Source organism: Stenotrophomonas sp. 22LJNL06-5-1, assembly GCF_056861455.1.
This window is the reverse complement of sequence record NZ_JBSPUE010000001.1, coordinates 112,156-225,892: the sequence shown is the minus strand read 5'-3', so window position 1 is coordinate 225,892 and position 113,737 is coordinate 112,156. Positions and strand designations below refer to the sequence as shown.

The 113,737-nt window shown below is 67.3% G+C and carries 94 protein-coding genes and 3 tRNA genes (2 of these 97 running past the window's edge); 44 read left to right on the top strand and 53 right to left on the bottom strand.

Features of this window, described 5'->3' with window-relative positions:
* A protein-coding gene (locus tag AC13GF_RS01030) for a Fur family transcriptional regulator (RefSeq protein WP_004150412.1) crosses the window boundary here: on the top strand, positions 1-341 show its 3' portion. 151 nt of this gene lie to the left of the window's left edge; only the last 341 of its 492 coding nucleotides appear in the window; its start codon lies beyond the left edge, outside the window; its stop codon occupies positions 339-341.
* 95 nt (positions 342-436) lie between these two features.
* Here the strand turns inward: AC13GF_RS01030 and AC13GF_RS01025 are convergent, their stop codons facing one another.
* The 4 genes from AC13GF_RS01025 to AC13GF_RS01010 form a co-directional block, all read right to left on the bottom strand.
* The gene (locus tag AC13GF_RS01025) at positions 437-1,591 is read right to left on the bottom strand and encodes an HlyD family secretion protein (protein ID WP_483002818.1); all 1,155 of its coding nucleotides are present in this window, start codon (positions 1,589-1,591) and stop codon (positions 437-439) included.
* A gap of 10 nt (positions 1,592-1,601) precedes the next feature.
* Positions 1,602-3,275, bottom strand: coding sequence for an MFS transporter (locus AC13GF_RS01020; protein ID WP_483002817.1), 1,674 nt, complete (start codon positions 3,273-3,275; stop codon positions 1,602-1,604).
* Positions 3,275-3,841, bottom strand: coding sequence for a TetR/AcrR family transcriptional regulator (locus AC13GF_RS01015; RefSeq protein WP_010483118.1), 567 nt, complete (start codon positions 3,839-3,841; stop codon positions 3,275-3,277). The genes AC13GF_RS01020 and AC13GF_RS01015 overlap by 1 nt, the downstream gene beginning before the upstream one ends.
* 277 nt (positions 3,842-4,118) lie before the next feature.
* Entirely contained in the window at positions 4,119-6,323 is a 2,205-nt protein-coding gene (locus tag AC13GF_RS01010; RefSeq protein ID WP_483002816.1) for a TonB-dependent receptor, read from the bottom strand.
* A 135-nt stretch (positions 6,324-6,458) separates the two neighbouring features.
* Here AC13GF_RS01010 and AC13GF_RS01005 point away from each other — a divergent pair, with 135 nt between their 5' ends.
* Together AC13GF_RS01005 and AC13GF_RS01000 are read left to right on the top strand one after the other, a co-directional pair.
* Positions 6,459-6,872, top strand: a complete 414-nt coding sequence (locus AC13GF_RS01005; RefSeq protein WP_019338435.1) for a MerC domain-containing protein — start codon at positions 6,459-6,461, stop codon at positions 6,870-6,872.
* Between the two features lie 110 nt (positions 6,873-6,982).
* Positions 6,983-7,162, top strand: a complete 180-nt coding sequence (locus AC13GF_RS01000; protein WP_004150462.1) for a 30S ribosomal protein THX — start codon at positions 6,983-6,985, stop codon at positions 7,160-7,162.
* Positions 7,163-7,262: 100 nt separating this feature from the next.
* On the opposite strand, the gene AC13GF_RS00995 is transcribed toward AC13GF_RS01000, so the two are convergent.
* The 3 genes from AC13GF_RS00995 to AC13GF_RS00985 form a co-directional block, all read right to left on the bottom strand.
* Entirely contained in the window at positions 7,263-8,513 is a 1,251-nt protein-coding gene (locus AC13GF_RS00995; RefSeq protein ID WP_483002815.1) for an alkaline phosphatase family protein, read from the bottom strand.
* 375 nt (positions 8,514-8,888) lie between these two features.
* The gene (locus AC13GF_RS00990) at positions 8,889-9,380 is read right to left on the bottom strand and encodes a methylated-DNA--[protein]-cysteine S-methyltransferase (protein ID WP_049451870.1); all 492 of its coding nucleotides are present in this window, start codon (positions 9,378-9,380) and stop codon (positions 8,889-8,891) included.
* On the bottom strand, positions 9,377-10,855 hold the full coding sequence (locus AC13GF_RS00985) for an AlkA N-terminal domain-containing protein (RefSeq protein ID WP_483002813.1): 1,479 nt from the start codon (positions 10,853-10,855) through the stop codon (positions 9,377-9,379). The genes AC13GF_RS00990 and AC13GF_RS00985 overlap by 4 nt, the downstream gene beginning before the upstream one ends.
* A 393-nt stretch (positions 10,856-11,248) precedes the next feature.
* On the opposite strand from AC13GF_RS00985, the gene AC13GF_RS00980 reads away from it, so the two are divergent.
* From AC13GF_RS00980 to ubiM, 4 genes are all read left to right on the top strand, one after another.
* The gene (locus AC13GF_RS00980; protein ID WP_483002812.1) at positions 11,249-12,412 is read left to right on the top strand and encodes a COG3904 family protein; all 1,164 of its coding nucleotides are present in this window, start codon (positions 11,249-11,251) and stop codon (positions 12,410-12,412) included.
* A 58-nt stretch (positions 12,413-12,470) separates the two neighbouring features.
* Positions 12,471-13,016, top strand: a complete 546-nt coding sequence (locus AC13GF_RS00975; RefSeq protein ID WP_483002811.1) for a DUF4019 domain-containing protein — start codon at positions 12,471-12,473, stop codon at positions 13,014-13,016.
* 11 nt (positions 13,017-13,027) lie between these two features.
* A complete protein-coding gene (locus AC13GF_RS00970; protein ID WP_483002809.1) occupies positions 13,028-13,417 on the top strand; it encodes an MAPEG family protein in 390 nt (129 codons plus the stop codon).
* A gap of 80 nt (positions 13,418-13,497) precedes the next feature.
* Positions 13,498-14,676: a 5-demethoxyubiquinol-8 5-hydroxylase UbiM gene (ubiM, locus tag AC13GF_RS00965; protein WP_483002808.1), complete on the top strand. Its 1,179-nt coding sequence runs from the start codon at positions 13,498-13,500 to the stop codon at positions 14,674-14,676.
* Between the two features lie 25 nt (positions 14,677-14,701).
* Here the strand turns inward: ubiM and AC13GF_RS00960 are convergent, their stop codons facing one another.
* Positions 14,702-14,923, bottom strand: coding sequence for an RNA-binding S4 domain-containing protein (locus AC13GF_RS00960; RefSeq protein WP_012479588.1), 222 nt, complete (start codon positions 14,921-14,923; stop codon positions 14,702-14,704).
* 268 nt (positions 14,924-15,191) lie between these two features.
* Between AC13GF_RS00960 and AC13GF_RS00955 the strand changes: the two genes are divergently transcribed.
* The 6 genes from AC13GF_RS00955 (at position 15,192) to AC13GF_RS00930 (ending at position 24,809) form a co-directional block, all read left to right on the top strand.
* Complete coding sequence (locus AC13GF_RS00955) at positions 15,192-17,138, top strand: DEAD/DEAH box helicase (RefSeq protein ID WP_126929664.1); 1,947 nt, start codon at positions 15,192-15,194, stop codon at positions 17,136-17,138.
* 217 nt (positions 17,139-17,355) lie between these two features.
* Positions 17,356-19,779 carry a putative bifunctional diguanylate cyclase/phosphodiesterase gene (locus AC13GF_RS00950; RefSeq protein WP_483002806.1) on the top strand — a complete coding sequence of 808 codons (2,424 nt, stop codon included), beginning with the start codon at positions 17,356-17,358 and terminating at the stop codon, positions 19,777-19,779.
* A gap of 110 nt (positions 19,780-19,889) precedes the next feature.
* Positions 19,890-21,554 carry a sensor domain-containing diguanylate cyclase gene (locus AC13GF_RS00945; protein ID WP_483002805.1) on the top strand — a complete coding sequence of 555 codons (1,665 nt, stop codon included), beginning with the start codon at positions 19,890-19,892 and terminating at the stop codon, positions 21,552-21,554.
* A 34-nt stretch (positions 21,555-21,588) separates the two neighbouring features.
* Positions 21,589-22,311: a pseudouridine synthase gene (locus AC13GF_RS00940; protein WP_005408708.1), complete on the top strand. Its 723-nt coding sequence runs from the start codon at positions 21,589-21,591 to the stop codon at positions 22,309-22,311.
* A gap of 144 nt (positions 22,312-22,455) precedes the next feature.
* The gene (locus tag AC13GF_RS00935; protein WP_483002803.1) at positions 22,456-23,526 is read left to right on the top strand and encodes a sensor domain-containing diguanylate cyclase; all 1,071 of its coding nucleotides are present in this window, start codon (positions 22,456-22,458) and stop codon (positions 23,524-23,526) included.
* A 122-nt stretch (positions 23,527-23,648) separates the two neighbouring features.
* Positions 23,649-24,809, top strand: a complete 1,161-nt coding sequence (locus AC13GF_RS00930; RefSeq protein WP_483003681.1) for an AAA family ATPase — start codon at positions 23,649-23,651, stop codon at positions 24,807-24,809.
* 62 nt (positions 24,810-24,871) lie between these two features.
* Here the strand turns inward: AC13GF_RS00930 and AC13GF_RS00925 are convergent, their stop codons facing one another.
* Complete coding sequence (locus AC13GF_RS00925; RefSeq protein WP_483002801.1) at positions 24,872-25,819, bottom strand: DMT family transporter; 948 nt, start codon at positions 25,817-25,819, stop codon at positions 24,872-24,874.
* 79 nt (positions 25,820-25,898) lie between these two features.
* Here AC13GF_RS00925 and AC13GF_RS00920 point away from each other — a divergent pair, with 79 nt between their 5' ends.
* Positions 25,899-26,513, top strand: a complete 615-nt coding sequence (locus tag AC13GF_RS00920; RefSeq protein ID WP_483002799.1) for a Pr6Pr family membrane protein — start codon at positions 25,899-25,901, stop codon at positions 26,511-26,513.
* On the opposite strand, the gene AC13GF_RS00915 is transcribed toward AC13GF_RS00920, so the two are convergent.
* A complete protein-coding gene (locus AC13GF_RS00915) occupies positions 26,434-27,309 on the bottom strand; it encodes a DUF72 domain-containing protein (protein WP_483002798.1) in 876 nt (291 codons plus the stop codon). The two genes, AC13GF_RS00920 and AC13GF_RS00915, sit on opposite strands and share 80 nt — an antisense overlap.
* A complete protein-coding gene (locus AC13GF_RS00910) occupies positions 27,306-27,749 on the bottom strand; it encodes a VOC family protein (RefSeq protein ID WP_099474180.1) in 444 nt (147 codons plus the stop codon). Before AC13GF_RS00910 ends, AC13GF_RS00915 begins: the two co-directional genes overlap by 4 nt.
* 110 nt (positions 27,750-27,859) lie before the next feature.
* On the opposite strand from AC13GF_RS00910, the gene AC13GF_RS00905 reads away from it, so the two are divergent.
* On the top strand, positions 27,860-29,419 hold the full coding sequence (locus AC13GF_RS00905; protein ID WP_483002796.1) for a serine hydrolase: 1,560 nt from the start codon (positions 27,860-27,862) through the stop codon (positions 29,417-29,419).
* Between the two features lie 199 nt (positions 29,420-29,618).
* Positions 29,619-31,451 carry a multidrug efflux ABC transporter SmrA gene (gene smrA / locus AC13GF_RS00900; RefSeq protein ID WP_483002794.1) on the top strand — a complete coding sequence of 611 codons (1,833 nt, stop codon included), beginning with the start codon at positions 29,619-29,621 and terminating at the stop codon, positions 31,449-31,451.
* Positions 31,452-31,502: 51 nt separating this feature from the next.
* Here the strand turns inward: smrA and AC13GF_RS00895 are convergent, their stop codons facing one another.
* On the bottom strand, positions 31,503-32,285 hold the full coding sequence (locus AC13GF_RS00895; RefSeq protein WP_483002792.1) for a hypothetical protein: 783 nt from the start codon (positions 32,283-32,285) through the stop codon (positions 31,503-31,505).
* 124 nt (positions 32,286-32,409) lie between these two features.
* On the opposite strand from AC13GF_RS00895, the gene agp reads away from it, so the two are divergent.
* The gene (gene agp / locus AC13GF_RS00890; protein ID WP_483002790.1) at positions 32,410-33,624 is read left to right on the top strand and encodes a bifunctional glucose-1-phosphatase/inositol phosphatase; all 1,215 of its coding nucleotides are present in this window, start codon (positions 32,410-32,412) and stop codon (positions 33,622-33,624) included.
* A gap of 110 nt (positions 33,625-33,734) precedes the next feature.
* Entirely contained in the window at positions 33,735-33,971 is a 237-nt protein-coding gene (locus AC13GF_RS00885) for a hypothetical protein (RefSeq protein WP_483002788.1), read from the top strand.
* A gap of 146 nt (positions 33,972-34,117) precedes the next feature.
* On the opposite strand, the gene AC13GF_RS00880 is transcribed toward AC13GF_RS00885, so the two are convergent.
* The gene (locus AC13GF_RS00880; RefSeq protein ID WP_483002786.1) at positions 34,118-35,926 is read right to left on the bottom strand and encodes a DUF885 domain-containing protein; all 1,809 of its coding nucleotides are present in this window, start codon (positions 35,924-35,926) and stop codon (positions 34,118-34,120) included.
* 112 nt (positions 35,927-36,038) lie between these two features.
* Here AC13GF_RS00880 and AC13GF_RS00875 point away from each other — a divergent pair, with 112 nt between their 5' ends.
* Both AC13GF_RS00875 and AC13GF_RS00870 read left to right on the top strand, forming a co-directional pair.
* Entirely contained in the window at positions 36,039-36,395 is a 357-nt protein-coding gene (locus tag AC13GF_RS00875) for a GFA family protein (protein WP_483002784.1), read from the top strand.
* A gap of 32 nt (positions 36,396-36,427) precedes the next feature.
* Entirely contained in the window at positions 36,428-37,207 is a 780-nt protein-coding gene (locus AC13GF_RS00870) for a DUF4349 domain-containing protein (protein ID WP_483003679.1), read from the top strand.
* Between the two features lie 31 nt (positions 37,208-37,238).
* Here AC13GF_RS00870 and AC13GF_RS00865 read toward each other — a convergent pair whose 3' ends face one another.
* On the bottom strand, positions 37,239-37,532 hold the full coding sequence (locus AC13GF_RS00865; RefSeq protein WP_005415831.1) for a hypothetical protein: 294 nt from the start codon (positions 37,530-37,532) through the stop codon (positions 37,239-37,241).
* 68 nt (positions 37,533-37,600) lie between these two features.
* Positions 37,601-38,545 (bottom strand): LysR substrate-binding domain-containing protein, encoded by a 945-nt coding sequence (locus AC13GF_RS00860; RefSeq protein ID WP_483002782.1) that lies wholly within the window; start codon positions 38,543-38,545, stop codon positions 37,601-37,603.
* A 115-nt stretch (positions 38,546-38,660) separates the two neighbouring features.
* Between AC13GF_RS00860 and AC13GF_RS00855 the strand changes: the two genes are divergently transcribed.
* Positions 38,661-39,533: a DMT family transporter gene (locus AC13GF_RS00855; protein ID WP_188488560.1), complete on the top strand. Its 873-nt coding sequence runs from the start codon at positions 38,661-38,663 to the stop codon at positions 39,531-39,533.
* 588 nt (positions 39,534-40,121) lie between these two features.
* Here the strand turns inward: AC13GF_RS00855 and AC13GF_RS00850 are convergent.
* Positions 40,122-41,024, bottom strand: coding sequence for a peptidylprolyl isomerase (locus AC13GF_RS00850; protein ID WP_483002779.1), 903 nt, complete (start codon positions 41,022-41,024; stop codon positions 40,122-40,124).
* Positions 41,025-41,160: 136 nt separating this feature from the next.
* On the opposite strand from AC13GF_RS00850, the gene AC13GF_RS00845 reads away from it, so the two are divergent.
* Positions 41,161-41,526 (top strand): PadR family transcriptional regulator, encoded by a 366-nt coding sequence (locus tag AC13GF_RS00845; RefSeq protein WP_004150914.1) that lies wholly within the window; start codon positions 41,161-41,163, stop codon positions 41,524-41,526.
* On the top strand, positions 41,523-42,512 hold the full coding sequence (locus AC13GF_RS00840) for a sensor domain-containing protein (protein WP_483002778.1): 990 nt from the start codon (positions 41,523-41,525) through the stop codon (positions 42,510-42,512). Before AC13GF_RS00845 ends, AC13GF_RS00840 begins: the two co-directional genes overlap by 4 nt.
* Positions 42,513-42,648: 136 nt before the next feature.
* On the opposite strand, the gene AC13GF_RS00835 is transcribed toward AC13GF_RS00840, so the two are convergent.
* Both AC13GF_RS00835 and AC13GF_RS00830 read right to left on the bottom strand, forming a co-directional pair.
* A complete protein-coding gene (locus tag AC13GF_RS00835; protein ID WP_483002776.1) occupies positions 42,649-43,956 on the bottom strand; it encodes a polyhydroxyalkanoate depolymerase in 1,308 nt (435 codons plus the stop codon).
* 93 nt (positions 43,957-44,049) lie between these two features.
* A complete protein-coding gene (locus tag AC13GF_RS00830) occupies positions 44,050-44,640 on the bottom strand; it encodes a class I SAM-dependent DNA methyltransferase (RefSeq protein ID WP_033834080.1) in 591 nt (196 codons plus the stop codon).
* 149 nt (positions 44,641-44,789) lie between these two features.
* On the opposite strand from AC13GF_RS00830, the gene AC13GF_RS00825 reads away from it, so the two are divergent.
* The gene (locus AC13GF_RS00825; protein WP_049433848.1) at positions 44,790-45,245 is read left to right on the top strand and encodes a CopD family protein; all 456 of its coding nucleotides are present in this window, start codon (positions 44,790-44,792) and stop codon (positions 45,243-45,245) included.
* A gap of 313 nt (positions 45,246-45,558) precedes the next feature.
* Here the strand turns inward: AC13GF_RS00825 and AC13GF_RS00820 are convergent, their stop codons facing one another.
* From AC13GF_RS00820 to AC13GF_RS00705, 24 genes are all read right to left on the bottom strand, one after another.
* Entirely contained in the window at positions 45,559-46,518 is a 960-nt protein-coding gene (locus AC13GF_RS00820; protein WP_032128332.1) for an acetyl-CoA carboxylase carboxyltransferase subunit alpha, read from the bottom strand.
* Between the two features lie 113 nt (positions 46,519-46,631).
* A complete protein-coding gene (locus tag AC13GF_RS00815) occupies positions 46,632-47,501 on the bottom strand; it encodes a hypothetical protein (RefSeq protein WP_483002772.1) in 870 nt (289 codons plus the stop codon).
* Positions 47,502-47,565: 64 nt separating this feature from the next.
* Positions 47,566-51,156, bottom strand: a complete 3,591-nt coding sequence (gene dnaE / locus AC13GF_RS00810; protein ID WP_317216898.1) for a DNA polymerase III subunit alpha — start codon at positions 51,154-51,156, stop codon at positions 47,566-47,568.
* A 218-nt stretch (positions 51,157-51,374) separates the two neighbouring features.
* The gene (locus AC13GF_RS00805) at positions 51,375-52,043 is read right to left on the bottom strand and encodes a ribonuclease HII (RefSeq protein ID WP_483002770.1); all 669 of its coding nucleotides are present in this window, start codon (positions 52,041-52,043) and stop codon (positions 51,375-51,377) included.
* Positions 52,040-53,299 carry a lipid-A-disaccharide synthase gene (gene lpxB / locus AC13GF_RS00800; RefSeq protein ID WP_049455669.1) on the bottom strand — a complete coding sequence of 420 codons (1,260 nt, stop codon included), beginning with the start codon at positions 53,297-53,299 and terminating at the stop codon, positions 52,040-52,042. The genes AC13GF_RS00805 and lpxB overlap by 4 nt, the downstream gene beginning before the upstream one ends.
* Entirely contained in the window at positions 53,296-54,087 is a 792-nt protein-coding gene (gene lpxA / locus AC13GF_RS00795; protein ID WP_032128327.1) for an acyl-ACP--UDP-N-acetylglucosamine O-acyltransferase, read from the bottom strand. Before lpxA ends, lpxB begins: the two co-directional genes overlap by 4 nt.
* 16 nt (positions 54,088-54,103) lie before the next feature.
* Positions 54,104-54,562 (bottom strand): 3-hydroxyacyl-ACP dehydratase FabZ, encoded by a 459-nt coding sequence (fabZ, locus tag AC13GF_RS00790; RefSeq protein WP_008265823.1) that lies wholly within the window; start codon positions 54,560-54,562, stop codon positions 54,104-54,106.
* Complete coding sequence (gene lpxD, locus AC13GF_RS00785) at positions 54,559-55,581, bottom strand: UDP-3-O-(3-hydroxymyristoyl)glucosamine N-acyltransferase (RefSeq protein WP_483002767.1); 1,023 nt, start codon at positions 55,579-55,581, stop codon at positions 54,559-54,561. Before lpxD ends, fabZ begins: the two co-directional genes overlap by 4 nt.
* 512 nt (positions 55,582-56,093) lie before the next feature.
* Positions 56,094-58,457, bottom strand: a complete 2,364-nt coding sequence (gene bamA, locus AC13GF_RS00780) for an outer membrane protein assembly factor BamA (protein ID WP_049436473.1) — start codon at positions 58,455-58,457, stop codon at positions 56,094-56,096.
* A 74-nt stretch (positions 58,458-58,531) separates the two neighbouring features.
* On the bottom strand, positions 58,532-59,890 hold the full coding sequence (gene rseP, locus AC13GF_RS00775; RefSeq protein WP_483002765.1) for an RIP metalloprotease RseP: 1,359 nt from the start codon (positions 59,888-59,890) through the stop codon (positions 58,532-58,534).
* 55 nt (positions 59,891-59,945) lie between these two features.
* Entirely contained in the window at positions 59,946-61,136 is a 1,191-nt protein-coding gene (locus tag AC13GF_RS00770; RefSeq protein ID WP_483002763.1) for a 1-deoxy-D-xylulose-5-phosphate reductoisomerase, read from the bottom strand.
* 2 nt (positions 61,137-61,138) lie between these two features.
* Positions 61,139-61,975, bottom strand: coding sequence for a phosphatidate cytidylyltransferase (locus tag AC13GF_RS00765; protein ID WP_010486331.1), 837 nt, complete (start codon positions 61,973-61,975; stop codon positions 61,139-61,141).
* Entirely contained in the window at positions 61,972-62,739 is a 768-nt protein-coding gene (uppS, locus tag AC13GF_RS00760; protein WP_032127943.1) for a polyprenyl diphosphate synthase, read from the bottom strand. Before uppS ends, AC13GF_RS00765 begins: the two co-directional genes overlap by 4 nt.
* 5 nt (positions 62,740-62,744) lie before the next feature.
* Positions 62,745-63,299: a ribosome recycling factor gene (gene frr / locus AC13GF_RS00755; protein WP_032127942.1), complete on the bottom strand. Its 555-nt coding sequence runs from the start codon at positions 63,297-63,299 to the stop codon at positions 62,745-62,747.
* A gap of 96 nt (positions 63,300-63,395) precedes the next feature.
* Positions 63,396-64,124: a UMP kinase gene (gene pyrH / locus AC13GF_RS00750; RefSeq protein ID WP_010486325.1), complete on the bottom strand. Its 729-nt coding sequence runs from the start codon at positions 64,122-64,124 to the stop codon at positions 63,396-63,398.
* A gap of 121 nt (positions 64,125-64,245) precedes the next feature.
* The gene (locus AC13GF_RS00745; RefSeq protein ID WP_483002761.1) at positions 64,246-65,784 is read right to left on the bottom strand and encodes an HDOD domain-containing protein; all 1,539 of its coding nucleotides are present in this window, start codon (positions 65,782-65,784) and stop codon (positions 64,246-64,248) included.
* A gap of 236 nt (positions 65,785-66,020) precedes the next feature.
* Positions 66,021-66,896 (bottom strand): translation elongation factor Ts, encoded by an 876-nt coding sequence (gene tsf, locus AC13GF_RS00740; protein ID WP_483002760.1) that lies wholly within the window; start codon positions 66,894-66,896, stop codon positions 66,021-66,023.
* Positions 66,897-67,022: 126 nt separating this feature from the next.
* Positions 67,023-67,829, bottom strand: coding sequence for a 30S ribosomal protein S2 (gene rpsB, locus AC13GF_RS00735; protein ID WP_005408748.1), 807 nt, complete (start codon positions 67,827-67,829; stop codon positions 67,023-67,025).
* A gap of 220 nt (positions 67,830-68,049) precedes the next feature.
* A complete protein-coding gene (locus tag AC13GF_RS00730; RefSeq protein WP_483002758.1) occupies positions 68,050-68,748 on the bottom strand; it encodes a fimbrial biogenesis chaperone in 699 nt (232 codons plus the stop codon).
* Complete coding sequence (locus tag AC13GF_RS00725; protein WP_159360787.1) at positions 68,748-68,966, bottom strand: hypothetical protein; 219 nt, start codon at positions 68,964-68,966, stop codon at positions 68,748-68,750. The genes AC13GF_RS00730 and AC13GF_RS00725 overlap by 1 nt, the downstream gene beginning before the upstream one ends.
* A gap of 231 nt (positions 68,967-69,197) precedes the next feature.
* Positions 69,198-70,235: a Csu type fimbrial protein gene (locus AC13GF_RS00720; RefSeq protein WP_483002757.1), complete on the bottom strand. Its 1,038-nt coding sequence runs from the start codon at positions 70,233-70,235 to the stop codon at positions 69,198-69,200.
* Complete coding sequence (locus AC13GF_RS00715; protein WP_483002755.1) at positions 70,232-72,610, bottom strand: fimbria/pilus outer membrane usher protein; 2,379 nt, start codon at positions 72,608-72,610, stop codon at positions 70,232-70,234. Before AC13GF_RS00715 ends, AC13GF_RS00720 begins: the two co-directional genes overlap by 4 nt.
* A 7-nt stretch (positions 72,611-72,617) precedes the next feature.
* A complete protein-coding gene (locus AC13GF_RS00710) occupies positions 72,618-73,367 on the bottom strand; it encodes a fimbrial biogenesis chaperone (RefSeq protein ID WP_483002754.1) in 750 nt (249 codons plus the stop codon).
* Entirely contained in the window at positions 73,367-73,897 is a 531-nt protein-coding gene (locus tag AC13GF_RS00705) for a Csu type fimbrial protein (protein ID WP_483002752.1), read from the bottom strand. Before AC13GF_RS00705 ends, AC13GF_RS00710 begins: the two co-directional genes overlap by 1 nt.
* Before the next feature lie 173 nt (positions 73,898-74,070).
* Between AC13GF_RS00705 and map the strand changes: the two genes are divergently transcribed.
* Genes map through dapE form a run of 6 tightly spaced genes read left to right on the top strand, consistent with a single transcriptional unit; the run spans position 74,071 to position 81,018 of the window.
* Positions 74,071-74,913, top strand: coding sequence for a type I methionyl aminopeptidase (gene map / locus AC13GF_RS00700; RefSeq protein WP_080355365.1), 843 nt, complete (start codon positions 74,071-74,073; stop codon positions 74,911-74,913).
* 20 nt (positions 74,914-74,933) lie between these two features.
* A complete protein-coding gene (locus tag AC13GF_RS00695) occupies positions 74,934-77,543 on the top strand; it encodes a [protein-PII] uridylyltransferase (protein ID WP_483003677.1) in 2,610 nt (869 codons plus the stop codon).
* The gene (gene dapD / locus AC13GF_RS00690) at positions 77,543-78,622 is read left to right on the top strand and encodes a 2,3,4,5-tetrahydropyridine-2,6-dicarboxylate N-succinyltransferase (RefSeq protein WP_483002750.1); all 1,080 of its coding nucleotides are present in this window, start codon (positions 77,543-77,545) and stop codon (positions 78,620-78,622) included. The genes AC13GF_RS00695 and dapD overlap by 1 nt, the downstream gene beginning before the upstream one ends.
* Positions 78,623-78,624: 2 nt before the next feature.
* Positions 78,625-79,491: a hypothetical protein gene (locus tag AC13GF_RS00685; RefSeq protein WP_483002748.1), complete on the top strand. Its 867-nt coding sequence runs from the start codon at positions 78,625-78,627 to the stop codon at positions 79,489-79,491.
* Between the two features lie 31 nt (positions 79,492-79,522).
* Positions 79,523-79,894 carry an arsenate reductase gene (locus AC13GF_RS00680; RefSeq protein WP_483002746.1) on the top strand — a complete coding sequence of 124 codons (372 nt, stop codon included), beginning with the start codon at positions 79,523-79,525 and terminating at the stop codon, positions 79,892-79,894.
* Positions 79,891-81,018 carry a succinyl-diaminopimelate desuccinylase gene (dapE, locus tag AC13GF_RS00675; protein ID WP_483002745.1) on the top strand — a complete coding sequence of 376 codons (1,128 nt, stop codon included), beginning with the start codon at positions 79,891-79,893 and terminating at the stop codon, positions 81,016-81,018. The genes AC13GF_RS00680 and dapE overlap by 4 nt, the downstream gene beginning before the upstream one ends.
* A 72-nt stretch (positions 81,019-81,090) precedes the next feature.
* Here the strand turns inward: dapE and AC13GF_RS00670 are convergent, their stop codons facing one another.
* Positions 81,091-81,969: a tetratricopeptide repeat protein gene (locus tag AC13GF_RS00670; protein ID WP_483002743.1), complete on the bottom strand. Its 879-nt coding sequence runs from the start codon at positions 81,967-81,969 to the stop codon at positions 81,091-81,093.
* Positions 81,970-82,306: 337 nt separating this feature from the next.
* Here AC13GF_RS00670 and asnB point away from each other — a divergent pair, with 337 nt between their 5' ends.
* Both asnB and AC13GF_RS00660 read left to right on the top strand, forming a co-directional pair.
* A complete protein-coding gene (asnB, locus tag AC13GF_RS00665; protein ID WP_483002741.1) occupies positions 82,307-83,998 on the top strand; it encodes an asparagine synthase B in 1,692 nt (563 codons plus the stop codon).
* 99 nt (positions 83,999-84,097) lie between these two features.
* Positions 84,098-85,486: a cation:proton antiporter domain-containing protein gene (locus AC13GF_RS00660; RefSeq protein WP_483002739.1), complete on the top strand. Its 1,389-nt coding sequence runs from the start codon at positions 84,098-84,100 to the stop codon at positions 85,484-85,486.
* A gap of 82 nt (positions 85,487-85,568) precedes the next feature.
* On the opposite strand, the gene AC13GF_RS00655 is transcribed toward AC13GF_RS00660, so the two are convergent.
* Positions 85,569-87,896 (bottom strand): penicillin acylase family protein, encoded by a 2,328-nt coding sequence (locus tag AC13GF_RS00655; protein ID WP_483002737.1) that lies wholly within the window; start codon positions 87,894-87,896, stop codon positions 85,569-85,571.
* A gap of 124 nt (positions 87,897-88,020) precedes the next feature.
* Between AC13GF_RS00655 and bfr the strand changes: the two genes are divergently transcribed.
* Complete coding sequence (bfr, locus tag AC13GF_RS00650) at positions 88,021-88,509, top strand: bacterioferritin (RefSeq protein WP_010486279.1); 489 nt, start codon at positions 88,021-88,023, stop codon at positions 88,507-88,509.
* Positions 88,510-88,830: 321 nt separating this feature from the next.
* Here the strand turns inward: bfr and parC are convergent, their stop codons facing one another.
* Both parC and AC13GF_RS00640 read right to left on the bottom strand, forming a co-directional pair.
* Positions 88,831-91,074 carry a DNA topoisomerase IV subunit A gene (gene parC, locus AC13GF_RS00645; protein ID WP_483002736.1) on the bottom strand — a complete coding sequence of 748 codons (2,244 nt, stop codon included), beginning with the start codon at positions 91,072-91,074 and terminating at the stop codon, positions 88,831-88,833.
* Positions 91,075-91,134: 60 nt separating this feature from the next.
* Entirely contained in the window at positions 91,135-92,016 is an 882-nt protein-coding gene (locus AC13GF_RS00640; RefSeq protein WP_185959191.1) for a helix-turn-helix domain-containing protein, read from the bottom strand.
* 172 nt (positions 92,017-92,188) lie between these two features.
* Between AC13GF_RS00640 and emrR the strand changes: the two genes are divergently transcribed.
* Genes emrR through emrB form a run of 4 tightly spaced genes read left to right on the top strand, consistent with a single transcriptional unit; the run spans position 92,189 to position 96,897 of the window.
* Positions 92,189-92,632 (top strand): multidrug efflux system transcriptional regulator EmrR, encoded by a 444-nt coding sequence (emrR, locus tag AC13GF_RS00635; RefSeq protein WP_126928107.1) that lies wholly within the window; start codon positions 92,189-92,191, stop codon positions 92,630-92,632.
* On the top strand, positions 92,629-94,122 hold the full coding sequence (emrC, locus tag AC13GF_RS00630; RefSeq protein ID WP_483002735.1) for a multidrug efflux transporter outer membrane subunit EmrC: 1,494 nt from the start codon (positions 92,629-92,631) through the stop codon (positions 94,120-94,122). The genes emrR and emrC overlap by 4 nt, the downstream gene beginning before the upstream one ends.
* Before the next feature lie 11 nt (positions 94,123-94,133).
* Positions 94,134-95,312 (top strand): multidrug efflux MFS transporter periplasmic adaptor subunit EmrA, encoded by a 1,179-nt coding sequence (emrA, locus tag AC13GF_RS00625; RefSeq protein WP_483002734.1) that lies wholly within the window; start codon positions 94,134-94,136, stop codon positions 95,310-95,312.
* A gap of 7 nt (positions 95,313-95,319) precedes the next feature.
* On the top strand, positions 95,320-96,897 hold the full coding sequence (emrB, locus tag AC13GF_RS00620) for a multidrug efflux MFS transporter permease subunit EmrB (RefSeq protein WP_483002733.1): 1,578 nt from the start codon (positions 95,320-95,322) through the stop codon (positions 96,895-96,897).
* 197 nt (positions 96,898-97,094) lie between these two features.
* Here emrB and AC13GF_RS00615 read toward each other — a convergent pair.
* Positions 97,095-97,181: transfer RNA gene (locus AC13GF_RS00615), tRNA-Leu, on the bottom strand.
* A gap of 50 nt (positions 97,182-97,231) precedes the next feature.
* Positions 97,232-98,131 carry a LysR family transcriptional regulator gene (locus AC13GF_RS00610; RefSeq protein WP_483002732.1) on the bottom strand — a complete coding sequence of 300 codons (900 nt, stop codon included), beginning with the start codon at positions 98,129-98,131 and terminating at the stop codon, positions 97,232-97,234.
* A gap of 99 nt (positions 98,132-98,230) precedes the next feature.
* On the opposite strand from AC13GF_RS00610, the gene AC13GF_RS00605 reads away from it, so the two are divergent.
* Complete coding sequence (locus AC13GF_RS00605; RefSeq protein ID WP_483002731.1) at positions 98,231-98,977, top strand: sulfite exporter TauE/SafE family protein; 747 nt, start codon at positions 98,231-98,233, stop codon at positions 98,975-98,977.
* A gap of 82 nt (positions 98,978-99,059) precedes the next feature.
* Here AC13GF_RS00605 and AC13GF_RS00600 read toward each other — a convergent pair.
* Positions 99,060-99,146: transfer RNA gene (locus AC13GF_RS00600), tRNA-Leu, on the bottom strand.
* A gap of 215 nt (positions 99,147-99,361) precedes the next feature.
* Positions 99,362-99,446: transfer RNA gene (locus AC13GF_RS00595), tRNA-Leu, on the bottom strand.
* Between the two features lie 128 nt (positions 99,447-99,574).
* Here AC13GF_RS00595 and rnr point away from each other — a divergent pair.
* The 3 genes from rnr to rlmB all read left to right on the top strand — a co-directional run bounded on the left by rnr (position 99,575) and on the right by rlmB (position 103,520).
* Positions 99,575-102,034, top strand: coding sequence for a ribonuclease R (gene rnr, locus AC13GF_RS00590; protein ID WP_483002730.1), 2,460 nt, complete (start codon positions 99,575-99,577; stop codon positions 102,032-102,034).
* A 104-nt stretch (positions 102,035-102,138) separates the two neighbouring features.
* Positions 102,139-102,621: a GFA family protein gene (locus tag AC13GF_RS00585; RefSeq protein WP_483002728.1), complete on the top strand. Its 483-nt coding sequence runs from the start codon at positions 102,139-102,141 to the stop codon at positions 102,619-102,621.
* A 155-nt stretch (positions 102,622-102,776) separates the two neighbouring features.
* Positions 102,777-103,520, top strand: a complete 744-nt coding sequence (gene rlmB / locus AC13GF_RS00580) for a 23S rRNA (guanosine(2251)-2'-O)-methyltransferase RlmB (RefSeq protein WP_005408775.1) — start codon at positions 102,777-102,779, stop codon at positions 103,518-103,520.
* Between the two features lie 76 nt (positions 103,521-103,596).
* Here the strand turns inward: rlmB and AC13GF_RS00575 are convergent, their stop codons facing one another.
* From AC13GF_RS00575 to AC13GF_RS00565, 3 genes are read right to left on the bottom strand one after another with little or no spacing between them, the layout of a single operon-like run.
* Positions 103,597-105,036 carry an efflux transporter outer membrane subunit gene (locus tag AC13GF_RS00575; protein WP_483002726.1) on the bottom strand — a complete coding sequence of 480 codons (1,440 nt, stop codon included), beginning with the start codon at positions 105,034-105,036 and terminating at the stop codon, positions 103,597-103,599.
* Positions 105,033-106,991, bottom strand: coding sequence for a MacB family efflux pump subunit (locus tag AC13GF_RS00570; protein ID WP_483002725.1), 1,959 nt, complete (start codon positions 106,989-106,991; stop codon positions 105,033-105,035). Before AC13GF_RS00570 ends, AC13GF_RS00575 begins: the two co-directional genes overlap by 4 nt.
* Positions 106,988-108,229: an efflux RND transporter periplasmic adaptor subunit gene (locus tag AC13GF_RS00565; RefSeq protein WP_483002724.1), complete on the bottom strand. Its 1,242-nt coding sequence runs from the start codon at positions 108,227-108,229 to the stop codon at positions 106,988-106,990. The genes AC13GF_RS00570 and AC13GF_RS00565 overlap by 4 nt, the downstream gene beginning before the upstream one ends.
* 204 nt (positions 108,230-108,433) lie before the next feature.
* On the opposite strand from AC13GF_RS00565, the gene AC13GF_RS00560 reads away from it, so the two are divergent.
* The 3 genes from AC13GF_RS00560 to AC13GF_RS00550 form a co-directional block, all read left to right on the top strand.
* Positions 108,434-109,162, top strand: coding sequence for a response regulator (locus tag AC13GF_RS00560; protein ID WP_005408779.1), 729 nt, complete (start codon positions 108,434-108,436; stop codon positions 109,160-109,162).
* 6 nt (positions 109,163-109,168) lie between these two features.
* On the top strand, positions 109,169-110,578 hold the full coding sequence (locus AC13GF_RS00555; RefSeq protein ID WP_483002723.1) for an ATP-binding protein: 1,410 nt from the start codon (positions 109,169-109,171) through the stop codon (positions 110,576-110,578).
* Positions 110,579-110,755: 177 nt separating this feature from the next.
* A protein-coding gene (locus AC13GF_RS00550) for a two-component regulator propeller domain-containing protein (protein ID WP_483002722.1) crosses the window boundary here: on the top strand, positions 110,756-113,737 show its 5' portion. Its footprint extends 45 nt past the window's final position; 2,982 of the gene's 3,027 nt are visible here — the first part of the coding sequence; it begins with the start codon at positions 110,756-110,758; its stop codon lies off the right edge, out of view.

Here is a 113,737-nt window from a genome sequence, read left to right as displayed (position 1 = left end):
CCGGCAAGCCGGTCAAGGCCTACGAGCTGCTGGAGTGGGTGCGCAACGGCAAGGGCGTGGGCGCTGATGCCCCGCCCACCGTGTACCGCGCGCTGGACTTCCTGATGGCCAATGGCTTCGTGCACAAGCTGGAATCGGTCAATGCCTTCGTGGCCTGCCACCATCCCAGCAGCGCCGCGCATTCGGTGCCGTTCCTGATCTGCAACAGCTGCCACAGCGCGGTGGAACTGGAAGACCGCGAAATCGTCACCCAGCTGGAGAAGCGCGCCAAGGAGCTGGGTTTCCAGCCGCAGGCGCAGACCCTGGAAGTGCACGGCCTCTGCGCGCGCTGCGCCGGCTAACGCAACGGTAGTGCCGGCCGCTGGCCGGCATTTTGGAAACGGGGTCAGATCCCTTTGCCATTGGCAAAGGGATCTGACCCCGTTTCATGACAAGGCTAGTCCATCGGCTTGGAGCGGGTATCCACCCGCACGATCACCGACATGCCGGGCCGCAGCTGCTCTGCCAGCTTCTGGCCTTCATTGATCGATATCCGCACCGGCAGCCGCTGCACCACCTTGGTGAAGTTGCCGCTGGCATTGTCCGGGCGCAGCACGCTGAATTCCGACCCGGTGGCAGGGGCGATCTCCTGCACGCGGCCCCGCAGCACCTGCCCCTGGAACGCGTCCACCGAGAACGTGGCCGGCTGGCCGATCGCCATCCCCCAGGTCTGGCCTTCCTTGTAGTTGGCCACCACCCACAGCGTGTCGGGTACCAGGAACAGCAGCTGCGAACCGGCGGCGACGTACTGGCCCACGCGCACGCTGGCTTCGCTGATCTGGCCGTCGCGCGGCGCGTGGATCACCGTGTTGGCCAGATCGATGCGCGCCAGTTCCAGCTGCGCCTGCGCGCTTTCCACCTGGGCCTCCAGGCTCTTGCGCGCCACCTGGGTCGACACCAGCGTTTCCTCGGCGATGCGGATCTGTGCCTGCGACTGCTGCACGCTGGCCTGTGCCGAGGCCTGGGTGGTGCGGAACTTGTCGCGGTCGTTGATCGATACCAGCTGCTGCGCGGCCAGCTCCTCGTAGCGCTTGGTCTCGTTGCGCGAGCGCTGCAGCTCGGCCTGGCCCGCCGACAGCGTGGCGTGCGCCGAGGCGATCTGCGCACGGTTCTGTGCCTGCGACTGGTCCGAGTTGGCCAGTGCCGCGCGTGCGCTGTCCAGCGTTGCCTGTGCCTGGGCGACACGCTGCGCGTAGATGCGGTCATCGATACGCAGCAGCGGCTCGCCCTCCCTCACGTGCTGGAAGTCCTTCACCAGCACTTCGGTCACGTAGCCATTCACCTGTGGTGCCATCACCGTGATCTGTCCGCGCACATACGCGTTGTCGGTCACCATCACGCTGCTGGTGAACGGCCACAGGTGCCAGGCGCGCAGGATCAGCGCGATGCCCAGCAGGGCGACCACCACCATCACTACCACGCTGCGCGCGCTGGGCTTGAGGTACTTCGGCGCGACCACGGGTTCTACCGGGGTGGGCGCAGGCGCCGCGTCGGTCGGCGGCGGTGGGGTCACGTTGTCGGCGTCGTCGGGACGGGGCGGGACGGGAGGCATGGTGGAGGACTCAGCGGGGCGCGGCCGGCGTGGCCACAGCGGGGGAAGTGGGGTGGCGCTTGCGCCATTGCTTGAGCACGGCGGTGCGCAGCGACAGCAGCAGCAACCAGCACAGGAAGCCGATGGCCAGCCAACCGCTCAGCGTGAACACATCATTGAAGCCACGCACGTTGGCTTCGCGGCGTGTGGTCTGCGCCAGCTGCGCGCTGCCCTGCGCACTGCGCAGCACCGGGTCGGTGATCTGTGCGCTGTACAGCTGCTGCTGGATGCGCAGGCGTTGTGCCACCACCGGGTCGGCCGGGTCGAGCTGGCTGGTCAATGCGCTGGAGTACAACTGCTCGCGATGCAGCTGGAAGGTGCCCAGCACCGCAGAGCCGGCCAGGCCCCCCAGCGTCTGCGTGATCGACAGCGTCACCAGGAAAGTGATCATGTGGTCCACGCCCTGCTTCAGCGCGGCGGAAATGCCGAGCATGATCAACGGGCCCATGAACATGCCGGCACCGACCGAGGCCAGGAACTGGCTGACGTAGAAGTCGTGCGGCCGATCCATGCTGGTGCGGTGCTGGTCGAAGAAGGCGGCAGCGCCCAGCAGCAGGATCGCCATCAGCAGCTGGGCAATCAGCCGCTTCGGGCCGAAGGTCAGCGATGCGCCGGCGATGCCGGTGACCACGCCCGCAAGGATCACCACGAACAGCGGGCGCATCTGGTCAGGCCCCATGCCCAGCGTGCGCATCAGGTTGACCACGCCGTAGGACTGCTCGGTGGTGAGAAAGCGGATCAGGAACGCGCCGACGATGAAGTGCAGCACCGGAAGCTTCGACAGCCAGCGGATCTGCAGCAGCGGATTCCGCCGGTAGTGTTCGATGATGAAGGCGGTGGTGGACAGCACGATCGAGGCGACCAGGGCCCAGCCCAGCCACGGCGTGTTGAGCCACCAGCGGGTGTAGCCCTGCGCCAGCACGATCACCAGCAGTGCGACGGCCGGTGCAAGCAGGGCGAACGTGAGGAAGTCCAGCGGTTCGAACGCCTTCACCTGGATGCCGGGCGGCAGCTTCAGCACCACCACTGCCGCGAACGCGCACAGTGCCAGCCCGGCTTCAAACGAGTAGAGCTGATGCCATTGGCCGGTATCGACCAGGCCTGGTGAAACGATCCAGGCGATCGGCACCGCCAGCTGCGAAAGGCCGACGCCGACCACCAGCAGATTGCCGGTAAAGCGGCGCGGCAGCGCCTGCAGCATGTACAGCGTGCCCAGTGTCGAACAGGCCGCGCCAGCGAAGCCGCTGGCGGCGCGGGTCAGCATCGTGGTCTCGAAGCTGCCGACGAACAGGTGCAGTACCGCCAGCGCCGCGTACAGGCCCAGCCCGATCTCGGCGAACAGGCGGATGCCGTACTGCTGGCGGAACTTGAAGGCCAGCAGGTTGGCCGTGACGTTGACCATTGCATAGGCCGCCACCAGCCAGCTGCCCTGGGTCGGGGTCAGCGCCAGCTGGCCCTGCAGGAACGGCAGGTTGGCGGTGACCAGCGCATTGCCGAGGCCGCCGGTGATCGCCACCAGCAGCGATACCAGTGCATAGGCCAACCGACGGTACGGTGGGTGCCAGGGCATCGACGCCGAACCGGGCATGGTCGGCTTCTCGTGCTCCTCCCAATCCGGAACCGGCTTCAGATACGGCTGGACCATCAGCGGGCCTCGCTGGTTGCTCCCTGGAGACCCCCGCGCAGCAGCTGCAGGGCGCGCCCGGCCAGGTGGGCGCGCTCGTCGCGGGTCTTGCCGCGCAGGGCCGCGCCCAGCATGCCCGAGATCAGTGAAATGTCCGTCTTCTCCAGGTCGGCACGGCACAGGCCGGCGGCCTTGGCGCGGGCGATCGGTGCTTCCAGCAGATCGCGCACGGTCTCGCGCGCGGTGCGCATGGCCGGCACATCCGAATCGACCGCACGCCAGTAATCGGCCAGTGCCGGCGAATCGATGATGCGCTGGGCCATGCCCTCGAACACCTCGAACAGGGCGTCGTCGCGGTCGCCGAGTTGTTCGACCTGGCGCCGGATGCGGTCGACCGTACGCTGCAGCAGCGCCTGGATCAGCGCGGTGCGGTCGGGGAAGTTGCGGTACAGGGTAGCGCGGCCCACCTGGGCGCGTTCGACCACCAGGTCCAGCGGGGCGGTGACACCGTGTTGGCCGAACACATGATCGGCGGCGTCGAGGATGAGGGCACGGCGGGCAGCAGCATCGGCACGTTGGGCAGTCATGGAATTATTTTCGGACAAAAATGTCCGATTGGCGAGACTTTGAGTGACGGGATTGTCCGCTTGTTGTGGTACGCACATCTTTGTGACGAATGCGTGATGGTTCGGGTCGAAATGAAAACGGGGGCCCGAAGGCCCCCGCTGCATACCTGTGGAAGGAGTAGCAAGGAGATCCACGCCATGCGTGATCTCAGGCTGGGGTCAGAGCCCATTCCTGCGGAATGGGATCCGACGCCCGGCGTGGTGCAGTAGATCCACGCCATGCGTGGATGGAGGAGAGTCAGAAGAACGCGCGGATGCCGAATGCGACACCACGGCCCGGCAGCGGCGAGTAGTCGCGCAGCAGCGAGGTATGCGGGCGCACTTCGCGGTTGGTCAGGTTGCTGCCATCCAGGAACACCTCGTAGCTGTTGCTGGCGTTGCGGTCCCAGCGGTAGGCCAGATGCGCGTCGACCAGGGTGTAGCCGTCGCTCGGTGCTTCGTTCTGGGCGACGTCCTTCTGGCGGCTGTAGCGCACCGCACCGACCGAAGCGCGCCAGCCGTCCTTGGCCCAGCGCAGGTCGGCGCCGACGCGGGCCGGGGCGATGCGCGGCAGGTAACCGGTATTGGCCAGTTCAACGCTGTAGTTGTGGTTGTGGTCGCCATGCGGCACGGCGATGTCGAGGTTGCGGCTGCCACTACCATCCAGCTTGGCCTTCACGTAGTCGCCGAACAGGCGCAGATCCCAGTCACCGGCGCCGCCTTCGAACAGGTGCACCAGCGCTTCGGCTTCGGCACCGCGGAACACCGCATCCTGCTGGGTCCACGCACGAACCGGCAGGCCCTCGGTGACGCCGGTGTCGGCCAGGTAGATGAAGTCCTTGAACTTGGTCTGGTAGACCGACGCGGAGAAGTCCAGGCGTTCGCTGTGGGTGTGGATACCCAGTTCCACGCGCTGGCCGCGCTCGGTCTTCAGGTTGGCGTCGCCGATTTCCAGCGAGCGGGTGGCGATATGCGCGCCGGCGGCATACAGCTCTTCGTTGGTCGGTGCACGCTCGGAGCTGTCCACGCCGATGCGCAGGTCGACGGTGTCGTTGAGCTTCCAGATGCCGGCCGCAGACAGGTTGGTGGCACCGAAGGTGCGGCGGCGATAGTCACCGGTCGGGTCCAGCTTGACCTGGTCGTGGCGGCCGCCCAGTTCCAGCTTGAACGGGCCGAACTGCTTTTCCTGCAGCACGAACAGGCCGATGTTCCTGGTGCCGGTATCCGGTACGAACGCCTCTTCGCCCTTTGCGCCGAAATCACTGTTGCCGAACTGCAGGCCGAAGGCGCCGTCCCAGCCACCGATCTGCTGCTGCACCGCTTCCAGGCGTGCTTCGATGCCGCGGTTGGTGAAGCGGGTGGACGGCGTGCCGGCTTCCAGCTCCACGTGTTCGTAGTCGGTGTAGGCCACGCGTGCGTTGATGTTCTTCAGGAACGAGACCGGGTCGTAGATGCCGGCCTTGGTCTCGAAGCGGTTCTGCACCATGTCGATGCGCACGTCGTGCTCGTCGCCGCCTTCTTCTTCATCGCCATGGTCGTGGCCGTGGTCATGGCCATGATCATCGCCGTCGGCGTGCACGTGCGCACCATTGGGAATGCCGTAGTTGGTGCGATAGGTGCTGGCCGATACGCCGAAGTAGCCGCCTTCGCCCAGCCACGTTGCGCCGACGCCGCCGGCGCGGGTGCGGATCGAGCTGTTGTCGAGGCGGCCGCGGCGCGGCTCTTCGCCTTCCTCGCCCGCGTGGTCATGGTCGTGATCGTGATGATCTTCAAGGCTGTCGATCACCGCATAACCGGGGATGCGGTAGTCGTCGCCGTTGCGGACCAGGCCATCCACGTGCAGCACGACATTGCCGCTGACGCCATCGAGGCGGAACATGCCGCTGCGTTCGTTGTTCACCGAATTGCCGCGCAGTTCTGCGCGGCCGCTCAGCGGGCGCTCCGGCAGTTCGCGCGCGATGCGGCCATCGACCACATTGACCGCACCACCGATAGCGCCGCTGCCAAACAGCAGGGTGGCCGGGCCTTTCAGGACCTCGATCTGGTCGGCCAGGAACGGCTCGATGCTGGTGGCATGGTCGGCGCTGACGGTGGAGGCGTCCATGTTGCCCATGCCGTTGGACAGCACGGCCACGCGTGGACCTTCCTGGCCGCGGATGATCGGGCGGCCGACGCCGGGACCGAAGAAGGTGCTCTGTACGCCGGGCAGCTTGGCCACGGTATCGCCGAGGGTGCCGGCCTTCTGCTCGTCCAGGCGTTCACCGGCCAGAACCTCCACCGGGCGTGCCAGCGATTCGGCGTCGCCCTGCAGCGGCGAGGCGGTGACCTGCACCGACGACAGTTCAGTCAGGTGGCGGTCACGATGGGAATCGTCTTCGCTGGCGGCGAAGGCAACGGTCGGAAGCAGGGCGGTGAGGGCCAGGGCGAGGGAATGCGGCTTCAACCGCGGGGTACGGGCGGGCATCGGTGGGTCCTTTGTTACACTGTATCAATCGCTGGGCGCACGAATCCCGTCAGCGGGACAGGGGGAGGGAAACCGTGCGGGTCGGGGAGGGATGTTATATTATTCCATAACGATTCGCCGACCCTGCTGGAAGTCATGTCCCTGTCCTCACGCCTGCGCCACCTGCTCGACCGTTTCGGCGCCACTGGTTCGATGCTGTGCGCGGTGCATTGCGCGGTGATTCCGGTGCTGCTGGCCGCAGCGCCCTCGTTGGGCCTGTCGTTCTGGCTGAGCGACGGCGTGGAACAGGCGCTGGTGGTGTTCGTGACCCTGCTGGGGCTGTTCAGCCTGGTCTGGGGCTACCGTCGCCACGGTGCGCTGCGTGCGCTGGGCTTCCTGATTCCCGGCCTGGTCGCGCTGTGGGCCGGCGTGCTGTACGACCCGTTGCACCATAATGCGGTGCCGCACGCGGTGGTGATGACCGTCGGCGGCCTGTTGGTGGGTGTGGCCCATCTGGTCAACCTGCGCCTCAACCACGGTCACGTGCACGACGCCAGCTGCGCGCACTAGGCGCTCCGTGATAGGATTTTCGATCGTGCGCGGGGGCGCCCAGCAAGGCGGCCCCGCCGAACCCGTGTCAGTACGGGGTAACCAGATTTCACATTTGAGGAGTTGAAGACATGGGTAAGGGTGACCGCAAGACCGCCAAGGGCAAGCGCTACAACGCCAGCTACGGCAACGCCCGTTCGCACACCGCGAGCAAGGTCGCCGTAGGCGCCGCCGCTCCGGTTGCCAAGAAGACCGTGGCCAAGGCTCCGGCGAAGAAGGCTGTGGCGAAGAAGGCTGTCGCCAAGGCCTGATCCGGCCCAGACCGGTTCAATGAAAAACGCGGCGCCTGGCGCCGCGTTTTTTTATGCGCGTTTTTGTAGAGCCGAGCCCATGCTCGGCTCTACAGGGAAGTCAGCGCAGGGTCTTCTTCAGCGTTTCCGGATTGCCATCGTTCGGCGCGGCCGGCACCTGCAGCAGCTGGGCCAGCAGCGGATAGACATCGACGTTGTCGAAGCCATCGATCACCAGGCCCTGGCGGAACGACGGGCCGGCGGCCACGAACACCGCGCGCATGGAGGGCAGGGCGTTGTCGTAGCCATGCGAACCTCGATCCTGCTTCGCGCGCTTGGCGATCTTCTCCTGGTGCAGCGCATCCCAGCCTTCATCCATGGCACAGACGATGGCCGGAACCCGCGGATGCGTGCCGTAGTGCCAGCGCGCCGGCAGGTTCTCCTTCTTCCAGCACTCGTAGTGCGCGTGGCGGCCGAGCAGAGCGCGTTCGGCTTCCGCTTCGCGGCCGGCGACCGGTGCAAACCCCACCGACTGGCCCTGGCTGATATTGCGCGCAATGGCCGGGTCGGCCATCGATTCGGTGGCGATCACGTGGCCGTCGGCGACGCTGGCCATGCCGTGGTCGGACACCACGATGACGTTGGTGGTCGCAGCCAGGCCGCGCTGTTGCAGTCCGTCAAGCACCTGGCCGACGATCTGGTCGGCGCGCACGATGGCGTCGGCGTACTGCTTCGACTCGGGGCCGTAGTTGTGGCCAGCCTTGTCCACGTGCTCCATGTACAGCGTGGTGAGGCGCGGTGCATCCGCATCGGTCTGCGCCAGCCAGTCGAGCACGATGCCGGCCCGCTGCTCCAGCGGTTCCTTGCCGTCGTACACGCGCCACTTGCTGGGGCGCACGCCGCGGATTTCAGACTCACTGCCCGGCCACGCCGTGGTGGCCGAGCGCACGCCGGCGTTCTCGGCACTGACCCAGATCGGTTCGCCACCCCACCAGCCGCTGGTAGTGACCGCGTCGCGGTTGCTCAGTTCGAAACGGCCCAGGGATGCATCGTCCATGCTGTTGTTGACGATGCCGTGGTGGTCCGGGCGCAGGCCGGTGACGATGGTGTAATGGTTGGGGAAAGTCAGCGACGGATAGGACGGGGTCATCCAGCGTGCACGCACGCCGCCGTCGATCAGTCGCTGCAGGTTCGGGGTCAGCCCGCGGTCCAGCGCATCGGCGCGCAGGCCGTCGATGGAGATCAGCAGCAGCTTCGGCGGCGTGGCCGCAGCGACGGGTGTGGGAACGGAGGCGGAAGGGGCGGGCGCGGTGGTGCAGGCGGCCAATGGCAGCAGCAGCGCCAGCGCGCAGGTCAGGCGTACGGAAGTCATCCGTCCATCATAGTGCGAGGCAATGACGCGCCCAAGACACGGCGCGCTATCGCGCGCCGTGTCCGCGCATTTTTCCTTGTCTCCAGACATGTCCCTGATGCTTCCATCCACGCATGGCGTGGATCTACCGTGTCGACCAAGGTCGACACCCACCAACAGTTGCGCAGAATGACGTTCGGACAGATCGCAGGAACCTGTCGAAGGCGGGGTGGGTCCGGTTGCAGGGGCGTGAGCGCCATGGATGGCGCGACCGAGCTTACAGGGACGTACTTGCAGCGTCCCCTGCAACTGGATCCACCCTGCCTCCCCGCAGGAAGCCCGCTGTTGCTGTTGCTCTAGCCTCTGCGGGTGCCGGGCGCAGCCCGGCCAGTTCTCTCAGGCGAACAGTGGGGCCTGGCGTTGTTCCAGCCGCAGCAGCGCGGCCTTGGTTTCCAGTCCGCCACCAAAGCCGGTCAGTGCCCCGTTGCTGCCGATCACGCGATGGCAGGGCAGGATGATCGGCAATGGGTTGCGGCCGTTCGCGGCGCCGACCGCGCGGGTCGCACTGGGTTGGCCCAGATGCTGCGCCAACTGCAGGTAGCTCCAGGTCTGGCCGAACGGAATCAGCGCCAGCGCCTGCCACACACGCAGCTGGAACGGCGTGCCACGTGGTGCCAGCACAAGGTCGAAGCTGCTGCGCTTGCCGTGCAGGAACTGCAGCAGCTGTTCGCGCGCTTCCGGCAAGGCATCCGGTGCGTAATGCCAGTCATCACGCCCGCGCGCGGGGTGGCGGTTCTCCGGGAACAGCACATGCGAAAGACCGCGCTCATCGCCTGCGATGGTCAGCACGCCGATCGGGCTGTCGAAACGATCGAACAACAGAGTCATGTCGGTTCTCCAACGAAGGTGCCGGACAGGTGCCACAGGTGCAGTACGGCATAGGCGCGCCATGGCCGCCAGGGTTGTGAGCGCGCTTCGGTCGCGCGTTCGCTCAGACGCTGGCCCTGTGCGTGGCCGAGGACCTGCTGCAGCACCAGGTCGCCGGCGGGGAAGGCGTCGGGCTGGCCGAGTCCGCGCAGGGCGATGTACTGCGCGGTCCACGGGCCGATGCCGGGCAGTGCCACACAGCGCGCAACGAATTCTTCCAGCGCCTGGCCGGGCCCGAAGTCGAGCTGGCCACTGGCACAGGCGGCGGCCAGCGCACGCACGGTGGCGGCGCGGGTGCGCGGCAGGCCGACCGATTCCAGCGGCGCCTCAGCCAGCACCTCGGGCGCGGGGAACTGGCGATCGAAGTCCGATGGCATGCCCGGCAGATGTGCGCCATAGGCATCGACCAGGCGCCGCGCGAAGGTGGTGGCCGCAGCCACGCTGACCTGCTGTCCGAGCACGGCGCGTACACCCACCTCGAAGCCATCCCAGCCGCCGGGCACGCGCAGCCCGGGGCGTTCGGCGATGCCACGGGCCAGCAGCGGTTCTTCGCCCAGCGCGGCATGCACCTGCTGCAGATCGGCATCAAGGTCGAAGACACGGCGTACGCGGCGCACGATGTCGGGGATCAGGCGCGGATCAACCGCGCCCAGTTGCAGGCGCAGTTCGGGGCGTTTCGGGTCGGCAGTGACGCGCAGCAGGGTGGGGCGCTCCGGCGTGCCGAGCACGCGCTGGTAGCTGTCCTCGCCGATGAGTTCGATGCCGGGCAGGCTGCGCTTGCGCAGGAAGGCCAGCATGCGCGGGAAATCCAACGGTGGGCGGTACACCAGCCGTAGTACCAGGCAGCCGTCATCGGCGGCCAGCGGCTGGTGCTGGCGACGCAGCGCGGTTGGTGCCATGCCGCAGCCCTGCAGGAAGGCGGTATTGAAGCGGCGCAGGCTGTTGTAGCCGGCGGCCAGCGCAACATCGGTCACCGGCAGCGTGGTCTCGGTCAGCAGCTGCTTGGCCAGTAGCAGGCGATGGGTGGCGTGGATCTGCCCCGGCGTCGCGCCCAGGTGTTCAACGAACAGGCGCTGCAGTTGGCGCGCGCTGAGGCCGATCTTCTCTGCGAGATCGGCCACCGGCTGGTCCTGCAGGAAACCGCCATGGATCAGCGCGAGGGCGCGCTGCACGGTCTGCCCGGCCAGTGCCTGCTGGGCCTGCGGTGCCAGTTCGGGACGGCAGCGCAGGCACGGGCGGTAGCCGGCGGCGGCGGCCGCAGCGGCGGTCGGGTAGTAGGTGATGTTGCGCGGCTTCGGTGGCGGTGCCGGGCACACCGGGCGGCAGTAGATGCCGGTGCTGCGCACGGCGGTGAAGAACACGCCGTCGAAGCGTGCGTCGCGGGCCAGGCGGGCGCGGTCGCAGGCGGCGGTGTCGAGGGCGAGGGCGGTGTCCATGGCGCCAGTCTAGGCGTGTGCGGGCGGGGATACTCGCCACATTCGGACATGGATGCTGAAGGGGGTTCTGGCAGGGCTGCGCCCGGCACCCGCAGAGGCAACGTCAACGTCAAAATCCAGATCGGCTCTGGCTTGATGGGGGTTGGGCGGGGCGGTGTGGGCTGGCAGGACACGCCGTAAACCCGTCCCTGGGGGCTCGATGGCGCCATCCATGGCGCCAACGGTCCTGCCAGCCCACACCGCCCCACCTCCGACAGGTTCACGTCTGCTGGTAGGTGTCGACCTTGGTCGGCACGCTTTCCCAAGGGTCAGAGGGGGTTCAGTGCCGCGCGCTGAATGCGCGCCCGGGACGGGTAGACTGTGGCTCTTGCTCACGTGAAGACTGGTTGCCCGATGTCCGCCAAACTCCGCTGGTTGCCCTTGTTGTGCCTGGCCCTGGCGGGCTGCAGTCAGCTGGAGAATCCGGGCAATGTGACCGCTGCCGACAAGGCGGCGAGGGCACCTGCCAGCGATGGCGAGAACATGGTGTCGATCAATGCCGCCGACGCACCGCCACCGCCAGCGCCGCCGCGCAGCCGGGCGGATCGGCCGTGGCCGCAGGCGCAGCTGGAGAATGGCCGTGCCTGGGTCAGCTGCAGCACGGAATATGCCGGCGATGCCGGCGACGGTGTCGAGCTGGAAGGCCTGCAGCGCGAGCAGATCACCCAGGCCCTGGCGCCGTGCGCCGAACGCGGCCTGATGCGCGTGCGCTACGCCGGCAAGATCAATCCGGGCTTCGCCGAAATGATGTGGCGGTTGGCCGTGGTCGCTGACGATCAGAAGATCCACAAGCGCATCCTCGATCTGGATTCCAGCGGCGGCCAGGTGGAATCGGCGATCGTCGCCGGTGACAGCATCGGTGAATCCGGCTGGACGATCTGGGTGCGAGAAGGCTCGATCTGCCACAGCGCCTGCGTGTTCGTGCTGGCCGCCGGTGACAACCGCCTGCTGTCGGGCAAGGTCGGCATCCACCGCATGATGCGCATCAGTTCCAAGGCCACCTCGCGCGCGGAACTCAACCGCGAGCTGCACGAGGTCTACGACAACGTGAAGGACTACCTGCAGCGCAACGGCGTGGCGGTGGGCGTGGCTGATCTGATGATGACCGTGCCCAACCGCAGCCTGCGCCTGCTGACCCCGGACGAGCTGCGCCAGTACGGCCTGGATGGTACCAACGCAGTGCAGGACGATCTGGAACGGATCAAGCAGATGCGCGCCTGCGGCGATGATTTCGTGCAGCGCAAGGACGCGTTCCTGATTGCCTTCGACCAGCAGTGCAAGCGCGAAGGCGCCGACATGGAATCGATCAACAGCTGCGGCCAGGCACTGAAGCAGCGCTTCGGTTTCCCGGATGCGGTGTGCCCGGAAGAAAGCCCGCTGTCGGAGATTGATGTGGCAACGCTGCCACCGGCACCGTCGGAGCCGCCGCCGGTGGCCGAACAGGCGCCAGCAGACACCGGCACGCCCGCCGCGCAGGCCGATGCCGCAGCGGTGGAAGGCAGCGCCCACGCGCGCTGACGAACAGCTCACCGCGCTGGCGTAGACTGCGGTTCTTTCCCGAGAACCGGCGGTGTCCATGAAGCGCGTGCTCCTGCTGCTGTCCCTGCTGCCCATGCTCGCGTTGGCGCAGACGCCTGCGCCCGCCACGCCCGCCCCGGCGCCCGCGCGCCCCGCACCGGCCTCGCCGTCGGCTGCAAAACCGGCCACCGCCGGTGCACCCGCGTTGACCGCCGCGCAGCAGGCGCAGGTGCAGAAACAGGATGCGGAAATGGGTGCGGCCGCAGTGAAGGCGGCGCAGCTGGTTGATGCCAACCGCGCCGGTGAATTGTGGGATGGCGCTTCGGCCGTCGCGCGCCGTGCAGTACCGAAGGCCGCTTTCGTCAGCCAGTTGACCGCCGAGCGCACGCGTCTGGGTGCGCTGGCCGGCCGCGGCCAGCCGACCATCACCCGGGTCAAGTACAGCGCCGGCGCCGCGGTGCCGGAAGGGCTGTACATCAACGTCAGCTTCCCGACCCGTTTCGCCAACAGCGCACAGCCGGTGCGCGAGCTGGTCTCATTCCGTTTCGACGAGGACCAGGTGTGGCGCCTGGCCGGTTACAGCCTGCGTGCGTCGGCACCCTGAGGAGATGAACGATGGCAACTGAACTGACGATGCTGGCCTGGTCGGTGCTGCTGGGCTTCGTCTACATCTTCGCCACCTCCACCGTGGTCACCCGCGAGCGCGGGATGAAGTGGAATGCTTCGGCACGTGATGGCGAGGCCAGGCCGGTCAGCGCGCTGGCCGGTCGCCTGCAGCGCGCGCAGGCCAACTTCCTGGAGACGTTCCCGTTCTTCGCCGCCGCCGCCATCGCAGTGGTGGTGGCCGGTCGCGGCAACGACACCACGGCACTGGCCGCGCAGGCCTACTTCTGGGCGCGCGTGGTCTATCTGCCGCTGTACGCCGCAGGTGTGCCCTATGTGCGCAGCCTGGTGTGGGCGGTGTCGCTGCTGTCGATCCTGGCGCTGGTGTTCGCGTTGTTGTGATCCCGGCCTGATCCAGATCAAGGCCGGTCAGGTGCGTGGCGCTATGCTGGCCCGGACTGAATCAACGGCAGGAGGCGCGCATGCGCAGGATGGACGTGGTGGTGGTCGGCGCCGGACCGGCGGGTCTGTGCTTCGCGCGTGCGCTGGCCGGTAGCGGCCTGCAGGTCGGGCTGGTCGAAGTGCAGCCGCGCCAGACGCTGGCCGAGGCCGCCTTCGATGGCCGGGAGATCGCGTTGACCCATGCCTCGCGGCAGAGCATGGAGCAGCTGGGGCTGTGGCAGCGCCTGCCGCAGGCCGAAGTCGCCGAACTACGCGATGCCAGGGTGATGAACGGCGGCTCGCCGTTCGCACTGACCTTCGCCAGCAGCCAGGTCGACGGCCAGCCGCTGGGCTGGCTGGTGCCCAACCATCTGATCCGCCGCGCTGCATGGGATGCCGTGCAGGGCCAGGACGGCCTGGAACTGTTCGATGGGCGCAAGGTGCAGGGCGTACAGGCCGATGCACAGGGCCATGTGGTCAAACTGGATGACGGCAGCCAACTTCATGCGCGGCTGCTGGTAGCCGCTGACAGCCGCTTCTCCGCCACCCGCCGCATGCTTGGCATCGGTGCGCAGATGCGCGACTTCGGCAAGTCGATGCTGGTGTGCCGCATGCAGGTCGAGCGCGACCATCACCACACTGCCTGGGAATGGTTCGGCTACGGCCGCACGATGGCGTTGCTGCCGCTCAACGAGGGCCAGGCATCGGCGGTGATCACGCTGCCGCCGCGGCAGATCGAGGAGCTGCTGGCAATGGATGAGGTGGCCTTCGGTGAGGCCATCAGCGGTTGCTTCGAACACCGCCTGGGCCGCATGCAGCCAGTGGCCACGCCGCAGGCGTATCCGCTGGTGGGTGTGTACGCGCACCGTTTTGTCGGCGAGCGTTCGGCACTGATCGGCGATGCCGCCGTAGGCATGCACCCGGTCACCGCGCATGGCTTCAACCTGGGACTGGCCAGCGCACAGCGGCTGGCGCAGGGCATCGTCGAGCAGCAGCGTCGCGGTGCCGACATTGCTGCAGCCGGCATGCTGGCCAGCTACCAGCGGGGTCATCGGCTGGCGTCGCGGCCGCTGTACGAAGCCACCAACGCGATCGCCAGCCTGTACACCGACGATCGCCGTCCTGCGCGCCTGCTGCGGGCGGCCGGCCTGCGCCTGGCGCAGGGCGTGGCACCGTTCAGGCAGCTGATTGCCTCGCACCTGACCCAGCGCGTGGCCTGAACCGGTTCAGATCAGCCCGTTCAGATCAGCCGGCGGCCAGCACCCGGATCTGGCTGTCGGCGAATTCGACCACCTGGCCTGCGCGGATCTTGCAGGCCTTGCGCAGTTCGACTTCGCCGTCGACCCGCACCTGGCCGTCACTGATGACCATCTTGGCTTCGCCGCCACTGGTGACCAGGTCGGCCAGCTTGAGCAGCTGCTTGAGTTCGACGTAGTCGCCGTCGAGGTCGAATTCGAGAATCTGCATGGAGCTGGGTTCCTGGAAAGAGGGCACAGGCCAGTGGCCAGGCCGGGGAAGAGGGCGCGTATTGTGCGCCAGCGCGGGGCATGACGGCACGCGCACGGAAAGCTGTACGCCTCGTTCAGGATCAATGCGGTATGATTCCGCTCTGAGCGAGTGAAATCTCCTCCAACCGAGCAGCGCCAGGGCACGCGATAAGAAGGGCGCCCAAAGCGCGGACCATCACCTTTTTTATCGCACTGCCAGGAAGACGGCAGTGCCTTCGGAGTTCCCCATGTCCCAAGATTCCCAAGCGCCGCTGCAGTTTGCGCAGCTCGGCCTGTCCGAGCCCGTGATGCAGGCGGTCACCGCCATCGGCTACGAAACCCCGTCGCCGATCCAGGCCGCCACCATCCCGGCGATGCTGGAAGGTCGCGACGTGCTGGGCCAGGCCCAGACCGGCACCGGCAAGACCGCCGCGTTCGCGCTGCCGGTACTGTCCAACATCGACCTGCAGCAGATCAAGCCGCAGGCCTTGATCCTGGCACCGACCCGCGAACTGGCCATCCAGGTTGCCGAGGCGTTCCAGTCCTATTCGTCGAAGATCCCCGGCTTCCGCGTGCTGCCGGTGTACGGCGGCCAGCCGTACGGCCAGCAGCTGTCGGCCCTGCGCCGCGGCGTGCACATCGTGGTCGGTACTCCCGGCCGCGTGATCGACCACCTGGATCGCAGCACCCTGGACCTGTCCGAGCTGAAGACGCTGGTGCTGGACGAAGCCGATGAAATGCTGCGCATGGGCTTCATCGACGACGTCGAGGCCGTGCTGAAGAAGCTGCCGGAGCAGCGCCAGGTGGCCCTGTTCTCGGCCACCATGCCGCCGCAGATCCGTCGCATCGCGCAGACCTACCTGCAGGATCCGGTCGAAGTCACCATCCAGGCCAAGACCACCACTTCGGCCAACATCCGCCAGCGCTACTGGTGGGTGAGCGGCATGCACAAGCTGGACGCGCTGACCCGCATCCTGGAAGTCGAGCCGTTCGACGCGATGATCATCTTCGCGCGTACCAAGGCCGGCACCGAAGAACTGGCCAGCAAGCTGCAGGCCCGAGGCCTGGCCGCTGCCGCCATCAACGGTGACATGCAGCAGGCCCAGCGTGAGCGCACCATCGCCATGCTGAAGGAAGGCAAGCTGGACATCCTGGTCGCCACCGACGTGGCCGCCCGCGGCCTGGACGTGGAGCGCATCAGCCACGTGCTGAACTACGACATTCCGTACGACACCGAAAGCTACGTGCACCGTATCGGCCGTACCGGCCGTGCCGGCCGCAGCGGCGAGGCGATCCTGTTCGCCACCCCGCGCGAGAAGGGCATGCTGCGCCAGATCGAGCGCGCCACCCGCCAGCCGATCGAAGAGATGCAGCTGCCGAGCGTGGAAGCGGTCAACGACAACCGCATCAACAAGTTCACCACGCGCATCACCGAAACCCTCGGCGCCGGTGGCCTGGACTTCTACCGCCAGCTGCTGGAGCGCTTCGAGAACGAGCAGAACGTGCCGGCCATCGAAGTGGCTGCGGCGCTGGCCAAGATGCTGCAGGGTGATACCCCGTTCCTGCTGCAGCCGCCGGTGCGTGCGCCGCGTGAAGAGCGCGCGCCGCGCGAGCGCTTCGACCGTGGCGACCGTCCGGAGCGTGGCGATCGCTTTGACCGCAACGAGCGTGGTCCGCGCTTCGAGCGTGGCCCGCGTCGCGATGACGCCGAAGGTGGTTTCGAGCAGCGTCCGCGCCGTGAGGTTCCGCCGCGTGGTGCGCCGGAGCAGGGCATGGAGACCTACCGTATTTCGGTGGGCCACCAGCATGGCGTGAAGCCGGCCAACATCGTCGGCGCCATTGCCAACGAGGCCGGCCTGGAAAGCCGCTTCATCGGCCGCATCGACATCCACGACGACTTCTCGCTGCTGGATCTGCCGGCGCAGATGCCGTCGGACGTGCTGTCGCACCTGCAGAAGGTCTGGGTGTCCGGCCAGCAGCTGCAGATGCGCGCGCTGGCCCCGGGTGAAGACACCAACCCGGCCCCGCGCCCGTTCAAGCCGCGCTTCGACAAGCGTGGTCCGGGCGGTCCGGGTGGCCCGCGTCGTGGCGGCCCGGGTGGTCCGGGTGGCCATGGTGGCGACCGCGGTGGTGACCGCGACAGCCGCCCGCCGCGTCGTGACGGCTTCAAGCCGCGCGGCCCGCGCAGCTTCTAAGCCGCGCCCGCAGCCGTCCTGATCAACGCCAGTCTCCGGGCTGGCGTACAGAAAAAGGGGACGGAGGGGATTAAGTCGTATATGGCAGGCCATGCGCTTATGCCGAAAACGACTTAATCCCCTCCGTCCCCTTTTCGCATGGCAAACACATTGCCGGTCATAGGCTGGGCCAGTTCCAAGGGAGGTTGTCACCGCAGCACATTCGGGGGGATCCGGGATGGGTAGAAGTGGCACGGACCAGCAGAGCCGGCGGGTGCCGATGACCCGTGGCCTGGGATTGCGCTTTGCGTTGTTGACGGGCATGGCGATCGGGTTGGTCGCGCTGTCCGCGTTGATCCAGGAACTGCAGGCGGCCTCGACGGCCTGGATTGCCGGCCAGGGTTACTGGTCACGGGGGCAGCAGGATGCAACCGCTGCGCTGAGCCGCTACCTGGCACGTGGCCATGCCCAGGACCTGGAGGACGCGCGGCAGGCCCTGCGGATTCCGTTGGGGGATCTGCAGGCCCGGCTGGCGCTGGAACAGGCGGTACCGGACGAGGAGAAGGCCCGGCAGGGCTTCCTGCAGGGTGGCAACGCGCGTGCCGATATCCCGCGCCTGGTGTTCTCGTTCCGCTATGCACGCGACATCGGTGCATTCCGGGAAGCAACCACGCTGTGGCGACAGACCGATGACGATCTGTTGGCCGTGCAACGGCTGGTTGCCGAGCTGCAGTCGGGGCATGCGGAGGGTGCGCTGCCAGTGGCGGACCGCGACCGGTACCTGCAACAGCTGCGTGATCTGGACCGGCGGCTGCAGGTACAGGCGCAGGCATTTTCCCAGGCGTTGCTGCGCATGGCCACGATGGTGCGGATCGCCACGCTTGCAGTCGGCGGGCTGTCGGTGCTGGCGATCAGCCTGATGGCGGTGGCCCTCGCGCGCCGCGTCGGCAAGGACCTGACCGAACATGAAAGCCGCTTCCGCGCGGCCTTCTACCAGGCCAATGTCGGCATGCTCAAGCTCGACACCGACGGCAAGGTGATCGAAGCCAACCAGGCGATGGCCGATATCCTCGACTACCGACGCGACGTGCTGCTGCAGATGTCGCTCGGCGATCTTTTGATGGAAGGTGAACTGGTCATCGATGGCGTCGGCCGCATCGACTGGGACCGGCAGCTGCGGCCGAGTGAGCTGCGCTTCTGCCGCCGCGATGGCAGCCTGGTGTGGGGGCGCTGGAGTGGCACCGGTGTGCGCAGCGCGGGAGGCGGCCTGTCGGTGTTTGCGATCATCGAGGATGTCAGCCAGAACCATGCCCTGGCACGCGAGATCGAACACCATGCCAGCCACGATCCACTGACTGGCCTGATCAACCGGCGCGAGATCGAGCGGCTGCTGGAACGTTCGCTGCTGCAGGTGCGCAGCGACGGCGGTACGCATGCGCTGTGCTACATCAACCTGGACCACTTCAAGCTGGTCAACGACAGCTTCGGCCACGCCGCCGGTGACCAGATGCTGCGCAGTTTCGCCGACTATCTGGTGGCGGCGGTACGTGACGGTGACTGGGTCGGCCGCCTGGGCGCCGACGAGTTCGCCGTGTTCCTCGCCCATGCCGGGCAGGACGAGGCCAAGCGGGTGCTGCAACGGGTGATCCGCAACCTGGGCCAGGCCACGTTCCCGATCAGCGAGGGCAGCCCGCAGCTGAGCTGCAGCATCGGCGTGGTTGAAGTCAGCGCCGACGCCCCCGATGTGAACTGGCTGATGAGTGCCGCCGACAGCGCCTGCTATGCCGCCAAGCAGGCCGGTCGCAACCGCGTGCACTGCTTCAATGAGAATCGCATGGCGCTGGAGGAACGGCGGCAGGAGGCCGAGCGGTTGCAGGGCGTCAGCCTGGCGATGGCCGAGAACCGCATGCTGTTGTATGCGCAACGCATCGCCCGCGTGGGCGATCCGACCTACCTGCACTACGAAGTGCTGGTGCGCATGCGGGGCACCGACGGCAGCCTGCACCTGCCCGGACAGTTCATGCCGGCGGTAGAGCGCTATGGCATGGCGGTGGCGCTGGACCGTCACGTGCTCGGGCTGCTGTTCCGCCACCTGCAGGTGTGCCCGGCACACGTGCGCCAGCTGGGCCTGTGCAACGTCAACGTATCGGCGCAGTCGATCGCCGAGCCGGGATTCCTCGCCTTCGTCTGCGACCTGCTCGAGCGCAACCGCGCGCTGGCCTCCAAGCTGTGCTTCGAGATCACCGAGACCGCGGCGATCAGCAACCTCAGCCAGGCCCGTGCCTTCATCGATGCGGTGAAGGCGCGTGGTTGCCGGATGGCCTTGGACGATTTCGGCTCCGGCCTGTCCTCGTTCGGCTATCTGCGCCAGTTGCCCGCGGACATCCTGAAGATTGACGGTGCCTTCGTGCGGGACATGGATACCGACCCGGTCAGCCACGCCACCGTGCGCGCGATCAGCGAGCTCGGGCGCGAGCTGCAGATGGAAGTGGTGGCCGAGTGGGTGGAGACCGCCGAGGTTGCCGGTGCACTGACCCGGCTTGGCGTGCAGGGGCTGCAGGGCTATGCCATCGAACGGCCGCAACCGCTGGAGCGGCTGACCCTGGCCGATCTGCGCCCGGTACGGCTGGTCGCGGTGAAGGGGCCGCCGGGGGCTGGCTGAACGGCGTGGCGGCGACTTTGGTCTACACGTGCGGCGCACGTCCGGCTGCGATAATGCCGGCCAGGGGCGACGCGCAGTGGGCGCGGGCGTAAGCAACAACAGGATGTGGCGTGGGCGGCAGGCAGTGGCAGTACGGAACAGGAGCGGTGCTGGTCGTACTGCTGGCGTGGTTGGCGACGCCGTGGCCGCTGCAGGCCGCAGCGGTGGAATCGGGGCGCGATTACCTGCTGGTTGGTGGCGCTACCGATGAGCCCACCCCGCATCGTGCGTGCACGCCGCGCATGCTGTCGGGCCCGCGCCAGCAGGTGCTGGTACCGGCTCCGCCGCAGGGCTGGTCAGGCCAACCGCAGGCGCTGGACGTGTTCAACGTGTTTGCCGGTGAAGTCCGGGTGCAGCACGGTGACCGCGAAATCTGCGGCAACATGCACGACGCGCGCACCCGCGATTCACGTTTCCGGGCCGGTATCGGCCTGGTGGCCGTACCGCCGGCCGGCAGCCGTGAGCCGTTCCTGGTCTCCTGGCAGACACCGCTGAAGGCACGTTGGGTACCGACCCTGCGGCTGGGCGCGCCCAGCCCGGTGCAGCAGAACGACACCGCCCGCCTGCTGGTGCGCGCGGCCTGCATCGCGGTGGCGATCGCGCTGGCGCTGTCGGCGTTGATGGCCTTCCTGACCACCCGGGATCGCAGTTTCCTGGTCTACATCGCCGGCACCACCGTGATGGTGCTGTGGCAGGCCATCCTCGGCGGGCTGAGCGGCTATCCGGAACCCTGGCTGCCGGTGGGCGAGCGCGGCGCCTGGTGGCTGCTGGCGCTGACCGCTGCGACCCAGGCACTGGTGTTGCCGGCGCTGTGGCGGCTCAATGGCGGTGACCGTGTGCTGCCGCGCTCGCGGCCGCTGCAACAGGTCGTGCTGTGGGGCATGCTGGCGCTGGCCGCGCTGGTGCCGTGGCTGCGCTGGGAACATCTGGCGTGGGTCGCGCAGACCCTGCAGGTGTCGTACGTGCTGGGCTGTGGCCTGGCGCTGGGGGTCGGTATCTGGGCCTGGCTGCGGGGAGACCGCTGGGCGCAGGCGGGCTTGGCCGCACTGGCGCCGCTGCTGGTGCTGATCATCGCTGATGCCTGCGGCGCCGAGTGGCTGATGGAGTACCGGGTGGAGGCGCTGCAGCTGGCGGTGACCTGGCTGCTGATGATGGCCGCCTATGCGTTGAACCAGCGGCTGGGCCGGCTCCGCCAGCAGCGTGATGAGCTGCGCCAGCTGGCCGAGACCGACGGCCTGACCGGGCTTCCCAACCGCCGCGCCGGACTGCAGCAGTTGGCCCGCCACCTGGAACGGGTCGACCGCGAGCGTGGCCCGTTGGTGATCGGCTTCCTCGACATCGACCTGTTCAAGGACATCAACGACCGCCATGGCCACGCGGTGGGCGACCAGGTGCTGGTGGCGGTGGCGCGTGCCCTGCGCACGGCGGTGCGCAGCCAGGACGAAGTGGTGCGGATGGGCGGCGAAGAGTTCCTGCTGCTGATGCCGGGCATGCCGCGCGAGGCGGCGTCGGCGCGGTTGGACCGGCTGCGCCAGCGCATCACCGAGGCCGGCCAGGCCCTGCAGGTGCCGGGGCTGGAAGTGACCGCCAGCATCGGCCTGGCGCAGTGGCGGCCGGGCGAGGACGATCTGGCCGGGCTGCTGCGGCGGGCCGACCACGCCATGTACGTGGCCAAGCGGGCAGGCCGCAACCGGGTCTTCGACGGCGAGGAGCTCGATCCGCCTGCCCTGGCATGAAGCGCAGCGGGCGGCGATGCCGGATAATGGGCCGATGACCACCCGACTCAACAAACATATCGCCGATACCGGCTTCTGCTCCCGCCGCGAGGCCGATCGCCTGATCGCCGCGCGTCGCGTCACCGTCAACGGCCATCCGGCCGGCACCGGCGCGGTGGTGGGCGAGGAAGACCAGGTGCTGGTTGACGGCCAGCCGCTGCGCGCGCGCGTGGCACGCAAGCCCGGCGCCCGCCGCCACGTCTACATCGCGCTGAACAAGCCGGTAGGCGTCACCTGCACGACCGAAACCTCGGTCAAGGGCAACATCGTCGACTTCGTCGGCCATGAACAGCGCATCTTCCCGATCGGCCGCCTGGACAAGGAATCCGAGGGGCTGATCCTGATGACCAGCAACGGCGACATCGTCAACCAGATCCTGCGCGCCGAGAATGGCCACCAGAAGGAATACCTGGTAGCGGTGAACAAGCCGGTTACCGATGAGTTCCTGCGCGGCATGGCGCGCGGCGTGCGCATCCACGACCAGATGACGCTGCCGTGCAAGACCTCGCGCATCGCCAAGTTCGGTTTCCGCATCACCCTGCAGCAGGGCCTGAACCGGCAGATCCGCTTGATGGCCGCCGAATTCGGCTATCGCGTGACCCAGCTGCGCCGCGTGCGCATCGACAACATCAAGATCGGCGCGCTGAAGCCGGGCCAGTGGCGCAACCTGACCGAGCAGGAACTGCAGGGCCTGCTGCCGAAGCAGCTGGACTGGTAACTCGCGGTAGTGCCGGCCGCCGGCCGGCTGCACCAGGCATCGAATGAGCGCGGGATGCCGGCCAGCGGCCGGCACTCCCCGTTGTGCGGATTACGCACCGGCATCGGCTAGACTCCGCAGTGACCTGCCGGAATGTGACGCTGCATGATCAAGCCCGACAAGCCTGCCAACGAAGCCCTTCGGCTCGAGGCGCTGTACCGCTACCGGATCCTTGATTCGCAGCGCGAGAAGTCATTCGACGACCTGGTGGCGATCGCCAAGGCGGTCTGCGGTACCTCGATGGCGGCGGTGACCCTGATCGACGTCGAACGGCAGTGGTTCAAGTCGATCCAGGGCATCGATGCGGCGGAGAACCTGCGCAGCGAATCGATGTGTGGCCACGCCATCCTGCAGCCGCAGGAAATCATGGTGGTCGAGGACGCGTTGCAGGACGTCCGCTTCCACGACAACCCGGTGGTGACCGGCGACCCGCACATTCGCTTCTACGCCGGTGCGCCACTGATCAGTTCCGATGGCCTGCCACTGGGTACGCTGTGCGTGTTCGATGCACATCCGCAGCACCTGCCCAGCGACAAGGCCGAGGCACTGGCCGCTCTGTCACGGCAGGTGATGCTGGTGATGGAGCTGCGCCGTTTTGCGCTCGACATCCAGAAGCACATGCTGGAACGCGATGACTACGAGCGCCTGCTGTCGGAGTACCAGGACGTGCTGCTGGCGCAGAATGCCGACCTTGCCGAGCAGAGCCGCACCGATGCGTTGACCGGCCTGCCCAACCGCCGCGCGATGGCGGCGGCACTGGAGGAGGCGGTGGCGGAGATCGATGGGCAACCGGGAGTGGCCTGCGTGGCCCTGCTGGACATCGACCACTTCAAGCACATCAACGATTTCCAGGGCCACGCCACCGGCGACCGGGTGCTGGCCGAGCTGGGCGTGCTGCTGCGCTCGCACTTTGCCGGCCGTGGCATGGCGGCGCGCTATGGTGGCGAAGAGTTCGTGGCGGTGATGCCGGGCACCGATCTGCGCACGGCCGAGCTGCAATGCGAGTTCCTGCGCCTGGCCGTGGCAGACCTTCCGCTGGGTTTCCCGGTCACGATCAGCATCGGCGTTGCACAGCACCAGACAGGTGAAAGCGTGGATGACATGCTGGCACGCGCCGACAAGGCGCTGTACCGGGCCAAGGGCAATGGCCGCAACCGGGTGGAACTGGCAGGCTGAAGCACCCGCCCGGCAGATCCGCGCCCTGGGTGGAGGGGGAATCCACGCGAACACCGTGCCCGTCGCATTCCCTGCGATCCACGTGATGCACCATGCAGCTTCTGTTCCCACGGACGCCGACCATGCTGCAGACCCTGGCCATCGCCCACTATCGCTCGCTGCACGGGCTGGTACTGCCGCTGCAGCAGTTGAATGTGGTGACCGGTGACAACGGCAGTGGCAAGTCCAGCCTGTACCGCGCGCTGCGCCTGCTGGCGGAGACCGCACAGGGCGGCGTCGCGGCGGTGCTGGCCCGTGAAGGGGGGCTCGGTTCGGCGCTGTGGGCCGGCCCCGAATCCATCGATCGCCGGGTTGCGGCCGGTGAGATCCCGCTGCAGGGTGGGCCCCGGCAGGCGTCGGTGGGGCTGAAGCTGGGCTTCACCACCGACGAATTCGGCTATGCCATCGATCTGGGATACCCGCCCCCCAGCCGTTCGGCATTCGCACTGGACCCGCAGATCAAGGTCGAGGCGATCTGGGCCGGGCCGTTCCTGCGCAGCGCCAACCTGCTGGTTGATCGCCGCGGGGCGATGGTACGGCAACGCCATGCGCGCGGCTGGGATCTGGTCGATGACCGGTTGTCACTGTTCGACAGCCTGTTCACCCAGGTCGGCGATCCGCAACGCATGCCGGAAACGATCACCTTGCGTGAGTACATCCGTTGCTGGCGCTTCTACGACCATTTCCGCAGCGATGCCGATGCCCCGGCGCGACAACCGGCGATGGCCACGCGCACGCCGGTGCTGCATCACGACGGCCGGGATCTGGCGGCGGCCTGGGTGACCATCCTCGAGATCGGAGATCCGGTCGCGTTGGCACGCAGCGTCGATGACGCGTTCCCCGGCGCCACGGTGGGTTTCGAGGAACTGGACGGTCGACTGGCGCTGCGCTTCCACCAGCCGGGCCTGCTGCGGCCGTTGTCGATGGCCGAACTGTCCGACGGTACGCTGCGCTTCCTGCTGCTGGCCGCGGCACTGCACACGCCACGCCCGCCGCCGCTGCTGGTGCTCAACGAGCCGGAGACCAGCCTGCATCCGGACCTGCTGCCGGCGCTGGCGCGGCTGATCATCGCGGCCAGTGCGCGCAGCCAGGTATGGGTGGTCTCACACGCCAGCCGCCTGATCGCAGCACTGGAACAGGCACCGGGGTGTCACTCGCTGCACCTGCACAAGGAACAGGGCCGCACGCTGCTGAGCGGGCAGGGCCTGCTGGATGCCCCGGCATGGCACTGGCCGCAGCGCTGACCGATTGATCCGCGCCCCGCTCGTCGCTGCGTTCAGTAGATCCACGCCATGCGTGGATGCACTCAATCGGCGATGTTGCGCGCCTCGGCCGTGCCAAGGATTTCCGGATGCTGCACCGGCTTGCGGCGGTTCAGCAGCGGATGCAGGAACACGGCGCCGACGATGATCGCCACGCCCAGGTAGAACCACGGCGTGACCTCGTGCTGCTCGCGCAGCAGCACCACCGCCAGCACCACCGCATAGACCGGCTCCAGGTTTGTCACCAGTTGCACTGTATAGGCGCTCAGGTGGCGCAGCGCGACCAGGGCCAGGGCGAACGGCAGCAGCGTGCAGAACCCGGCCAGCACCAGCAGCAGGATGCCGTCGTGCAGGTCCGGAACCACCCACAGCGGGCTGGCCAACGCCGGCAGCAGGTAGGGCATCAGCGGTGCCAGCAGGGTCAGGGTGAGGGTGCCGGCACCCAGCTCCAGTGCGGTGACCGTAAGCGGATCGGCGTGGCTGACCATGCGCTTGTTGAGCGAGCCGAACACCGCCACCAGCAGCGCCGATATCGCGCCGATCAACACACCCAGGCGCATGCCATCGGGCACGCCACCGACCACCAGCGCAACACCCGGCAGCACCGCCAGGCCGAACGCCAGTTCACGCAGCTGGAACGGCCGCTTGGCTACCCACGGTTCGATGATCGAGGTGAACACCGGCGCCAGCGCGATGCAGGTGGCAGCCACCGAGGCGTTGGCCAGTTTCACCGCGCCGTAGAAGGTCAGCCAGTGCAGGGCGACCAGCGCACCGATGCCGGCGTAACCCGCCACCACGCGCAGAGGCAAGGTGCGCAACCCACGCCAGACCCGCGGCAACAGCGCCAGCATCGCCGTCACCAGCAGCATGCGCCACCACACCAGCGGCAGCGCGGGCAGGGTGATCAGTTTGCCGAGGATGGCGGTGACGCCCCACAGCAGGACACAGAAGTGGATCTGCCACAGCGCTTTGCGGGTGTCGGGTGTGCTCATCCGCCTATTGTGAGGCAATCGCGCGGCCACCGGCGATGACTGTGGCATGCTCGCGGCAACGCCCCGGGGGAACCGAGCAATGGCTGCCGAACGCTCCGCCCTGCGCGCATGGGCCGCGCTGACCGCACTCGTGGCTGCCGCCTCGTTGCTGCTGCAGTACCTGTTGTTGCTGCGTGGTTCTGGCGCGGCGGCCGGGGTCGGCATGGCGACACTACGGTTCTTCGGCTACTTCACCATCCTCAGCAACCTGGCGGTATGCCTGGCCTGCATCCGGCTGGCGTGCGGACGATCGCTGTGTCCTGCGGCCACTGCGGTACTGGCGCTGTGCATCGGCGTGACCGGCATGGTCTACATCCTTGCGCTGCAGGGCCTGTGGCAGCCCACCGGGCTGCAATGGTGGGTCGATGCCGGCCTCCACTACGGTGTGCCGGCGCTGTATCTGCTGGGGTGGTTGCTGCTGCTGCCGCACGGCGCGCTGCGTTGGCGCGCACTGGGCGCGGTGTTGCTGGTGCCACTGGTCTATCTGGGCTGGGCAATGCTGGTCGCCGCAGTGACCGGGCAGGCGCCGTATCCGTTCCTGGAACTGCAGCGACTGGGCCCCATGGCGTTTCTTCTCAACGTGCTGCGCGTGGCGAGCGTGTTCGTGATGGGGTGGACCCTGCTGTGGGGGCTGGATCGCTGGCGCCGTCGATGAGGCGCTGCAGGGCCATGGCCGCTGCCGGGTTGCGTGCCTTGCCCGCGCCGATGCACAGCAGGTAGACCTCGCGCGGCTCTGACGGTGCCGGCCCGGCCAGGCAGGGCAGATCGTCCACCGGTTCGCCGCGTGACCAGCGGCGTGCGCGTTCGGCCCAGCGCTGCTGCACGGGTGCCGGCAGGCCCTCGTTCAAGCGGGCCTGGCTGCGCTTGATCCGCGCGTAGACGAAGCCGGCACTGACATCGCCGTGCAATGGCGCCTCGTCGCTGTCTTCGATCACCAGCGCCACGCCGTGGCGGCGCGCGGCGTCGACCAGTGCCGGGCCATGTGCCTCCGCGTTGCGGACCTCCAGCGCATGCTGCAGCGGCACTCCTTCCAGCTGCTTCGGCAGCTGCGCCATCAGGGCGCCCAATGCATCGGCGTCGGCCGGGTGGCGTGGATCGAACTGCCACAGCAACGGGCCAAGCCGGTCGCCGAGCGCAATCGCCGCCTGCAGGAAGGGCGCGGCTGCCTCCACGGTGCTGGACAGGTCGCGGCGCTGCACCAGGTAGCGTGGCGCCTTCATCGAAAACCGGAAGCCTTCCGGCGTCTGTGCGGCCCACTGCGCGCACTGCGCCGCGGTGGGCGTGCGGTAGAAGGTGCCGTTGATTTCGATGCAACGCAGGGCACGGCTGGCATGGGCCAGTTCTTCACGCTGCGGCAGGCCCACGGGGTAGAAAACGCCGCCGCGCCATTCGGGAAACACCCAGCCACCGATGCCGCAGCGGATCTCCGCCTGGCGGGCGGTCGCGGTCACTGGCCGTGGTCCGCGCGCCAGGGGTCGTAGCTGCCGAACCACCACAGGTAGCCTTCCGGGTCGGCGCAGGCGTAGCCGCGTCCGCCATAGTCCTGATCGGCGATGTCGATGACGATGCGTGCCCCGGCGGCCTTGGCCCGTGCATAGTGGGCATCGGCATCGGTGACGATCACACAGGCGCTCTGGGTCTGGCGGCCGCCGACCTCATCGGGCATCGCCGCGTGTTCGCTCCATGCGCTCTGGTTGCTGGCCGAGCCGAGCATGATCATGCCGGTGCCGAAGGTCAGCTGCGCATGGAACACCGTATCGCCATCGGCGTAGACGGCCTGGGCATGGAAGCCGAAGGCGCGTTGCAGCCAGTCGATGGCGGCCTGCGCGTCGCGATAGCGCAGACACGGAATGATGGTGGAGCCGTTGCTCGGTTGGCCGTTCCCGCCCATGACACCCCTCCTATGGCACAGGGCAGGGTGCGCCGCAGACCGTTACCATCCCGCGAAACCCCGGTGACGGCCTGCACATGGCCGCCACCCCTGTTCGGAGATCGTGCTGGATGAAACCCTGGATTGGAGGAGCCGTGCTGCTGGCGTGCACGACCATGGCGAGCGCTGCCACCCCCGCGCAGCTGCAGGACCTGGATGCGACCGTCGAGCGCGTGCGCGCGCAGTTCGACGTGCCCGGCATTGCCGTGGCGGTGGTCAAGGATGGCGAGGTGGTGCTGGAACGCGGCTGGGGCGTGCGCGAGCAGGGCAAGCCGGAACCGGTGCAGGCCGATACGCTGTTCGCCATCGCTTCCAACACCAAGGCGTTCACCGCCACCTCGCTGAACCTGCTGGCCGAGGATGGCAAGCTGAAGATGGACGACAAGGTGATTGATCACCTGCCGTCGTTCCGCATGTCCGACCCGTTCGTGACCGGGCAAATGACGATCCGCGACCTGCTGTCGCATCGCAGTGGCCTGAGCCTGGGCGCCGGTGACCTGCTGTTCTGGCCGACCACCTCCTACAGCAATGCCGAAGTGGTGGAACGGCTGGGCAAGGTGCCGCTGAAGGGCGGTTTCCGCGAGGGCTATGCGTACGACAACATCCTGTACGCGGTCGCCCAGCAGGTGATCGAGCATGTCTCCGGCATGAGCTACCAGCAGTTCCTGCAGACCCGCATCTTCGACAAGGTGGGCATGGCCGGCACGCGCTACAACGCCGATCACCTGAAGCCGGGCGACAAGGCTGCGGTCGGCCACGCCAAGTACGATTTCAAGGATCTGCGCACCGTGGCACCGCTGACCTGGTCGAACAATGCCGGCGCCGGTGGCATCTATTCCAGCGCACACGACATGGCGCGCTGGATGCAGGTGCAGCTGGCGGAGGGCAAGCTGGCCGATGGCACGGCGCTGTTCAGCGACAAGAGCCAGCAGCAGATGTGGCGGATGATCACCCCGCAGTCGATCCCGGCGCCGAGCGTGCCGGAGCTGGCACCGGCGCGGGCCAACTTCGCTGGCTACGGCGAAGGCTGGAGCCTGAGCGATTTCCGCGGGCAGAAGCTGGTCTGGCATACCGGTGGCTGGCCGGGCATGGTTTCGCGGCTGACCCTGGTACCGGGCGAGAAACTGGGCGTGGTGGTGCTGACCAATCAGGAAGTGGGCGCGGCGTTCAATGCGATCACCCTGAGCGTGCTCGATGCCTACCTGGGCGGGGAAAAGCACGACTGGGTGGATGCCTATGTCAAGGCCGTGGCCAAGGGCCAGGACAAGGCCGACGAGGCCTGGGCCAAGCACCAGAGTGCACGCGACAAGGGCAGCAGGCCGTCGCTGGCGCTGGCTGGCTACACCGGCACCTTCCGTGACCGCTGGTACGGCGACATGCAGATCAGTGCCGAGGGCAAGGGCCTGCGCCTGCGCTTCACGAAGACCGCGCAGCTGAGCGGGCGCCTGGAACACTGGCAGCACGACACCTTCATCGTGCGCTGGGACGACCGTTCGCTCAACGCCGACGCGTTCGTGAACTTCAGCCTGGACCCGGACGGCAAGGTACGCGAGGTGCGCATGCAGTCGATCTCCGACCTGACTGATTTCAGCTTCGATTTCCAGGACCTGCTGTTCACCCCGGTGAAATGACGACGCCGGGCGTGGCCCGGCGCTGCCGTGTGACGAATCCGATGGGTAGTGCCGGCCGCTGGCCGGCAACTTCATGATCCCCGGAAACGTCGCAAGGGTGCCGGCCAGCGGCCGGCACTACCGGGGCCGCGGCGAACGTCGGCTGGCGTACACACGCGGCGTGGGATACTCCGCCGGCTATTGATGGCGAGGGAATGCAATGTTCCGTTGGTTTGAATCCCTGATTCCGGTGTTCCCGCCCGTGGACGGGCGGATGCCGCCGCGCAAGGTGCTGCCGTTCTACCTGCATTACCTGCGCCCGGTGTGGCCGGTGCTGCTGGCCACGCTCATCGCCGGCCTGCTGCTGGCGCTGGTGGAAGTGGCAATGTTCGATTACCTGGGCCGCATCGTCGACATGGTCGCTGAGCAGCCTGGGGCCGGTTTCTTCCAGCGCCATGCCAATGAACTGGGCTGGATGCTGTTCATCACGGTCATCGCGCGGCCGATCCTGGTCGGCCTGCACAACCTGCTGGTCAACCAGGCCATCGTGCCCGGCCTGAGCAACCGCTCGCGCTGGTTGATGCACAACTACGTGGTGCGGCAGAGCCTGAGCTTCTTCCAGAACGACTTCGCTGGCAGCGTCGCCAACCGGGTGATGCAGACCGGTACCTCGCTGCGCGAGTCGGCGGTGCAGATGGTCGACTCGCTCTGGTACATCGTGGTCTACACCGGCACCGCGCTGTACCTGTTCGCGCAGGCCGACTGGCGGTTGATGGTGCCGCTGATCCTGTGGCTGCTGGCCTATGCGGTGATCCTGGTCTACTTCGTGCCGCGCGCGAAGGAACGCGCATGGATTGCGTCCGAAGCACGTTCCAAGGCGATGGGCCGCATCGTCGATGGCTACACCAACATTCCCACGTTGAAGCTGTTCGCCCATGGCGGGCGCGAGCAGGCCTACGTGGCCGAGTCGATCCAGGAACTGGCGGTCAAGCACCGCGCACAGACCCGGGTCACCACCGGCATGGACCTGACCATCGCCATCGTCAACGGCTTCCTGATTGCCGGCACCTGCGGTCTCGCACTGTGGCTGTGGAATGGCGGCCACATCACTGTCGGTGCGATCACGCTGGCCACCGGTCTGGTGATCCGCATCCACAACATGTCCGGCTGGATCATGTGGACCATCAACGGTATCTTCGAGGACATCGGCACGGTGCAGGATGGCATCACCACCATCGCCCAGCCGCTGACCGTGCAGGACCGTGAGGATGCGGTGCCGTTGCAGGTGACCCGTGGTGGCGTGCATTTCCAGGACATCCACTTTCATTACGGCAAGAAGGGCGGTGTGATCGCTGGCCTGGACCTGGTGGTGAAGCCGGGCGAGAAGATCGGCCTGGTCGGTCCCTCCGGTGCCGGCAAGTCGACCCTGGTCAACGTGCTGCTGCGCCTGTACGACCTGGAAAGCGGCCGCATCCTGATCGACGACCAGGACATTGCGTACGTCACCCAGGAAAGCCTGCGCCAGCAGATCGGTGTGGTCACCCAGGACACCTCGCTGCTGCACCGCTCGATCCGCGACAACCTGCTGTACGGTCGCCCTGACGCGACCGATGCGCAGTTGCGTGCTGCCGTAGCCAAGGCACGTGCCGAAGCCTTCATCGATACGCTGGTGGACGGGCAGGGGCGTCGTGGCTACGACGCACACGTCGGCGAGCGCGGCGTGAAGCTGTCCGGTGGCCAGCGCCAACGCATCGCCATCGCCCGCGTGCTGCTGAAGGACGCACCGATCCTGGTGCTGGACGAAGCGACCTCGGCGCTGGACTCGGAAGTGGAGGCGGCGATCCAGGACAGCCTGGACCAGCTGATGGGCGGCAAGACGGTGATCGCGATTGCGCACCGGCTGTCGACCATCGCGCGCATGGACCGGCTGGTGGTGATGGATCAGGGCCGCATCGTCGAGACCGGCACCCATGCCGAGCTGATTGCGGCCGGTGGCCTGTACGCGCGCTTGTGGGCGCGGCAGACCGGTGGTTTTGTGGCTGCCGATCAATGAGGGTTTGCGGGCGGATCCTTTCCGCAGGAGAGGATCCGCTCCGCTGCGGCGTTATCGACCTTCCCGCTCGGGTTCGATGCTGACCTTGATCAGGGCCACACACTTCGACGCTGGGTCGCGCCGTTGTTCGACAACGTCCCCCTGCAACTGGACACGAATGCTGCGGTCGTCCCGGGTGAACACGTAGGAGAGCCCATCCTCAATGAACGCGTACTGTGCTGGCGGCGGCTCCTCCCCAAAAATCTCCTGCGCGTAGCCGGCCTGAAGCAGGCGTTGTTGCAGTGCGCCGGCACGCAGGGGGCAATGCGCGCCAACATCCTCGTACACGAGTGGGTTGTCACGGGGCCGTTCCTCGCCCAATGGTCTGGTCTTCATCACCGTATAGCTCAGGTAGACCGCTGCGGGGTAGTAGGTGACGTCGAGGTGCTGGCTGAACTGGTTTCCTTTGGGGAGGTTCATTGCGGAGACCTGCAACGCACGTTCCGGCGCCGGGTTGGGGTTCCAGGGCTCGGCGCGCGGCTGTGGCATCGGCGACTGGTTCAGGTGCAGTCGCAGGCCGTCGCAGAGCGCCGGCAATCGCAGCGCATGCAGATCGGTTGGCTTGCCGTGCAATGACAGCAGCAGGTTCACCACCCTGTCGGAGACATCCTGCGGGTCGCGTTCGTCGAACAGGGTGTTCGGTTGCGACACTGCCGAAAGTGGCATTGGGCAGCTGCCAGGTGCCGCCCATTGCTGGAAGTCATAGTCATCGGCGGCAAAGGCCGTGGCTGACGCCAGAGTGGCGGCAAGTACGGTTGCGATTGCGAAGAGGGTACTGTGCCTTTCCCTGGGCATGATCCGGATCCTTGTGTTGGCCAGTGGCCGATATTGGCACTGTAGCGCAGCAGCCTGCGGCTCACCCGCAGCAAGGGCCAGAGCCTATGCTGGTTGCGTCCTGTCCATCCCACAAGGTGCTTCCATGTTCCTGTCCGCGCGTTGCGCCCTGTTGCTGGCCCTGCTGTCTACCTGCACGGTGTGTCCTGCCGCCGGGAATACCGGCGACCAGCTCGAGCAGGTCATCCTGCTCAGCCGCCACAGCCTGCGCGCGCCGGTGGTGGCGTCCGGTGCTTTGGCCAACGCCACTCCGGAACGCTGTCCAGGCTGGGAGGTGGCGGCAGGCGAGCTGACCACCAAGGGCGGCGTGCTGGAGGTCTACATGGGCCGTTACATGGGCCAGTGGCTGCGTCAGGCGCAGCTGTTGCCGGCCTCGGGTTGCCCGCAACCGGCTGACTTCCACGCCCATGCCAACAGCCTGCAGCGCACCCAGGCCACCGCGCAGTTCTTCGTTGCCGGTGCCTTCCCGGGCTGTCATGTTGCGGTCGAACAGCGCATGCCGCTGGGCACGATGGATCCGTTGTTCGATCCGGTGATCCACCGCGGCGACGCGGCATTCCGCAAGCGCGCGCTGTCGGCGATGCAGCAGGCGCTGTCCGCATCCGATCTGGCACCGGCACTGTCCGTGGTGGACGGGATCACCCGCTATCCGCAGTCGGCGGCATGCAAGGGGCACAGCGATTGCCATCTGGCGCTGTCCGACACCACCTTCAGCGCGGAACCGGGCAAGGAGCCACGCGCGTCCGGATCACTGGCCCTGGCCAGCGGGCTGGTCGATGCCTTGTTGATGGAGCACTACCAGGGCAGTGGCATCCCCCGCGAAGGTTGGGGCCGGTTGACCACCGAGGCGCAATGGCAGGCCCTGGCGCAGATCCGCAACCGCTACCAGGACATCCTGTTCGGAACGCCCGAGGTGGCGCGGGATGTGGCCGGACCGCTGCTGGCTCGCGTGGATGCGTTGTTGGAAGATCCCGCATCGCCGAAGGTGAGCCTGCTGGTCGGTCACGATTCCAATATCGGTTCGGTGCTGGCGGCGTTGGGAATCAGCGACTACAGCCTGCCGGGGCAGTACGAGAAGACGCCGATCGGCGGCCTGCTGCAGTTCGAGCGCTGGCGTGATCGTGGGGCCGGTGAAGTGCGTTATCGGTTGGTGTATGTCTATCCCACGCGCGAGCAGCTACGTGGTGCGATCCCGTTGACCGACGCACAGCCGCCGGGCCGGGTGGAGCTGATGCTGCCGGGCTGTGCGCAGTCGGGTTGCAGTGAAGCGCAGTTCAAGAACCTGCTGCATTCACCTTGAATCCGGGATGGATGGCAGCGTCGCATTGTGATGAGACGGAAGCAGCTTCGCGCCCCTTATGTTCGGATTCGAGTAGTCTCCAGCGATCAACCAAGCGATCCCGGTGAATCATGAACATCACGGACTTTCTTGTAATGGACGGTGATGGGGATGAAATATGGGCGGATCCCCATGGCAGCAACGTTGCCTTTATGTGTTTTGATTGTGGATATCCGGTGGTGGCCGATGCCTCGGAGAACCAACGTGGGAGCGATGAGGATTGTCCCGCTGCCTGCCGCGGGTGTGGTGTGGAGTACTTCCTCGATTTGAGATTGAATTCGAGGAAGCTGTATATCCACATCGTCTGATTGAGTGGCGGCAAAGCGGTGCGAACCAAGGTTCGCACCCACCAGGATGGTAGTTCGCACCCACCAGGATGGCAGTTCGCAACCGCCAGAACAGAAAACGGCCCGGGTTTCCCCGGGCCGTTCTGTTTCACCTCACACCTGCGCGATCACTCGATCGGCTGGTCCAGCATCAGCTGGCGTGCGAAACGCACCGGCGGGGCGCCGTAGGACAGCACCTGATCGTGGTAGGCCTTCAGGTTGAACTTGTCGCCCAGCTTCTCCTGCACCGCCTTGCGGGTGTCGAAGTGCTCCTGCGCACCGACGAAGTAGGTCGGCAGCTGCGCCGAGGTCAGCTGCGCGCGCACCCACTTGCCGGCGGCTTCGCTTTCCTGCTGGAACGCATCGTGGGTCATCAGGTGCATCGCCTTCTCGCGATCCCAGTTGTCCACGTGCACGCCCTGGTCGAGGATCGCGTTGGAGATCGTGCGCAGGTAGAACTTCAGCTGCACCAGGTGGAACAGCGGGTCGTTGTTGAGGTAACCCTGCTCCTGCATCATGCGCTCGGTGTAGACCGCCCAGCCTTCGGCGAACAGGCCCGAACGCAGCACCGCACGCAGGGTGGAGGGGAACTTGGCCGAGTGCCAGCCTTCCAGGTAGTGGCCCGGGGTGCCTTCGTGGATGCTCAGCAGGTGGATCATGCGCGAGTTGTACTCACGCAGGAACGAGTCGACCTGCTTCTCGTTCCAGTCGTCCGGAATCGGCGACACGGCGTAGAAGGTCTTCAGGTTCTTGTCCAGCGGGCCCGGTGAATCGCAGTAGGCCACGGCCACGCCACGCTGGAATTCCGGCATCAGGATGATGTCCACCGGCGCGTCGGGCAGGGTCACCAGGTCGTGCTCGCGCACGAACGCGGTGGACTGCTCCAACGCGGCCTTGGCATCGTCGACCACCTTGTCGCGTGCCGGCTTGTCGGCGTAGGCCAGTTCCAGCGCGGCTTCGATGGCCTTCTGCTGCTGCTCGTCGGTCGGCTGGGCCGGCATCTCCGGCGCACCCGGCTTGTCCTTCAGCACGGTCTGCGCGATGCCGTACATGTCTTCACGCACGCGCTTGAGTTCGGCGCGTGCACGCTCACCGATCTCCTGGCGCGACAGCGAGGAGCTCAGCGCGAACTTCAGCTTCTGGTCGTACTTTTCCGCACCGATGCGGAAGTCGCCCTTGGCATTCGGCACCAGGGTCTTGTCCAGCCAGGTCTGCTGCTCGTCCACGGCCTTCTTCAGGCCCTCGATGGCCGCCTGCAGGCGCTGCTGGTCGGCCTGTGGCAGTTCACCGATGTGCGGGGTGATGAAGGTATCGACGATGCTGAGGATGCCCTTGTTCTGCTTGGCCACCGTCTCTGCATGGATCTTCGGCACGCGGGCTGGATCCAGGTTCTCGCGTGCCTGGGCGAAGATCGCCGGCAGCTTTTCCATGCGCGCGGTGGCCGACTTCAGGCGCTCCGGCAGCGGCGCGAACTCGCGGGCCATCAGGCCGTAGATCGCGCTGCCGGCGATGCCGTTGTACAGCTGCGGGTCCCACTTGCCGGACTGCAGCACTTCGGCGTTCCAGATTTCCGACTGCAGCTGGTTGCGCAGGATCGCCGCGTCCACCTGGTTCTCGCGACCCAGCTTGGCCACCTCGATCTTGTCCAGCTCGCCCAGTAGCGCCTTGTAGGCGGCGACGGTCTTCTGCTGGCCGGCGGCACTCAGGTCGTCCAGCTCGCTGTCGTAGCGATGGTCACCGATCTGGGTGGCGCTGACCGGCGACAGCTGCATCCAGGTGTCCAGGGCGCGCTTGGACAGATCGGCGAAGGCGGCATCGACCGCCGCGTCACCGGCCTGCTGGCTGGCGGCCGGGGTGGAACCGTTGGTCGGGGCGTCGGCCGGCTGGCAACCGGCCAGGGCGGCGACCAGGGCGAGGGCAAGAAGATGCGGGCGCATCGGCGTTCCTGTACAGGGTCAAACCCCGAGCATAGGGCCCCGTGGCCGCTTTGTCCCCGTGCCATAGGATTACCATGGACGCAGACACGGACCCTCCAGCGGAGCACAGGACATGGAATACCAGGGAAGCTGCCATTGCGGCAGGATCGCATTCACCGTACAGGCTGAGGCGCCGATCAGCGACGTCATCGACTGCAACTGCTCGATGTGCCGTCGCCGCGGCAGCCTGCTGTGGTTCGCCCCGCGTGATGCGTTCCAACTGGCCACCGATCCGGCGGACGTGGCGACCTATCACTTCAACAAGGCCCACATCGATCATCACCATTGCCGCGAGTGCGGTGTAGCGCCCTACAGCGAAGCGGTGGACCCGCGCACCGGCACGCCAATGGTGGCGGTGAACGTGCGCTGCGTGCCGCAGGTGGATCTGACCACGCTGGCGGTGATGTCCTACGACGGAGCCGCACTGTGAGGCCGCTGCGTGCGTGGTCGCATGTGATAGCGATGCCGGTGCTGCTGTTGGCGCTGGCAGCCTGTGCCAAGAACGGTGAGCGCGCGGCAGAGGCGGGTGCCACCGCAGCCGATGCCGCTGTTGCTTCGCCGGAAGGCGCCTTCCTGGCCTACGAACACGATGTGCAGGTGCAGCTGGAGGCGGCGCAGATCGCACCCCGCATCCAGCAGGTGGCGCAGGCCTGCCAGAGCGCGAAGTTCGGCGACTGTGCAGTGTTGCAGGTCGACCAGCGCAGCGGCGAGCAGCCCAGCGGCGAGGTCAAGGTGCGCATCGCACCGAAGGGCACCGAGCCGCTGATCGCGATGGCCGGTGAAGGCGGCACGCTGCAGTCACGCAACACGCGTGCCGAGGACCTCGCGCAGGCCGTGGCCGACACCGCGCTGACCAAGGCGCGGCTGGAGAAGGAACACGCGCGGCTGCTGTCCTACCAGGACCGCAAGGACCTGAAGATCGAAGACCTGATGGCGATCACCACGCGCCTGTCGGAGATCGAAGCGGGCGTCGAGCAGGCCAGCAAGGATGCCGCGCAGCAGCGCCGGCGCATCGATACGCAACTGGTGACGATCCACTTCGACACCACCTCGGGCCAGCGCAGCCGCAGCGAGATCGGCGAGGCGCTGAGCGAATCGGGCGGCATCCTCAGCACCAGCGTTGCGTTCCTGATCCGCGCTGTTGCCGCGCTGCTGCCGGTGGCGGTGCTGGCCTTGATCGCGGCCTGGGGTGTGCGGGCGTGGTGGCGTCGCCGCCGTCGCAAGCTGCCGCCCAACCTCTGAGGTAGAGGCTGATGCCGGCAGCCAGCCGGCATCAGCCCTCGTCGGTCTCGTACTCGACGAACACATCCAGCTCCAGCGCGAGTTCCTGCACGGCATCGCGCACCTTCTGCGCGGTGCTTTCGTTGCCGACTTCCACTTCCAGCTCGTGGATGCCCGGGCCGATGTCATCGGACAGCCCGGCCGAACTGGAATCGTCGTCGTCCATGTGCGGCATCAGGTCGTCGGTTTCCTCAACATGTTCGATGCCGTCCAGGCCGAGCAGCAGGTCGCTGATGGCGCGGGCGTCGTCTTCGGTTCCGGTGATGCGCAGTCGCAGCATGGCCATGGCGTAGGTACGTTGTGGAGTTGCCTGCAGCCTAGCCAGCGCCGGGCAAAGAACGGGTGAGGGCGCAGTCAGGCGCGTGTGGCCGGGCGCCCGAGCAGGCTGTCCGGCAGTGCTGGAACCGGTGTGCGTTCGTCCTGCGCCTGCTCCAGCAACCAGTCGATGAACAGGCGCGCGGCCGGGCTCGGCGGTTGTCCTTCGGCATGCACCACGTGATAGGCGTAGCGCGCCTTCAGCGCCGGGCCGGGCAGGCGTACCACCTCGTAGCGCTGCAGGTAGGGCTGGGCGATGTGGGTGCGCGCCAGCACCGCGCCCATGCCATACACCGCTGCACGCATCGCATCGGTGCTGTCGGCAAAGGTGTGCATCGGCGGCAGCGGCGACGGTGGGCGCACACCCGCGTGGCGGAACCAGTCGCGCCAGCCCTGCGGCGACAGGTCGGTCAGCAGTGGCAACCCGGCGATGCGCGCCGGATCGACCAGCGATTCGACCCCGGCCAGTGCCGGCGAGGCGACCGGGAACAGGTAGTCATCCATCAGGTGCTGCGCACGCAGGCCCGGCCATTGGCCCAGCCCGTAGCGGATGCCGACTTCCGGTCCGTTGTCGTCGTAGCGATCCAGGCCGCTGCCGGTGTGCAGCTCGATGCGGATGTGCGGATAGCTCTGGGTGAAGCGCGGCAACCGTGGCAGCAGCCAGCAGTAGGAGAGCGAGCGCAGTGTGGTGATCCGCAGCGGCACGCTGTCGGCATCCGGCTGCAGGTGATGGGCGACCGCCGCAACGTCGGTGAAGGCAGTGCTGGCGGCGTCGGCCAGCTGCCGGCCCTCGGCGGTCAGGCGCACGCCGCGGGCGTGGCGCAGGAACAGGCGTACTTCCAGCACTTCTTCCAGACGGCGCACGTGGTGGCTGACCGCACTGGCGGTCAGGTGCAGCTCCTGCGCGGCCTGGGCGAAGTTCTGGTGGCGCGCGGCGACCGCGAACACGGCCAGTGCGGGGAGCAGGGAAGGGCGCAGCTGCATGTCGAGCCTCAAACCATATTTGTGGCTGGCAGCGATACTACGCGCTTGTGCGGCGGGCGTCTGCGCCTGATCCTGTCTGCCTTGGCACGAAACAGACGATGGACGGAGGCAGGGCATGAATGCGGTCCCACAGGCGGCCGAGCGCGACTGGCGCACGCCGCTGGAATTGACCCTGCTGGGCGCCATCTGGGGCTGCTCGTTCCTGTTCATGCGGGTGGCGGTGCCGTCGTTCGGCCCGTTCGCGCTGGTCGAGGTGCGGCTGGTGCTGGGCGCGCTGGTGCTGCTGCCGTTCCTGTGGCGCGCCCGCGCGCAGTTCCCGCCGCGGCGCTGGCTGTGGCTGGCACCGATCGGCCTGATCAACTCGGCGCTGCCGTTCGTGCTGTTCGCCTATGCCGCCGAACAGGCACCGGCTGCGATCGGTGCGATCTGCAATGCGATGACGGTGCTGTTCGCCGCGCTTATCGCGTTCCTGTTCTTCGGCGAGAAGATCGGCATGCGCCGCGCTGGCGCGTTGCTGGTCGGCTTTGCCGGCGTGGTGGTGCTGGCCACGGCCAAGGTCTCCGGCCTGAGCATCGGCACTGCGGTGCTGGCCGGTGCGGCGGCTTCGCTGCTGTACGGCCTGGGCGTGAACCTGGTGAAGCGGCACATGACCGGCCTGCCTTCGGCAGCAGCGGCGGCGGCAACGCTGTCGTGTGCCTCGCTGTGGATGCTGCCGATGGCAGTCACGCACTGGCCGCAGGCGGCAATTCCGCTTAAGGCGTGGGGTGCGGCGATCGCACTGGGCGTGGCCTGCACCGGGCTGGCGTTCCTGATGTTCTACCGCCTGATCGGCCGCATCGGCCCGTCACGCGCGTCGACGGTGACCTACCTGATTCCGCTGTTCGGCGCGGCGTTTGCGTGGTTGTTCCTGGGTGAGCCGGTGACGTTGCAGATGCTGATTGCCGGTGCGTTGATTCTGGGGAGTGTGGCGGTGAGTCAGAAGGGCTGAGGGTGCCCACGCAGTGGTAGCACCGAGCCATGCCCGGCGGGCCCATTTCCGCGCCTGCGGGGAGGTGTCACTTTCTTTGCTCGTGCAAAGAAAGTAACCAAAGAAACACGCCGCCAGGTCGCGAGCCGGTGCTGCGCACCGGTACCCTGCGCTCCTCGGCCCGTCGAGGGACGGCGCGGGAACTCGCTGCGCTCAAACACCCGCGCCTCTTCGCCCTCGCCGGACCTGCGGTGCTCGGCTCGCTCAAGGCGGACCCAGATCAAAGGCCACAGCTGCACCCAGTGGATTCACGCCATGCGCGGATGTTTTTGCTGTTGATCTTGATTTTTCAGTCCGCCTTGAGCGAGCCGAGTATCGCAGGGGAATCAGGAGCGAAGAGGTGCCGATGTCCTGTAGAGCCGACTGTTAGTCGGCTGCCTTCTGCACACCGTCCCCTGATTCACCGAGAAGCGCAGGGGACCGACGTGCGAAGCACGGCGGGCTCGCGGCTGGCGGAACGTTTCTTTTGGTTACTTTTCTTTGCGTACAAAGAAAAGTAACGCCCATGAACGATGAAGCGCCTTCAGCACGCGTAACGTGTGGAAACCATCACCGCACCGGAACCGGGATATTGCAAAGATCGATATGACCCGCCGGGCGCTTGTAGAAATCATCCACGCGATTACGCCGTGCCTCCACCGTATCGGCAAAGGTCTTCGAGTCGGTACGCAGTACCTGGATCGGCGTGCGCTCTGCCGCCGGCACATCGCTGGCACGGCGGATCGACACGATCGGCGTGCGCAGCTTCGGGTCGGTGTAGAAGCCCATCGGCGCCGGTCCGCGCGGGGTTGCGCTGAGCAGTTCCATGCCCTTCAGCACGCGACCCACCAGGGTGATGTTGCGGTCCAGCTGGCGCGGTGACTGGCCGGTCACCACGTACAGTTCGGCGCCGATGCTGCTGTCTTCCTCGTTGCTGCGGCCGGCACCGAGCATGCCGTAGCAGTGCGCCAGCCAGGCCTTGCCGGCCTGCGGGTCCTGGCCGACCGGGAAGCCGTCGACGAAACCGGTCTGCGCGGCCCAGCCATCGCGGTCGGGCAGCACGCTCATCTTCAGGCCCGCGCTGGCGCGTTCGAATTCGGCCGGCAGCTTGCGCGCGGCACTGCCGAACGGCTTGGCCTTGGCTGCGTCATCGGCGTCTGCATCGCCGAACTGCACTACGAAGTTGTCCTGCGAGCGGTAGATGCTGGTGCCGTCCCAGAAGTGCTCGTGGGCGAAGGTCTGGATGTTGGCGACATGGCGCGGGGCGAACTGCGGTGCCAGCTCGATGATCACCTGCCCGGCCGGCAGGTCCATGTACAGCAGGTTGGCCGGGTCCGAGGTGCGCCAGTCGCTGGCGGCCGACGCATCGAGGATCTGCTGCGGGCTGCGGTAGGGCGTGGCGGCGCTGGCCAGGGCGGGCAGCAGGCAGGCGAGGGCAAGGGCGGTCAGGGCGAGACGGCGGCGGTGCGGCATGGGAACCCCGGAACATGAACAAGGCTTCGATTCTGCGCGAGCGGCTCTCCAACGCCAACCGGCACGATGACTAACGACACATTCGCTATACCGAACTTCGCACTACTGTGGACTTCAACGTAGTGGAGGGCCGGTCATGTCCGAGGACGATGTCCACCTGAAGAAGTTCCAGAAGGAGCTCAGCGCCGGAACGGTGTCGCTGGCCTTGCTGGCGGTGCTGGCCCGGGCCGGCGAGCCGCTGTACGGCTACCTGATCGCCAAGGAGCTGGAGCGGGTGGGGGAGGGCGTGCTGAGCGGCAAGCAGAGCGCGCTGTACCCGGTGCTGCGCAACCTGGAGGGCGCTGGCCTGCTGGAAAGCCATGTGGAGCCGTCCAGCAGCGGGCCGCCGCGGCGCTACTACCGCATCAACGAACGTGGCCGCGAGGTGCTGGCGCAGTGGCGCCAGGCCTGGCAGGCCACCCGCGATTCCGTCGATTCCGTGTTGGAGGGGGTACCGCAATGAACGACCCGAGCCTGGCAGGCCGAGCCCTGCCCACGACCATTCCGCAGTACCTGGCGCAGCTGCGCGCGGCGCTGGAAGGTGCCGACCCGGCGATGGTGCAGGACGCGCTGTACGACGCCGAGGAGTACCTGCGCTCGGAACTGGCGGCGCAGCCCGGCCGCAGCGAGGCCGAGGTGATCGCGGACGTTGCCGGTAGCTATGGCGCGCCGGACGAAGTGGCCGAGATCTACCGCGAGACCGAAGTGACGGTGAACCGCGCGCTGCGTACGCCGCGCGCGGATACCGCGCCGGTGCTGCGCGCAGCGGCCGAAGCCAGTGGCGTCGAGCCGGCTGCACCGTCGCCGGTGCTGGCGCAGCGCTCGCTGCTGGCGCGCTTCTTCGGCGTGGTGACCGATCCGCATACCTACGGCGCGCTGTTCTACATGCTGCTGTCGCTGGCCACCGGCATCTTCTTCTTCACCTGGGTGGTGACCGGCCTGTCTTTGTCGCTGGGCCTGCTGATCCTGATCATCGGCATTCCGCTGACCGTGCTGTTCTTCGGCTCGGTGCGCGGGCTGGCGCTGCTGGAAGGGCGGCTGGTGGAAGCACTGCTGGGCGAACGCATGCCGCGCCGCCCGCGTTACACCGACCGCAGCCGCACGTGGCTGCAGCGCATCGGCGACATGTTCACTGACGGCCGCACCTGGCTGACGCTGCTGTACTTCGTGCTGATGCTGCCGCTGGGCGTGATCTACTTCACCATCGCGGTGACGCTGCTGTCGCTGTCGCTGAGCCTGATCTGGGCGCCGGTCGCGGCGATCTTCAGTGGCGACATCCCCGGCGTGTACATCAACGACGTGAATGTGCTGCCGATGGCGGCCTCGCCGCTGGTGGCGATCGTGGTTGCCGCGGCGGGCGCACTGCTGCTGCTGCTGACGATGCACCTGGCTCGCGGCATCGGCAAGCTGCACGGGCTGATCGCCAAGAACCTGCTGGTGCGGTTGTAAGCGGGAATCCACGCTTCGGTAGGTGCCAACCTTGGTTGGCACGATCCATCAGATACTGGGATTCATGGTAGAGCGCCAACCAAGGTTGGCATCTACCAGGGCGCACCGACCCAGGTCGGCACCCACTCTGGGCGAATTACCCCGCCTTTCGCCGCAACGGGGTGACGTTGCTCTTCTTCTTCGTGACCTTCGCCGCCGGTGCTTCGGCATGCGCGGCGAAGAAGTCGCGCACCTTCGGGTACACCACCTCGCGCCAGCGACGGCCGCTGAAGATGCCGTAGTGGCCGGCACCTTCGACGATGAAATGCTCACGGCGGTCCGCAGTGATGCCGGTGCACAGCGCCTGCACGGCTTCGGTCTGGCCGAGACCGGCGATGTCGTCCAGCTCGCCCTCGATGCTCAGCAGCGCGGTATCGCGGATCGCTGACGGATCGACCTTCTCGCCGTTGACCACCCACTCGCCACGCGGCAGCAGGAAGTCCTGGAACACCACGCGGATGGTATCGAGATAGTACTTGGCCGGCATGTCCAGCACCGCGTTGTACTCGTCGTAGAAACGACGGTGCGCGTCGGCGTCTTCCAGGTCGCCCTTGACCAGGTCGGTGTAGAAATCCCAGTGCGAGCTGAAGTGGCGGCTCGGGTTCATCGACAGGAAGCCGGCGTGCTGCAGGAAGCCCGGATACACGCGACGGCCGGCGCCGGGATAGCTGGCCGGCACGGTGTGGATGACGTTGTTCTCGAACCACGACAGCGGGTTCTGCGTGGCCAGGTTGTTCACTGCGGTCGGGCTGCAGCGCGCATCGATCGGGCCACCCATCATCACCAGCGTGCGCGGCGTCGGCTCGCCACGGCTGGCCATCAGCGAAACCGCGGCCAGCACCGGTACGGTCGGCTGGCACACGCTCACCACATGCAGGCGCTCGACGCCGAGGTGGCGGATGAATTCCTGGATGTAGGCGATGTAGTCGTCCAGGCCGAATTCGCCTTCGCTGGACGGCACCATGCGCGCGTCGACCCAGTCAGTCACGTACACGCGGTGGTCGCGCAGCAGCGTGCGCACGGTATCGCGCAGCAGCGTGGCGTGGTGCCCGGACAGCGGCGCCACCACCAGCACGAACGGCTGGTTGAGCATGGTGTGCAGCTGGTCGGCTTCATTGCTGTGGCGCTTGAAGCGCAGCAGCTTGCAGAACGGCTTGCTCACTTCCTCGTGCACGACGATCGGCACGCGTTCGCCATCGACGTCGATTTCGTTGATGCCCCACTCAGGCTTCTCGTAATCCTTGCCGATGCGATGGAACAGCTCATTGACCGCCGCCAGGCGATCAGCGCCGGGCATCTGCGACCACCAGTGGCCCTGGTTGGCGAAGAACTTGGCGTTGGCCTGGGCCTGGTGCACCCAGGGGGCGAGCAGGTTGCGGGTCAGTTCGTGCAGTTGATAGAGCATGACGACCGAATATGTATGGTCATATGTTGCCGCGCAGCATATCCCATCCGGGTGTCCCGCAGGTTAAGTCGGCTGAAAATAATGAATCCGGATTCACATCCGTTCCAGCGCGGCCGCATCGCCTGCCAGGGCGGGGCCGAGCCAGCAGTGCGACCCTACCGGCTGCAGGCCGTGCCGGGCCAGCGTGCGGCGGTACCAGCGTGCCGGGCGGGCCTGGAAGCCGTCATGGTCGCCCTCGAACTCGTCCTCGGCGGCGAAGGTCTCCAGGAAGGCCACGCCGCCGGTCAGCTCGGCCACGCCGGCCAGACCGGCGCGCAGCTCGCGGTCGGGCACGTAATGCATCACGTCCGAGCAGATCAGCAGGTCGACCGGGGCACAGGGCCGCAGCCAGGCGAAATCGCCGAAGCGGGCCATGTGCAGGTTGCGGGTCCTGCCGTAGCGGCGCACAGCGTACTCGCTGCTGTCGAAGCCGAGGTATTCGACCTTCGGACGCAGCTTCAGCAGCGGCGCGCGCCAGGCGCCTTCACCGCAGCCGATGTCCAGCACGCTGCGGATCGGTCGCTCCAGGTAGTACTCGGCGCTGGCCACGGCCAACGCGACCTTGCGCGCCAGGCGGGCGCTGCCGCCGATGTCGGCACGGCGGTACCAGCGTTGGAAGTAGGCGGCGTCGTAGGTCTTGTCCATGGGGCGGTGCGCGGTCGGGGAAAACGGCGCCTATCGTACGGTGTTGCGACGCGCCATGCGTCGATGTGTCGCGGCGTGCGTGCCTGCAGCGGCTTCGCCACGGCATGCGAGAATGGCCGTCAACCTACGCCAGCCGCCGGAGCGAGCGCATGCAGAGCTACTACTGGGTCAAGACCTTCCACATCGTGTTCGTGGTGGCGTGGATGGCCACGGTGTTCTATCTGCCGCGCATCCTGGTGAACCTGGCCGAGACTGCGGGCCAGCCGGCGGTGACCGAGCGCCTGCAGCTGATGGGCCTGCGCCTGTACCGCTTCGGCCACTCGATGTTCGGCCTGGCATTCCTGCTCGGCCTGGTGCTGTGGCTGGGCTACAAGGTCATCCCCGATTTCCCGACCATGGTCGCGCCCGGTGGCGCCGGCTGGCTGCATGCCAAGCTGGGGCTGGTGGTGCTGCTGCTGGTGTACTTCAGCTGGATCGGCCGCCTGCTCAAGGGCGTGGCCAAGGGCAGGGCGCTGCCGTCGTCGCGCGCGCTGCGCTGGATCAACGAGATCCCGCTGCTGGCCTTCATTCCGATCGTGTGGCTGGTGCTGGCAAAGCCGTTCTGACAGTCCGCTATCCGTAGAGCCATGCCTAGCTCTACGGGTTCGCGTGATTCTTCGCCAAAGCAGAGGCATCCACGCATGGCGTGGATCTACTGGGTGCAGCTGTGGCTTTTGATGTTCAGGTCCGCCATGAGCGAGCCGAGCATCGCAGGTGAAACAGGGGCGAAGAGGCGCCGATGTCTGAGCGCAGCGAGTTCGGCGCCGTCCCCTGATTCACCGAGAAGCGCAGGGAACCGGTGCATAGCACCGGCTCGCGTTCGGCGGCGTGTTCTTTGGTTACTTTCTTGCACGAGCAAGAAAGTAACAAGCCGATGAATCAGGCTGCTTCGTACGTGCCGTAGCTGCGCAGGCGGGCGTAGCGCTGTTCCAGCAGCTGTTCGGTGGACAGCTTGTCCAGCGCGTCCAGTTCGTTCAGCAGCACCGCCTTCAGGCGCTTGGCCATCTGCGTCGGGTTGCGGTGGGCGCCACCGGTGGGCTCGCGCACGACCTTGTCGACCAGGCCCAGGCTCTTCAGGCGCGGGGCGGTCAGGCCCAGCTGTTCGGCGGCATCCTTGGCCTTGCCGGCGTCCTTCCACAGGATCGAGGCGCAGCCTTCCGGGGTGATGGTCGAGTACACCGAGTACTCCAGCATCACAGTGCGGTCGCCCACGCCCAGCGCCAGCGCGCCGCCGGAGCCGCCTTCACCGATCACGGTGCAGATGATCGGCACCTTCAGTTCGGCCATCTCGATCAGGTTGCGCGCGATCGCTTCAGACTGGCCGCGCGATTCGGCGTCGATGCCCGGCCAGGCGCCGGCGGTGTCGATCAGGGTCAGCACCGGCAGGCCGAAGCGCTCGGCCATCTTCATCAGGCGCAGCGCCTTGCGGTAGCCCTCCGGCTTGGGCATGCCGAAGTTGCGTTTGATCTTTTCCTTGGTGTCGCGGCCCTTCTGGTGGCCGATCACCATCACTGCACGGCCGTTGATGCGGGCCAGGCCACCCATGATCGCCTTGTCGTCGGCGAAGGCACGGTCGCCGGCCAGCTCCTGGAACTCATCGAACATGACGCGGAGGTAGTCGGCGGTATACGGGCGCGACGGATGACGGGCCAGCTGCAGCACCTGCCACGAGGTCAGGTTGCGGAAGATCTGCGCGGTGCGCATGCGCAGCTTGTCCTGCAGCGCGTGCACTTCCGCCTCGACATTGACCGCCGGCCCGGCACTGGCGTTGCGCAGTTCCTGGATCTTGGCTTCCAGGTCGGCGATGGGTTGCTCGAAGTCGAGGTAGTTCGGATTCATCGGAAGCCGTCGTGTAAAGAAGAGGGGAATTCTAGCCGAATGCGTGCAAACCACCCGTACGCCTTCGTCTGGAAGGCGACGGTAGCGCAGCCGGGCAGGGCGCGCCAGTCAGCTCAGGGCACCACCAGCGCGCTGCGGCCCATCAGCTGGCTGCGCTGGGAAACGAAGTCGTTGTAGGCCTCGTTGGCCTCCCGGCCCAGCCCGCTGCCCAACGTGGCGGTGGCCGAGGTGAAGGCCATCTGCGCGGCGAAGTCCTGCTTGCGCAGGGCCTTCTGTTCATCGGCGGTGGTGGCCTTCAGCCAGCGCGCATAGACCTCGCGCAGCGGCGCGGCATGCGCCTCGAAGGCCGGCACCAGCGCCGGCAGGCTGGCCGGGGCCGGTTCCAGGCTGAACGCCGGGGCCACGTAGCCGGCCGGCTGCTCGCGCTTGAACGCGCCGGGCTCGCCCATGCCTTCTTCCACGTAAGCGATGAAATCCGGTGCGGTGAACACCTTGGCCACGATCTGGCCACCGCTGGCGTCGACGTGGGCCACCACCTTTTCCTTCGGGAAGGGTTCGCGCACGCCGTAGGTCCAGGTCTTGTCGATGAACAGGTCGTGGCTCTTCTCGAACGGGCCTTCGAAGTCGACGCCGCCCAGCTCGATGCCGGCCTTGCCGGTGCCGAAGTTCTTCAGCTTGCTCTCGTCGGTGACATAGACCTCGCGGGCGATCACGTACTCGCTCAGGGTCGGGTTGATCAGTCCGCCACGACCGTCGGTGTAGACGATGAAGCGCACATCGCCGAGCTTTTCGGTGTGCAGGCGATGCTCGCCCACGGCCAGCGAAATCGGGCGCGAGCCCTGGGCGGCGACCGGCAGGTCCTTGCCATCGATGCTCAGTGCCAGCGGCGTGTCGGTCGGGTTGTCGATCTGGAACTCGATCTTCGAGGGCGAGCAGGCGGCCAGGGCCAGAGCGGCAGCGAACGGGAACAGCAGGGTCTTCATCGGCAATCGTCCTTGATACATGGAACGGGAAAGCGGGGGTTTCAGCAGAACCAGGGAGCCAGCTTCAGCTGGCCCACGGCGGGCTGTAGCGCACCTTCAGCGTGCGCACGGCCGGGTCGGCGCGCAGCGCCTCCATCAGCTTCGAATCGATGCGTACCGCGCTCTGCCCGGACACATCGAGCATGCCGGCGACGCCGCCCTGCGGCCCCTTCAGCAGCAGGTCCAGGCGCAGTGGCGTGCGCCCCGGGCGATGGCGGTCGAGCAGGGCATCGATGCGCTCCCAGACCGGACGCTGCTGGCGCAGGTCCAGGCGCAGCGACAGGCGCGTGGCGTAGTTGGCGCAGACTTCGTCGAAATCCCAGCACTGGCGGATGCGCAGCGCGAAGCCGCCGTTGAATTCGTCCTCACGCAGGCCGCCCTTGACCACCAGGATGCGGTCCTTGGTCATCAGGTGGCCGAACTCGGCCATCGCGTCGGAGAACGCGCTGCACTCGACGCGGCCGCGGCCGTCTTCAAGCTGGATGAAAATCTGGCTCTCGCCCTTGCGGCGCACGCCGACCACCTGGCCGGCCAGCACGGTCTGTACTTCCGGGCGCCAGCGCTTTTCGCCGCCACCACCGCCACCGCTGTTGGCGCTCCAGATCTTCTCCACCGAGCCCAGGTCGTTGCCGACCAGGTCGCGTACATCATCGCGCCAGGGATCGAACGGGTGGCCGCTGAGGTAGAAGCCCAGCGTGTCGCGCTCGCCGTTCAGGCGCTGCAGCAGCGGCCATTCCTCGGCTTCGGGCAGGTCCAGCTGGATCGTGGTCGCACTCGGGTCGGGGCCGCCGAACAGCGAGTTCTGCCCGGACGCACGTTCGCGCGCCATCTGGTCGGTGGCCTTGATCACTTCCGGCAACTGCAGCATCAGCGAGGCGCGGTTGTGCCCGAGCTCATCCAGTGCGCCGCAGTTGATCATCGCTTCCAGCGTGCGCCGGTTGAGCTTGGCCGAGCCGACGCGGGTGCAGAAGTCGAGCAGGTCCTTGTAGTCGCCGCCCTTCAGGCGCTCGTCCACCACGGCTTCGCAGGCACCCTGGCCGACGCCCTTGATCGCGCCAAGCCCGTACTGGATGGTGTCCGGGGTGACGGCTTCGAACATGAAGGCCGAGTGGTTCACCTTCGGCGGCAGCACGGTCAGGCCGAGGTTGCGCACCTCATCCAGGAAGCCGACCACCTTCTCGGTGTTGTCCAGGTCCGAGGACAGCGTAGCGGCCATGAATTCGGCCGGGTAATGGCGCTTCAGCCACGCGGTCTGGTAGCTGACCAGTGCGTAGGCAGCGGCGTGCGACTTGTTGAAGCCGTAGCCGGCGAATTTCTCCATCAGGTCGAAGATCGCATCGGCCTTGGCTTCGTCCACGCCATCCTTGGCCGCACCCTCGCGGAAGATCTCGCGGTGCTTGGCCATTTCGGCCGGCACCTTCTTGCCCATCGCGCGGCGCAGCAGGTCGGCGCCGCCCAGCGAGTAACCGCCGACGATCTGCGCCATCTGCATCACCTGCTCCTGGTACACCATGATGCCGTAGGTGTCCTTCAGGATGGCTTCGGTGCGCGGATCGGGATAGATGATTTCTTCCTGGCCGTGCTTACGCGCGTTGAAGGAGGGAATCAGGTCCATCGGGCCGGGGCGGTACAGCGACACCAGCGCGATCAGGTCTTCGAAACGGTCGGGGCGCGCGTCCTTCAGCAGGCGGCGCATGCCCGAGGATTCGAACTGGAACACCGCGCCGGTGTTGCCGTTGGCGAAGATGTCCTTGTAGGTGGGCGTGTCGTCCAGCGGGATTGCGGCGATGTCCACCGGCGGAATGCCGGCGCGCTCATGGCGCTTGTTGATCGCCTTCACCGCCCAGTCGATGATGGTCAGCGTGCGCAGGCCGAGGAAGTCGAACTTCACCAGGCCCACTTCTTCCACGTCGTTCTTGTCGAACTGGGTGACCGGGTTCTTGCCGAGGCCGTTCTCGTCGTGTTCGGCGTACAGCGGGCAGAATTCGCTCAGCGGCTCGGGCCCGATCACCACGCCACCGGCGTGCTTGCCGGCGTTGCGGGTCAGGTCTTCCAGCTGCAGTGCCAGGTCGATCAGGTCGCGGACATCGTCCTCGGTCTCGTAGCGCTGGATCAGTTCGGCCGACGCCATTTCCGAGCTGGGGCCTTCCTTGCCCTTGCCCAGTGCATCCTTCAGGTGGATGCCGAGGATGTTCGGGATCAGCTTGGAAACGCCGTCGACCAGGCCGTACGGGAAACCGAGCACGCGGCCGGAGTCGCGCACCACCGCCTTGGCGGCCATGGTGCCGTAGGTGATGATCTGGCTGACGCGCTCGCGCCCGTACTTGCGTGCGACGTAGTCGATCACCTCGTCGCGGCGGTCCATGCAGAAGTCGATGTCGAAGTCGGGCATCGACACGCGTTCCGGGTTCAGGAAGCGCTCGAACAGCAGGTTGTACGGCAGCGGGTCCAGATCGGTGATCTTCAGCGCCCAGGCCACCAGCGAACCGGCACCCGAACCACGGCCCGGGCCGATCGGGATGCCCTGGTTCTTGCCCCACTGGATGAAGTCGGCCACGATCAGGAAGTAGCCCGGGAAACCCATCTTGATGATGGTGTTGAGCTCGAACTCCAGGCGTTCGAAGTACTCTTCGCGGGTCTTGCCCGGCGCCAGCGGATTCTTCTCCAGGCGTTCTTCCAGGCCGTCGCGCGACATCTTCTGGATCCAGGTGTCCAGGGTCTCGTCGTCGGGCACCGGGTAGTTGGGCAGGAAGTAGGTGCCCAGCCGCATCTCGATGTTGCAGCGCTCGGCCAGCGCCAGCGTGTTGTCGATCGCATCGGGGATGTCGGCGAACAGCGCGCACATCTCCTCGGCCGACTTCAGGTACTGCTGGTCGCTGTACTCGCGCGGGCGCTTGGGATCGTCCAGCACGCGGCCGGTGGAAATGCACACGCGCGCTTCGTGCGCGCTGAAATCGGTGGGCGACAGGAAGCGCACATCATTGCTGGCCACCACCGGCAGGCCACGCTGGCCGGCCGCCATCAGCGCGAACTGGTTGAAGGTTTCCTCGCCCTCGCGGCCGGTACGGGTCAGTTCCAGGTGCAGGCCATCGCCGAACACGCGCTGCCAGTCGGCCAGCTGCTGCTCGGCCAGCTCATGCTTGCCGTCCAGCGCCAGGCGCCCGGCCAGGCTCTGCCGGCCGGCCAGCGCGAACAGGTTGGCGTTGCCGGCCTTCAGCCAGTCCGGGTGCACGGCCACGCCGCCCTCGGGGCGATGACCCTCCATCCAGGCGCGGGTCAGCAGCCGCGACAGGCTCAGGTAGCCTTCGCGATCGCGGCACAGCAGGGTCATCCGCCACGGGTCCTGGCCCTCTTCGGCGATCAGCACGTCGGCGCCGGCGATCGGCTTGATGCCCACGCCTTCGGCGGCCTTGTAGAACTTGACCAGGGCGAACAGGTTGTTGAGATCGGTCACCGCCAGTGCGGGCAGGCCGAGCTCGACCGAGCGCGACAGCAGGTTGGCCTGCTTGGCCTTCTTCGGGTCCGCCTGGTCGGGCTTGGCCGGCACGCGGATGGTCGAGTCCGCCAGCGAGAACTCGGTGTGGACGTGGAGATGTACGAAGCGGGAGTTGGACATGCCGGACCAGGTTGGAGCGCGCGGGCCCCGGGTGCTGACGGAAGATCGTCGCCGGGGTCGGGATGCGCTGGAGTGCCCGGTCAGGGTAGCGAGGGCAGGGGGAAGCGACAAGGACTTGACGGTGCGCCGATTGCGCGAATGTCGCCGGGCATGGCCCGGCGCTACCGGAGGCGTTCACATTGCCGTGAAAGCGCCGGACCATGCCCGGCAGCCGTTGTTCAAGCGATGGCTGTGATCGCGGAGGCTGGCGCTGTTTCCAGGCACTCACGCACCGGGGCGAAGCTGCGCCGGTGCTCCATGCAGGGGCCGTGCTCGCGCAGGGCGGCCAGGTGGGCCGGGGTGCCGTAGCCCTTGTGCTGCTCGAAGCCGTACTGCGGGTGGCGGGCATGCACGTCCTGCATGTAGCGGTCGCGCGAGACCTTGGCCAGGATCGATGCGGCCATGATCGCGCGGTCGATGCCATCACCGCCGACCAGCGCCTGCGCTGGCAGTACCAGGCCCTTGGGTACCACGTTGCCGTCGATGCGCGCGAAACCGGCGACGTGGGCGACTGCTGCAACCACGTCGCGCATGCCCTGCAGGGTGGCCTGGTAGATGTTCAGGCGGTCGATGGTGTCCACGTCCACCAGCACCACGTGCCAGGCCAGGGCGCGCTCGATGATGCGGTCATGCAGCTGCTCGCGGCGCGCGGCGGTGAGCTGCTTGGAATCGTCCAGGCCGTTGATGCGTGGTCGTGCCGGGTCGAACACCACTGCCGCCACCGCCACCGGCCCGGCGAGCGGACCACGGCCGGCTTCATCGACGCCGGCGACCAGGCGATCCGGCTCGATTACCGCGCTGCCATCGAACAGGGCCAGGCTGGCTGCGGCGGCGTGGCGGCGGCTCATGCCTGGGCCTGGTCGCGCATCAGCAGCTCGCCGACGGCGTCGGCGGCCCGTGCCGACGCATTGCGGCGCAGGCGTTCATGCAGGCGGGCATAGGTGTCCTGCAGGTCGGTCACCCGTTGTGGGTGGTCGAACCACTGCTGGATGGCTGCGGCCAGCTTGTCCGGCGTGCAGTCGTGCTGCATCAGTTCCGGTGCCAGGTCCTGCCCGGCCAGGATGTTGGGCAGGGCGAAGCGGTCGACCTTGATCAGGCCGAATGCCTTGACCAGACGGTAGGTCAGTTCGTTGACACGGTAGCCGACCACCATCGGCCGCTTCACCAGCATCGCCTCAAGGGTCGCGGTACCGGACGCCAGCACCACCACGTCGGCGGCGATCATGGCGTTGCGGGCCTGGCCGTCGAGCACATGCGAGTACGCGACCGGCAGCGCCGAGCGCGACAGCTGCTCTTCGATCAGCCGCTTGCATGCGGGGTTGGCGGCAGGCACCACCACGTGCAGGCCGGGGATGCGCTCTGAGACCTGCCAGGCGGCTTCAAAGAACGGCTCGCCCAGGCGCGAGATTTCGCCCAGGCGGCTGCCCGGCAGCACCGCCAGCACCTTGGCCGAAGTCGGCAGGCCAAGCGCGGCGCGCGCTTCTTCGCGGTTGCCCTGCAGCGGAATGTCGTCGGCCATCGGATGGCCGACGAACCGCGCGTCGATGCCGTGCTTGGCATAGATGGGCGGTTCCATCGGGAACAGGCACAGCACCAGGTCGGCGCTGCTGCCGATCTTCTCGGCGCGCTTCTCGCGCCAGGCCCAGACCGAGGGGCTGACGTAATGCACGGTGCGCACGCCACGCTGCTTCAGCCAGCGCTCGATGCCCAGGTTGAAGTCGGGGGCGTCGATGCCGATGAACACGTCCGGCTGCCAGTCCAGCGCACGCTGGCGGAACGCCGAGCGCAGCTTCAGCAGGCGCGGCAGGTGGCGCAGCACTTCGGTCAGGCCCATCACCGCCAGCTCGCTGGCATCGTGCCAGGTCTGGCAGCCGGCGCTGCGCATGGCGTCGCCACCGATGCCGGCGAACTCGGCATTCGGGAAGCGCGCCTTCAGTTCGCGTACCAGGCCCGCACCGAGCAGATCGCCGGAGGCCTCACCGGCCACCAGCGCGATCCGCAACGGGCGCTCGCTGAGCACCCGTTGCGCGGGGACGCTGCCGGTCATGGAGGCCAGCGGAATCACAGCGGCGCCGGCCGGCGCCTGGCCGGTCGTGCTGCTCATCGCAGCAAGGGCCTCTCGGCGTGCTCGATGAAGTCCAGCATGGCCTTCACGTCATCGCTGTCACGCGCCTGTTCGGTCAGCTGCACCTTGGCCTCGGCCAGCGGCAGGCCCGCCACATACAGGGTGCGGTAGGCACGCTTGATGGCGGAAATGCGCTCGGCGTCGAAGCCGCGGCGCTTCAGGCCTTCGCTGTTGATGCCGCGCGGGCGGCCCAGCGAATCGGTGCCGACCATGGTGAACGGCGGAACGTCGCCATTGGTCAGCGCACCCATGCCGAGGAAGGCATGTGCACCGATCCGGCAGAACTGGTGGGCACCGGCGAAGCCGCTGATGATCACGTAGTCGCCCACGGTGACGTGGCCGGCCAGGGTGGTGTTGTTGGAGAACACGCAGAAGTTGCCGACATGGCAGTCATGCGCCACGTGCGTGTAGGCCAGCATCCAGTTGTCATCGCCGATGGTGGTGATGCCACCGCCGCCGCCGGTACCGCGGTTCAGCGTGACGAACTCGCGGAACACATTGCGGTCGCCGATCACCAGCTCGGTGCGCTCCCCTGCATACTTCTTGTCCTGCGGTTCGCCACCGACGGCCGCGTGGCCGATGAAGCGGTTGTCGCGGCCGATCTTCGTCGGGCCGTGGATGCTGCAGTGGGGGCCGATCACCGTGCCGGCACCGATTTCCACATCGGCACCGATCAGGGTGAACGCGCCCACCTGGACGTCATCGGCCAGGCGCGCGGCCGGGTCGATGACGGCGGTCGGGTGGATCCGCGGTGCGTTGTCAGTCATTCCTGCCTCCAGTGGATCAGCCCTTGGCGCCGGCACACATGACTTCGGCCGAGGCAACGACTTCTCCGTTGACCTTGGCTTCGCCGTAGTACCAGCCCATGTTGCGGATCAGGCGCTTCATCTGCACATCCAGCATCAGCACGTCGCCGGGAACGACCTGCTTGTTGAAGCGGGCGTTTTCCACCTTGACCATGTAGAACAGCTTGGACTGCGAGTCACGGCCGAGCGTGAGCTGGGTCATCACGCCACCGGCCTGCGCCAGCGCTTCGATGATCAGCACGCCGGGCATGATCGGGCGGCCCGGGAAGTGGCCCTGGAAGAACGGCTCGTTGATGCTGACGTTCTTCTGCGCAAGGATGCGCTTGGCTTCGATGTCGAGCTCAAGCACCCGGTCCACCAGCAGGAACGGGTAGCGGTGCGGGAGCAGTTCCTGGATCTGGCAGACGTCGATCGGAAGCTGCAGCGTGTCGTTCATTCTTTCTCCTTGCCAGCAGCCAGGACGCGGCGAGCCAATGCGTCCAGCTGCTTGAAGCGCGCGGCGTTCTTGCGCCACGTGCGGTTGTCGGTCAATGGGGTGCCGGACGAGTACTCGCCCGGCTCATGGATGGAATTGCGGACCACCGACTTGCCGGTGATCACGACCTTGTCGCAGATCTCAAGGTGGCCGACCACGCCGACGTGGCCGCCGAGCAGGCAGTAGCGGCCGATCTTGGCGCTGCCGGCGATGCCGGTGCAGCCGGCGATGGCCGAGTGCGCGCCGATCTGCACGTTGTGCGCGATCTGCACCAGGTTGTCCAGGCGCACGTCGTCGTCCAGCACGGTGTCTTCCAGCGCACCGCGGTCGACGCAGGTGTTGGCGCCGATCTCGCAGTCATCGCCGATGCGCACGCCGCCGAGCTGCGGCACCTTGATCCACTTGCCGGCGTCCATGGCCAGGCCGAAGCCATCGGCGCCGAGCACGGCACCGGGATGCACGCGAACGCGCTTGCCGAGCTTGACCCGGGTGACCAGGGTGACCCGCGCGATCAGCTCGCAGCCGTTGTCCAGGCTGCAGTCTTCGCCGATCACGCTGCCGGTGCCGATGATGCAGTTCTCGCCGACCACGCTGCGTGCGCCGACGGAGACGAACGGGCCGATATGGGCGCTGGCGGCGACCTGTGCGCTGGGATCGATGACGGCGCTGGGGTGGATGCCCGGCGGGCGCGTCGGCGCGATGTCGAACAGCGCGGCGATCTTGGCGAAGGTGGTGTACGGGTCCTTGGCGACGAGCGCGGCGCCGGGAGCGGCCTCGGCGTCGTCGGCACGCAGGACCACCAGCGATGCCTGGCTGTCGGCCAGCTGGGCGCGGTAGCGTGGATTGGCGAGGAAGGTCAGCTGGCCAGGACCGGCATGGGCGAGGGTGGCCACGCCATGGATGGCGGTGGCGGGGTCGCCATGGACCTGCAGGCCGAACTGCTCGGCGAGTTGCTGGGCGGTGTAGATGGGAGTATTCACGGCGGGAGTTTAACGTGTGACGCCATTGCGGTCATGCGGGGGACATAGGCAGCCAACTGCAGGGCCCCTCACGGCCGGCAGAGCCAGTGTCATGGGCTGGGTCGGACGGGGCGGGGCGGCGGGGGGCGGCGCAAGTACGTCCATGTAGCCTTGGTCGCCGCTTGCTCGCATGCGCTGTCCTGCTCACGCGGCAAGACCTGGGTTGGGCGTCCTGCCCAACCCGCCCGAGGCATGCCTCGGGCCCATGCGGCTCACACCCCCGCAGCCCCGCCCCGTCCGACCTCCGACGGCCTGGCGCGAGTGCCAGCCACGGAAAAACAGAAAAGATCAAAAGCAGAGCGGACGCTTCCGGCATCTAGGCCAAACGAAAACGCCGGGCAGAGCCCGGCGCTTCGTGCCCCGTCTGGTGGAGAGCCCCCCTTTGTTAAGGGGGGCGCGCCAGCGGCGCGGGGGATAGGTGAAATGCGCGGGCAATTCACCGGAGGTGGATCAGTTCTGAGGAACAAAGTTCCTCAGAACTGGCCACCGAACGTGAATTGCAGACGTTCGATCTTGTCATCGTCTTCCTTCTTCAGCGGGAAGGCGTAGCTGATAGAGATCGGGCCGACCGGGGCGCGCCACAGCAGGGCCACACCGGTGGACACGCGCAGTTCGTTGGCCTTGAAGTTCTTGGTGCCGTTGTAGACGTTGCCGAAGTCGACGAAGGCCGACACGCGTGCCGACGGGCTGTCGAACAGGCGCGGGAAGTAGGCTTCGACCGAACCCACCGTCTTCAGCGAACCACCCAGCGGCTGGCCTTCCGGGTAGCCGTTGGTGACTTCGCGCGGGCCGAGGGTGTTGTCTTCGAAGCCGCGCACCGAGTTGGTACCGCCGGCGTAGAAGTTCTCGAAGAACGGCAGGCCGCTGGCGGTCACCGTACGGGTGGTGCCGTCCGGGTTGGTCAGCGTGCGGGTGTAGTCGTTGCCATAGGCATCGCCGTAGCCCACTTCGGCACGGGTGTTGATCACCAGCGACGGCATGATCGGCCAGTACTTGCTGATCTGGTAGTTCAGCTTGTAGTACTCGATGGTCGAACCCGGCAGCGTGGTTTCCAGACCGATGCGCTGGTAGGTACCGCGGGTCGGCATGAAGTAGTCGTTGCGCGAGTCACGCGCCCAGCCCAGCTCGGTGCGCCACGCATGGAACGTGCGCTTACCGACTGCGTTGATGTAGTCGATGATCGACTGCGGGGTCGAGCCCTGGTAGGTGGTGATCTGGTTGCTGTCGATGCCGAACATCAGCGAGACGGTATCGGTCTCGGTGATCGGCACGCCGAACACCACCTGCGCCGAACCGTTGGTGCTGTTGTACTGCGCGGTGTTGAAGTCGGAGTAGTCCAGCTCGCGCCAGGACAGGTTGTAGCCCAGCGACACGCCGTCATCGGTGAAGTACGGGTTGGTGTAGCTGAAGCCGTAGCGCTGCAGGTAGCTGCTGCGCGAGGCTTCGACCGACACGCGGTTGCCGCCGCCGAGGAAGTTGTTCTGCGACAGCTGCACCGAGGTGGTCATGCCGTAGGACTGCGAGTAGCCCAGGCCGAACACGAAGCTGCCGGACGTGGTTTCCTTGACGTTGTAGACGACGTCGACCTGGTCGTTGCTGCCGCTGACGGCCGGGGTTTCCACGTCCACCGACTCGAAATAGCCCAGGCGCTGCAGGCGGATCTTGGAGCGGTCGATCGCGGCCTGCGAGTACCAGCTGTTCTCGAATTGGCGCATTTCGCGACGCATCACTTCGTCGGATGTGCGCGTGTTGCCACGGAACAGGATGCGGCGCACCGACACGCGCGGGCCGGGCACGACCTGCATGTTGATCGCCACGGTCTGCTCGGGGCGGTTGGTGGTCGGGATCGGGTTCACCTTGGCGAACGCGTAGCCGATGTTGGACAGCGAGTTGGTGATGGTGTCCGAGCTGAATTCCAGCAGCGCACGCGAGAACGTGTCGCCGGACTTCTGGATCACCATGCGCTCGACGTCCTCCTGCGGGAGGATCGTGTCGCCGCTGACCTTGATCTCGGAGATCTTGTACTGCGCACCTTCGGTCACGCCGGCGGTGAGGAACATGTCGCGCTTGTCGGGGCTGATCGACACCTGGGTCGAATCAATGCTGAAGTCGACATAGCCGCGGTCGAGGTACCAGGAATTGAGCTTTTCCAGGTCGCCGGACAGCTTTTCCTTGGAGTACTGGTCGTCACGGCGGTACCACGATGCCCAGTTGTGCTCCTTGGACTCCCAGGTCTCCAGGATGTCCTTGCTCTCGAACTTCTCGGTGCCGACCAGGTTGACGTGACGGATCTTGGCCGCCTTGCCTTCCTTGATGGCGATCGCGATGTCCACGCGGTTGCGGTCCAGCGGGCTCACCGTGGGGGTGATCTCGACGTTGTACTTGCCGCGGTCGTTGTACTGGCGGCGCAGTTCCTGGGTCACGCGGTCCAGGCTCAGGCGATCGAACGTGCCGCCCTCGGTCAGGCCGATGTCGGACAGGCCCTTGAGCAGCTGCTCGGACTTGATGTCCTTGTTGCCGGTCACGGTCAGCTTGTTGATCGCCGGGCGTTCCTTGACGGTCACCACCAGGATGCTGCCCTGGCGGTCCAGCTGCACGTCTTCGAAGAAGCCGGTCTTGTACAGGGCGCGGATGGTCTCGCCGACCTTGTTGTCGGTGACCGTCTCGCCACGCTCCACCGGCAGGTAGGTGAATACCGTGCCCGAGCTGATGCGCTGCAGGCCATCCACGCGGATGTCGCTGACAGTGAAGGGCTCGGCTGCCTGGGCCAGGGCGGGAGCGCCGGTGACGGCGGCGAGGGCGAGGGCCAGCAGGCGGCGATTGGGGAGTCGCGTCATGTCACGTCCGGTAGGAAGGTCGATTTCATTGGTGCGGGATGCCGACGCTGTAGACGGCAACAACGTGGAAAAGTTCATCGCGGGACCAGGCCGAGGATGTCGTTGTAGAACGCCAACCCCATCAGCCCGGCCAGCAACGCCAGGCCGATGTACTGGCCGGCGGCGATGGCACGCTCGCTCAGCGGGCTGCCCTTGACCAACTCGATAAGGTAATACAGCAGGTGGCCGCCGTCCAAGATCGGGATCGGCAACAGGTTGATGATGCACAGGCTGAGTGACAGCAGGGCAAGGAACTGCAGGAACCAGTCCAGGCCGCGTTTGGCTGAAACATTGGCCACGCGGGCGATGGTCACTGGCCCGGAAACGTTCTGCAGCGAGGCTTTGCCGGTGACGATGCGGCCCATCATGCCCAGCGAATCGGCCGCCAGGCGGCCTGTTTCGCGCACCGCCACGGTCACCGCATCCAGCGGGCCGTAGCGCAGCAGGGTGTCGTAGGGAGGGCTGAACTTGGTCGGGAACTGAACGCCGATCTGCCAGATCGGCTCGCCCTTGGAATCTTTGCCCTGACGCGGGGTGACTTCCAGCGCCAGGCGCTCACCGCCCCGCAGGACCTCGATCATGCCCGGGCCGCGAGCGCGGCCCAGCGTCTGGATCTCGCCGATGACCTGGTCGGCGCCGTCGATGCGCTGGCCGTCAATCGCCACGATCAGGTCGCCCGGCTGCAGCTGCCCGGCCACCACGGAGTCCGCAGTGAGCGACTCGACCAGCGCCGGCTGCAGCCACGACTGCCAGTACAGGCCGGCCAGGATCGGCACGCGTCGTTCATCGAAACCGGGGGGCAGCTGCGACAGCGGCAGGGTGCGCACGCGTACTTGGTCGGCCGGGTCCAGCACTTCCAGCTTCACGTCGCGGCGATCCATTGCTGCGGCGGTCAGCGCCATGCTGGCCTCGCCGAGGGTGACCACCGGGCGCTCGTCCACGCGCAGCACGCGGTCGCCGCTGGTCAGGCCGGCGCTGGCGGCGATGCCGCTGACACGGCCGATGGTCGGCGAATAGTCCTGCTTGCCGATCACGAACATCGCCCACAGCAGCAGGATGCACAGCAGCAGATTGGCGATCGGTCCGGCGGCGACGATGGCGATGCGCTGCCAGACGGTCTTGTGGTTGAAGGCCTGGCCGCGCTCGTGCGGGTGGACTTCAACCTCGCGTTCGTCGAGGAACTTCACATAACCGCCCAGCGGGATGGCGGCGATGGCGAACTCGGTACCGTGCTTGTCCCGCCGCGACCACAACGGCCGGCCGAAGCCGACCGAGAAGCGCAGGATCTTGACCCCGCACAGGCGTCCGACCCAGTAATGCCCGAACTCGTGGAACGTGACCAGCAGCCCGAGGCTGACAATCATCCACCAGACCGATCCGATGAAGTCAGTCATGCAGGCTCACAGTGGCGGGCAGGGGCGGCGGCGTCATGCTGGGCGAGGCGGTCGTTCAGGCGGCGTCGATGGCGTTCAGGGTCAGCTGGCGTGCCTGCTGGTCGGCGGACAGCAGGACCTCCAGTGTATCGGCTGGCTGGGTCGGCAGTGTTGAAAGAGCGTTAGCAACCAGCTCCGGGATGGTCAGGAAACCGATCCGGCCCTGAAGAAACGCTGAAACCGCCTCTTCATTGGCAGCATTCAGCACCGCCGGCGCGGTGCCGCCGGCCTGCATTGCCTGCCAGGCCAGGGCCAGGCAGGGGAAGGCGTCGGTGTCGGGGGCTTCGAAATCCAGCCGGCCCTGGGCCAGCAGATCCAGCCCGGACACGCCCGATTCGATGCGTTGTGGCCAGCCCAGGCCGACGGCCAGGGTGGTGCGCATGTCCGGCAGGCCCATCTGCGCCAGGGTCGAACCGTCCACGAACTCGACCAGCGAGTGGACCAGGCTCTGCGGATGCACCAGCACTTCGATGCGCTCACCGGGCACGCCGAACAGGTGGTGGGCCTCGATGACTTCCAGGCCCTTGTTCATCAACGTCGCCGAATCGACCGAGATCTTCGGCCCCATCGACCACTTCGGGTGGGCAACGGCCTGCGCCGGGGTGACCTGGGCCAGCTCGGCGCGGCTGCGGCCACGGAACGGGCCGCCGGAGGCGGTCAGCAGGATCCGGCGCACCCCGGCGCCGTCGACGCTGGCGTCGCGCGAGCGCAGGCACTGGAAGATCGCGCTGTGTTCGCTGTCAATCGGGATGATCTCGGCGCCGGCGCGTTCAGCAGTGCGGGTCAGCAGTTCACCGGCCAGCACCAGCGATTCCTTGTTGGCCAGCAGGATGCGCTTGCCCGCGGCGGCGGCGGCCAGGGTGGAAGACAGCCCGGCCGCACCGACGATGGCGGCGACCACGGTGTCGCAGGCATCGCTGGCGGCCAGCTGGTCCAGCGCGGCATGGCCGGCATGCGCCTCGGTGGCCAGTCCGGCATCGCGCAGGCCATCGCGCAGCTCAGCGAACAGCGATTCGTCGGCGATCACCGCGTGCGCGGGCCGGTGCTGGCGGCACAGTGCCAGCAGCGCCTGCACCTGGCGGCCGGCGGCCAGTACGGTGGCCTGGTAGCGCTGCGGGTGGCGGGCGATCACGTCCAGCGTGGAGGCACCGATCGAGCCGGTGGCGCCGAATACGGCGACCCGGCGCAGGTCTGCGACAGCATTCATGGTCAGAACCCGAAGATTTCCTTGCCGAGTGCGAACACCGGCACTGCAGCCAGGACGCCGTCGACACGGTCGAGCACGCCACCATGGCCCGGGATCAGGTGGCCCGAGTCCTTGGCGCCCGCGTGGCGCTTGATCAGGCTTTCGAACAGATCACCCAGCACCGAGGCGAACACGGCCACCACCGAGGTGATCAGCAGGCCCGGCAGGTGTGCGGTATCGATGCCGGCCAGCCAGCCCAGGCCGACGGCCACGGCGACACCGGCCAGCAGGCCGCCGAACAGGCCTTCCCAGGTCTTGTTGGGGCTGATGCGCGGGGCCAGCTTGTGCTTGCCGAAGTGACGGCCGGCGAAATAGGCGCCCGAATCGGCCGCCCAGACCAGTGCCAGGGCAGCCAGCAGCCACAGGTGGCCCTGCTTGCCCGGCGGATCGCCGCCGGCATGGATCAGCACCAGCGCGGCCCAGGCCGGAACGATGGCCAGCGTACCGGCCAGCATCTTCACGATGCGCGAGGGTGCCGACGGCTGTGCGCCGAAATTGAAGAAGCGCAGCCAGACCAGCGCCGCCAGCCACCAGGCGACGCCGGCCAGCGTGGTTATCTGGAACAGCACCAGCGTGCTGCCATCGGCCCAGACCAGCAGCACCATCAGCAGCAGGTTCAGCACCAGCAGCACGGTACGTGCCAGGGTGTCTTCGATGCCGGCCAGCTTCAGCCACTCCCACAGGCCGATCAGCAGCACCGCAGCGGCCGCCGCTGCCAGCCATTGGGTCGGCAGCAGCAGGATCGCGGCAATGGCGACCGGCGCCATGATCAGCGCGGCAAGGACTCGGGTCTTGGTCATGGGCTGGAAGTCTCGGTGGCCAGTGCGGCGATCTGGGCGCTGGTCAGGCCGAAACGACGCTCACGGCTGCCATAGGCGTCCAGCGCCTGCTGCAGCAGAGCGGGATCGAAGTCCGGCCACAGCGCCTCGGTGAACCACAACTCGGTGTACGCCAGCTGCCACAGCAGGAAGTTGCTGATGCGGGTGTCGCCACCGGTGCGGATGAACAGGTCCGGTGGCGGCAGGTCGGCCAGGGCGACCTGGCTGCCCAGCAGCGATTCGTCGATCTGTTCGGGCAGCAGGCGGCCGGCGGCGACTTCAGCGGCCAGCGCGCGCGCAGCACGGGCGATGTCCTGGCGGCCACCGTAGCTGGCGGCGATCGACAGGGTCAGGGTGGTGTTGTCCGCAGTGCGCTGCTCGGCCAGCTGCATGCGGCTGACCAGCCCGGCACCGAAGCGTTCGCGCTCGCCGATGAAGCGTACGCGCACGCCACGCCGATGCAGCTCGTCCACTTCGCGGTCGAGCGCGCCGAGGAACAGCTTCATCAACGCATCGACTTCTTCCTGAGGCCGACCCCAGTTCTCGCTGGAGAACGCGAACAGGGTCAGCGCCGGAATGCCCAGCTCAAGGCAGCGCTCGATGGTGCGGTTGACCGCACGCGCGCCGGCCCGGTGGCCGATCACGCGCGGACGACGGCGCTGCTGTGCCCAGCGCCCATTGCCATCCATGATGATGGCGATGTGGCGGGGCAGGGCAGCCGGCAACGGAGGCGGGACTGAAGGCATCGACTTCAGACCGACAGCAGTTCTTTTTCCTTGTCGGCAACGACCTTGTCGACGTCCTTGATGTTGGTGTCGGTCAACTTCTGGATGTCGTCCTCACCGCGCTTCTTCTCGTCTTCGCTGATCGCCTTGTCCTTGACCAGCTTGGCGATTTCCTTGTTCGCGTCCTGACGGATGTTGCGGATTGCGATCTTGGCGCCTTCGCCTTCCTTCTGAACCTGCTTGGCCAGCTCCTTGCGGCGCTCTTCGGTCGGCGGCGGCATGTTGATGCGGATCGCGGTGCCCAGGGTGTTCGGGGTGAACTCGGCGTTGTAGAGCCCCTTCTCGATCTCCTTGATCATGCTCTTGTCGAACGGCGTGACCAGCAGCGAGTGGGCGTCGGCGTTGGAGATCGATGCGACCTGGTTCAGCGGGGTGCTGGCGTTGCCATAGGCGCTGACCGTGACGCGGTCCAGCAGGGCCGGGGTGGCGCGGCCGGTGCGGATCGAGGTGAGGGTGTGCTTCAGAGCGTCGATGCTCTTGGCCATGCGCGTCTGCGCGTTGTTCTTGATGTCGTTGAGCATCGCCCGGTCCTGGGTGTAACTGGAATCGGGCGATTATAGGCGAATACGGGACGCTGCCGGGCCTGAATCGGCCCGGAGCTCGCCTGGCGCTCAGGCTCAGGCCGGGTCGCGGCCCTGGACCAGGGTGCCGATGTTCTCGCCGCTGAGGATCTTCAGCAGCTCGCCCGGCTGGCCCATGTCGAACACGCGCATCGGCAGGTCGCTGTCGCGGGCCAGTGCGAAGGCGGCGGTATCCATCACTTCCAGGCCACGGCGGATCACTTCGTCGTAGCTCAGGCTGTCGAAGCGGACCGCGTCGCTGTGCTTGTTCGGGTCCTTGTCGTACACGCCATCGACCTTGGTGGCCTTCAGCAGCAGGTCGGCGCCGATCTCGATCGCACGCAGTGCGGCGCCGGAGTCGGTGGTGAAGAACGGGCTGCCGACGCCGGCGGCGAAGATCACCAGGCGGCCCTTTTCCAGGTGGCGGATGGCGCGGCGGCGGATGTAGTCCTCGCACACGTCGTTGATCTTGATCGCGCTCATCACGCGGGCCTTGGCGCCCAGCTTTTCCAGGGCGTCCTGCATGGCCAGGGCGTTGATGACCGTGGCCAGCATGCCCATCTGGTCGCCGGTGACCCGGTCCATGCCGCCAGCGGCCAGGCCGGCGCCGCGGAAGATGTTGCCGCCGCCGATCACCAGCGCCACTTCGGCACCGGCCTGCTGGGCTTCGATGACCTCACGGGCCAGGCGATTGATGATCTTCGGGTCGATGCCGTAGTCCTCATCTCCCATCAGCGCCTCCCCGGACAGTTTCAGAAGGATGCGGCGATAGGCGAGCTTGGACATAGGGACCTCGGGTGCGTGGAAATCGCGGGCGATTCTACGCGCATGCGGCGTCGGGCCAAAGTGTTTTGTGCACTGCGGCGCGAAATCCTGCCATCCGCCCCACTCACGCGGGGCGTCCCGTTCAGCCCAGCTCGGCGCTGGCGGTGGCCGAAAGCTCGTCGTGGCCCAGGGCGCCGGGGGAGCGGGCGATCACCCGGTTGCGGCCCAGATTCTTCGAGCGGTACAGCACATCGTCGGCGGCGCGCAGCAGGTCCTGCACGTCGGCAAAGCGTTCGTAGCCGCCCTGGGTGGCCACGCCGGCGGAGAAGGTGACGAACAACGGCCCTCCCTCCAGCTCTGCCATCGGCGTGGCGACGATGTTGGCCAACACCCGGCGGATTACGTCCAGCGCCACCGATTCACTGGTATTGGGCAGCAGGGCGACGAATTCCTCGCCACCGAAGCGGGCCACGGTGTCGCTGTTGCGCAGCTGGCCCTGCAGCTTGCCGGCAAAGGCGCGCAGCACCTCGTCGCCGGTCAGGTGGCCGTGGGCATCGTTGATCTTCTTGAAGTCGTCCAGGTCGATGAAGGCCACCGACAGCGGCCAGCCCTGGCGCCCGGCGCGCAGGAACTCCTGTTCCAGCACCGCCTCCAGCTGCCGGCGGTTGAGCACGCCGGTCAGGGCGTCGCGGTGGGCCTGGTCGGCCAGGCGCTTGGCCCGCGCCTCGAATTCGTCGGCGCGGCGGCGCGCCTGGTCGGCATCCTGCAGCTCGCGCAGGTTGCGCAGGGTGGCCAGCTCCTGCGCGTGATCGATCAGTTCGCGCACCCGCAATGGCGAGTTCAGGCCGGCCTCGAACAGGCTGGCGATGTCCGGCAGGGCCTCGCTGATGCGGGTCAGCACCTGGTCGAATCGGGCGCTGTCGAGTTCCAGACGGTCGTGCACCTGGTGCAGGGCGCGCTCGCGGGCGGCATCGGCGTCGTCGTCCAGCCAGATGTCGGCGACCGCGCCGGACAGCTGCACGCAGGCCTGGAACGGCGATTCGGCAGCGTCTTCGTCCTCGCTGTGGCTGATGCTTTCCACCAGATAGCGCGGCAGACCCCATTGCTCGGCCACCCAGGCGCCGACATCGGCGTGGCTGCAACCGAGTGCGTCGCGCTCGCGGGCAACCAGATCCGTGTTGTCGCGTGCCTCGCGCAGCAGCGGCAGGTAGCGCTCCGACTCGGCCTGGGCCAGGCACAGCACGCCCAGGTCCTGCAGCAGCCCGGCCAGCATCAGCTCCTCCAGTCGGCGCAGGCCGCGGGCCTGGCCCAGCTGGCTGGCGGCCAGTGCGCTGAGAATGCTGCGCTTCCACGCGCGCTGGCGCAGGTCGTGGTCGGTACCGGCGCCGCCGGTCAGGCCCTGGGTGACGGTGAAGCCCAGGGCAAGGCTGATCGTGGCATTCAGGCCCAACATGGTCAGCGCCTGGCCGAGGTTCTCGATGCGGCGGCGGCTGGCGTACAGCGGCGAATTGGCGATGCGCAGCATGCGAGCGCTCAGCGCCATGTCGATGGCGATGATGTCGGCGGCGGTGGCGATGTCCGCTTCCGGGTCCTGGGCCAGTTCGATGATGCGCAGGGCAATACCGGGTGGCGAAGGCAGGTTGCGGCAGAGCGCCAGGGCAGCTGTCAGCTCGGGAGGCATGTCGGGTCGTTCAATTCCATTGGGACAAGAATACCTAGGAATGCATCACAGTCCGCGATTTTCGTTCCTGCTATGTGACTGTGGATTCCCTGCGCCGAGTATCGGCTTGATTCGCGCGCAACGCAAAGGTGCCGCTGTGCGCACCAATGGTGCGCAGCCACAGGGCCGCCGGCATAAAAAAAGAGCCGCGGTTTCCCGCGGCTCCTTCTGGTCGCTTCACAGCCCGAAGGCTGGAATCAGACCTGCATCGCCTTGGCAACTTCAGCGGCGTAGTCTTCCACCACCTTCTCGATGCCTTCGCCGACGATCAGCAGCTTGAAGCCAGCCACGTCGGCGCCAGCGGCCTTGACCACCTGCTCGACGGTGGTGTCGCCCAGCACATAGGTCTGGCCGTACAGGGTCACGTCGCTGACGATCTTGTTGATCTTGCCGCTGATGATCTTTTCCAGGATCTCGGCCGGCTTGGCCTTGTCCTTTTCGGACATCTTGGCCAGCTCGATTTCCTTTTCCTTCTCGACGAACTCGGCCGGAACGTCCGCAGCCTTGTTGTGCGGCGGCTTCAGGGCAGCCACGTGCATGGCCAGGCCACGGGCCAGCTCGACGTCGCCGCCGACCAGGTCGACCAGCACGCCAACCTTGCCGTTGGTGTGGACGTAGGCGCCGACGGTGTTATTGCCATCGACCTTCACCATGCGACGGATCTGGATGTTCTCACCCAGGGTCTGCACGGCGGTGGCGCGGGCTTCTTCAACGGTGCGGCCATCGGCCAGCTTGGCAGCCTTCACGGCTTCGACGTCGGTGGCGCCCGATGCCAGGGCGGCAGCGGCAACGGCGTTGACGAAGGACTTGAAGTTGTCATCGTTGGCGACGAAGTCGGTTTCCGAGTTGACTTCGACCAGCACGGCCTTGCCGCCATCCTGGGCCAGGCCCAGACGGCCTTCGGCGGCCACGCGGTCAGCCTTCTTGTCGGCCTTGGCAGCGCCGGACTTGCGCATGGCTTCAGCAGCAGCGTCGATGTCGCCGTTGGCTTCGGTGAGAGCCTTCTTGCATTCCATCATGCCGGCGCCGGTGCGCTCGCGCAGTTCCTTGACCAGGGAAGCAGTGATTTCCACGGGATTACCTCACGAAAGAAAGGGGTTGGGCCGGCATGGTGGCCGGCCCGTGTGACACGGTCCTGTCACGCGCCAAAGGCTGCGCGCAGGGAGGGTGGACGCCGGGCGTCCACCCCGGGGCCTGGATCAGGCCTGGGCGTCGTCGCCCTTCTTGGCAGCCTTCTTGGCCGGAGCGCGGCGGGCCGGCTTCTCTTCGCCTTCAGCAGCGGCTTCAGCGAACTCTTCCTCACGCACCGAAGCAGCGTGCGGAGCAGCAGCCTTGCCTTCCAGCACGGCGTCGGCAGCGGCGCGGGCGTACAGCTGCACAGCGCGGATGGCGTCATCGTTGCCCGGGATGGCGTAGTCCACCAGTTCCGGGTTGTAGTTGGTGTCGACCACGGCGATGACCGGGATGCCCAGCTTCTTGGCTTCCTTGATCGCGATGTCTTCGTGGCCGATGTCGATCACGAAGATGGCGTCCGGCAGACGGTTCATGTCCTTGATGCCGCCCAGCGAGGCTTCCAGCTTGTCGCGCTCGCGACGCAGGCCCAGCACTTCGTGCTTGACCAGCTTCTCGAAGGTGCCGTCGGTTTCACCGGCTTCCAGTTCCTTCAGGCGGGCAACCGACTGCTTGACGGTACGGAAGTTGGTCAGGGTGCCGCCCAGCCAACGCTGGTTCATGAACGGCATGCCGCAACGCTCGGCTTCTTCCTTGATGGTTTCGCGGGCGCTGCGCTTGGTGCCCAGGAACAGGACGGTGCCGCGCTTCTGGGCAACCGACGAGATGAAGTTCATCGCGTCGTTGAACAGCGGGACGGTCTTTTCCAGGTTGATGATGTGGATCTTGCCGCGGGCGCCGAAGATGTACGGAGCCATCTTCGGGTTCCAGTAGCGGGTCTGGTGGCCGAAGTGGACGCCGGCTTCCAGCATCTGACGCATGGTGACCTGGGGCATTGCAATACTCCTGATATGGAACCAGCGATTCCGCCCGCGGGGATAGGTATGCGGGACGCGTGGAAGCGCGATCGGTTCCGGGGTTGGGCTTCCCTGTCGCCTCCGTGGCCGAACTCCTTGCGGAGCACCCCGGCACGGATGGGGGCAGCAGGTGTGGATTCACCGGTGACGTCCGGTGTGGACGGTCTCCCGCGCACGCAGGCAGCAGGAATCCGGTCGATTATAGCCCGCTGGGAGCGCTCGCTGCAATTGCCGGGTCCGGCGCGGTCAGATCGACCACGCGGCCGTCCTGCAGCCGGGCCTGGAAATGGCCACGGGCATAGCCGTCGGCATGGGCGGGGAGGGCCCAGCGACGCTCCTGGCCCGCCAGCAGATAGCCGGCCAGTCCCGGCAGCAGCAGGGTACGGTGGCCATCGCCGGCAACGAACGCAAGATCGTGCAGGCGGGCGTGAACGGTACCTGCGTTGCGCAGTCGCACAAAGGGATGCGACGTGCCGGGTTCGATCCCGGCATGCAGGTCCGGCCGTGCCACGGGCACCGCGTGTCCCCGGAACAAGGGCAGCGAGTAGCGTGGCAGGTCCGGTCCGCTGGGGGCCAGGATCACCCGGTAGGCCTGTTCGATGGCAACGGGCGACGTCTCCCGAGGCAGCAGCCAGATGCGTTGACGGGTGCCGGGCGGGAGGTCGAGCCGGGCAGGGCTGGCCAGGATCCGGTCGCTGGGCCGCAGCTTTTCCGCGTCGGCCTGCTGTTCCCAGGCCAGGATCCGAACCTCGCCCTGCCAGCGGGCGGGTCCGGGGTTGTACAGCCATAGCTCGCCGTGTCCCCCTTCGGCCGGCAGCTGCAGGGTGGTCGGCACCAGGTCCAGCGCCGCCGCGGGCAGGGCCAGCAGCAGTGCCAGCAGGCTCAGCAGGATGCGCATCAGTAGATGACGGTCACGGCGGGCGCCGCGTCGTCGCTGTCGGCCGGCGGCGCCAGGTCGCGGATCTGTTGCGGAAGCTCGGGCGCGTCGCTGCGCTGGTGCGGTGCCGCGCATCGGGTGTTGCCGGCGTCACCGCTGCAGCCCTCGACCACGGTGAGCCGGATCTGCAGGGGCGTGCTACCGGGATCGGCCCACGCGGGCGTACTGGCGACCAGCATCGCCCCGATCAGAAGTGCGCGAACCACCTGCCATCCACCGTGCTGTAGGACCCGTTGCGCGGTATCGGCTGGATCGGCCGGAACTGTAGAGTCGACTGCCAGTCGACTTCTCCTGGCGCAGGGGTGATGCGCGCATCCACGCATGGCGTGGATCTACCGAAACCTGCCCCGGTGGGTGCCGATCATTCCAAACCCACCCCGGTGGGTGCCGACCGTTGGTCGGCACGCAGGTCAATAGGTGATGGTCACCTGCACCAGATCGTTGTAGGTGCCGGCCGGGGGCTGGCCGGTGACCGGCGGCACCCGGCCATAGATGGTCAGCTGCTGCGCGCTGCCACTTCCGGTGCCGCCAACGGTATCGACGTTGAGGGTATTGCCCCAGCGTAGGCTGCGCGCGGCATCGCGGTACAACTCATAGGGCAGGTAGTAGGTGCCGCTGCCAATGGTGGTGGCCATGCGCCGGGTGGTGGAGGCGCCGGGGTTGTTCTGGCCGTTGTTGAGGCTGATCTGGTAGGCGGTGTTCTTCAGGCAGGTCAGCGTGAGCGTGGCGGTCCGGTCGATGTTGGTGGGAATGCTGCCGGTGACGTTGCCGAAGTCCATGTTGGTGGTGACGTAGCTGCCGCATTGCGGCAGCACGTTGGCAGTGGCGGTGAAGCTGAAGGCCGCACTGGCGCTGTTGGTGCCGGTCGCGCCGCCGTTGCAGGCGGCCGGCACGGTGGCGTTGCCGAGCAGGACTTCGTTCCAGGCCCAGGTAAGCACCACGTTGGCGCCGCTGAAGGTGCTGCTGTAGGCACCCGAAGCGAGGATCTGGTTGGCGGGGATCTGCGCGAACAGCTGCACGGACTGCGCACCGCTGCCGCCGGTCAGCAGCGGCACGTTGTAGCTCATGGTCAGTTCCTGCGCGGGTGGCGTGCCGCGTGGCACCAGGCCGGTGGCCTGGCTGTAGCTGGCGGTGTTGTACAACTGGAAATTCATGGTGTCGCTGGTGGAGGTGGACATCGTGCGGAAGGTGGCGCTGCTGCCGCCGCCACTGCCTGCGCCGATACCCACGCAGACGCGGACGCCGGTAGTGGCCAGCAGGCTCAGTGCGGCGGTGGTGCAGGTCACTGTGATGTTCAGCGTTGCTGCCGTAGGGCCGGGAGCATTGCTGTTGATGTTGCCGAATGGCAGGGTCGGGTTCGCGGTTGCCGTGCAGACCGCTGTCGCCTGGGCCGGTAGTGCCGCGAGCAGGCCGGCGAACAGCAGCATGCCGAGCAGCAGCAGCCTCATGGCGCCACCTCCGGGATGCACGGCGGCGGTGCCGGCTTCGGCCGGGCGCCGGACGCCACTACCTTGGGCTGCTCGGGTACCTTCACCCGGCACTGGCCGCGGCTGGTGGTGATGTACAGCACGCTGCCAGCAGCAACGTCTTCCAGATACAGCAGGCCGTCATAGCCCACCGTGGCCTGGCGTCCATCGGGAAGCTGCACTTCGCTGCCCACTTCCAGTGGCTGCCCGTCCATGCCCTGAAGCGTCAGGCTCAGCGAGGGGCGCGAGCGCAACTGGAATGTCACGTGGGTGCCGGCGCGCTGGCGCGGTGTCACCCAGTCTTCGATGCGGTCGGCACGCATGTCCTCGGGCAGGTCCAGGGTGTCGATCGAGACCCGGTTGCGCTGCCAGGACAGCAGCGGACTGACCAGCAACAGGCCACGATCATCGGTGACGCCGATCAGGCGGTTCTCCAGCCGCACCGGCACGCCGCCGACGCCGTTGGTGCTGATCACCGCAAACGCGTCCGAGACCTCGCGGGTGGCGAACGCGTGCCCGCCCATCCAGACCAGGCTGCCACTGGCGCTGCCGTAGGCATAGTTGAGCCCGCCCTGGCGCGAGGCACCGAACGAGTAGCGGCCGACGTCATTGAGGATGCCGACTTCGGCCAGGCCGCCATTGCCGTCCTCGCCGTGGCGCACCTGCGCGCGCCAGCCAATGCCGCCTGCACTGCCATCGCCGGGCACCGGCTGGGTGACGTCGGCCACCCAGGTCTGGCTGTCGCCGTTGCGCTGGCTGGACAGGCTGGCCTGGCGGTTGTTGCCCAGGCTGGCGGTCACCGACAGATAGATGCTGCGGTCATCACTCTGGTCCAGGTTCTGGTTCACCGACAGGTAGGCCGACCAGCGCTGGCTCCAGGTGCGTGACCAGAACAGGCTGGCATAGCGGTTGTCTTCGCCATCGGGGTAGCGCAGGCGCAGGTAGCTGGCGCTGAGCGTGCCCAGCCGCAGCAGATCCAGCCCGACCGTGGCCTGTTCGCTGATGCTCGGCGGCAGGTTGCCCTGTAATGCGCCCAGGTCGCGGTAGTCGCCGTGGCTGCGCACGCTGCGTAGATTGAAATTGAGGCGACGGTTGTTCCAGCTGTAACCCAGTGCCCACTGCCCACCCTGCAGGCCGTGGTAATTGCTGTGCGCATAGGCCGCGTTGAACACGCCGGCGCCTCCCAGCAGCCACCAGCCGCCGATGCCGGCCTGGGCCAGGCCGCCTCCGCCCTCGGCATGCGCTTCACCGGTAAAGGTATCGCTGATGCCACCGCGCCAGCTGGCACTGGCCACGGTGCGATCGTCGTAGGCGAAGGAGCGCTGGCCGAAGTCTTCGCGCAACTGGCCAACACCGACCGACCAGTCCGACAGGCCCTTGGCCAGCAGTTGCTGGGTGCCATAGAAACTGAAATCCAGTGTCTGCATGCGGCCGAACGCGTCGGTGACCACCACCTGTGCGCTGCCGGTGCCGCTGATGCCCGGCTGCGCGGCCAGCTGGAACGGGCCGACCGGGACCTGGCCGCTGTACTGGCGCAGGCCATCGACATACAGCTCGACGGTGGAGGGCACCACGGCCTGGCCGAGGAAGCTGGGCGTGGGAGTGAGCACGCGATACGGCTGCAGGCCGTAGTTGCGGCCGATCTGCAGGCCGCCCAGGCGCACCGGGCGGGTCCAGTCGACGAAGCCGCTGTAGAAATCGCCGACCTCCAGCGTCATCGCCTTGTCGGGGAAATCCAGGCTCCAGCGCGTATCCAGGCGCACGCTCTCACCGCGCCAGCGACGGTCGCCGGGCTGCTGGTAGCGCCGGCTGACCGCGGTGTTTTCGAAGGTACCGTTGCCGACGCCGAACAGGCGCAGTTCCGAGCTCAGGCTGAGGTTGCCAAGCGTATCCACCCGGCTGCCATACACGTCGTAGTTGAGCAGCAGCCCGGGTGAGGCACTGCCTGCGGGGGCGCGCGTCTGTGGGCGGCTGAGCACGGTGGTCGGCAAGGTCAGCTGGTCCAGCGGCACGTCCAGCGCCAGGGTCTGCAGGCGTGCGTCATAGCGCACCACCGCGCCGCTGATCTGGTCCAGGTACACCGGTGCATCGCCGTGGGCGTTGAAGCCGAGTTGACGCAGTACGTCGGGGCTGGCCTGCAGGCGGCCACGGTTCTCGATGAAAGGCAGCAGTCCGCGTGGGGTGCTGTTGAGCGAAACGTCCAGGTACAGCGTCTGGTTGGCAGTCAACGGTGTGGGCGGTGGCAGGATCGCATCGGCGGAGATGCCTGATACATCGGCGGCGGCGGTGGCCGCTGCACCGGACAAATCGGCGGCTTGGATCGCCGCAGGAGCCAGGGCAGCAAGCAGCGCGCCCATCAACGCCTCAGCGAGCCGATGGGGGCGACAGCGGCGTCTGTTCCGACTCGCCATTGAGCTTGGCCGTGATCTGGTCGTTGTCGCGGTCGATCGCCGTGCGCTCGATCGGCCAGCGCATCACCTGCCCGGGCAGCACGTAACCCAGCAGTCCGGGATGCACGATGCGTGGGCGCGTGGCACTGCCCAGCGCGAGATCGGCGATCTGCGCATAGCTGTTGCCCGCGTTGGCCACCTCGACGCCGTTGCGGCCATCGGGCAACTGCACCAGGCGGGCCTGCAGCTGCGGCGCAAGCTTGCCGGCGGCGGGCTGCACGAACACCGGTATCGAATAGCGCAGCACGAACTGCATGCCTTCGGCGCGGGTGGCCAGATCGGGCACCTCGTCGACAATCAACCGGTAATGCTGCTGTGCAGGCGGTGGCGTCCTGTCCGGACGCATCACCCGGACCAGCTGCTGCTGTCCGGCAGCCAGTTCCTGCATCGGCGGGGTGACCACCAGCTCATCGGTGGGCAGCAGTTGCTCCTGGCCGCCCTGCTGCACCCAGCGGAACACCCGCACCTGCAGCTTCACCGGCGAGGTGCCGCTGTTGGTCAGCCAAAGCTCGCCGGCACGCTGGCGCGCTTCCAGCTGCAGGCTGGTCGGGGCGACCTGCAGGCTGGTGGCTTCGACCGGGGCGGCGAGTACCAGGCTCAGGACGAGCAGCGCCACGCCGGTGGCGCGCCACGGGCGGGGTCCGGCCATGCGGGCGTACTCCATCAATAGGTGATCGTGGCGGTAACCGTATCCAGGTAGTTACCGGTCGCCGGGTTGTTCGTGCTCAGGTTCAGGATCTGGCCGTAGACGATGTAGGGCACCGCCAGGCCGGTGCCGATGCCAGCCTGGGTGTTGGTGCCGGAGGTGGCGCCCCAGACCAGGGTGTGCGCGGCGTCCTGGTACAGCTGGTAGCCCACGAAGTTGTTGGCGGTTACCGCGGCGTTGGTGTTCTTCATCCGGCGGGTGGTGACGTCGTTGGCGGTGCTGGCGTTGGCGCCCGCATTCAGCGAAATCGTGTACGGGGTCAGTGCCGAGCACTGGGCGGTCACCGTGCCCTGGCCCAGGGTGGGGGTCGCGGTGGTCGAGGCCGCCGTGCCGAAGTCAACGTTGGTGGCGGCAGCGGCCGTGATCGTGCAGGCCTTGGTCACCACCAGGGTGACATTGAAGGTGGTGGTGTCTGCGGCCAGGGCCGGGCCGGACAGCAGGACCCCGGCCAGGGCCCAGGCAAGCTGGGAACGAAGCGCGGATCGCATGGACAACCTCCCTGACCCGAAGGTCCGTTGAACAAGGCGAAGGCGGCACGTTCGGCACCGCTTCGGCGACGGTGACCCCAGCTTAGGTGGCGTAAGTGTCTGTATTCCGTGATAAACAGGGAGGCGAAAGGGTGGCGGTCATCACGCTTTCACTTTCCTTGCCGGAACCGTGCATGGCCCGGATCGCCAGTTGGGTGGCGTTCGTTCAGATTGTGGCCGGATCGGCGATAATGGGGGCCATGAGCGTGAATCTGAAAACCCCGCAGGAAATCGAGATGATGCGAATCGCCGGCCGCATGGCCAGCGAAGTGCTCGACATCGTCACCCCCCACGTCAAGCCCGGTGTCACCACCGAGGAACTGGACCGCATCTGCCACGACCACATCGTGAACGTGCAGGGCGCCGTTCCGGCCAACGTCGGCTACCGCGGCTTCCCGAAGACCGTGTGCACCTCGGTCAACAACGTCATCTGCCATGGCATCCCCAGCGAAGGGAAGGTGCTCAAGGATGGCGACATCATCAACATCGACGTCACCGTCATCAAGGATGGCTGGCACGGCGACACCAGCCGCATGTACTTCGTCGGCACGCCGTCGGTGATGGCCCGCCGCCTGGTGGAAACCACCTACGAAGCCATGTGGCGCGGCATCCGTGCGGTACGCCCGGGTGCGACCCTGGGCGATATCGGCCATGCCATCCAGAGCTATGCCGAAGGCGAGCGTTTCAGCGTGGTGCGCGAGTATTGCGGCCACGGCATCGGCAAGGTCTACCACGATGAGCCGCAGGTGGTGCATTACGGCCGCCCGGGCCAGGGCCTGGTGCTGCAGCCGGGCATGACCTTCACCATCGAGCCGATGATCAACGAGGGCACCCGCTACAACAAGGTGCTGCCGGATGGCTGGACCGTGGTGACCAAGGACCGCAAGCTGTCGGCGCAGTGGGAGCACATGATCGCGGTCACCGAGACCGGCGTGGACGTGCTGACCCTGTCGCCGGGCGAGTCGCAGGTCTCCTGAAGATGCTGCCGGCGAGTTCGCTGCTGGACACGCCGGCCGCGTCGCTCAACGACCCGGACTGGGCTGCTGCCGCGCGCCAGGCGCTGCAGCAGGCCGACGCCCGCCTGTACCGCCGCTTCGACCAGGGCGACAACATCGAGCGCCTGCTGGCGCTGCGCGCGCGCGCCGCCGACCATCTGATCCGGCTGGCGTGGCAGCGTTGCCTGCCAGCCGATAGCGGGCTGTCGTTGTTCGCGGTGGGGGGCTACGGCCGCGGTGAACTGTTCCCGCGGTCGGACATCGACCTGCTGGTGTTCGGCGATCCGCCGGCACAGTTGGCGCATGAATCGGCACTGGCACGCCTGTTCGCCCTGCTGTGGGACTGCGGGCTGGCGGTCAGCCATGCGGTGCGTTCGGCGCCGCAGTGCCGCGAGGCGGCGGCGGACCAGACCGTACTGACCGCGCTGATCGAGGCGCGCCCGATCCTGGCCGATGATGCGGCGCGCCGCGCGCTGCGCGAGGCCATCGACGATCGGGAATTGTGGCCGGCACGCGCGTTCTTCCTGGCCAAGCTGGAAGAGCTGCGCAACCGCCACCAGCGTTTCGGCGATACCGCCGACAACCTGGAGCCGGACCTGAAGGATGGCCCCGGTGGCCTGCGCGACCTCAACACGCTGGGCTGGATGGCACTGCGTGCCTTCGGCGTGCGTGACCTGGAGGCGCTGGTCGGGCTCGGTCATCTGGGCGCTGACGAAGCCGCAGCGCTGAAGCGCGAACGTGCGGTGCTGGCGCGGCTGCGCTTTGGCCTGCATCTGGTCGCGCGTCGCCCGGAAGAACGCCTGCGTTTCGATTACCAGAAGACCCTGGCTGCACGCCTGGGCTTCGAAGACGATGCCGAGAACCTCGGTGTCGAGAAGATGATGCAGGGCTTCTACCGCGCTGCGCTGGTGGTGCGCCGGATCAGCGACCGCCTGCTGCAGCGCTTCGAGGAGCAGTTCGATGGCGAGGCCCAGCCGGAACCGCTGACCGTGGGCTTTTCCCTGCGCCGTGGCTACCTGGCGGCCAACGAGGCCGACTGGCCGCGCGGTGATATCGGCCAGGTGTTCGCGCTGTTTGCCAGCTGGGCCAACAACCCGCAGGTGCGCGGCCTGCATTCGCTGACCGCGCGCGCGCTGGCCGAAGCGCTGCCGCTGTTGCCGGCCTACGACCAGGCCGACGCCGATGCGCGCGAGCAGTTCCTGGCGCTGCTGCGCGGCCAGCGCCCGGTCGATACGCTCTCGCGCATGGCGCGGCTGGGCGTGCTTGGCCAGTGGATTCCCGCGTTTGCCCAGGTCAGCGGGCGCATGCAGTTCGACCTGTTCCATGTCTACACCGTCGACCAGCACACGCTGATGGTCCTGCGCAATATCGGCCTGTTCGCCAGCAGCCGTGCCGACGAGCGCTTCTCGATCGCGCATGAAGTGTGGCCGCGCCTGCGCAAGCCGGAGCTGCTGCTGCTGGCCGGCCTGTTCCATGACATCGCCAAGGGCCGTGGCGGCGACCATTCGGAGCTGGGCGCGGTGGACGCGCGCGTGTTCTGCCAGGCGCATGCGCTGAGCACGTCCGATACCGAACTGGTGGCGTGGCTGGTCGAACAGCACCTGCGCATGTCGGTGACCGCGCAGAAGCAGGACATCGCCGACCCGGAGGTGATCCATCGCTTCGCCACCCTGGTCGGCAGCCGCGACCGCCTGGACTACCTGTACCTGTTGACTTGCGCCGACATCGCCGGCACCAGCCCGAAGCTGTGGAATGCCTGGAAGGACCGCCTGCTGGCCGACCTGTACTTCGCCACCCGGCGCGCGCTGCGCGAGGGGCTGGAACACCCGGTGCCGGCGGCCGAGCGCGTGGCCGAAGCGCGTGACAGCGTGCGTGCGCTGGTGCGCGAGCGGGGTTACGACGATGCCACCATCGACCGCCAGTTCGCGGTGATGCCTGATGAGGGCTTCATCCGCCTGCGCCCGGAACAGCTGGCCTGGCAGGCCGCCGCGCTGGTGCCGGTGAAGCAGGGCCAGGCGCTGGTGAAGGTACGCCGGATCAGTGTCGACGACCCCGCGCTGGAAGTATTCGTGCATTCGCCGGACCGCGACGGCCTGTTCGCCGCGATCGTGATGACGCTGGACCGCAAGGGCTACGGCATCCACCGCGCACGCGTGCTGGACGGTCCGGCCGATACCATCTTCGATACCTTCGAAGTGAACCCGGCCGATACCTTCGCCGATGGCAGCAGTGCCAACCTGGAAGCGGCGCTGCGCGAGGCACTCAGCGGTGACCTGTCGCGCCTGCGGCCGTCACGCCGGGTGGTGCCACGGCAGCTGCGGCACTTCCGTTTCGCCCCGCGCATCGAGTTTCGCGATGAGCCGGGCGCAACCCGTTTTGCCCTGGTCGCCCCCGACCGCCCCGGCCTGCTGGCCGATGTGGCGTTCGTGCTGCGCAACCAGGGCCTGCGCGTGCATGATGCGCGCATTGCCACGTTCGGCGAACGCGCCGAAGACACCTTCGTGATCAGTGACGAACACGACCTCCCCCTGACTGAACCTGCCCGGCAGCAGCTGCATGACGCGATGCTGGCCTGCCTGGACCCTGATCGAAACGCCGGAGACCCCGCCTGATGGCCACCAAGCCCGCCAAGAAGACCGCCGCGACCACCAAGAGCGCAGCGGCCCGGAAACCTGCTGCCGCCGCACCGGCCGCGAAGAAGACCACCGCGCCGAAGAAGGCTGCTGCGGTGAAGGCCCCGGCGAAGAAAACGGCGGCGGTGAAGCGTGCTGTGAAGAAGCCGGCGCCGGCCAAGAGCGCCGAAGCCGTCCGCGCCGAAACCATCGCCCGCAAGTCGCTGCGCAAGCCGTCGGCCCCGGGCGTGGAAGAACTGAAGTTCGGCATCGAGAGTGCCTTCGAGCGCCGCGCCACCTTGACCCTGCATGAGCTGGAAGGCTCGACCAAGCCGCTGGTCAACCGCGTGATCGACGGCCTGGAAAGCGGCGAGTTCCGCGTCGCCGAGCCGGACGGCCAGGGCGGCTGGAAGGTCAACGAATGGTTGAAGAAGGCCGTGCTGCTGTACTTCCGCGTCAACGACATGGCCGTGGTCGACGCCCGCCCGGCGCCGTTCTGGGACAAGGTCGAATCGCGCTTCGCCGGCTATGACGAAGCGAAGTTCCGCCGTGGTGGCGTGCGCGTGGTGCCGGGCGCGATCGCCCGCCGCGGTACCTACTTCGGCAAGGACGTGGTGCTGATGCCGAGCTTCACCAACATCGGCGCCTACGTTGGCGAAGGCACCATGGTCGATACCTGGGCCACTGTCGGTTCCTGTGCGCAGATCGGCCAGCACTGCCACCTGTCCGGCGGCGCCGGCATCGGCGGCGTGCTGGAGCCGCTGCAGGCCAGCCCGACCATCATCGAGGACCACTGCTTCATCGGTGCCCGTTCGGAAGTGGTGGAAGGCGTGGTGGTCGGTCACCACAGCGTGATCGGCATGGGCGTGTTCCTCAGCCAGAGCACCCGTATCTACAACCGTGCCACCGGCGAAATCACCTACGGCTACATCCCGCCGTACAGCGTGGTGGTGTCCGGCTCGCTGCCGAGCAAGGACGGTACCCATTCGCTGTACTGCGCGGTGATCGTCAAGCAGGTTGATGCCAAGACCCGCAGCAAGACCAGCGTCAACGACCTGCTGCGCGGCCTGGCCGACTGAACGTGACTGCGCCGGAAGATCTGGCGCAGTCCGCGATCTACCAGCATCCGTCCGACACCCTGTTCGGGCGGATGCTGCCGCGCCTGCTGCACGCCCCGCGCTGGACCCGGCTGCGCCGCGCACTGTCGCGGCGCTGGCCGATGCCGGCGCTGGTCAGTGATGTGCGCGACGTGGTCTACGTGAGCTGGTGGGTCGACGTGCGCCACGCACCATCGCCACCGCCGGGCCATCATTACGTGGTCCATGCCGGACGTACGCCTTACACCATCCTCAGTTACCGTCACGGCCACTTCGGGCCCGCGTTGGCCGGGCCGCTGCGTTCCCTGATGCCGTCGCCAAGGCAGAGCAACTGGCGCTGGTACCTGCGTCGTGATGACGCTCCGGACGGGACACCGGTGGTGCTGTTCGACCGCAACGTGATGGACCAGCTGGCTTTCGTGGCCGGCGCGCGTGCCTTCAGCGATGCCATGCAGCCGCATCTGTCCACCCGCTTCGAGCATGCGGTGGGCGCCGATGGCGGTGGGCACACCCGGATCGAAGGCGGGCAGGGCAGTGCGCCGGGGCTGCTCCTGCAGTGGCAGGCCGCTGTGGGCTGGGAGGATGCGGCGTGGACGGCTGCCTTCGGTGGCCATCAGGCCCTGCTGCGCTTCCTGACCTGCCAGGACGAGGCCATCGCCCGCACCTGCGACTGTCGCTGGGCCAGCACCCGCATCGCGCTGCCGGTGGAGATCGACCGCCTGCAGCCGCTGCAGCTGGATGGCGAGCTGCAGTGCCCGCGCCTGCAGGCGATGGGCGTGAACCTGGCCGAGGGGCTGGCCTTCCTGCTGCCACGGGTGCCGTTCCGGGTCGTGTCCGAGCGCCTGTTGTGAGATTCTGGCCCTCTGTTTTCCAGCATCACAGATGGCCATGAGCACCACTGTCTACGGTTTGAAGAACTGCGATACCTGCAAGAAGGCGACCAAGTGGCTGGACCGCTTCGGTGTGCCGTACACCTTCATCGACTACCGCGACAACAAACCCAGCCCGGAAATGCTGCTTGCGTGGGCAGCGCAGCTGGGTGGCCTGGCCGCGATGGTCAACAAGTCCTCCACCACCTGGCGGCAGCTGCCGGACAACCGCAAGGCCGCCGATTCCGAGGCCGAATGGAAGCTGTTGCTGCGCGAGTACCCGCAGCTGATCAAGCGCCCGCTGGTGGTCACCGCCGACGGCGCGGTCAGCCAGGGTTTCAGTGACAGCGGCTTCAAGGCCCGCTTCGGTGTGGGTGACGCATGAGCGCGGTCCTCGACCTGACCTGCGAACTGATCGCACGCCCCTCGGTGACGCCCGATGATGCTGGCTGCCAGGCCCTGCTGGCGGCACGCCTGAAGCAGGCCGGGTTCCAGTGCGATCACCTTCGCCTGGGCGAGGTCGACAATCTGTGGGCGACCCACGGCCAGGGCGCGCCGGTACTGGTCCTGCTGGGCCACACCGACGTGGTGCCAACGGGCCCACGCGAGGCCTGGACCAGCGACCCGTTCACGCCGCAGATCCGCGATGGCGTGCTGTATGGCCGTGGCACCGCCGACATGAAGGGCAGCGTGGCCGCGTTCGTGGTGGCCGCCGAGCAGTTCGTCGCCGCGCATCCCGATCATCCCGGTACGCTGGCGGTGCTGCTGACCAGCGACGAGGAAGGCGACGCCATCGATGGCGTGCGCCACGTCGCACGGTTGTTCGCCGAGCGCGGCCAGCGCATCGACTGGTGCATCACCGGCGAGCCGTCGTCGACCGCGACGCTGGGTGACCTGCTGCGCGTGGGGCGTCGTGGCAGCCTGTCGGCCAAGCTGCGCGTGCAGGGCGTGCAGGGCCACGTGGCGTATCCGGAAAAGGCACGCAACCCGATTCACCAGGCCGCTCCGGCCCTGGCCGAACTGAGCGCGCGGCGCTGGGACGAAGGCTACGAGAGTTTCCCGCCGACCAGCCTGCAGATCTCCAACATCCACGCCGGCACCGGTGCCAACAACGTGATTCCCGGCGAGCTCGAAGTGGATTTCAACATCCGCTACAACCCGCACTGGGATGCGCCGAAGCTGGAGGCGGAGATCACCGCACTGCTGGAGCGGCATGGCCTGCAGTACACGCTGAAGTGGCATCGCAGCGGCGAGCCGTTCTACACCCCGGAAGGCACGCTGCGCGCCACCGCGCGCGCGGTGCTGGCCGAGCACATCGGCCGTGCGCCGGAAGAAAGCACCGGCGGCGGCACGTCCGATGCGCGCTTCATCGCGCCGCTGGGTGCGCAGTGCATCGAAGTGGGGCCGGTCAACGCCAGCATCCACCAGGTGGACGAGAACGTGCGCGTGGACGATCTGGAAGCGTTGCCGGGGCTGTACCAGCGCCTGGTGGAACGGCTGCTGGCGTGAACCCCGCGGTGGAGATGCCTCGGTCCTGCTGAGGTGGGTGCCGACCGTTGGTCGGCACACCTCCCGGCGGCACTATTCCGAAAAAATGAAGAACGGCGGCTCGACCGCCTTCTTCCAGTAACTCGGCGCCGCCATGTAGAAGTGCTGCGCCTCTGCCTTGGCAAACCAGCGTGCCGCGGCCTCGGTGTCCTTCTCTACCCCCGGCGCACTGCGGCCCAGCAGCAGCCCGGCGAAGTACTGGCCGAACACATTGCCCTTCTCACCGGCGCGCTGGTACAGCTGCAGCGCACGCGCCGGATCGCGCGGCAGTCCCATGCCTTTCTCCAGCAGTGCGCCCAGGTCCACCTGCGCCTCGGCATCGCCACGTTCGGCGCGACGCTGGATCTGCGCAACCAGTGGATGCACGGTGGCTCCCTGTGCTGCTACCGCATCCGGTAGATGTGACGATGAACTCGGGTAGCGCTCGTAGATCATTCCGCGCAGGTCCCAACGCAGCGCCTGTTGCGCGTCGCCCCGCTGACGATAGGCCTTGGCGAGCCCGTGGAACGCATAGGGATTGCCGTGGTTGGCGGCCGCCAGATAGGCGCGCTCGCCACGTCGCCAGGACGCGCGCAGCACCGGCGACGGGTTGACGTGGGGGCTGTCGGCATGGCGCAGCGTGCCGGAGGTCCAGATCCGGCCCAGTGCTTCTTCCGCCTTGGTGTTGTGGAAGGTCCAAGGGGTGATCGCTGCGGCACGCTCGTAGTAGGCGATGGCGCGCGGATCGTTGAAGCGTTCGAAGGCTTGCGCGGTATCGAAGGCACCTTCGAAGCTGCCGTCGGTTCCGCGTTGTTCCAATGCCTGCTGCTGGGACTGCGGCAGGGTAGAAGGCGGGGCCAGGGTCTGGCAGGCCGCCAGGCCCAGGCAGAGCAGGGCAGCCAGTGCCCCGGTGCATCCATTGCGGTGTTGCATTCCTGTTACACGTTCTACGGCGGGCCATTATGCGCTCCAGGCGTGGTTGCCGACGCAACTGTTGCGCCGCGCCGGAAACCGGGGTAGGGTCGATGCCATGTCGATCCGCCTGGCCACCGCCGTCAATAACAACAACCGCAATAATCTGCGCGCGAATAATCGTGCGCGGCCGATGCGGGACTGCGCCCTGGGTAGATAGACAGCAACACACGCCCGGACACCAGAAAACCCGCATCAGCCGATGCGGGTTTTTTTGTGCCCGGGCGCAGCCTACCCGGGCCTGGATGGCCGGTCGAACACCTTCCCACCCGTGAAATTCCCCAACAGGAGCTCCCCCATGTGTTCGATCTTCGGAATCTTCGGCCTGCAGGCCGGTGACGATCTTCCTTCCCTGCGCCGCCATGCGCTGGAACTGTCGCAACGCCAGCGCCACCGTGGCCCCGACTGGAGCGGCGTGTACATCGACGAAGGTGTGCTGCTGGTCCACGAACGGCTGGCCATCGTCGATCCGGCTGGCGGTTCGCAGCCGCTGCTGTCGGCCGATGGCCAGCTGGCGCTGGCAGTGAACGGTGAGATCTACAACCACCAGGCGTTGAAGGCGGCGCTGACCACCGTCTATGACTTCCAGACCGGCTCGGACTGCGAGGTGATCAATGCGCTGTACCGCCAGGGCGGCTCGCCGGCGCAGTGGCTGGAACAGCTCAACGGCATCTTCGCCTTCGCGCTGTGGGACCGTGACAGTGGACGCGTGCTGGTGGCGCGCGACCCGGTCGGTGTGGTGCCGCTGTACTGGGGCCACGATGCCCAGGGGCGCCTGCGCGTGGCCTCGGAAATGAAGGCGCTGGTCGATACCTGTGCCGACGTCGCGCAGTTCCCGCCGGGCCACTACTTCGACAGTGCCCGTGGTGAGCTGGTGCGCTACTACCAGCAACCGTGGCGCGACTATGCCGACGTGCAGGGCCGCCAGGCGGATCTGGCCGAACTGCGCCAGGCCTTCGAGCATGCGGTGGAACGCCAGCTGATGAGTGATGTGCCGTACGGCGTGCTGCTGTCCGGTGGCCTGGACTCGTCGCTGGTGGCGGCGGTGGCTGCGCGCTACGCACGTCGCCGCATCGAGGATGGGGGGCAGACCGAAGCCTGGTGGCCGCGCCTGCACTCGTTCGCGATCGGCTTGAAGGGCTCGCCTGATCTGGCCGCCGCTGCGATCGCCGCCGAAGCGCTGGGTACCGTGCATCACGGCTTCGAATACACCTTCGAGGAAGGCCTTGATGCACTGCCGGAAGTGATCCGCCACATCGAGACCTACGACGTCACCACCATCCGTGCATCGACGCCGATGTTCCTGCTGGCACGACGGATCAAGGCGATGGGCGTGAAGATGGTGCTTTCCGGCGAGGGCAGCGACGAGATCTTCGGTGGCTACCTGTACTTCCACAAGGCGCCGGATGCGCGAGAATTCCACGACGAGCTGGTGCGCAAGCTCGACGCGCTGCACAACTACGACTGCCTGCGTGCCAACAAGTCGATGATGGCCTGGGGCGTGGAGCCGCGTGTGCCGTTCCTCGATCGTGAGTTCCTTGATGTGGCGATGCGCTTCGATGCCGCGCACAAGATGGTCGGTGCCGGCTTTGGCGGCCGCCGCATCGAGAAGGCGGTGCTGCGCGAGGCGTTCGATGGCTACCTGCCGGACAGCATCCTGTGGCGGCAGAAGGAACAGTTCAGCGATGGCGTCGGCTACGGCTGGATCGACGGGCTGAAGGCGCATGCCGAGGCGCAGGTGAGCGACCGTGTACTGGCGGCGGCCGACAAGCGCTTCCCGCACAACCCGCCGCAGACCAAGGAGGCGTACTACTACCGCCACCTGTTCGAGCAGTTCTTCCCGAGCCGCGCGGCCGCCGAGACCGTGCCGGGCGGCAAGTCGATCGCCTGTTCGTCGCCGGCGGCGATCGCCTGGGATGCCAGCTTCGCCGCAGCTGCTGACCCTTCCGGACGCGCGATTGCCGGCGTGCACGAGCAGGCACTGGCCTAAGCCCCAAAAAGGGGACGGAGGGGATTAAGTCGTTAGTGGCACAAACGACTTAATCCCCTCCGTCCCCTTTTTGTATGATCGCCCCCTGCGCATTGGGGAATGTTCATGGACGTACAGGCAGGCGGCAACGCGCCGCCCACGAAATGGGGATGGCGTTATCTGGCCTGGGCCGGTGTCCCGCTGCTGGCCGGCATGCTGCTGGCGCGGTATGCCGGGCCGGCGGCGCCCGAGGCGGTCGCCCGTGCCACGGTTGCTGCCGAAGGCAGCTGGGCGCAGCATCTGGCGTCACCGCTGGGCCTGTTCCTGCTGCAGCTGCTGGTGTTGTTGCTGGTGGCCAAGGGGGCGGGTGCATTGCTGAAGCGGTTCGGCCAGCCGGCGGTGATTGGCGAGATGGCCGCAGGCCTGATGATGGGGCCGCTGGTGCTCGGCAGTCTGCTGCCGCAGTTGCATGGTGCCCTGTTCCCGGTCAGTTCGCTGGGCCCGCTGGGCATGCTCAGCCAGCTGGGCGTGCTGATGTTCCTGCTGGTGGCCGGTGCCGAGCTGGACCTGGCGGCGCTGCGCGGCCGCCGACGCTTCGCCTTCACCGTCAGCCATGCCGGCATCGCGGTGCCGTTCGTGCTCGGCGTCGCCCTCGCGATCTGGCTGTATCCGCAGCACGGCCCGCAGGGCGTGGGCTTCACTGCATTCGCGCTTTTCGTTGGCATTTCGATGAGTATCACGGCCTTCCCCGTGCTGCTGCGCATCCTTGCCGACCGCGGCATCACGCAGACGCCGCTGGGGCAGACCGCCATCGCCTGCGCGGCATTGGGCGATGCCACCGCGTGGTGCCTGCTGGCACTGATCGTGGCGGCGGCACAGGCCAGTGGATGGCTGCCGGCCAGCCTCAACCTGCTGTGCGTGGTCGCCTTCGTGGCGCTGATGCTGGGGCTGGTGAAGCCGTGGTTCGCCCGCCAGCAGATCGCGCCGGGCCGTGAAGGACGCTGGCTGCTCGGCATTCTGCTGTTGTCGCTGGGCAGTGCCCTGATCACCGAAATGCTGGGCATCCACGCGCTGTTCGGTGCATTCGCGGCGGGTGTCGCGGTATCGTCCAACACGCAGCTGCGTGATCTGTTGATGGCCCGCGTCGAACCGTTTGCGGTGACCCTGCTGTTGCCATTGTTCTTCGCCATGACCGGCCTGCGCATGCGTGCCGATGCACTGCAGGCCAGCGACATCGTCTTGTGCGGGGTGGTGATCGTGGTGGCCACGGCGGGCAAGCTGCTGGGCACCTTCAGTGCCGCGCGCAGCGCGGGCATGCCCACGCGCGAGGCGTGGCGGCTGGGTGCACTGATGAACACCCGTGGCCTGATGGAGCTGATCGTGCTCAACCTGGGTTACGAGCTGGGCCTGCTCGGCGACCGCCTGTTCGCGGTGCTGGTGATCATGGCGCTGGTGACCACGGCGATGACCGGGCCGCTGCTGAACCTGATCGAGCGTCGCAGGGCTTGAGCGTTGAACGGTAGTGCCGGCCGCTGGCCGGCATCCATGCCGGTGTGTCCAGCATCATGAGGTTGCCGGCCAGCGGCCGGTACTACTGCGCCGGCACCAGCGTCATCGTGTGCTGCGTCTTGCCGGGCAGGAAGGGCGTCGGCCGCCCATGCACCCAGTCTTCGTGGCCGGCGCCCCAGTACGGCGACAGCGGGTGCCCGCTCTGGCCGCCGGGCATGTGCACGATGCCGTCGGCCTCGTGGCCGGGCGAGACCACCATGCGTTCGGAGGCACCGAAGTTGGGCGTCTGCACGCGCGGCATGTCACGGTCGCCGGGCAGCTGGTCGGCGGGCATGCACAGCCAGCGCTTGGCGACCTCGGGCAACGCCCGTGCGATGGGGTGGCAGAGCGCCGCGGTGTTGCGTTCGCCCCAGGTGCGCTGGGCCAGCGGGCCCTGCTTGGCCAGCTCGCTCTCGGTGCGGCGTGCGGCCTCAAGCAGCAGCGCGTCCCAGCTGTCGTAGGCCGGTGGCAACAGATTGGCGGGGCGCTGCTGCAGCATCGGCCAGGCCACACCTTCCAGCTGCGCCAGGCGCGGATCCAGATAGTCATCGCCCAGCTGCGCGTTGGCCGGCGCCAGCAGTGCATCGGACAGGGTATCCATCACCTGCGTGCGGAACTCACGCACCACCCGGTAGCTGACCGAGCTGGCCGAGGCCCGGCCGCCCCATTGATGGCTGACCGCCTTCAAGCGCTTCAGTGCAGGGTCGTCACTGCGTTCGATGACGTCGTGCAGCAGGGCCCACCAGCGCTGCAGGAACACGGCGCGGTCGTCGAGCTGGATCGCCAGCAGGTCGTGTTCGTCGAAGCGCTCCTGGATCGCCAACAGGTCGCGGATCTGCCGCGCGCGGGCACCCAGGTCATAACCGCCATTGCCGACGGTAGCCAGCGCCTCGCCGTCGAGGACGCGGCCGTTGGCGGTCCACAGGCGATGGTTGGGGGGATCGATCAATGCCGGTGCGGCATCGCTGCGGATCGGCCACGGCGCACAGTCCTGGTTGCTGGTGGCGGTGAAGCCCGCAGGTGCACAACCGGGTCCGCGATCCGGGCGGGCGCCGATCAGGCGCCAGGCAATGCGTCCGCTGCGGTCGCCGACCACCAGGTTCTGTGCGGGAATGCCGGCGCGGTCGGCGAACTGCAGGGCACCGTCCAGGTCAGCGGCACGGGCCAGGTCACCGAAGTCCAGGCGCACCGCGCCGGGCAGGTGGGCGACCCAGCGCAGCGCATCGCCGCTGCCGTCGGCATGGGTATGCAGGATCGGCCCCCAGGCAGTTTCGCGCACCGGGAACAGCACGTCGGACTGGCCGGCCACGGCGATGCGCTCTTCATGCACCGTGACCGCGGCGTTGGCCGGTTCCGTGCGGTAATCGGCGGTGTCGATGTAACTGTTGGTGAAGCCCCAGGCCACGTGCCCGTTGCTGCCGACGATCACCGCCGGCAGGCCGGGCAGGGAGAAGCCGGTGACGTCGACCTGGCCACCCGCGGCCTGCGGGTCGGGATAGCGCAGGCGCACACGGAACCACAGGCCGGGCGCGCGCAGGCCCAGGTGCATGTCGTCGGCGACGATCGCGCGGCCGTCGGCAGTGAGCGCACCGGCCACCGCGAAGTTGTTGCTGCCGATGACATCGGCTTCTTCCTGCGCGGTGCCCGGTTTTCCCTTCAACGTGCGCAGATCGAGCTGGCTGGCATCGGGGAGCGTGGCGTTGCCGGTCGGTTCGCCGAACAGCGGTGCATCCCATTCGGTGCCGTCGTGGGCAATCAGCGCGTACAGCGCGGGCGGCACCACTGCGCGGATGCGGCTCAGTGCAAGCTCGGTCTGGTTGCCCGGATCCTGCAGGTCGGCGTACATGGCCAGCCCGGCCAGCACGCTGTCGCTGGCCTGCCAGGGTTGCGGCGACTGCCGCAGCAGCAGGTAGGCCCATGGCCGCACCGAGAGATCGGCAAGGCCTTCGTTGACACCGTCCACATAGGCGCGCACGACCGCACCGTTGCCGCCCAGCGCGGTATCCAGATTCGCCTCGGTACGGGCGCGCAGGCGATGCACGCGCATGCGCTTGTCGGCGTCGATGGCTTTCGGGCCAAACAGTGCGGACAGTTCGCCGGCCGCGCTGCGGCGCATCAGGTCCATCTCGAAATAGCGTTCCTGCGCATGCACGCGGCCGAGTGCGCGCATCGCGTCGGCCTGGCTGCCGGCAGTGATGGTGACCACGCCCAGCGCATCACGCTCGATGGTGACCGGCTTGGACAGCCCGGGCAGCGCATGCTCGCCGTCCAGGTCGGCCAGGCTGCCGCGCAGCAGCAGCCATAGGACCAGTGCGGTGACCAGCACGATGGCGACCAACACGCCCAGCACCCAACGCCATGTACGTCGCATCGCACGTCCTTTCCGAACTCGTGGGCCGATTGTAGCCGCAGGCGCAACTGCGACTGATTCCGATTAGATCACCGTATTTTGAAATGCGGCACCCTATGCCACATCGATTCACAGGAGCCCCCCCATGAAAGGCAACCCGGACGTCATCGCCTGCCTGAAGGAACTGCTGCGCGGCGAGCTTGCAGCCCGCGACCAGTACTTCATCCATTCCCGCCGCTACGAGGACCAGGGCCTGTTCGCGCTGTACGAACGCCTGAACCACGAGATGGAAGAGGAAACCCAGCACGCCGATGCGCTGCTGCGCCGGATCCTGTTCCTGGGCGGCGACCCGGACATGCGCCCGCATGCCACCGAGCCGGGCAAGACCGTGGAAGAGATGCTGCAGAAGGATCTCGACACTGAATACGCGGTTCGGAACAATCTCGCCGCCGGCATGAAGCTGTGCGAAGAGAACGGCGACTATGTGAGCCGCGACATCCTGCTGGCGCAGCTGAAGGACACCGAGGAAGACCACGCCTGGTGGCTGGAGCAGCAGCTGGGCCTGATCAAGCGCATCGGCCTGGAGCTGTACCAGCTGAGCAAGATCGACGGCAACGGTGCCCCGGCGCACTGACCGCAGGTGACGCCGGGCCATGCCCGGCGACTACCCGGTAGAGCCGACCGCTGGTCGGCTGCTCTGCGAAATGCAGCCGGCCAGCGGCCGGCTCTACCAGAAGAAGTACAGCGTTCTGTCGCCCGCCAGCACCGGAGCACCGCCAGCCAGCTTTCGCCAGCCAGCCGCTCCACCGCCCGCCAGCCGACAACGAAAAAGCCGGGGAATGCCCCGGCTTTTTCGTGTCTGACGTCCCTGATTTCCGGTAGTGCCGGCCGCTGGCCGGCAAGGTGGAATCCTAGAGGCATACAACAGTTGCCGGCCAGCGGCCGGCACTACCGGTCATTCCACCGACAACCCTTCCACCTTCTGCCAGCCGCGCGGCAGCAGGTGGCCGCGGGTGGCGCGGGCGCCGAGATAAGCGTCGAGCTCGTTGAACTTCAGGCCCATGGTGCGCTGGCCGCTGCGTACCTGCAGGGTCTGCCCCGGGCTGATCGCCACGATGGCGACAACGCGTTCAGTGGCAAGCTTGGCCTTCGGGATCTCGATGATCTTGTTGCCCTTGCCCTTGTCCAGTTCCGGCAGGTCGTTGGCGGCGATCGCCAGCAGGTTGCCGGAACTGGTCACCGCCACGATGCGGTCGGTGGCGACGTTGGCCACCACCGACGGGGTCAGCACCGTGGAGCCGGCCGACAGGTTCAGCATCGCCTTGCCGGCCTTGTTGCGGCCGATCAGGTTTTCGAAGCGGGTGACGAAGCCGTAGCCGTGGGTGGAGGCCAGCACGAAGCGGGTGTCCGGTTCGGCGCTGGCCAGGGTCACGAAGCTGGTACCCGCTGCCGGCGAGAAGCGCCCGGTCAGCGGTTCACCGTTGCCACGCGCGGAGGGCAGGGTGTGCACCGGCGTCGAGTAGGCGCGGCCCTCGCTGTCGAGGAACGCGACCTGCTGGGTGCTGCGCGCACGCACCGCGCCCTGCAGGGCGTCTCCGTCGCGGTAGGACAGGGCGGACGCATCGACGTCGTGGCCCTTGGCGGCACGGATCCAGCCCTTCTCCGACAGCACCACGGTCATCGGCTCGCTCGGCACCAGCTCGGTCTCGTCGATGGCCTGCGCGGCCTGGCGCTGCACCAGCGGCGAACGGCGTGCGTCGCCGAACTTCTTGGCGTCGGCGGTCAGTTCGTCGCGGATCAGCTTCTTCAGCTTGGCCTTGCTGTCGAGGATGCCGAGGATCTTCTCGCGCTCCTTGGCCAGCTCGTCCTGCTCGCCACGGATCTTCATCTCTTCCAGGCGGGCCAGCTGCTTCAGCTTGGTTTCCAGGATGTACTCGGCCTGGTCGTCGGACAGGCCGAAGCGCGCGATCAGCGCCGCCTTCGGTTCGTCCTCGGTCCGGATGATGTGGATCACCTCGTCCAGGTTGAGGAACGCGACCAGCAGGCCTTCCAACAGGTGCAGGCGGCGCTCGACTTTCTGCAGGCGGTGCTGCAGGCGGCGGGTGACGGTGTTGCTGCGGAAGGTCAGCCATTCGCTGAGCAGCATCTTCAGGTTCTTCACCTGCGGACGGCCGTCCAGCCCGATCACGTTGAGGTTGACGCGGTAGCTGCGTTCCATGTCCGTGGTGGCGAACAGGTGGCCCATCAGCTGGTCGGCGTCGATGCGGTTGGAACGCGGCACCAGCACCACGCGCACCGGATTGGCGTGGTCGGACTCATCGCGGATGTCTTCCAGCCACGGCAGCTTCTTGGCGCGCATCTGCGCGGCGATCTGCTCGATCACCTTCGACGGCGACACCTGGAACGGCAGCGCGGTGACCACGATGTTGTGCGCTTCCTTGGTGAAGGTCGCACGTGCGCGGACACTGCCGTTGCCGGTCTCGTAGATGTTGCGCAGGTCGTTGGTCGCGGTGATGATCTCGGCGCTGGACGGGTAGTCCGGGCCCTGCACGTGCTCGCACAGGTCGCGCACGCTGGCCTCGGGGTTGTCCAGCAGGTGCAGCAGCGCGCTGACGATCTCGTTGAGATTGTGCGGCGGCACGTCGGTGGCCATGCCCACGGCGATGCCGGTGGTGCCGTTCAGCAGCAGGTGCGGTAGCCGCGCCGGCATCCAGGTCGGTTCCTGCAGGGTGCCGTCGAAGTTCGGTGCCCAGTCGGTGGTGCCCTGGCCCAGCTCGCCCAGCAGCACTTCGGCGATCGGGGTCAGCTTGGATTCGGTGTAACGCATCGCCGCGAACGACTTCGGGTCGTCGCTGGAGCCGAAGTTGCCCTGGCCCTCGATCAGCGGGTAGCGGTACGAGAACGGCTGGGCCATCAGCACCAGCGCCTCGTAGCACGCGCTGTCGCCGTGCGGGTGGTACTTACCGATGACGTCACCGACGGTGCGCGCGGACTTCTTCGGCTTGGACGCGGCATTCAGGCCCAGCTCGCTCATCGAATAGATGATGCGGCGCTGCACCGGCTTCAGGCCGTCGCCGATGAACGGCAGGGCGCGGTCCAGGACCACGTACATCGAGTAGTCGAGGTAGGCGCGTTCGGCGTACTCGCGCAGCGGCAGTTGTTCGAATCCGTGGAACACGGGGCGGGCAAGTTCGGTCATGCGGCGTTGTTACCTGTTGTCGGGAGGCGGCGACGGCGGTCGCCGCTCGCAATCCTGTGATTATCCGGATGCGGCGGGGGATGCCAAGCCACGTGCAGGGTCCAGCCCGGTTTCCAGGCCGTGTCCGGCCCGTGCCAGGTAGCGCCCCGGCGGCAGCCCGAAGTGGCGGCGGAACACGGTGACGAAGGCGCTGGCGCTGCTGAAGCCCAGCGCGTGGGCGATGTCGGCCACGCTGCGGCCGTCGGTCAGCTGGCGCAGGGCCTCGGACAGGCGGGCCTGCTGCCGCCACTGGGCGAAGCTGAGCGTGGTCTCGTCGCGGAAGTGACGGGTCAGGCTGCGCGGCGACAGGCCGGCCCAATGCGCCCATTCGGCCAGGCTGCGCTCGTCGGACGGGTCGGCCAGCAGCTGCGAGGCGATCTTCAGCAGGCGCCGGTCGTGCGGCATCGGCAGATGCATGCGCTGGCGCGGCGCGGTGCGGATCTCATCCAGCAGCACCTCGATGATGTGCTGGCGCTCGGGCGTGGTGTCATAGCCCAGCGGCCATTCGCAGATGCGGTCGGCCAGCGCCTGCGCCAGCTTGGACAGGCCCAGTACGCAGGGATCGGCGGGCAGGGTGGCGCAGGCCGGCGCGGCCAGTGCCATGCCCCAGCCGCGCAGCGGGCCGTCGAGGGTGACCGTATGCGGCTCCAGCGGCGGCATCCAGCCGGCCGAGCCCGGCGCCAGTGACCACGTGCCGTGCGAGGTCCGGGTGGTCAGCAGGCCGCGTTCGACACAGATCAGCTGCGCGCGCTGGTGGTGGTGCCAGTCCACTTCGCGGACCAGGCCCAGGGGGCTGTCGAAGCGGAAAGCGACAACCGGTGGCCCGTCATTGCGCTCGAACCAATCCAGCGCGTCGTCGCGCAACAACCGCTTGGAAGGGGGGATTTCTGCCTTGTTCATCATATCCGCTGGCTGAAATGTGTCATCCATTGGCTGAATTGTACTGCCGGGCCACCTGACCAGATCATTAAGGTAGGCGCCTTCATTGATCCAGCCCGCTGCTGCAACACAGCATTCGATGCCAGATCGAATATTTCCATTGAGAAATATTTTTTTTGGAAGAGAATGCTCCCCCATGATCTGTCCTGCAACCACTCCCCCCAGCTTCGGCCTGCTGCTGCGCCAGGTGCGCGACGGCCTGGTCCGTCAACTCGACGCATCCATGGCTGAAGAAGACCTGGGTATCGGCTTCACCCATTACATCGGGTTGAAGGTGCTTTCCAACATGGCCCCGTGCACGGCCAACGAGCTGGCCCAGGCCATCGACCAGGTGCCCAGTGCGGTGACCCGCCTGCTGGACAAGCTGGAGTCGCTGGGCTGCGTTCGCCGCGAACCGCATGCCCAGGACCGGCGTGCGCTGCAGATCGTGCTGACCGATGAAGGCCGCGCACTGTGGGCGCGGCTGAAGCTGCGTGGCGACGCGGTGATGGATTACGCCCTGCGTGATCTTTCCGCCGACGAGCGCACGCTGCTGCTGTCCCTCCTTACCCGAATCCGCGATTCCCTGACGACCCCATGAACCCGATCCCGCATTCCACTCTCCGCCGGTCCGGGCGCGCGCTGCTGGTGTCAGCGCTGGCCCTGGCCCTGGCCGCCTGCGCCAGCAGTCGTGGCCTCAACCCGCAGGGCCACGTGCTCGACGTGGACAGCCTGCACAGCGAACGCACCCTGGCCGACACCGACCTGAGCGCCACCGGCTTCCCGGCGCAGGACTGGTGGAAGGCGCTGGGCGATGCACAGCTGGACGCCCTGGTTGCCGAAGGCCTGGCCGGTCACCCGAGCCTGGACGCCGCCGACGCGCGCCTGCGCCAGGCCCAGTCGCAGGTGGGTACCGCGCGTGCCGATCGTCTGCCGAGCCTGTCGGTGTCCGGTGGCTATACCGGCCTGCGCCTGCCTGAGTCGATGGCCGGCAGCGAGATGGGTGGCCATTACGCCGGCAGCAGCCAGGTCGCCTTCGACTTCAGCTATGGCGTGGACCTGTGGGGTGGCAAGCGTGCCGCCTGGGAAGCGGCCGTGGACGGCGCCCATGCCGCCACTGTCGAAGCCCAGGCTGCACGCTTGAACCTGTCCACCGGCATCACCCAGGCCTATGCCGACCTGGCCTATGCATGGCAGCTCAATGATGTGGCCGAAGAAGAGCTGGGCCGCTCGCAGAAGTCGCTGGAACTGACCCGCCAGCGCCGCAGCGCCGGCATCGACAGTGATCTGCAGGTGCGCCAGGCCGAGGCCCGCGTGCCCGCCGCGCAGCAGCAGGTGCAGGCCGCGCAGCAGCGCATCGATGCCGCCCGCACCGCGCTGGCCGCGCTGGTCGGCAAGGGCCCGGACCGTGGCCTGTCGATCCAGCGCCCGCAGGCACTGAACCCGATGGCACTGCAGTTGCCGGGCGTGCTGCCCAGCGAACTGCTGGGTCGTCGCCCGGACATCGTTGCCGCACGCTGGCGCGTGGAAGCGGCCGACAAGCAGATCAAGGTTGCGAAGACCAAGTTCTACCCGAGCTTCAACCTGACCGCGCTGGCCGGCGTGGTCGCCCCGAACGTGGGTGACCTGTTGAAGAGCAGCTCCACCTTCGCCTACATCGGCCCGGCGCTGAGCCTGCCGATCTTCGAAGGCGGCAAGCTGCGCGCCAACCTGGCCAACACCGATGCGCAGTACGACCTGGCGGTGGCCAACTACAACCAGACCGTGCTCGATGCACTGCGCGACGTCGCCGACCAGGTCAACGCGGTGCGCTCGCTGGCGCAGCAGGCGCACTCGCAGCAGCAGGCGGTGGATACCGCTCGTTCGGCCTTCGACCTGGCCCAGCAGCGCTACCGCGCCGGCATCGGCAGCTACCTGGACGTGCTGACCGCACAGTCCACCCTGCTGCAGTCGCAGCAGCAGCTGGCCGGCCTGCAGTCGCAGCAGGTGCAGACCTCGGTGCGCCTGAGCAAGGCGCTGGGCGGTGGTTTCCAGCCCACTGACGCCGACCGCGCACCGATTGCCTCCCATTCCGATTCCTCGCATTCCTGAAGACTTCCGCCATGAGCCAGACCCAAGACACTGCGGCCCCGGCCGCCCCCAACCGCCGCGGCAACCTGCTGCGCGGCCTGTTCGTGATCGTCGTGCTGCTGCTTGCCGCACTGGCACTGTGGTACTTCATGTTCGGCCGTTGGTTCGAAGAGACCGACGACGCCTACGTGCAGGGCAACCAGGTGCAGATCACCCCGCTGGTGGCCGGTACCGTGGTCGCCATCAACGCCGATGACGGCATGCGCGTGGAGCGCGGCCAGCTGCTGGTACAGCTGGACCCGTCCGACACCTCGGTGGCGCTGCAGCAGGCCGAAGCCAACCTGGCCAAGACCGTGCGCCAGACCCGTGGCCTGTACCGCAGCGTGGAGGGCGCGCAGGCGGACTTGAACGCCCGCCAGGTGACCCTGAAGCGCGTGCGCGAAGATTTCGCCCGTCGCAAGGATCTGGCCGCCACCGGCGCCATCTCCAACGAAGAGCTGGCCCATGCCCGTGACGAGCTGGCCGCTGCCGAAGCCGCCGTGGCCGGTTCGCGCGAGACCGTCGAGCGCAACCGCGCGCTGGTCGACGACACCGTGATCGCCACCCAGCCGGACGTGCAGGCGGCCGCCGCGCAGCTGCGCCAGGCCTTCCTCAATAACGCCCGTGCCGGCATCGTCGCGCCGGTCACCGGTTTCGTCGCCCGTCGTTCGGTGCAGGTCGGCCAGCGCGTGCAGCCGGGCAATGCCCTGATGGCCGTGGTGCCGACCGAGCAGATGTGGGTCGAGGCCAACTTCAAGGAAACCCAGCTGCGCCACATGCGTCTGGGCCAGGAAGTGGAGCTGAAGTCGGACCTGTACGCCGGTGACGTGAAGTACAAGGGCCGCGTCCAGAGCCTGGGCCTGGGCACCGGCTCGGCGTTCTCGCTGCTGCCGGCGCAGAACGCCAGCGGCAACTGGATCAAGATCGTGCAGCGCGTGCCGGTACGCATCGCCATCGATGCCAAGCAGCTGGCCGAGCACCCGCTGCGCATCGGCCTGTCGATGAAGGCCGAAGTGAGCCTGCGCGACCAGAAGGGCGAAGTGCTGCCGAGCACCCCGGCCAAGGGCACGGTGTTCGACACCGACGTGTATGCCAAGCAGCTGCATGATGCCGATGAGGTGATCCACACGATCATCCAGGGCAACCTGCCGCAGCAGGCGAAGGTGGGCTGAGGTCGCCATGTCCGCACAAGCTCCAGCCGCGCCCGGCGCACCGGCGGCGCCGGGTGCGGCCTCCGGGTTCCTGCCGCCCAGCGTCGCCCTGTGCACCGTGGGCCTGGCGATGGCGTCGTTCATGCAGGTGCTCGACACCACCATCGCCAACGTCTCGCTGCCGACCATCGCCGGTAACCTCGGTGCCAGTTCGCAGCAAGCCACCTGGGTCATCACCTCGTTCGCGGTCAGCACGGCCATCGCGCTGCCGCTGACCGGCTGGCTCAGCCGCCGTTTCGGCGAACGAAAGCTGTTCGTCTGGGCCACGCTGGCCTTCGTCATCACCTCGCTGCTGTGCGGCCTGGCGCAGAGCATGGGCATGCTGGTGCTGTCGCGTGCGCTGCAGGGTTTCGTGGCCGGCCCGATGTACCCGATCACGCAGTCGCTGCTGGTCTCGATCTATCCACGTGAGAAACGCGGGCAGGCATTGGCGCTGCTGGCGATGATCACGGTGGTGGCGCCGATCTGCGGCCCGATCCTCGGTGGCTGGATCACCGACAACTACAGCTGGGAATGGATCTTCCTGATCAACGTGCCGCTGGGCATCTTCGCTGCACTGGTGGTGGGCAACCAGTTGAAGGGGCGCCCGGAGCACATCGAGAAGCCGAAGATGGACTACGTCGGCCTGGTCACCCTGGTGATCGGTGTTGGTGCGCTGCAGCTGGTGCTCGACCTGGGCAATGACGAGGACTGGTTCTCGTCGATGAAGATCGTGGTGCTGGCGTGTGTGGCGGTGGTGACGCTGACGGTGTTCCTGATCTGGGAACTGACCGACAAGGATCCGATCGTCGACCTGAAGCTGTTCCGGCATCGCAACTTCCGCGCCGGTACGCTGGCGATGGTGGTGGCGTACGCGGCGTTCTTCAGCGTGGCGTTGCTGATCCCGCAGTGGCTGCAGCGTGACATGGGCTACACCGCGATCTGGGCGGGCCTGGCGACGGCGCCGATCGGCATCCTGCCGGTGATCATGACCCCGTTCGTGGGCAAGTACGCATCACGCTTCGACATGCGCATGCTGGCCACGGTGGCGTTCATCGTGTTGTCGATGACCAGTTTCCTGCGTTCGAACTTCAACCTGCAGGTGGACTACAACCATGTAGCGGGCGTACAGCTGATCATGGGCATCGGCGTCGCGCTGTTCTTCATGCCGGTGCTGCAGATCCTGCTGTCGGACCTGGATGGGCGCGAGATCGCGGCGGGCTCCGGCCTGGCCACCTTCCTGCGTACGCTGGGCGGCAGTTTCGCGGCGTCGCTGACGACGTGGCTGTGGGCGCGGCGCACCCAGGTGCACCATGCCGACCTGACCGAGCACATCTCGGTCTATCAGCCGGGCATGCAGGACCAGGTGGCAGCGATGGGGCAGGGCGACCTGCAACATGGCGCAGCGGTACTGAACAACATGATCAACCACCAGGCATCGCAGATGGGCTTCAACGACATCTTCTTCCTGCTGGGCTGGATCTTCCTGGCGATCATCGCGTTCCTGTGGCTGGCCAAACCGCCGTTCGGTGCAGGCGCAGGTGCGGCCGCCGGTGGCGGGCACTGAAAACTCCCTGGAAACACGTGCTGTATTTTGACCCCGCCGCAAGGCGGGGTTCTTGTTTGTGCATTCCTGCGAACACCGGATGCATCCACGCATAGCGTGGATCTACCGTGGGCGCATGGACGTCATCATCGCGTTGACGCTGCAAACCCCGGAAATGAAAAAACCCGCTTGCGCGGGTTTGATCATTTGCTGAGTCATGGTGCCCAGGAGAGGACTCGAACCTCCACGAAGTTGCCCCCGCTAGCACCTGAAGCTAGTGCGTCTACCAATTCCGCCACCTGGGCGACTCAGGAGACGAATTATGGGGAACGACAGAAGATGTGTCAACAACATTTCACGCTTTTTTCTGCGGCTGCACGCCCAGGTGATGCAGCAGGCTGCGCATCGCCGGTGACAGCTGCGTCCACTCGGCAAAACACGCACACAGGCGACGTTGTGCCCATGCATCGGCGAGCGGCACGGCGACGGTATGCGTGCTGCGCCGATGCTGGCGGGCGATGGTTCGCGGCACGATGCCGACGCCAATGCCGTGGCCGACCATGATGCACACGCCTTCGAAGGTCTTCATGCGGATGCGCACATCCAGGCGCCGCCCGATGTCGCGCGCCTGGTCCTCGATGTAGGTCTGCAGCGCATTGCCATCGGCCAGGGCGACGAAGGTCTCGCCGGCAACCTCGGCGAAGGCCACGCTGCGCCGCGATGCGAAGTGATGGTCGGCCGGCAGCAGCATCACCAGTGGATCTTCGGCGACCACATGCTGCTGCAGGCCGGCAGCGTCGACCGCATCACTGATGATGCCGGCCTCGGCCTGGCCAGCGCTGATCGCACGCACGACTTCGGGGCTGGTGCGCTCCAGCAGTTCCACGTGCAGGCGTGGGCGTTCGGCCAGCCACGGTGCCAGCCGCGAGGGCAGGTAGTTGGTCAGTGCTGCGGTATTGGCATAAAGATGCAGGGTGCCGCGCGCACCATGCGCGAACGCCTGCAGTTCGCCGCGCAGCTGCGTCTGCTGTTGCAGGATCAGGCGTGCATGGTGGGCGAGGGCGGCACCGGCTTCGGTCAGGCTGACGCCACGTGGATGCCGGTTCAACAGCGGGGTGCCGGCATCGGCTTCGATCGTGCGCAGGCGTTCGCTGGCCGAAGCCAGTGCCAGGTTTGCCTGCGCTGCGCCGGCCGTGATGCTGCCCGCCTCGGCAATCGCCAGGAACAGGCGTAGGTCGGCGATATCCATCCGCATGTAATGCCCTCATCGCAAGGCCTGCGCCTTCGGATCAGCCGAAGGCAAGGCCGGGAACACCGCATTGTGCGCCGAGCGGCCGGTCGATCCAATGAAGGCATGAATGAATCGATGTACTTCTACGTGCTGCTGGTGGTGGTGTTCGTGCTGGCCGGTGTGGTCAAGGGCGTGACCGGAATGGGGTTGCCGACCGTGGCGATGGGTCTGCTCGGTGGCGCGCTGTCGCCGGTGGCGGCGGCATCGATGCTGTTCATCCCTACCTTTGTCACCAATGCGTGGCAGCTGTTGTCCGGGCCAGCGCTGGGCCACATCGTGCGGCGGCTGTGGCCGATGATGCTGGCGGTGGTGGTGGTGACGTTAGGGTCGGCGGCGCTGCTGGTGCGGGTCGATCGCACCTGGTCGCGCGTTGCGCTGGGCGTGGCATTGGTGGTCTATGCCGCCTATGCGTTGCTTGCGCCGGTGTTCCGCGTGCCGCAGCGGCGCGAGCGCTGGCTGGGGCCGCTGGTGGGCGCGTTGTCGGGCGTGGTGACCGGCGCCACCGGCGTGTTCGTGATGCCGGCGGTGCCGTACCTGCAGTCGCTGGGGTTGCAGCGCGAGGAGCTGGTGCAGGCGCTGGGGCTGGCGTTCACGGTGTCGACGATTTCGTTGACCACCGGCCTGGTGCTGCACGGCGCATTCGGCATCCAGCAGCTGGGGCTGAGTGCGCTGGCGGTGCTGCCGGCATTGCTGGGCATGTGGCTGGGGCAGGTGATCCGGCAGCGGATCAGTGCCCGGGTGTTCCGTGCCTGTTTCCTGGGATTCCTGCTGCTGCTCGGGCTGGAGCTGGTGCTGCGGCCGTTGTTCTGACGGTGTTCGCGGTCGACGCTACAAACGCCCGAATCACAGGCAAGAAAAAACCCGCTTGCGCGGGTTGTTTTCTTTCTCGACATGGTGCCCAGGAGAGGACTCGAACCTCCACGAAGTTGCCCCCGCTAGCACCTGAAGCTAGTGCGTCTACCAATTCCGCCACCTGGGCGTCGAGGAGCGAGATTATGGGGTGTTGTTATGGAGGTGTCAACACTTTTTCTGGATCCGGGGTCGGATCCCGTTTCGCGTGCGGAACGGGCACTGGCCCCTCTCATTTGCTTGGGGTCAGAGCCCTTTCCCGTGGAAAGGGATCCGACCCAGGGCCGACCCCATCGCCGGATCGCAGGCAAAAAAAATCCCCGCCGAAGCGAGGAGTTTTTTCGTTGGTGCCCAGGAGAGGACTCGAACCTCCACGGTTTTACCCGCTAGTACCTGAAACTAGTGCGTCTACCAATTCCGCCACCTGGGCGTTCCAGAGGCGCAATTGTGAAGATGAATCCGCAGGCTGTCAACGACTTCCTGAATATTTTTCACGCAAGGCCTTCAAGACGGCCACTGACCCGTTCTGCACGCCGTCAACGGCTACCATGTAGGGCGATGACTACCAAAAAACCAAGCAAGGGCGGGAGCACCTCCCGCGGCCAGGCCCCGAAGAAGGGCGCCAAGGCGGGCACAGCCCGCACCACCAAGCCGGGCAAGCCGTTGCCGGGCTGGTTCCCTGAATTGAATGAAGGCGGCGCACCACCGCGTGGCCGCAAGGTCCGCAGCAGCGACGCACCGGGCCCGGCCCCGGGCCGCAAGCTGCCGCCGACCGGCAAGGTGATCGACGATCCCTATGCCGCCCGCGAAGCCGAGAAATACGAACAGCCCATCGCCAGCCGCGAGGCCATCCTGGCCCTGCTGGAGCGCTGCGAAGGGCCGCAGACCGCCGAGGAACTGGGCGCGCGCCTGGGCCTGACCGCTCCGGACCGGGCCGAGGCGCTGTCGCGCCGGCTCGGCGCCATGGTCCGTGATGGCCAGCTGGTGCAGAACCGTCGGGGCGGATTCGCGCCGATCCAGACCCTGAACCTGGTCACTGGCGTGGTGATCGCCAACCCGGAAGGGTTCGGCTTCCTGCGCCCGGTCGAAGGGGGGGACGACCTGTTCCTGCCGCCGTATGAAATGCGCAAGGTCATGCACGGCGACAAGGTGCTGGCCCGTGTGACCGGCATCGATCACCGTGGCCGCCGCGAAGGCAGCATCGCCCGCGTGCTCGAGCGCGGCATGACCCGCCTGATCGGCCGCTTCAGCATCGAGATGGGCATCAACTACGTGGTGCCCGACGACAAGCGCGTGCAGCGCAACGTGCAGGTGCCGCCGGACCAGACCGGTGGCGCGCGCGATGGCCAGCTGGTGGTCTGCGAACTGACCCAGGCGCCGGACAGCCGCCGCCCGCCGATCGGCCGCATCATCGCCGTGCTCGGTGACAAGCTGACCGCCTCGCTGGTGGTGGAAACCGCCATCCACGGCCATGAACTGCCGTTCGAGTTCCCGCAGGAAGTGCTGGACGAAGCGGCCTCGGTGCCGCTGGTGGTCGAGCCGGCGATGATCGGCGACCGCGTTGATCTGCGCAGCACACCGCTGGTCACCATCGATGGCGAGGATGCCAAGGACTTCGACGACGCGGTGTACTGCGAGCCGAATGCCGATGGCTTCCGCCTCGTGGTGGCGATTGCCGACGTCTCGAACTACGTTCGCCCCGGTACGCCGCTGGATGAAGAGGCGCAGAAGCGCGCCACGTCGGTGTACTTCCCGGGCTTCGTGGTGCCGATGCTGCCGGAGACACTGTCCAACGGCATCTGCTCGCTGATGCCGAAGGTCGACCGCATGTGCTTCGTCTGTGACATGCAGATCGACCGCGACGGCCTGGTCACGCATTCGCGCTTCTACGAAGCGGTGATGAACTCGCATGCGCGCCTGACCTACACCCAGGTGTGGAAGGCGGTGGGCGAGGACGATGCCGATACCAAGGCCTGGATGGGTGACCTGCTGCCGCAGGTGCAGCGCCTGCACCAGCTGTACAAGGTGCTGTCCAAGGCGCGTGCCAAGCGTGGCGCCATTGAGTTCGAAAGCAGCGAAGTGCGCTTCGTGCTGGACAACCGTGGTGAAGTGACCCAGGCCGGCATGCTGGTGCGCAACGACGCGCACAAGCTGATCGAGGAATGCATGATCGCGGCCAATGTGGAGGCGGCGAAGTACCTGCTGTCGCGCCATGTGCCTGCCCCGTACCGCATCCACGAGAAGCCGCCGGAAACCAAGTACGCCGACCTGCTGGAATTCCTCAAGGAGTTCAAGCTGAGCCTGCCGCCGTGGTCCAAGGTGCGCCCGGGCGATTACACCAAGCTGCTGAAGAAGATCCGCGACCGCCCCGATGCCACGCTGCTGGAATCGGTGCTGCTGCGCAGCCAGAGCCTGGCGATCTACAGCCCGGAAAACCACGGTCACTTCGGCCTGGCACTGGAGGCGTACGCGCACTTCACCTCGCCGATCCGCCGTTACCCCGACCTGCTGGTGCACCGCGCGATCAAGCACGCGTTGTCCGGCAAGCCGCTGGACAAGTTCACCTACAACGCGCGCGAAATGGCCGCGCTGGCACTGCAGTGCTCCGAGCGTGAGCGCCGGGCTGACGAGGCCGAGCGCGAGGTCGACGAGCGTTACCGCGCGGCGTGGATGGAAAAGCACGTGGGTGGCCAGTTCGATGGCGTGATCAGCGGCGTGACCAGCTTCGGCCTGTTCGTGGAGCTGGATGAGTCGAAGGTGCAGGGCCTGGTGCACGTGACCCAGCTGCCGCAGGACTATTACAAGTTCGACGCCACCCGCAAGACGCTGACCGGCGAGCGCCGCGGCAGCAGCTACCGGCTGGGTGACCGCGTGCGGATCTTGGTGCTGAAGGCCAGCATGGAAGAGCGCAAGATCGACTTCCGCCTGGTCGAGCACAAAGGTGAGGACGAGGGCGATGGCCTGCCGCCGTTGCCCGAGCGTGGCAAGCCGGCCAAGCGCACCAAAAAGCAGTATTGAAAGGTGTGCCGACCAACGGTCGGCACCCACCTTACCCGGTCGGTACCCACCTCACCCGGTAGGTGCCAACCGTTGGTTGGCACGACGTTTCGGAGGAACTCACCATGCAGGGCCAACCCGAATACAGCGGCGGCTGCCAGTGCGGCGCGATCCGCTTCCAGGCACGTGGCGAGCTGAGCGACAGCTCGATCTGCCATTGCCGTATGTGCCAGAAGGCCTTCGGTGCCTACTACGCGCCACTGGTGTCGGTGCGCGGCGTGCAGTTCAGCTGGACCCGCGGCCAGCCGCGCTATTTCCAGTCGTCCAACGTGGTGCGGCGTGGCTTCTGCGCCGACTGCGGCACGCCATTGACCTACGAGGCGCCCGACGGCGTGGCGGTGGCTGCTGGCGCGTTTGACGAACCTGAGCGCCTGCCGCCGACGATCCAGTACGGGGTCGAGCGCAAGCTGCCCTTCGTCGACAGCCTGGCCAGCCTGCCGGCGCGGCGCACAGAGGACGACATCGCGGCCTTGGACTTCCTGGCCACGATCGTGTCCCACCAGCACCCCGACCACGACACCCCGCACTGGCCGCCGCGCAGCCGGTAACGCACCTGTAGCGCCGAGCCCACGTTCGGCTGCCCGGGTTCAGGCTTCATCGGCTCCCGCCAGCCGAGCATGGCCCCGGCTCCACAGAGGGCCGGTCGCAGCGCCCGGCCCGCCGATGCTCTACCATAGCCACCCCCTTTCCGGTCCCCGCCCGCATGAGCAAGAACAGCCAGTGGATTGTCGGCGTCAACGCCGTCGCCTCCTCCATCGAGAACGACGCCGAGAACGTCCGCGAAGTGCTGGTCGAGGCCGGTGCGAAGAACCCGCGCCTGACCGAAATCGAGGAAAACGCCCGCCGCAAGGGCATCGACGTGCGCAAGGTGAACAGCCAGGCGCTGGACGGTGTCGGCGGTTCGGTGCGCCATCAGGGCGTGGCCGCGCGCTATGCCGCCGCCCGCACCTACAGCGAGAACGAGCTGGAAGGCCTGGTCACTGCAGCCGAGGGCAAGGCCCTGTTGCTGGTGCTGGACGAGGTGCAGGACCCGCACAACCTGGGTGCCTGCCTGCGCTCGGCCGCCGCGGCCGGTGCGACTGCAGTGATCATCCCCAAGGACAAGTCGGCCACGGTGAACGCGACCGTGCGCAAGACCTCGGCCGGTGCCGCCGATCTGATCCCGGTGGTGGCGGTGACCAACCTGTCGCGCTGCCTGAAGGACCTGCAGAAGCAGGGCGTGTGGATCTATGGCCTGGCCGGCGAAGCCACCGCTTCGCTGTACCAGCTGGACCTGAAGGGCAATATTGCACTGGTGCTGGGTGGCGAGGCCGATGGCCTGCGCCGCTTGACCCGTGAAAACTGCGATGGCCTGGTCAAGATCCCGATGCCGGGCGAGATCGAGAGCCTGAACGTGTCCGTCGCCGCCGGCGTCAGCCTGTTCGAGGCCGTGCGCCAGCGCGGTTGATCGGCAGGAGGGGCCGTGTCGACCAAGGTCGACACCCACCGGGTAGTCGCCAACCTGGGTTGGTGCTCTTGCCGCCTCACCCCGCGCTGCCGCCCAGTGCCTTGAACAGGGTGACGTCGTTGTTCAGCTGGCCCTGGCGCACGCGCGCCAGCGACAGCTCGGCATCGCGCCGGGTCTGCTGCGCTTCCAGCCAGGTGCGCAGGTCGGTGGCACCCACGCGGTAGCGCACTTCCTGCGCGCGCTCAACTTCCACCGCTTCGTCGTACGACGCCTGCGAGGCCGCCACCTGGCGCGCCAGCTGCTCGCGTGCCGACAGCGCGTTGTCCACTTCCGAGAGCGCGGTGTACAGCGTCTTGCGGAAATTGGTCGCGGCGATCTGGTAGGCGGTGCCGGCGATGTCGGTATCCAGCTGCGCGCGCTGCAGGTTGAGGAACGGAAGCGACAGGCCGGCGCCCAGCGTGGCCACCGGGTTGCGCAGCACGTCACCCAGCGACGTTGCACTGGAGCCGAGGCTGCCGGTCAGGCTCAGCGCCGGGTAGTACTGGGTTGCGGTGACCTTGATGGTCTTCAGGCTGTTGCGCAGGCGCAGTTCGGCCGCGCGCAGGTCGGGACGGCGGCCGAGCAGGTCGGTCGGCAGGCCTTCGTTGATCCCGGGGCTGCGTGCGGCCAGCAGGTCCTGCGGTTCGTCCTGCTGGGGCCAGGGCGTGCCGTCCAGCAGCACGCTCAGTGCATTGCGCACCTCCACCCGCCGCTGCTCCAGTGCGCTCTGCGAGGACCGCTGCGACTGCAGGTTCTGCAGTGCCTGGCGTACTTCCAGGCGCGATACCGCACCAGCGTCGAAGCGGGCCTGGACCAGTTCGCGTGTGCGTTCCAGGCGCTCCAGGTTGGCCTGGCCGGTGGCGATGGACTGGTTGAGATAGGCCAGGTTCCAGTACTGGGTGATGGTGTCGCCGATCACCAGCAGTGCGGTGTTCTGCCGGTCTTCCTCGCTGGCCTCGGCTTCCCAGCGGGCGATGTCGCGCTGGGTGCGCAGGCGGCCCCACAGATCGACCTCCCAGCCCAGCGAGACGCCGGTGGAATAGCTGCGACGCCAATCATCAGCCTGGTCGGTGGCGCGGCTGGCGCTGCCACTGACCCCGGAGGACGATGGCTGCGGCCATAGCGCGTTGCTGGCCAGGCCGGCCTGCAGGCGCGAACGCTGCACGGCCAGGCCGGCGGCGGCCAGATCGCTGTTGGCGGCCAGCGCCTGCGCCACCAGGCGGTCCAGGCGCTCATCGCCGAAGCCGGTCCACCAGGTGTCCTGGCGGATGTCGCGGCCCGGTGTATCCAGGCTGCTGAGCGGGTCGTCGGCGGGCGCATTGAGGGTGGCATCGCCACGCCCGTAGCTGGCCGCCACGTCGGGGGGCTGCACCGGGTAGCGGCCCACCGATGCGCAGCCTGAGAGGGCGAGCAGAACAGCGCCCACCAGCAGCAGGCGCGAGGGAGCAGGGAAGGGCAGTCGGGTCATCATCTTCATTCGCGGGCCAGGGCCTCCACCGGGTCGAGCTGCGCGGCATTGCGCGCGGGCAGGAAGCCGAACGCCACCCCGATCAGGGTCGAGCAGGCGAAGGCGGCAACGATCGATGCGGTGGAGAACAGCACCTGGAAGTCGCTGGCGAAGCGGCCGATCATCGAGCCCAGCAGCAGGGCCAGGCCGATGCCGAGCAGGCCACCGAGCAGGCACACCAGCACCGCTTCGATCAGGAACTGCTGGCGGATATCACTCTGCCGTGCACCCACGGCCATGCGCACCCCGATCTCGCGGGTACGCTCGGTGACCGACACCAGCATGATGTTCATCACGCCGATGCCACCGACCAGCAGCGCGATGGCGGCGATGGCGCCGATCAGCAGGGTCATCGTGCGCGTGGTCTGTTCGATGGTCTGGCGGATCTCGGCGCTGTTGCTGAGGAAGAAATCCTCGGTGCCATGGCGCATCGTCAGCAGGCGGGTGATCGCTTCCTGCGCCGCATCCATCGGCGTGTCGTCGTCTACGCGCACGGTGATGCTGGAGACGTGGCTCTGGCCGAGCATGCGCGACATCACCGTGGTGTACGGCACCCACACGCTGAGGCTGGTGCTGCCGCCGAAGCCGAAACTCTGGCGTTTGGCCACGCCGACCACGCGCGCCGGCACGTTGCCGAGCAGGATCACCTGGCCGACCGGATCGACATCGGGGAAGAACTGGGTCTGGGTGTTCTCATCAATCACCGCCACCTGGCCCAGGCCCTTCACCGCATCGCCATCGAAGAAGCTGCCGCTGAGCAGGGTTACGCCCTTGACCCGGAAGAACTGTTCACCGACGCCACTGACCTGGGCGGTGGAGGACTGGTTGCGGTAACGCGCGGTGACCGAGGTCGACACGCTGGGGGTGGCGCTGTCCACGTAGCTCTGCTTTGCCAGTGCATCGGCATCGCTGGCCTTGAGCGTCTGCACCCGCGCCGAGCGCATGTCGCCGAAACCGCGGCCGGGATAGACGTCGATGGTGTTGGTGCCCAGCGCACTGATGTTCTGCAGGATCTGCTGCTGCGAACCATTGCCCAGCGCCACCACCGAGACCACCGAGGCGATGCCGATGATGATGCCGAGCATGGTCAGGAAGGTGCGTAGCCGATGTGCGTTCATCGCCAGCAGGGCCATGCGGAACGCTTCGGTGAAGCGGTCGCGCGCGGCCCGCCAGCTGTTGCCGCGGGCCACGCCGGTGCTGGCCTCGCGCTGCGCGCGGTAGGTCGGTGCGTTCGGGTTGGTGCGGTCGGCGATGATCTCGCCATCGCGGATTTCGATGATGCGCTGCGCGTGTTCGGCCACGCTCATGTCGTGGGTGACGATGATGATGGTGTGGCCTTCGGCGTGCAGCTCGCCGAGGATCGCCATCACTTCCTCGCCGGATTTCGTGTCGAGCGCGCCGGTCGGTTCGTCGGCCAGTATCACCTCGCCGCCGTTCATCAGGGCACGTGCGATCGACACGCGCTGCTGCTGGCCACCGGACAGCTGGCCCGGCTTGTGGTGCATGCGGTCGCTCAGGCCCAGCCGTTGCAGCAGCTGCTCGGCACGCGCGTTGCGCACTGCGCCCGGGCTGCCGGCATACACCGCCGGTACTTCCACGTTGCCGCGCGCATCCAGGTCGCCCAGCAGGTGGTAGCGCTGGAAGATGAAACCAAAATGTTCGCGGCGCAGTTCGGCCAGCTCGTCCGGTTCCATCTTCCCGGTTTCGCGGCCGGCCACCTGGTAGCTGCCACGGGTAGGACGATCGAGGCAGCCGAGGATGTTCATCAGCGTCGACTTGCCCGAGCCGGACTGGCCGACGATGGCCACCATCTCGCCGGCGTGGATGTCGAGATTGACGTCGCGCAGCACGGCGATCACATCATCGCCGGCCGGGAATTCACGTCGCAGGTCGCGCAGGCGCAGCAGCGGCGCCGTCGTGCTCATCGGCGCCCCATGCCCGGGCCGCCGACCCGCATCTGCATGCCGCCGCGGTTGCCGCCGCCGGCGCTGGCACCGGCCGCACCGGCTTCGCCCACCACCACACGCTCGCCTTCCTTCAACCCGGACAGGATCTCGGCCGAGGCGCCGTTGTTGATGCCTACGGTGACCTTGCGCGGCTGCAGCTGGCCATTGTCGTCCAGCACCCGCACCATGCGCTCGTCGCCACGGCGCTTCGGTCCCAGAGCTACCGCCGGCACCATCAGTACACCCTTGGCCTGCTTGAGCAGCACCGAGACCTGCGCGGTCATGTCGATGCGCAGCGTGCCGTCCGGGTTCTCCACATCGAACAGCGCGTTGTAATAGACCGCGCTGCTGGAGCTGGAACTGGAGGAGCTGCTGGAGCTGGACGAATTCTCGTTGGCGATCGAGGCCGGCGCCGGATTGATCTGGCGCAGCGTGGCGTGGTACTTGCGGTCCGGGTCACCCAGGGTGGTGAAGTACACCGGCATGCCGGCCTTGATCTTGACCACGTCGGCCTCGGAGATCTCGGCATTGACCGTGACCACGTCCAGCCGCGCCAGCATGACGATGGTCGGCGCGGTCTGGTTGGCGTTCACCGTGCGGCCTTCCTCGGCCACCACCGCCACCACGGTGCCGTCCATCGGCGCGGTGATGCGGGTGTAGGCCAGGTTGGCGCGGGCGGTGCCGAGCTCGGTTTCGCGGCCCTTGATCTGCGCCTCGTAGGACTGCAGCTGGGCGCGGGCGGTCTTCAGCTGCGCCTCGGCGGCATCGTATTCCTGGCGCGAGGTGGCCTCGGCGGCCAGCATCTGCTGCTGGCGCGCGAACTCCAGTTCGGCCTGGCGCAGGGTGGCCTGCTGCACGGCGCGCTGGGCGGTGACCTGGTCCAGCGAGGCCTGTGCGTTGAGCACCTGGTTCTGCTGGGTGGTGGCATCGATCTCGGCGATCAGGTCGCCTTCCTTCACGGTGTCGCCCAGCTGTACCTTCAGCGACTTGATCTGGCCCGAGGCCTGGGCGCCGACGCTGACCAGCTTGTAAGCGTCGATCACGCCGGTGGCCTCCACCGTCTGCTCGATGTCACCACGGCTGACGGGCGTGGTCGCCACCGCCGGGGCGGTGGGCTTGCGCAGCAGCCACCAGGCGGCTGCGGCGACGGCAAGGGCAAGCAGGGCGATCAGTATCAGGCGACCCCGGCGGGTCGCAGGCAGCAGGCGGAACGTCACGTCGTGGCTTCACTCTCGGGGCCGCAGGGGCGGCGTTGGTGGGCATTGTGAAGACCGGGCGATGGGCGGCTCAATCCTCGGGGTATGTCTCTATGTAACACTGTCGGTGAATACGCGTAACCACAGGTATCCCACCCATGGGTGGATACACTGGTACGCATTGCCCCGGATGCGGTTCAGCTGCCGACACGGGATGATCGCGACATGGAGACTGAAAACACGATGCATCGACTGCTGATCGTCGACGACGACAACGACATCCGCACCCTGCTGGCCGAACAGCTCGGCCGTGCCGGTTACCAGGTGAGCACGGCCGCCGACGGCACCGCCATGCGCCAGCTGCTGGACCGTGAACACGTGGACCTGATCGTGCTCGACCTCAACCTGCCGCGTGAGGATGGCCTGACCCTGTGCCGCGACCTGCGCGCGCGCTCGAACACGCCGGTGATCATGCTGACCGCGCGTGCCGAGCCGATCGACCGCGTGCTGGGCCTGGAAATGGGCGCCGACGACTACCTGGCCAAGCCGTTCGAACCGCGCGAGCTGCTGGCGCGCATCCGCAACGTACTGCGCCGGACCGAGGCGCTGCCGGCCAACCTGGAGCCGCTGGCGGTGCGCCGCGCGCGCTTCTCGCGCTGGGTGTTCGATCTGGAACATCGCCACCTGGTGGACCCGGACGACCGCGTGGTGGTGCTGTCCGGCGCCGAGTTCCGCCTGCTGCGGGTGTTCATCGCCCACGCCAACAAGGTGCTGTCGCGCGAGCAGCTGGTCGCGCTCAGCAGCGGCCGCAACTACGAGGCACAGGACCGCGCCATCGATCTGCAGGTCAGCCGGCTGCGCAACAAGCTGGGCGACGATGGTGGCCCGGACGGACTGATCAAGACCGTTCGCAACGAAGGCTATGTACTGGCCTCCTCGGTGAATCTGGAATAAGCCGCGATGAAGCGCCTGCGCCATTTCCTGTCCTCGATGGTCGGGCGGTTGTTCGTGATCCTGCTGCTGGGCATGAGCGTGGCCGCGATCGGCGCGACCATGCTGGCCACCTCCAAGCGCCAGCAGGAGTTCGAGCGGCAGAACCTGAACCGCATCGCCGACCGTCTGCAGGGCTACGTCAACCTGCTCGACGGCAATCCCGAACTGCGTGAGCGCCTGCTCGAAATCGGTGGGCCGAGCGTCCGCGCGCTGCAACCGGGCGCGCGCCTGGGGCGGGCCGATACCGCGTTGATGGAAGTGCTGGATGACCGGCCCGGCCCGGTCGCACGCGCGCATGTGCACTTCGCTTCGTTCCGCTCCTGCATTCCCAAGCTGCAGGACCTGTTGCCGCCGCCGCCGCCCGGGCATCGCAAGCGCCCGCGCGAGCGTGATCCGGCGTTCATCCCGCCCAAGTGCCGTGCGGTCGACGTGACCCTCAACGACGGCACGTTGCTGAAGCTGGCGCTGGATTCGCCGGCAGTGGCGCACAACGGCATCCTCGCCGTTGACCCGTGGTTCCTGACCCTGCTGGTGCTGGCGATCGCGGTGCTGGCCTACATCGTCGCGCGCATGGCCAGCGCGCCGTTGCAGGAGCTGGCCGCAGCCGCCGAAGACCTGGGCGACGACCTGCAGCGCGATCCCCTGCCGCTGCGCGGCCCGCGCGAAGTGCAGCGTGCCGCCGAAGCCTTCAACGCCATGCAGCACCGCCTGCAGCGGCACCTGGCCGAGCGCACGCAGATGCTGGCGGCGATCACCCATGACCTGCAGACCCCGCTGACCCGCCTGCGCCTGCGCCTGGAGAACGTCAGCGACGAGGTGCTGCGCGAGCGCCTGATCGGCGATCTGGCCGCGATGCAGGCATTGGTGCGCGAAGGCCTGGAGCTGGCGCGCAGTGCCGAGAGCGCCGAGCAGCGTGCCGCACTGGACCTGGACTCGCTACTGGAGAGCATTGTTGAAGACACGGCCGAGGGCGGCGGTGATGTCGTCTTCGAAGGCGGCAGCGGAGCGGTGTTGATGCTGCGTCCGCTGGCCATGCACCGCCTGTTTTCCAACCTGGTGGACAACGCGGTGATGTATGCCTACCGGGTGCGGGTTCGGGTCGAGCGCAGTGGCGGCGCGATCACCGTGGTGGTGGCCGACGACGGCCCCGGCCTGGCCGAGGATCAGCTGGAAGCCGTGTTCGACCCGTTCGTGCGGGTGGAGACCTCGCGTTCGCGCGAAACCGGCGGCGCCGGGCTGGGCTTGACCATCGCCCGCGCCCTGGCCGAGAAGGATGGGGCGCGGCTGTGGCTGCGCAACCGCGCCGAAGGTGGGCTGGAGGCCGTGGTGCAGTGGCCGGCCAGTGCACAGGTGACGCCGCCGGGGCGCGCGGGCTGAGCCTTCGCGGTTGGCGATGGTGACGCCGTGGGCCGGGTTTGGCCTATCATCTGCGCATCTTCCCAGTTCCCCCCCGATGAGCCAGCCCGTTCCCGCCGGCATGCCGTTCCGTGCTGCCCGGCAGTTCCCGCATGCTGCCAGGCCCGGCAGCCCCGCCTGGCCGCCGCCGCTGCACTGATGGCCGGACAGGGGGACATCGGGCGCTGGGCGGAGCGCTGCGGATCAGATATCGGTCGATGGCTGCGACAGAGCCTGCTGTGGCTGCTGCTGGCCCTTGCACTGCCGGTGGCAGCGCAGGAGGGAGCACCGCCACTGCGCGACTACGCCATCGATGTATGGACGTCGCGCAACGGCCTGCCACACAACTCGCTGCGCGACATCGCGCAGACCCCCGAAGGCCACCTGTGGTTCGCCACCTGGGAAGGCCTGGTGCGATACAACGGCCTCGATTTCACCGTGTTCGACCGCAGCACCCGCCCGGGGCTGCGCGACAACGGCATCGGCGCGCTGTTCGTCGACCGCCAGGGCGGGCTGTGGATCAGTGATTCGCGCGGCAACGTCAGCCACCGCGGCAACGATGGCCAGTGGCGTGTCTGGGAACACCAGGCCGATACCCCGCAGGTACTGATCCAGTCCATGCAGATGGACAGCCAGGGCCGCCTGTGGCTGCTGTATGAAGGCAAGGGTATCGGCTATCTGACGCCGGACACCGGCATCGTCTACCAGGCCCCGGCCGCCGACCTGCCGATGGCGATGAGCTTCACCAAGCTGGTGGTCGATGCGCAGGACCGGGTCTGGGCCGGCACGCTGGACGGGCTGGTGCTGCGCGACAACGACGGCGTGCTCAAGCGGGCGCCCGCGGCGTGGGGGCTGGGCGCCGGCAGTGGCCTGTCGTGGCCGTACCGCGCTCCGGACGGCGCGCTGTGGATCGTCGCCGGCGAGCGCCTGTACCGGGTGGACGATGATCAGCTGGTGCTGATGCACCGCCTGCCGGGGCAGCTGCACCTGACCTCGATGCTGCAGGATCGCCATGGTGACCTGTGGCTGGGTACCGAGAACCAGGGTCTGCTGCGGATCTCCGCACATGGCCTGGAGCGGCTGCCGGCGGGCCTGAACCTGCCGGGGGGACGCGTGGTCAGCCTGCGCGAGGATGCCGAGGGCAGCATCTGGGTCGGTGCCAACGGTGGCCTTTACCGCCTGCGTGAAACGCTGTTCAGCAGCTACACCGAGCGCGATGGCCTCAGTGGCGACTATGTGCGCACCGTGTTCGAGGACCGCGACCGCCAGCTGTGGGTCGGCAGTGCCAGCGGCCTCGATCTGCAGACTGCCGACGGCCGCTTCCGCGCGATGCCGCTGCACAATCGCGGCGGCAAGGCACCTTCGGTGCTCAGCCTGGCGCAGGGCCCGGACGGTGACCTGTGGGTCGGAACGTTCGGCGATGGCGTCTACCGTCTTGGCCGCGACGGCCGGCTGCGGCACAACTATGCCGCCGCCGATGGCATGCCGGGCGGCAACATCCGCGCGATCAGCGTGGACCCGCAGGGCGTGGTCTGGGCCGGCACGCAGAAGGGCGTCGTCCGCATCGACGGCGACCGCGTGCAGGTATCAAACATGGTGGGCATGCCCAGTGGCCTGATCACCGCGCTCGAGCACGATCATCAGGGCAACCTGTGGATCGGCACCATCGAGGGAATCCGCGTACTGCGCGGCGACCACGTGCAGTCGATCAACCTGGCGCCGCTGGGTGGCGGCCGCAGTGTGTTCGGTTTCCACCAACTGGGCGACGCGATGTGGATCAGCAGCGACCGCGGCCTGTACCGCTGGCGGAACGGCACGCTGGCGCGGGTGGGGCTGGAGCAGGGCATGCCGGTGGATGCGGTGTTCCAACTGGTGCCGGACCGCCTTGGCAATGTGTGGATCAGCAGCAATCGCGGTGTGCTGCGCACCGACATGGCCACCCTCAACGCGGTGGCCGATGGCCGCGCACCGCGGGTGGTGGTGGAGCGCTACAACGAGATCGACGGCATGGCCAACGCGCAGGCCAACGGCAGCTCCGGGCCATCGGCGATCCTGCGCCAGGACGGCACGTTCTGGGTGGTCACCGCCGGCGGCCTCAGCACCGTCGATCCGCAGCGCCTGCAGCGCTTCCGCGAGCGTCTTTCACCGCCGGCAGCGATTGAAAGCGTGCAGGTGGATGGCGCACCGGTGCATTGGGAAGGCCCGGACCGCAACTACATTCCCGGCGGCCGCCGCTTGACGGTGAGCTATGTCGGCCTGAGCTACCTGATGTCCGACCGGATCCGCTACCGCACGCGGCTGGACGGCCTGGATGCGGGGTGGGTCGAACGCGGCCCGCAGCGCAGCGTGGAGTTCGTCGGCCTGCCGCCGGGCGACTACACCCTGCACGTGGCCGCTGCCCATCCGAGTGGCAGCTGGGGCCAGCAGGAAGCGGTATGGAGCTTCACCGTGGAGCCGTTCTGGTGGCAGCGACGCAGCGTGCAGGTGCTGGGTGGGCTGTTGCTGCTGGCCGGGCTGGTGGCGCTGTACCGGCTGCTGCTGCAGCAGTTGAAGGCCAGCAACCTGCGCCTGGCACGGCGGGTGGATGAAGCCACCTTTGACCTGCAGGCCAAGACCGTGCACCTGCAGGCGCTGAACCAGGAAAAGACCGAACTGGCCGAGCGCCTGGCACGCCAGGCCGAGGCCTTCGAACGGCAGGCCCGCGAGGATGCGCTGACCGGCCTGGCCAACCGCCGTGCCTTCGATGAGACCCTGGCACGCGACTTCGCGCGTTCGCAGCGCAGTGGTCATCCGCTGTGCCTGGTGGTGCTGGATATCGACCACTTCAAGGACGTCAACGACCGCCACAGCCACAGCATCGGTGATGCCGTGCTGGTGCAGGTGGCGAGGCTGATCGCCGCCGCCAGCCGCGATTCGGACCTGCCGGCGCGGACCGGTGGCGAAGAATTCGCGCTGCTGCTCAACGATACCCGCCTGGAGGAAGCCGCACAGCTGTGCGCGCGCCTGCGTGGCCTGTTCCATGACCACCCCGACTGGGCCGGTGTGGACGGCCTGCGTGTGACCTTCAGTGCGGGGCTGGTGGAGCTGGATGCCGACGATCGCACCCCGGCGCTGCTGTACCAGCGCGCAGACCGCGCGTTG

Excerpts from the sequence above, each read along its gene's own strand:
- AC13GF_RS01025 (WP_483002818.1), bottom strand. The coding sequence starts at position 1,591 with ATGCCTCCCGTCCCGCCCCGTCCCGACGACGCCGACAACGTGACCCCA.
- AC13GF_RS01020 (WP_483002817.1), bottom strand. The coding sequence starts at position 3,275 with ATGGTCCAGCCGTATCTGAAGCCGGTTCCGGATTGGGAGGAGCACGAG.
- AC13GF_RS01015 (WP_010483118.1), bottom strand. The coding sequence starts at position 3,841 with ATGACTGCCCAACGTGCCGATGCTGCTGCCCGCCGTGCCCTCATCCTC.
- AC13GF_RS01010 (WP_483002816.1), bottom strand. The coding sequence starts at position 6,323 with ATGCCCGCCCGTACCCCGCGGTTGAAGCCGCATTCCCTCGCCCTGGCC.
- AC13GF_RS01005 (WP_019338435.1), top strand. The coding sequence starts at position 6,459 with ATGTCCCTGTCCTCACGCCTGCGCCACCTGCTCGACCGTTTCGGCGCC.
- AC13GF_RS01000 (WP_004150462.1), top strand. The coding sequence starts at position 6,983 with ATGGGTAAGGGTGACCGCAAGACCGCCAAGGGCAAGCGCTACAACGCC.
- AC13GF_RS00995 (WP_483002815.1), bottom strand. The coding sequence starts at position 8,513 with ATGACTTCCGTACGCCTGACCTGCGCGCTGGCGCTGCTGCTGCCATTG.
- AC13GF_RS00990 (WP_049451870.1), bottom strand. The coding sequence starts at position 9,380 with ATGACTCTGTTGTTCGATCGTTTCGACAGCCCGATCGGCGTGCTGACC.
- AC13GF_RS00985 (WP_483002813.1), bottom strand. The coding sequence starts at position 10,855 with ATGGACACCGCCCTCGCCCTCGACACCGCCGCCTGCGACCGCGCCCGC.
- AC13GF_RS00980 (WP_483002812.1), top strand. The coding sequence starts at position 11,249 with ATGTCCGCCAAACTCCGCTGGTTGCCCTTGTTGTGCCTGGCCCTGGCG.
- AC13GF_RS00975 (WP_483002811.1), top strand. The coding sequence starts at position 12,471 with ATGAAGCGCGTGCTCCTGCTGCTGTCCCTGCTGCCCATGCTCGCGTTG.
- AC13GF_RS00970 (WP_483002809.1), top strand. The coding sequence starts at position 13,028 with ATGGCAACTGAACTGACGATGCTGGCCTGGTCGGTGCTGCTGGGCTTC.
- ubiM (WP_483002808.1), top strand. The coding sequence starts at position 13,498 with ATGCGCAGGATGGACGTGGTGGTGGTCGGCGCCGGACCGGCGGGTCTG.
- AC13GF_RS00960 (WP_012479588.1), bottom strand. The coding sequence starts at position 14,923 with ATGCAGATTCTCGAATTCGACCTCGACGGCGACTACGTCGAACTCAAG.
- AC13GF_RS00955 (WP_126929664.1), top strand. The coding sequence starts at position 15,192 with ATGTCCCAAGATTCCCAAGCGCCGCTGCAGTTTGCGCAGCTCGGCCTG.
- AC13GF_RS00950 (WP_483002806.1), top strand. The coding sequence starts at position 17,356 with ATGGGTAGAAGTGGCACGGACCAGCAGAGCCGGCGGGTGCCGATGACC.
- AC13GF_RS00940 (WP_005408708.1), top strand. The coding sequence starts at position 21,589 with ATGACCACCCGACTCAACAAACATATCGCCGATACCGGCTTCTGCTCC.
- AC13GF_RS00935 (WP_483002803.1), top strand. The coding sequence starts at position 22,456 with ATGATCAAGCCCGACAAGCCTGCCAACGAAGCCCTTCGGCTCGAGGCG.
- AC13GF_RS00930 (WP_483003681.1), top strand. The coding sequence starts at position 23,649 with ATGCTGCAGACCCTGGCCATCGCCCACTATCGCTCGCTGCACGGGCTG.
- AC13GF_RS00925 (WP_483002801.1), bottom strand. The coding sequence starts at position 25,819 with ATGAGCACACCCGACACCCGCAAAGCGCTGTGGCAGATCCACTTCTGT.
- AC13GF_RS00920 (WP_483002799.1), top strand. The coding sequence starts at position 25,899 with ATGGCTGCCGAACGCTCCGCCCTGCGCGCATGGGCCGCGCTGACCGCA.
- AC13GF_RS00910 (WP_099474180.1), bottom strand. The coding sequence starts at position 27,749 with ATGGGCGGGAACGGCCAACCGAGCAACGGCTCCACCATCATTCCGTGT.
- AC13GF_RS00905 (WP_483002796.1), top strand. The coding sequence starts at position 27,860 with ATGAAACCCTGGATTGGAGGAGCCGTGCTGCTGGCGTGCACGACCATG.
- smrA (WP_483002794.1), top strand. The coding sequence starts at position 29,619 with ATGTTCCGTTGGTTTGAATCCCTGATTCCGGTGTTCCCGCCCGTGGAC.
- AC13GF_RS00895 (WP_483002792.1), bottom strand. The coding sequence starts at position 32,285 with ATGCCCAGGGAAAGGCACAGTACCCTCTTCGCAATCGCAACCGTACTT.
- agp (WP_483002790.1), top strand. The coding sequence starts at position 32,410 with ATGTTCCTGTCCGCGCGTTGCGCCCTGTTGCTGGCCCTGCTGTCTACC.
- AC13GF_RS00885 (WP_483002788.1), top strand. The coding sequence starts at position 33,735 with ATGAACATCACGGACTTTCTTGTAATGGACGGTGATGGGGATGAAATA.
- AC13GF_RS00880 (WP_483002786.1), bottom strand. The coding sequence starts at position 35,926 with ATGCGCCCGCATCTTCTTGCCCTCGCCCTGGTCGCCGCCCTGGCCGGT.
- AC13GF_RS00875 (WP_483002784.1), top strand. The coding sequence starts at position 36,039 with ATGGAATACCAGGGAAGCTGCCATTGCGGCAGGATCGCATTCACCGTA.
- AC13GF_RS00870 (WP_483003679.1), top strand. The coding sequence starts at position 36,428 with ATGCCGGTGCTGCTGTTGGCGCTGGCAGCCTGTGCCAAGAACGGTGAG.
- AC13GF_RS00865 (WP_005415831.1), bottom strand. The coding sequence starts at position 37,532 with ATGGCCATGCTGCGACTGCGCATCACCGGAACCGAAGACGACGCCCGC.
- AC13GF_RS00860 (WP_483002782.1), bottom strand. The coding sequence starts at position 38,545 with ATGCAGCTGCGCCCTTCCCTGCTCCCCGCACTGGCCGTGTTCGCGGTC.
- AC13GF_RS00855 (WP_188488560.1), top strand. The coding sequence starts at position 38,661 with ATGAATGCGGTCCCACAGGCGGCCGAGCGCGACTGGCGCACGCCGCTG.
- AC13GF_RS00850 (WP_483002779.1), bottom strand. The coding sequence starts at position 41,024 with ATGCCGCACCGCCGCCGTCTCGCCCTGACCGCCCTTGCCCTCGCCTGC.
- AC13GF_RS00845 (WP_004150914.1), top strand. The coding sequence starts at position 41,161 with ATGTCCGAGGACGATGTCCACCTGAAGAAGTTCCAGAAGGAGCTCAGC.
- AC13GF_RS00840 (WP_483002778.1), top strand. The coding sequence starts at position 41,523 with ATGAACGACCCGAGCCTGGCAGGCCGAGCCCTGCCCACGACCATTCCG.
- AC13GF_RS00835 (WP_483002776.1), bottom strand. The coding sequence starts at position 43,956 with ATGCTCTATCAACTGCACGAACTGACCCGCAACCTGCTCGCCCCCTGG.
- AC13GF_RS00830 (WP_033834080.1), bottom strand. The coding sequence starts at position 44,640 with ATGGACAAGACCTACGACGCCGCCTACTTCCAACGCTGGTACCGCCGT.
- AC13GF_RS00825 (WP_049433848.1), top strand. The coding sequence starts at position 44,790 with ATGCAGAGCTACTACTGGGTCAAGACCTTCCACATCGTGTTCGTGGTG.
- AC13GF_RS00820 (WP_032128332.1), bottom strand. The coding sequence starts at position 46,518 with ATGAATCCGAACTACCTCGACTTCGAGCAACCCATCGCCGACCTGGAA.
- AC13GF_RS00815 (WP_483002772.1), bottom strand. The coding sequence starts at position 47,501 with ATGAAGACCCTGCTGTTCCCGTTCGCTGCCGCTCTGGCCCTGGCCGCC.
- dnaE (WP_317216898.1), bottom strand. The coding sequence starts at position 51,156 with ATGTCCAACTCCCGCTTCGTACATCTCCACGTCCACACCGAGTTCTCG.
- AC13GF_RS00805 (WP_483002770.1), bottom strand. The coding sequence starts at position 52,043 with ATGAGCCGCCGCCACGCCGCCGCAGCCAGCCTGGCCCTGTTCGATGGC.
- lpxB (WP_049455669.1), bottom strand. The coding sequence starts at position 53,299 with ATGAGCAGCACGACCGGCCAGGCGCCGGCCGGCGCCGCTGTGATTCCG.
- lpxA (WP_032128327.1), bottom strand. The coding sequence starts at position 54,087 with ATGACTGACAACGCACCGCGGATCCACCCGACCGCCGTCATCGACCCG.
- fabZ (WP_008265823.1), bottom strand. The coding sequence starts at position 54,562 with ATGAACGACACGCTGCAGCTTCCGATCGACGTCTGCCAGATCCAGGAA.
- bamA (WP_049436473.1), bottom strand. The coding sequence starts at position 58,457 with ATGACGCGACTCCCCAATCGCCGCCTGCTGGCCCTCGCCCTCGCCGCC.
- rseP (WP_483002765.1), bottom strand. The coding sequence starts at position 59,890 with ATGACTGACTTCATCGGATCGGTCTGGTGGATGATTGTCAGCCTCGGG.
- AC13GF_RS00770 (WP_483002763.1), bottom strand. The coding sequence starts at position 61,136 with ATGAATGCTGTCGCAGACCTGCGCCGGGTCGCCGTATTCGGCGCCACC.
- AC13GF_RS00765 (WP_010486331.1), bottom strand. The coding sequence starts at position 61,975 with ATGACCAAGACCCGAGTCCTTGCCGCGCTGATCATGGCGCCGGTCGCC.
- uppS (WP_032127943.1), bottom strand. The coding sequence starts at position 62,739 with ATGCCTTCAGTCCCGCCTCCGTTGCCGGCTGCCCTGCCCCGCCACATC.
- frr (WP_032127942.1), bottom strand. The coding sequence starts at position 63,299 with ATGCTCAACGACATCAAGAACAACGCGCAGACGCGCATGGCCAAGAGC.
- pyrH (WP_010486325.1), bottom strand. The coding sequence starts at position 64,124 with ATGTCCAAGCTCGCCTATCGCCGCATCCTTCTGAAACTGTCCGGGGAG.
- AC13GF_RS00745 (WP_483002761.1), bottom strand. The coding sequence starts at position 65,784 with ATGCCTCCCGAGCTGACAGCTGCCCTGGCGCTCTGCCGCAACCTGCCT.
- rpsB (WP_005408748.1), bottom strand. The coding sequence starts at position 67,829 with ATGCCCCAGGTCACCATGCGTCAGATGCTGGAAGCCGGCGTCCACTTC.
- AC13GF_RS00730 (WP_483002758.1), bottom strand. The coding sequence starts at position 68,748 with ATGCGCATCCTGCTGAGCCTGCTGGCACTGCTGCTGGCCCTGCCCGCG.
- AC13GF_RS00725 (WP_159360787.1), bottom strand. The coding sequence starts at position 68,966 with ATGCTGGTCGCCAGTACGCCCGCGTGGGCCGATCCCGGTAGCACGCCC.
- AC13GF_RS00720 (WP_483002757.1), bottom strand. The coding sequence starts at position 70,235 with ATGAGGCTGCTGCTGCTCGGCATGCTGCTGTTCGCCGGCCTGCTCGCG.
- AC13GF_RS00715 (WP_483002755.1), bottom strand. The coding sequence starts at position 72,610 with ATGGGCGCGCTGCTTGCTGCCCTGGCTCCTGCGGCGATCCAAGCCGCC.
- AC13GF_RS00710 (WP_483002754.1), bottom strand. The coding sequence starts at position 73,367 with ATGGAGTACGCCCGCATGGCCGGACCCCGCCCGTGGCGCGCCACCGGC.
- AC13GF_RS00705 (WP_483002752.1), bottom strand. The coding sequence starts at position 73,897 with ATGCGATCCGCGCTTCGTTCCCAGCTTGCCTGGGCCCTGGCCGGGGTC.
- map (WP_080355365.1), top strand. The coding sequence starts at position 74,071 with ATGGCCCGGATCGCCAGTTGGGTGGCGTTCGTTCAGATTGTGGCCGGA.
- dapD (WP_483002750.1), top strand. The coding sequence starts at position 77,543 with ATGGCCACCAAGCCCGCCAAGAAGACCGCCGCGACCACCAAGAGCGCA.
- AC13GF_RS00680 (WP_483002746.1), top strand. The coding sequence starts at position 79,523 with ATGGCCATGAGCACCACTGTCTACGGTTTGAAGAACTGCGATACCTGC.
- dapE (WP_483002745.1), top strand. The coding sequence starts at position 79,891 with ATGAGCGCGGTCCTCGACCTGACCTGCGAACTGATCGCACGCCCCTCG.
- AC13GF_RS00670 (WP_483002743.1), bottom strand. The coding sequence starts at position 81,969 with ATGCAACACCGCAATGGATGCACCGGGGCACTGGCTGCCCTGCTCTGC.
- asnB (WP_483002741.1), top strand. The coding sequence starts at position 82,307 with ATGTGTTCGATCTTCGGAATCTTCGGCCTGCAGGCCGGTGACGATCTT.
- AC13GF_RS00660 (WP_483002739.1), top strand. The coding sequence starts at position 84,098 with ATGTTCATGGACGTACAGGCAGGCGGCAACGCGCCGCCCACGAAATGG.
- AC13GF_RS00655 (WP_483002737.1), bottom strand. The coding sequence starts at position 87,896 with ATGCGACGTACATGGCGTTGGGTGCTGGGCGTGTTGGTCGCCATCGTG.
- bfr (WP_010486279.1), top strand. The coding sequence starts at position 88,021 with ATGAAAGGCAACCCGGACGTCATCGCCTGCCTGAAGGAACTGCTGCGC.
- parC (WP_483002736.1), bottom strand. The coding sequence starts at position 91,074 with ATGACCGAACTTGCCCGCCCCGTGTTCCACGGATTCGAACAACTGCCG.
- AC13GF_RS00640 (WP_185959191.1), bottom strand. The coding sequence starts at position 92,016 with ATGATGAACAAGGCAGAAATCCCCCCTTCCAAGCGGTTGTTGCGCGAC.
- emrR (WP_126928107.1), top strand. The coding sequence starts at position 92,189 with ATGATCTGTCCTGCAACCACTCCCCCCAGCTTCGGCCTGCTGCTGCGC.
- emrC (WP_483002735.1), top strand. The coding sequence starts at position 92,629 with ATGAACCCGATCCCGCATTCCACTCTCCGCCGGTCCGGGCGCGCGCTG.
- emrA (WP_483002734.1), top strand. The coding sequence starts at position 94,134 with ATGAGCCAGACCCAAGACACTGCGGCCCCGGCCGCCCCCAACCGCCGC.
- emrB (WP_483002733.1), top strand. The coding sequence starts at position 95,320 with ATGTCCGCACAAGCTCCAGCCGCGCCCGGCGCACCGGCGGCGCCGGGT.
- AC13GF_RS00610 (WP_483002732.1), bottom strand. The coding sequence starts at position 98,131 with ATGCGGATGGATATCGCCGACCTACGCCTGTTCCTGGCGATTGCCGAG.
- AC13GF_RS00605 (WP_483002731.1), top strand. The coding sequence starts at position 98,231 with ATGAATGAATCGATGTACTTCTACGTGCTGCTGGTGGTGGTGTTCGTG.
- rnr (WP_483002730.1), top strand. The coding sequence starts at position 99,575 with ATGACTACCAAAAAACCAAGCAAGGGCGGGAGCACCTCCCGCGGCCAG.
- AC13GF_RS00585 (WP_483002728.1), top strand. The coding sequence starts at position 102,139 with ATGCAGGGCCAACCCGAATACAGCGGCGGCTGCCAGTGCGGCGCGATC.
- rlmB (WP_005408775.1), top strand. The coding sequence starts at position 102,777 with ATGAGCAAGAACAGCCAGTGGATTGTCGGCGTCAACGCCGTCGCCTCC.
- AC13GF_RS00575 (WP_483002726.1), bottom strand. The coding sequence starts at position 105,036 with ATGAAGATGATGACCCGACTGCCCTTCCCTGCTCCCTCGCGCCTGCTG.
- AC13GF_RS00570 (WP_483002725.1), bottom strand. The coding sequence starts at position 106,991 with ATGAGCACGACGGCGCCGCTGCTGCGCCTGCGCGACCTGCGACGTGAA.
- AC13GF_RS00560 (WP_005408779.1), top strand. The coding sequence starts at position 108,434 with ATGGAGACTGAAAACACGATGCATCGACTGCTGATCGTCGACGACGAC.
- AC13GF_RS00555 (WP_483002723.1), top strand. The coding sequence starts at position 109,169 with ATGAAGCGCCTGCGCCATTTCCTGTCCTCGATGGTCGGGCGGTTGTTC.